Origin of the sequence: Streptomyces sp. NPDC012825, from assembly GCF_042900925.1 — a bacterium.
GTDB lineage: Bacteria > Actinomycetota > Actinomycetes > Streptomycetales > Streptomycetaceae > Streptomyces.
In genome coordinates this window covers 564103-679445 of sequence record NZ_JBIBBZ010000002.1, presented here as the reverse complement: position 1 = coordinate 679445, position 115343 = coordinate 564103, and the positions used below count along the sequence as shown (strand labels likewise).

The following is a 115343-nucleotide window of genomic DNA, read 5'->3' as shown; positions in this document are numbered from 1 at the left end:
TCAAGAAGGACAAGGACTACGTCGTCATCGACGGCGAGGTCATGATCGTCGACGAGCACACCGGCCGCATCCTCGCCGGCCGCCGCTACAACGAGGGCATGCACCAGGCGATCGAGGCGAAGGAGGGGGTGCAGATCAAGGACGAGAACCAGACCCTCGCCACGATCACCCTCCAGAACTTCTTCCGCCTGTACGACAAGCTGTCCGGCATGACCGGTACGGCCATGACCGAGGCCGCCGAGTTCCACCAGATCTACAAGCTCGGCGTCGTCCCGATCCCGACGAACAGGCCGATGATCCGCAAGGACCAGTCGGACCTGATCTACCGGACCGAGGTCGCGAAGTTCGCCGCCGTCGTCGACGACATCGCGGAGAAGCACGAGAAGGGCCAGCCGATCCTGGTCGGCACGACCTCCGTCGAGAAGTCCGAGTACCTCTCGCAGCAGCTCTCCAAGCGCGGCATCCAGCACGAGGTGCTCAACGCCAAGCACCACGAGCGCGAGGCCAGCATCGTCGCCCAGGCCGGCCGCCGCGGCGCCGTCACCGTCGCCACCAACATGGCCGGCCGCGGTACGGACATCAAGCTCGGCGGCAACCCGGACGACCTCGCCGAGGCCGAGCTGCGCCAGGCGGGCCTGGACCCGGTCGAGCACGTCGAGGAGTGGGCCGCGGCCCTGCCCGCCGCCCTGGAGCGCGCCGAGAAGGCCGTGAAGGCGGAGTTCGAGGAGGTCAAGGACCTCGGCGGCCTGTACGTCCTGGGCACCGAGCGCCACGAGTCCCGGCGTATCGACAACCAGCTCCGCGGCCGTTCCGGCCGTCAGGGCGACCCCGGCGAGTCCCGCTTCTACCTCTCCCTCGGCGACGACCTGATGCGCCTGTTCAAGGCGCAGATGGTCGAGCGCGTGATGGCCATGGCCAACGTCCCGGACGACGTGCCGATCGAGAACAAGATGGTCACCCGCGCCATCGCCTCCGCGCAGTCCCAGGTCGAGACCCAGAACTTCGAGACCCGCAAGAACGTCCTGAAGTACGACGAGGTCCTCAACCGGCAGCGCGAGGTCATCTACGGCGAGCGCCGCCGCGTCCTGGAGGGCGAGGACCTGCACGATCAGATCAAGCACTTCATGGACGACACGATCGACGACTACATCCGCCAGGAGACCGCCGAGGGCTTCGCGGAGGAGTGGGACCTCGACCGTCTGTGGAACGCCTTCAAGCAGCTCTACCCGGTGAAGGTCACCGTGGAGGACCTGGAGGACGCGGCCGGGGACCGGGCGGGCATCACCGCCGAGTTCATCGCCGAGTCCATCAAGGACGACATCCACGAGCAGTACGAGGCGCGCGAGAAGCAGCTCGGCTCGGAGATCATGCGCGAGCTGGAGCGGCGCGTGGTCCTGTCCGTCCTGGACCGCAAGTGGCGCGAGCACCTCTACGAGATGGACTACCTCCAGGAGGGCATCGGCCTGCGCGCCATGGCGCAGAAGGACCCGCTGGTCGAGTACCAGCGCGAGGGCTTCGACATGTTCACCGCCATGATGGAGGGCATCAAGGAGGAGTCCGTCGGCTACCTGTTCAACCTGGAGGTCCAGGTCGAGCAGCAGGTCGAGGAGGTCCCGGTGCAGGCGACCGCCCCCTCGCTCGACAAGGGCGACGCGGTGCCGGCCGGTGCCGGGCGTCCGGAGATCCGCGCCAAGGGGCTCGACGCCCCGCAGCGGCCGGACCGGCTGCACTTCTCCGCGCCGACCGTGGACGGCGACGGCGGTGTCGTCGAGGGCGACTTCTCCTCCGGCGACGGGGACTCCGGCGACGGGCTGACCCGCGCGGAGCGGCGCAAGGCGCAGAAGAACGCGGGCGGCGGGCGCCGTCGCAAGAAGTGACGCGCTGAAGCTTCGGCGCGCGGGAGGGGCCGTTCACCCGGTGGGGTGGGCGGCCCCTTCGCCGTGCCTGCCTTGCCGTCACGTCGTGCCCAGGCCGTCGAGCTCCACGGCCGCGCAGCGCCAGCGGCGGTCGGCGCCGCGCTCCAGGCGGAACGCCATCGCCCGGACGCGGGCGCCGGTGGCGATGGTCGCGAAGGCCTCGACGGCGCCCTGGTCGGGGTGCGCCTGGACCGAGCAGCGGCGCAGGACCGGGCGGGGGCCGTGGGAGCGCAGGGGCGTCTCCGGAGCGAGCCGGACGAGCTGCTCGTACGCCTCGCCGAGGGTGTGGCCGAGCATCCAGTGCACCGGCCGCTCCCCGCTCAGGACGGCGAGCAGGCGCTCCGCGAAGACGGTGTGCGGCGGGAGCGCCCGGGGCGCGCCGCGCTCGGGCGTACGCGGGCGCGTACCGGCGGAGCCGCGCGGCCGGGTCCCGGCGGGGCCGCCCGGAGCGGTACGGGGGCGCGGGGTGCGGGGGCGGCGGGCGGCAGCGCCGACGGGGGAGGCGGGGACGGTGGCCGGGTAGGTGGGGGTGGTGGCCGGGGCCGGGGCCGGGGCCGGGGCCGTAGAGGCCGGAAGGGTGACCGCCGGAACCGCAGAGGCTGAGGGAGTGGCTACCGGGGCCGGGGCGGCGGTCCGCGTCGCGGTGGGCGCGGTAGGCGCGGTGGGCGAGGTCGTGCGGGGGGTCGTCGGTGTGAGCGTGGTGGTCATGGCGGGCCCCTGTCGTTGCGTAACCGCTTGGTACCGGTCGGTAACTTTCGTTGGGGATCTTGTACGGCGGGGGCCGGGGGCGGTGCAAGGGGCGGAGCGCCGCCGGGCGGTCCGGAACGGGATCACCTATCCGGGTGACGCGGTCGGAAATCGGGTCTCCGGCGGTTCGGCGCGCGGGTCCCGGCGGTGGACGGACGGGGGGTTCGGCCCGCCGCCCCGAAGGGGTACTCGGCACGTATCCTGAGGATCTCTCCCTCTACGAAAGCGGCCGGCCGATGCGCGTCTACGTCCCCCTGACCCTCCCCGGTCTCGCACAGGCGCACAAGGCGGGCGAGCTGGGCCCCGGCCCGCTGACCGCCTACGCCGTCACCCCCGCGCTGCGCGAGTGGTACGTCTCCGACGACATCGAGGAGCTGGAGTACGCGGCCCTCGGCCGGGCCGCCGCCGCCTCCCTGCGGCTGCTCGCCGGCGACCCCGGGGCGCCCCGGCGCCGGATCGTCGTCGCCGTCGACGTGGCCGACGAGGAAGCGGTCGCGGACCCCGACCGGGGGCTCGACGCCGACGCGATCGGTGAGGTCCGGATCGCCGGAGCCGTCCGGCTGGCCAAGGCCGCGGCCGTGCACGCCGACGCGGACGACGCCGAGGCGGACGTCAGGGCGGCGGCGGACGCGCTGGGGGCGGCCGACCGGGGTGACGACGACGCGCGGTTCGTCGTGGACGGCGCCGAGGACCACGAACTGCTGTGGTTCGGGGTGCAGGAGATTCCCGGGCTGCTGGGCTGAGGAAACGGGAGGGCCCCGGGGGTTCCGGAAGGGTCTCGGAACCGCTCCGCGCTCTTCGCCGCCGGAGGCGGCGGGTACCGTCCTTCCATGGGGAAGCACGGAAAGCACCTGGTCTGGGACTGGAACGGCACGCTGCTCGACGACCTCGACGCGGTCATCGGGGCGACGAACGCCGCCTTCGCCGAGCTGGGACTCGCGCCGCTCACGCGGGAGCGGTACCGCGAGCTGTACATGGTGCCGGTGCCCCAGTTCTACGAGCGGCTCATGGGGCGGCTGCCCACCGACGCCGAGTGGACCCTCATGGACGGCGTCTTCCACCGCCACTACCGGGAGCGCGCCGAGAACTGCGGCCTGACCGTCGGCGCCGCCGAGCTGCTCGCGGCCCGGCAGGCCTCCGGCTTCACGCAGTCGCTGCTCTCGCTCGCGCCGCACGCCGACCTCGTCCCCCTCGTGCGGCGGCACGGGATCGCGGAGCGGTTCCTGCGCATGGACGGGCGGCCCGACACCTCCAAGGACGGCAAGTCCGGGCACATGGTGCGGCACCTGGCCGCCCTGGAGGGGATCCGGGTCGAGCGGGTGGTCGTCATCGGCGACGCGGCGGACGACGCGCTGGCGGCGGCCCACGTCGGGGCGAAGGCCGTGCTCTACACCGGCGGCTCGCACAGCCGCGCCTCCCTGGAGCGGGTGGGGGTGCCGGTGGTCGACTCGCTCGCGGAGGCGGTCGCCGTGGCGGAGGAGCTGGTGTGACCCCCGCGCCCCGTACGACCGCCCGTACGACCCGCCCGTACGGCCGGAGCCCTCAGCCCCTCGACCTGAGGACCTTCAGGAACTCCCGCATCCAGGCCGGGTGGTCCGGCCACGCGCGGGAGGAGACGAGCAGGCCGTCGACCACGGCCGCCGTGTCCTGGAAGGACGCCCCCGCCGCCTGCATGTCCATCTCCAGGGCCGGATAGGCCGTGACCCGGCGGCCCTCCAGACCGCCGGTCGCCGCCGTCAGGAGCGGGCCGTGGCAGATCTGCGCGACCGGCTTGTCCGCGTCGAAGAAGGCCTTGACGATCTTGCGCAGCTCCGGGTCGTTGCGCAGGTACTCCGGCGCCCGGCCGCCCGGGATCACCACCGCCAGGTACGCCCCCGGATCGACCTCCGAGAAGGCCAGGTCGGCGGGCCAGGTGTAGCCGGGCTTCTCGGTGTACGTGTCGAAGCCGGGCTCGAAGTCGTGGACCACGAACCTCAGCGTCTTGCGGGCCGGGGCCGCGATGTCGACCTCGTACCCCTCCTCCAGAAGGCGCTGGTAGGGGTACATCACCTCCAGCGACTCCGCCGCGTCCCCGGTCACGATCAGGATCCTCGCCATGGCTCTCCCAGCTCGCAGAAGGTCGGATGCCGTGCCCTGAGGACATGTGTCGCTGTCCATAACGTCAAACTTCCACCCCCTCTTTTGTACACATACGGCTCATGACGGGGCGGGGGTCCGGAGCGATAGGCTTTCGTCGTGATCAGCGCGATACGCCGAGGGGGCAGTGAAGCCCCCGGCTGCCGCCCGGACCGCTCCGGCGGCCGGGCCGACCGCGCGTTCGCCGATCACCTCCGCCCGGGTGCGCCACGGTCAGTGGCCGACGACGACCCGGGCTTCTCTCATACGGGCATGACACCGTCTTCCTCGGACACACGAGGGAGAGGCGTTGTGCCCTTCCTTCCACCGATGTCGCGCAACGGCGCGCGGCCAGGAGTCAGAGGACATGCAGACCAAGCTGGACGAAGCCAAGGCCGAGCTGCTCGAAAGGGCCGCCCGGGTAGCTGAGCACAGCCCGGTCGGGGGGCGACTCCCGACGGGGCCGGACGGTTCGGGCGAGCGCCCGGACGGCGACACCGTGCTCGAATACCTCCAGCGCTACTACCTGCACACCGCGCCCGAGGACCTGGCCGACCGGGACCCGGTCGACGTCTTCGGCGCCGCCCTCTCCCACTACCGCCTGGCGGAGAACCGTCCGCAGGGCACGGCGAACGTGCGCGTCCACACCCCGACGGTCGAGGAGAACGGCTGGACCAGCAGCCACTCCGTCGTCGAGGTCGTCACCGACGACATGCCCTTCCTCGTCGACTCGGTCACCAACGAGCTGTCCCGACAGGGCCGCGGCATCCACGTCGTGATCCACCCGCAGGTCCTCGTCCGCCGCGACGTCACCGGAAGGCTGATCGAGGTCCTGTCGGCCCAGATCCACGGCGAGCTGCCGCACGACGCGCTCACCGAGTCCTGGATCCACGTCGAGATCGACCGCGAGACCGACCGCGCCGACCTCAAGCAGATCACCGCCGACCTGCTGCGCGTCCTGTCCGACGTCCGCGAGACGGTCGAGGACTGGGAGAAGATGCGCGACGCCGCGCTGCGCATCGCGGACGGCCTCGCCGACGAGCCCACCGCCACCGACCTGCGCCCGACCGAGGTGGAGGAGGCCTGCGAGCTGCTGCGCTGGCTCGCCGACGACCACTTCACCTTCCTCGGCTACCGCGAGTACGAGCTGGTCGACGGCGACGCCCTGTCCGCCGTGCCCGGCACCGGCCTCGGCATCCTGCGCTCCGACCCGCGCCACTCCGGCGACGACGAGGGCCACCACGCCCACCCCGTGTCGCCGTCCTTCAGCCGGCTGCCCGCCGACGCCCGGGCCAAGGCCCACGAGCACAAGCTGCTGATCCTGACCAAGGCCAACAGCCGGGCGACCGTGCACCGCCCCTCGTACCTCGACTACATCGGCGTGAAGAAGTTCGACGCCGCGGGCAACGTCGTCGGCGAGCGCCGCTTCCTCGGCCTGTTCTCCTCGGCCGCCTACACCGAGTCCGTCCGCCGCGTCCCGGTGGTCAAGCGCAAGGTCCAGGAGGTCCTGGAGGGCGCCGGCTTCTCCCCGAACAGCCACGACGGCCGCGACCTGCTCCAGATCCTGGAGACCTACCCGCGCGACGAGCTGTTCCAGACCCCGGCCGACCAGCTCCGGGCCGTCGTCACCAGCGTCCTCTACCTCCAGGAGCGGCGCCGGCTGCGGCTCTACCTGCGCCAGGACGAGTACGGCCGCTACTACTCGGCCCTCGTCTACCTGCCGCGCGACCGCTACACCACCCGCGTCCGGCTGCGGATCATCGACATCCTGAAGGAGGAGCTCGGCGGCACCAGCGTCGACTTCACCGCCTGGAACACCGAGTCGATCCTCTCCCGGCTGCACTTCGTCGTCCGCGTCGAGCCCGGCACCGAGCTGGCCAAGCTCACCGACGCCGACGTCGAGCGCATCGAGGGCCGGCTCGTCGAGGCCGCCCGCTCCTGGGCCGACGGCTTCGGCGAGGCGCTCAACGCCGAGCTGGGCGAGGAGCGCGCCGCCGAGCTGCTGCGCCGCTACGGCAACGCCTTCCCCGAGGGCTACAAGGCCGACCACTCGCCGCGCGCGGCCGTCTCCGACCTGGTCCACCTGGAGGCCCTCGCCGACAGCGAGAAGGACTTCTCGCTCTCCCTCTACGAGCCGGTCCTCTCGGCCCCCGGCGAGCGCCGCTTCAAGATCTACAAGACGGGCGACCAGATCTCCCTCTCCGCCGTCCTGCCGGTCCTCAACCGGCTCGGCGTCGAGGTCACCGACGAGCGCCCCTACGAGCTGCGCTGCGCCGACCGCGCCCACGCCTGGATCTACGACTTCGGCCTGCGGCTCCCGGCCACCAACGGCAGCGGCGTCTCCCTCGGCGACGACGCCCGTGAGCGCTTCCAGGAGGCCTTCGCCGCCACCTGGACCGGCGAGGCCGAGAACGACGGCTTCAACTCCCTCGTCCTGTCCGCCGGGCTCAACTGGCGCGAGGCGATGGTGCTGCGGGCCTACGCCAAGTACCTGCGGCAGGCCGGTGCGACCTTCAGCCAGGACTACATGGAGGACACCCTCCGCAACAACGTCCACACCACCCGGCTGCTCGTCAACCTCTTCGAGGCCCGGATGGCGCCGGAGCGCCAGCGCGCCGGCACCGAGCTGATCGACGCGCTCCTGGAGGAGCTGGACGCCGCCCTCGACCAGGTCGCGAGCCTGGACGAGGACCGCATCCTGCGCTCCTTCCTCACCGTCATCAAGGCCACCCTGCGGACCAACTTCTTCCAGAAGAACTCCGAGGGCCGGCCGCACTCCTACGTGTCGATGAAGTTCGACCCGCAGGCCATTCCCGACCTGCCGGCCCCGCGCCCCGCCTTCGAGATCTGGGTGTACTCGCCGCGCGTCGAGGGCGTCCACCTGCGCTTCGGCAAGGTCGCCCGCGGCGGCCTGCGCTGGTCCGACCGGCGCGAGGACTTCCGTACCGAGATCCTCGGCCTGGTCAAGGCGCAGATGGTGAAGAACACCGTCATCGTGCCCGTCGGCGCCAAGGGCGGCTTCGTCGCCAAGCAGCTTCCGGACCCGTCCGCGGACCGCGACGCCTGGATGGCCGAGGGCGTCGCCTCGTACAAGACGTTCATCTCGGCCCTGCTCGACATCACCGACAACCTGGTCGCGGGCGAGGTCGTGCCGCCGGTCGACGTGGTCCGCCACGACGAGGACGACACCTACCTGGTCGTCGCCGCCGACAAGGGCACCGCGACCTTCTCCGACATCGCCAACGGGGTCGCGGAGGCGTACGGCTTCTGGCTCGGCGACGCGTTCGCCTCCGGCGGCTCGGCCGGCTACGACCACAAGGGCATGGGCATCACCGCCCGCGGCGCCTGGGAGTCCGTCAAGCGCCACTTCCGCGAGCTGGGCCACGACACCCAGACCGAGGACTTCACCGTCGTCGGCGTCGGCGACATGTCCGGCGACGTCTTCGGCAACGGCATGCTGCTCTCCGAGCACATCCGCCTGGTCGCCGCCTTCGACCACCGGCACATCTTCCTCGACCCGAACCCGGACGCGGCCGTCTCGTACGCCGAGCGCCGCCGCCTCTTCGAGCTGCCCCGCTCGTCCTGGGCCGACTACGACACCTCGCTGCTCTCCGCCGGCGGCGGCGTCCACCCCCGCAGCGCCAAGTCGATCCCGGTCAACGCGCAGGTCAGGGTCGCCCTCGGCATCGAGGACGGAGTCACCAAGATGACCCCGGCCGAGCTGATGAAGGCGATCCTCCAGTCACCCGTCGACCTGCTGTGGAACGGCGGCATCGGCACGTACGTCAAGTCCTCGGCCGAGTCGAACGCCGACGTCGGCGACAAGGCCAACGACGCCATCCGCGTCGACGGCCAGGACGTGCGCGCCAAGGTGGTCGGCGAGGGCGGCAACCTCGGCGCGACCCAGCTGGGCCGCATCGAGTTCGCCCGCTCCGGCGGACCCGGGGGCGAGGGCGGCAGGATCAACACCGACGCCATCGACAACAGCGCCGGCGTCGACACCTCCGACCACGAGGTCAACATCAAGATCCTGCTCAACGGGCTCGTCGCCGAGGGCGACATGACCGTCAAGCAGCGCAACAAGATCCTCGCGGAGATGACCGACGAGGTCGGCACGCTCGTGCTGCGCAACAACTACGCGCAGAACACGGCCCTGGCCAACGCCGTCGCCCAGTCGCCGTCCCTGCTCCACGCCCACCAGCGGTTCATGCGCCGCCTGGGCCGCGACCGGGCCCTCGACCGCTCCCTGGAGTTCCTGCCCAACGACCGGCAGATCCGCGAACTCCTCAACAACGGCAAGGGCCTGACCCAGCCGGAGCTCGCCGTCCTCCTCGCGTACACCAAGATCACGGTGGCCGACGAGCTGATCGGCACCGGGCTGCCGGACGACCCGTACCTGACCGGGCTGCTCCACGCGTACTTCCCGACGCTGCTGCGCGAGCGGTTCACCGAGGCCGTCGACGGCCACCCGCTGCGCCGCGAGATCATCACCACCGTCCTGGTCAACGACACCGTCAACGCCGGCGGCTCGACCTTCCTGCACCGCCTCCGCGAGGAGACCGGCGCGTCGATCGAGGAGATCGTCCGGGCGCAGACCGCCGCCCGCGTCGTCTTCGGCCTCGGCCGGGTCTGGGACGCCGTCGAGGACCTCGACAACCGGGTGCCGGCCGAGATCCAGACCCGGATGCGGCTGCACGCGCGCCGGCTGGTCGAGCGCGGCACGCGCTGGCTGCTCAACAACCGGCCGCAGCCGCTCCAGCTCACCGAGACCATCGAGTTCTTCGCCGAGCGCGTCGAGGAGGTCTGGTCGCGGCTGCCGGAGCTGCTGCGCGGGGCGGACCTGGACTGGTACCGGTCGATCCTGGACGAGCTGACCGGGTTCGGGGTGCCGGAGGAGCTCGCGCGGCGGGTCGCCGGCTTCTCCTCCGCGTTCCCGGTGCTCGACATCGTCGCCATCGCGGACCGGACGGGCAAGGAGCCGCTCGCGGTGGCCGAGGTCTACTACGACCTGGCCGACCGGCTGCGGATCACCGACCTGATGGACCGGATCATCGAGCTGCCGCGCGACGACCGCTGGCAGTCGATGGCCCGCGCCTCGATCCGCGAGGACCTGTTCGCGGCGCACGCGGCGCTCACGCAGGACGTCCTGACGTCGGGCGGCGACGACGCGAGCCCGGAGGAGCGGTTCAAGGCCTGGGAGGAGAAGAACGCGGCGATCCTGGGCCGCGCGCGGACGACCCTGGAGGAGATCCAGGGCTCGGACACCTTCGACCTGGCGAACCTGTCGGTGGCGATGCGGACGATGCGCACGCTGCTGCGTTCGCACAGCTAGGAGCACGCGCGCGAGGGGCCCCGCCGGTTCTCCGGCGGGGCCCCTCGCCGTTGCCTACTCCTCCGGCGCGGCGGCGACCGTCGAGGTCCACAGGCGGCGGGCGGCGAGCAGCGCCGCCGCGAGCAGCAGACCGTTGCGGAGCACCATGACGGCCAGACCCGTGGGGGTGCCGTCGATGACGTCGAAGTAGAGGACGGGGTACGCGAGCGCGCTCAGCGCCGCCGCCGGGAGCAGCAGCAGCGCCACCGGGCGCATCACGGTGTCCCGGGAGGTCAGGCAGACGGCGGCGAGCCCGAGCAGCCAGACCATGTACTGGGGGCTGATCACCCGGCTGGTGACGGTGAACAGCAGGACGGCGGCGAGCGCCGTGTCGAACGGCGTGGCGGGGGTCCAGCGGTGGGCGCGGACGCGCCAGAGGACCAGCCAGCACAGGGCGGCGGCGGTGAGCAGCAGGGAGAGGTGGCCCAGGGTGGAGACGTACGGGCCGACGTACTCCAGGGCGCCGTAGCGGAACTCGACCGTCCCCGGCCAGATGCCGGCGGACCGGGCGAGCGCGAGGGCCGTGCCGCCCAGGGACTCGATCTGAATGCCCCGGTCGCCCTGCTGGCGCAGGAAGCCGAGCGACTCGGAGAAGAAGAACCCGAGGGTGGCGAGGAGCGCGACGGCGGTGACGGCGGCCGCGGCCCACGCCTCCCGGGTGGTACGGCCCCGTGGGGTGCCCAGGAGGGCGAGCGCCGGCCACACCTTGACCAGGGCGCCGATCCCGGCGAGCGCCCCGCCGAGCTGGTGGGCGGCGGCTCCGCGGGCGGTGAGGGCGAGCAGGGCGAGGACGGCGAGGGCGGTGGTCTGGACGTCGTACCGGGCGAGGGGGAGGTGGAGGAGGAGCGGCAGGCCGCAGACCCAGATCCAGGCGCCGTGGGTGAGGCGGGCGCCGTCGGCGCGGGCGAGGGCGAGGGTGACGACCGCGTCGGCGAGGAGGGTGAGGGTGACGAAGGCCTGGAAGTAGGTGAGCCAGGGGAGGACGCCGGGGGACATGATCACGAGCCCGGCCCCCGGCGGGTACTGCCAGGTGGCGTCGCCGGGCGGGAAGGTGCCCGCGGCGAACCTCCCGTACCAGTGCTCGTAGAGCGCCACCTCGCGGGCCACCCCGCCGATGCCGAGGTCGTCGCGGAGGAGCAGCAGGAGCATCCCGGCCCGGGTGAGGAGCCAGACGGCGGCGAGCGCGAGCCGGGGCCCGTTGCCGACCGTGACGAAGGTGGCGGAGGTGAAGGTCTCCGACGCGAAGGGGGAGCGGGTGAGGGCGGGGGGTTCGGTGCTCGTACTGGTGGGGTGGGGGGCGTCGGCGGTGGGGCCGGACGCGGTGGAGCCGGGCGTAAGAGGGTCGGACGCGGTGGAGCCGGACGCAAGAGGGCCGGACGCGAGGGAACCGGACGGGGCGGAGCCGGGGGGTTCGGTGCCGGCCGGGTGGGGGGTCTGCGGCTGATCGTTCGTCACCCCACCGCACTTTAGACCGTAATGTCTTATTTGCCCCTGGTCTTCGCCCCCGACGCGGTGAACTCCTCGTACGCCGCCACCACCTCCCGCGCCGGGCCGTCCATCCGGAGCGTCCCCGCCTCCAGCCACAGGGCCCGCCCGCAGGTCTCCGCGACGGTGGCGTTCGAGTGGCTGACCAGGAAGACCGTCCCGGCCGCCGCCCGCAGTTCGTCGATCCGCCGCCGGCTCCGGCGGCGGAAGCGCGCGTCGCCGGTGGCCAGGGCCTCGTCGATGAGCAGCACGTCGTGGCTCTTCGCGGCGGCGATGGAGAAGCGCAGCCGGGCCCCCATCCCGGAGGAGTACGTCCGCATCGGGCGGGAGATCGCGTCGTCCTTCTCGTTGACGCCCGAGAAGTCGACGATCCCGTCGTAGCGCTCGCGGACCTCCGCGCGGCTCATGCCCGCCGCGAGACCGCCGAGGACCACGTTCCGCTCGCCGGTCAGATCGTTCATCAGGGCCGCGTCGACGCCGAGGAGGGCGGGGCGGCCGTGGGTGTAGATCCGGCCGCGGTCGACGGGCAGGAGCCCCGCGACGGCCTTCAGGAGGGTCGACTTCCCCGATCCGTTCGAACCGATCAGGCCGATCGCCTCGCCCCGGTACGCGACGAGGTCGACGCCCTTGACGGCGTGGACCCGGAGGCCGGCCGGGGGCCTCCGCCACCGGCCGCCGCGCCTCCGGTCCCGCCCGTGTCCATGTCCGTGTCCGTGCACGGTGTACGTGACGTGGACGCCGTCGGCGACGACGGTCGGGATCCTCTCCTCCGGTGTCTCAGCCACGGCCGTACGTCTCCTCCGCCTTCCAGAACCACAGGAAACCGCCCGTGAAGGCCAGGAGCGCCCAGCCGGCGGCGAGCGCCCAGACGTGCGGCGGCAGCCGGTCCGCGGTGTGGCTCCCGATCAGGGCGAAGCGCACGAGGTCGATGTAGACCGCCGCCGGGTTGCACCGGAGGGCGAGCACCACGGCCTCGGGGAAGCGTCCGCCGCCCGACAGGTTCCCGATCGACCACATGGCGCCCGAGGCGTACATCCAGGTGCGGAGCGCGAACGGCATCAACTGCCCGATGTCCGGGGTGCGGGCCGCGATCCGGGCCAGGGCGAGCGCCAGGCCCGCGTTGAACAGGGTCTGGAGGGCGAGCGCGGGGACGGCGAGCAGCCAGCTCCACGTGGGGAACTCGCCGCAGCAGAGGAGGATCGCGACGAGCGCGGCGAGCGAGAGCAGGAGCTGCTGGAGCTGCTGGAGGGCGAGCGAGAGCGGCAGGCTCGCGCGCGGGAAGTGCAGGGCGCGGACGAGGCCGAGGTTGCCGCTGATCGCCCGGGTGCCGGCCATGAGCGTGTTGGAGGTGAAGGTCCACACGAAGACGCCGGTGAGCAGGAAGGGGACGTAGTCGGGCACGCCGTGCTCGGCGTTCATGAACACGCCGAAGATCAGGTAGTAGACGGCCGCGTTGAGGAGCGGGGTCGCCACCTGCCAGAGCCCGCCGAGGCGCGACTGGCTGTACTGGGCGGTCAGCCGGGCCGTCGCGAAGGCGGCGATGAAGTCGCGGCGGGACCAGAGCTGCCGGACGTAGGCGGGGAGCGGGGGGCGGGCCCCGCTGACGGTCAGGCCGTGGCGGAGGGCGAGGGCGCGGAGGTCCCCGGGGGGAGGGGCGGTGCGCGGCGGGGGCGGAGTGGTCCGCGGCGGGGGCGGCGCGAGGGTCGTGGTCATGGGCGGGCTCCGGGGCGGGCTTTCGGCACGGGGGCGCGGACGGCGACGGCGGCAACGACGGGACGGACCCGTATCGTCGCTACGGGGACAGTAGGACGCTCGACGACGGAACGCAACCGTATCGTCGTGGCGTAGGCGTTGGTTAGGATGCCGTCCATGACCGAACCGACCCCCCGCCGGGCCCCCGCCGGAGCCGCCGTGCTCCGCGAGGACGTGACCGAGGCCATCCGCGCCGCCGTCTTCGAGGAGCTCGCGGCCGTCGGCTTCGCCCGGATGTCCATCGAGGGGATCGCGCGCCGCGCGGGCGTCGGCAAGACCGCCGTCTACCGGCGCTGGAAGTCCAAGCTCTCCCTCGTCCTCGACCTCGTCGGCGCCTTCGCCGCCCAGGGCCTGCCGGCGCCCGCCACCGGCTCCCTGCACGGGGACGTGCGCGCCCTCCTCGAAGTGGCCGCGCACGCCCTGAGCCACCCGGTCGCCTCCCGGGTCGTCCCCGACCTCCTCGTCGAGGCGGCCAGGCACCCCGAGATCGCCGACGCCGTCAAGGCCGCGCTGCTCGACGGGCAGCAGGGCGTCGTCGCCCGGATCGTCCGCGAGGCCGTCGCGCGCGGCGAACTCCCCGGGGACGCCGACCCGGACCGGGCCCTCGACCTGGTCGCCGGACCGCTGTACTGGCGCCTCGTCGTCGTCCGCACCCCGCCGCCCCCGGGGTACGTCGACGACCTCGCGCGCGCGGCGGTGGCGGCGCTCACGGCCTGACCCCGCGAGGGGTCACTTCACCGCACCCGCCATCACCCCCGAGGCGAACTGGCGCTGGAACGCGAAGAACACCACCAGCGGCACCACCATCGACAGGAACGCGCCCGGCGCGAGCACGTCCACGTTGTTGCCGAACTGCCGCACCTGCTGCTGGAGCGCCACCGTGATCGGCGGCGACTGCGAGTCCGCGAAGATCAGCGCGATCAGCATGTCGTTCCAGACCCACAGGAACTGGAAGATGCCGAGCGAGGCGATCGCCGGGCCGCCGAGCGGCAGCACCACCCGGGTGAACAGCCGGATCTCGCCCGCCCCGTCGAGCCGCGCCGCCTCCAGGAGTTCGCGCGGGATCTCCGCGAAGAAGTTCCGCAGCAGGAAGATCGCGAACGGCAGGCCGAAGGCCGTGTGGAAGAGGACCACCCCGGCGGTCGTCTCGAACAGCCCGACCACCCCGAACAGCTTCGACACCGGGACCAGGGCGACCTGCACCGGCACCACCAGCAGGGCGACCACGCCCAGGAACCACCAGTCCCGGCCCGGGAACTCCAGCCACGCGAACGCGTACCCGGCGAACGAGCCGATCACCAGGACGAGCAGCGTGGCCGGGACGGTGATCAGGACGGTGTTGAGCAGCGAGCCGGTGATCGTGTCGTTCGCGAGGAGGTGCGCGTAGTTCTCCGTGGTCAGCCGGGCCGGGGCGGTGAACACCTCCCACCAGCCGCTCGCCGCGATGTCGGACGGCGAGCGGAGCGAGGAGAGCAGCAGCCCGACCGTCGGCAGCAGCCAGAACAGACCCGCCAGGACGAGGAAGACGCGGACCGCGCCGGACGCGGCCACGGACGCGACCCGCGCCGCCGGGGAGCGGGTGGGCCGCACGTGGGTTCCGTTCATCGGCGGGCCTCCCTGCGCATGCGGCGGACGTTGAGCACCATCACCGGGACCACGAGCAGGAGCAGCAGGACGGCGATGGCCGAGCCGACCCCCAGGTCCGCGTCCGTGCCGAAGGACGAGCGGTACAACTGGAGCGCGAGCACGTTCGCGTCGTCCTGCGCCGAACCCGGCGCGATCACGAAGACCAGGTCGAAGATCTTCAACACGTTGATCATCAGGGTGACGAGGACGACCGCGAGGACCGGCGCCAGGAGCGGCACCGTGATCCGGCGGAACACCTGCCACTCGTTCGCCCCGTCCACCCGCGCCGCCTCGAGCAGTTCGCGCGGCACGGCCGCGAGCCCGGCCCCGATGAGCACCATCGCGAACCCGGCCCACATCCACACGTACGCCCCGATGATCGCGGGCGTGACGAGCGAGGGGCCCAGCCACTCGACGCCGTTGTACTGCTCCCGGAAGTTGCTCGCGGGCAGCCGGAGCACGGCCCCGTCCGCGCGGTCGGCGGGCAGCGCGAACGTGCCGTCGGCCGCCGCCGTCGCCGTGGCGACCACCCTCCCGTCCCGTACGGCCTCGATCCGCAGCCCCGCGAGGCCCCGCTCGGACGGGTCGACCTCGTTCGGCCGCCCGCCGCCGCCCCGGGTGAAGTCCAGCCAGGCCGTGCCGGTGACCGTGCCCGGGTCCGTGCCGGCGGGCCGCGCCGCCGGGCGCGCCCCCTCCGGCATCTGCGCCGGGGCCACGCCGACCAGCGGGAGCCGTACGGGCTGCCCGGCCCGCACCGGCTCCTTCGTCACGAACGCGCCGTCCCCGGCCGCCTTCAGCGGGTGCACGGGCAGCGGTCTGGCCTTCGGGAAGACGGAGGACTCGGCGAAGGTGTCGTGGACGCCGACCCAGACGGCGTTCGCGACGCCCCGGTCCGGGTCCTGCTCGTACACCAGCCGGAAGATGATCCCGGCGGCCAGCATCGAGATCGCCATCGGCATGAAGACGAGCAGCTTGAACGCCGTTCCCCAGCGGACGCGTTCGGTCAGGACCGCGAAGACCAGACCGAGGGCGGTGGCGACCGCCGGGGCCACCACCAGCCAGATCAGGTTGTTCTTGACGGCCGTGCGGAGGGAGGCGTCGGTGAACAGGGCCAGGTAGTTGTCGAGGCCGACGAAGGAGGAGCCGGAGCGGTCGAAGAGCGAGCGCTGGACGGAGTACCCGATCGGGTAGACGACGAGCGCGCCGAGCAGGAGCAGGGCGGGCAGGAGGAACCCGGCCGCCACGGCCCGGCTCCCCTTCCTTCCGGAGGCGTCCGTTCCGGCCGTGCTCCTCGCACGCGGGGCGGTGGGGGAGGGCATGGCCGGCCTCAGCCCTTCGCGGCGGCCCGGTACGCCTTCGCCGCGTCCGCCTCCAGACGCGCCTGGGCCCCGGCCACGTCCTTCGGGTTCTTCAGGAAGTCCTGGAGCGCCTTCCACTCGCCCTTGCCCGGCGTCCCGCCGAACGACTGCGGCATCTGGTCCGACATGTCGAAGCGGAAGTCGTCACCGGCGCCGATCAGGGCCTTGGCGATCTCGCGCTGGACGTCGTTCGGGTACGCCGCCGGGTCCAGGTTCTTGTTCGGCGAGAGGAAGCCGCCCGCGCCCGCCCAGATCTTCGCCGCGTCCGGGGAGGCGAGGAAGGCCAGCAGCGCCTGCGCGCCCCTGGTGTCCTTGAGGGCCACGGCCGCGTCGCCGGCCGTCACCACGGGCACGGTCCCGGCGTCCCCGACCTTCGGGAAGGGGAAGACCTTCGCGTCCGTGCCGATCTTCGCCTCGGTCTGGGCGATGTTGACGGCGGCGAAGTCGCCCTCGAAGACCATCGCGCCCTTCGGCTCGGCGCCGCCGGTGAAGGTCTGCGTGACCGAGGCCGGGTACTCCGTCTGGAGCGCGCCGCTCGTGCCGCCCGTGAGCAGCGACGGCTTGCCGAACAGCTCGCCGAGCGTGGTCAGGGCGGCGGCGACGGACGGGTCCGTCCACTTGATCTCGTGCTTCGCCAGCCGGTCGTACTTCTCCGGGCCCGCCTGGGAGAGGTAGACGTTCTCGAACCAGTCGGTGAGGGTCCAGCCGTCCGCGCCGCCGACCGAGACCGGCGTGACGCCGGAGGCCGATATGGTCTCGGCGGTGGTCAGGAACTCCTTCCAGGTCTTCGGCTCGGCGGCGCCCGCGTTCTCGAAGACGGCCGTGTTGTACCAGACCAGGGACTTGTTGGCGGCCTTGAAGTAGACGCCGTACTGGGTGCCGTCCACCGCGCCGAGCTCCTGCCAGCCGCGCGAGTAGTTCGCCGCCAGCTGGGCCTTCGCCTCCGGGCCGGCCGGCTTGAGCCACTTCTGGGCGGCGGCCTGCCGGATCGCGCCCACCTGCGGGAGCATCGCCACGTCGGGCGGGGAACCGCCCGCGATCTTCGTCCCGAGGAAGTTCACGATGGGGTCCTGGGCGGGCACGAACGTCACCGTCGCGCCGGTCCGCTTCTCGAACTCCTTCAGGACCTTGGTGAAGTTCTCCTGCTCCGGGCCCGTCCAGACGGCGGCGACCTCGATCTTCTCGCCCTTCAGGGGGAGGGCGCCGGAGGGTTTCGTCTCCGGGTCCTTCGTGCCCCCGTCGCCGCAGCCCGCGAGGGCGAGTGCGGCGAGCGCGGTGAGTGCCGTGAAGGTCACTCCGGCCTTGCGTGGACGAAGAGTTGTACGCATTGCTGCCCCGTCTCCTTCGTGCGCTGAGCTGTCCCGTGCCGACAGGTCTACGCCCGGTGATGCGAGGCCGCAATACCGCCTTCCGTGTCAAGTGGTGGATCGTGATTGGCTCGTGACGTGACGTCAGGAAGGGTTTCCGGCGGACGTCGCGGGAGAGGAGAGGGGCGCCACGGGCGTCGCCTCCACCGAGCGGGCCGCCCGGTCGAGCGCGCTCGCGAGGAGGGCCAGGTCCGTCGGTCCGTTGCCCAGCTCGCGGACCGGGCGGCGGGTGGGCGGATCGCCCATCCGCTCCCACTCCAGCGGGACGACCGTCGGCCGGAGCGTCGCCGTCCGGGGGATCCGGCCGGTGACGCGGCCCGCCTGGAAGGGGGTCACCCGGCCGTCCGGATGCCCGAGGCGGCCCCGGCCGGGCGCCGGGACGTCCGGCCCCGCCGTCACCGGAGGGGCGTCGAGCACGATCCGCAGCCGGGCGCTGTGGACCGGCTCGGTGTCGGCCGTGCGGTCCGGGCGGGCCGAGGCCACGACGAGGTGCACGCCGAGCCGCTCGCCGTGCCGGGCGACGGCCTCCAGGGCCCGCACGACGGACCCGGCGGCCGGCCGGCCGGGGGCGCCGAGCGCGGGCGCGACCAGGGCGTCGAAGTCGTCGACGAGCACGACCAGCCGAGGCAACGCCCCGGCCCCCGCCGCAGCCCTGCCCCCCACCGCCTCGCCCGCACTCGCGCCCGCGCCTGTGCCCGTGCCCGAGGCGGGCCGGGGGATCCGGACTCCGGAACCCCCGGCCCGGGGGACGCGGCCGCTGGAACGGTCGGTGAGGTCGTCGGAACCTGTGCGGGACACCCGCCCGCTCGCGCGGTCGGTGAGGTCGTCCGCGCCCGGGTACGGGCTCCGGCCACTCGTCCGGCCGCCGAGGTCGTCGGCTCCCGTACGGGGGACGCGTCCGCTCGGGCGGTCGGTGAGGTCGTCGGCGCCCGTACGGGACACCTGCCCGCTCGCGCGGTCGCCCGGGTCGCCGGTCCGGAAGGTCCGCCCGCTCGGGCGGTCGTCCACGCCCCCGCCGTCGCGGCGCGGCAGCCGCCCGCTGGGCGTGTCGGTCAGGAACGCGTCCGCCCCGGACCGGCCCGCACCGCTCACGGGACGGGACACGCGCCCGCTCGCGCGGTCGCCGAGGTCGCCGTCGTTCGTACGGAGGGTGCGGCCGCTCGTACGGCCGCCGAGGTCGTCCCCGGCGGGGTACGCGCTCCGGCCGCTGCCGCGGCCGTCGAGGTCGCCCGCATCGGGGCGCGGGACCCGGCCGCTCGGGCGGTCGGACATGTCGCCCGAGCCCGGGTACGTGCTCCGCCCGCTGCCGCGCCCGTCGAGGTCGCCCGCGCCGGGGTACGTGCTCCGGCCCTGCGGGTCCTCCGGGCTCGGGTACGGCGTGCGGCCCGGTGTGCGGGTGCTCCGGCCGCTCGGGAGGGCGCCGATCGTGCCGTCGCCCGTGCGGAGGGTGCGGCCGCTCGGGTGGTCGCCGGTGTCCGGGAGGCGGACGGTCGTGCGGGCGCCCCGGGGGACGGACTCCGCCGCGCTCGGGGTGCGCTGCCCGATCAGCCGATCGGCCACCTGCGGGGCGCGGACGCCCCGGCGGTCGGCGAAGGGGGTGTCGCCCAGGAGCTCGGCCCGCCGCTTCAGCTCGGCCCCGAGCGCCTGCGCGAACTCCCGCATCCGGACCGGGTCCGAGGCGACCAGGTGCTCGGTGACGTGCGGCAGCTCCGTACAGGCCGCGAGGCCCTCGCCGCGCTCGCCGCCCGCCCCGTCCACCAGCAGCAGGCCGAGCCGGTCGGGGCGGCCGCCCGCCGCGAGCGAGGCGGCGATCGAGCGCAGCAGCTCCGTGCGCCCGCTGCCCGCCGGACCCTCGATCAGCAGGTGCGGCCCCTCCTGGGTGAGGTCCACGGCCAGCGGCCCGCGCGGGCCCGCGCCCAGGACGGCCGTCCCGTCCCCGGCGGAGGCCCAGCGGGCCATCAGGGAGGCGGGGGTGGCCCGGGCGAGGCCCAGCTCGTCGAGCAGCCGGGAGGACGGCGGCAGCGCGGCGGCCCGCCCGTGCGGCGCCGCCGGGGTCTGCGGCCGCAGCGGGGCGAGGGCCCGTCCGAACCGCTCGGCCCAGGCGACGGAGACCGCGTCGACCACACCGACGGTGCCGTGGCCCGCGACGCGCCCGCCCGCGGTCCGCAGCAGCCGAAGCGCCGTCGCCACGTCCCCGCTCAGGAGCGCGGCGGCCCCGCACTCGCGGAACGCGAGGGACGCGGCGCACGCGGCCTCGTAGGTCGCGGCCACCGGCGAGACGGGGGAGGCGGAGGGCGCCTCGGCGAGACAGAGGAGGTGGATGCCGGCGGCGGCTCCGGCCCCCGCGAGCCGCGCCACGGTCTCGCGCAGCGCCGCCGTGCCGGGGTCGCCGTCCACGACGACGACCGTCCGGGGCCCCTCGTAACGGGCGGCGGCCTCCGCGACGGACGCGCGGTCGGCGCTGGGCCAGCCGGGCCCGAGCGGGCCGTCGTCGAGCCGCCGGGTCAGTTCGGACGTACGCGCGTGGGCCTGGTCGCGGTCGTACGCCAGGAGCAGCCGGCAGTCCTGGCCGTGGGCCGGCCGGACGTGCGGGAGCCAGCCGAGCCAGCCCCAGGCGCGGCGCCGCTCCTCCAGGGAGCGGTTCCGGTCGGCGCTGACGAGGACGATCTCCAGGTCGGAGGGGGAGTGCAGGGCGGCGAGCTGGGCGACCACCGAGCGGGCGAACCCGGCGAGCCGGTCTCCGGGGCCCGCGAGACCGAGCGAACCCGCCTCGCGCAGCCCGACGGTGACCGGCACTCCGGAGAGCTCGGCGCGGTCCGTGGTGCCGAGCCGGACCGCGAGGAACTCGGGGTGGTCCGGGTCCCGCTCCCAGAGCCGGGGGCCGGGGCCGAGCGCGGTGAGCAGGACGGTGGCGGGGTCGGGCCAGGTGTCGGCGCCCGGCACGGGCCCGTGGGCGCCGTCCCGGACGTCGGCGTCCTGCCGGGCGCCCGCGTGCGTGTCGGGGACCTGGTGGGCCCCGGCGACGGGGGCCGGGACCTCCTCGCGGCCCCCGGCGAGGCGCCGGGCCCACGCGCCGAGCCCGCGCCTGCCGCCCGCCCGCGCGGGCGGGGCCGTGGAAGCGGCCGGGCCCGCCGGGACCCCGCCGCCGTCGCCGGCGGCGCCGTACGGGTCGCCGTCTCGACCGGGTGCGTGACCGTGACCGTGATCGTGTGCGTGGCCGTCGCGCGCGTGGTTCCCGCCGTACGGGTCGCCGCCCTCCCACGCGAGCGCGTACCCGCCGCCGTGGGTCGTGTCGCCGTCCACCGGACCGCCGGAAGCCGTCCCGAGGCTGCCGGGAGCCGCCCCAAGACTGTCCGGAACCACCCCCGGGCCGCCCTGAACCGCCCCGGGACCGCCCGCCGGGCCCGGTCGGCCGGTGCCGCCCGGGCCGCCCGGCCGGTCCGGCCCGCCGGTCCCGCGGGCGAGCCGCAGGTGGCCCTCGCCGTCCGGGGCCGTCGCCACCGCGTCCGTACCGCCGAGGAGGCCGTCGCCGGGGCCCGTCAGGCGGAGGGCGGACTCGCCGAGGCGCAGCAGCGCGCCCGGACGGAGCCGGACCGGGCGCTCGCCCACGGGGGCGCCGTCGAGGGTCGTGCCGTTCGTCGAGCCGTGGTCGGCGACCGTGACCCGGCCGTCCGCGCCGACCGTCACCGTGCAGTGCGCGCGGGAGACGTCCGGGTCGTCGAGCGGGACGTCGGCGTCGACGGAACGGCCGATTCTGATCGCTCCGCCGTGCAGCAGGTGCACCCCGCCCGCGTCCGGTCCGGCCACCACGTGCAGCCGGGCGGCCGCGGGCTCCCCGGCCAGGTCGTCCGGTCCCGGGACCTGGAGCGAGAGGACGGCGCCGTCGACCAGCGGGGGCTCGCCGAGCACACAGCGCCGGGCGTCCAGCCGCTCCGCGCCCGCGTGGAGGACGGTCGTGCCCGAGGCGGAGGCCTCGGGACCCGTGACGGCGGCGGCCAGTTGGGAGGCCACGGCGGAGAGCGCCGTCCCGGCGGGGGCCGTGACGAGCACGTCGCAGGCGCGCCCGGCGCCGTGGCCGGCGTGCGGCGCGAGGACGGTCAGCCGGATCTGCATCGCCGTCAGCGGTCCCTTCTGCGCGACGCGCCCGGCGGGGGGCCGCCCGGTGTCTCCCCCCACCCGGCACGGACGCGTAGCCCGGTACAGGTCGGCACGGCGCGGGGCTCCCGACCCCATCGGTGCGACGTGCTGGGGGCATCCTCGCACCTGCCACCGACAGCGCGCCCGCCGGTCGGCCGCAAGTGATCTTGAATGGTCGGCTGTGGGCGCAAAAGTGCCTGGTTGAGCATGCCTTCGGAACATGCCTGGCAACCGTCCTGTCCGAAGAAGCGTCTTCTTCCGGACAGGACCCGAGCTCATTCCGGACATCTCCGGTCGGAGCCGACCCCGGAAACGCCCTGTGGACGACCGGCCCGCGACCCGTCCGGCACCGGCCATGATCGGCCCCGCAGGCCCTAAAGTGGGTCGGACACCCGGACGGGTCACCACAGAGGACAGGGACCGCGGGGACACCACGGGAACCACACCGGGACCACGATCAGCAGGGAGCGCGTGACGTGCGGCCTATCGGCAGCAAGTACCTGCTCGAGGAGCCGCTCGGCCGCGGCGCCACGGGCACCGTCTGGCGAGCCCGCCAGCGTGAGACGGCGGGTGCCGAGGCGGCCGTGCCCGGCCAGCCCGGCGAGACCGTCGCGATCAAGGTCCTGAAGGAGGAGCTGGCCAACGACGCGGACATCGTGATGCGCTTCCTGCGCGAGCGGTCCGTGCTGCTCCGGCTCACCCACCCGAACATCGTGCGCACCCGCGACCTGGTCGTCGAGGGCGACGTCCTCGCCCTCGTCATGGACCTCGTCGAGGGCCCCGACCTGCACCGGTACATCCGGGAGAGCGGACCGCTCACCCCGGTCGCCGCCGCGCTCCTCACCGCCCAGATCGCCGACGCGCTCGCCGCCAGCCACGCGGACGGCGTCGTCCACCGCGACCTGAAGCCGGCCAACGTCCTGCTCGCCGAGCGGGACGGCGCGATGCACCCGATGCTGACCGACTTCGGCATCGCGCGCCTCGCCGACTCCCCGGGCCTGACCCGCACCCACGAGTTCGTCGGCACGCCCGCGTACGTGGCGCCGGAGTCCGCCGAGGGCCGCCCGCAGACCTCCGCCGTCGACATCTACGGCGCGGGCATCCTCCTCTACGAGCTGGTCACCGGCCGGCCGCCCTTCGCCGGCGGCACCGCCCTGGAGGTCCTCCACCGCCACCTCAGTGAGGAGCCGCGCCGCCCCTCGACCGTCCCCGGCCCGCTGTGGACGGTCATAGAGCGCTGCCTCAGCAAGGACCCCGACCGGCGTCCGAGCGCCGTGAACCTCGCGCGCGGTCTGCGCGCGGTCGCCGCCGGCATCGGCGTGCACGCCACGCCCGCCCAGATCGAGGCCGCGGACGGCGTCGGGGCGCTCCTCGCCCCCGACCCGGCGCCCGCGCCGGTCCCGGGGACCGCCGGGGCCGCGGACCCGACCCAGGTGCTGTCCGGCGGCGCCCCCGGCTCCGCCGACCCCACCCAGGTGCTGCCCGCCGGGGCCGGTGCCCCGCCGCAGTACGACCCCGCCGGCGCGACCAGCGTCCTGCCGACGAGCGGCCCGGGCGGCGGCGCCGACCCGACGGCCGTCATGCCCCCCGTCCCGCCGGGCCCCCCGCAGGGCGGTCAGGGCGAGGACCCGCACCCCTGGCAGAACCAGCTGCGCGCCGCCCGCGACCGCAACGAGCAGACGCAGGTGCAGTACCTGGACCCGAGCCAGGACCCCCTGCGCCGGCGCCCGCAGCGCCAGCCGCAGCAGCCCCCGCAGCCGCCGCAGAACCGGCAGCAGCAGCCCCCGCCGTACCAGCAGCAGCGTCCGGCCCCGCAGCGGCCCGCTCCCCAGCAGTACCAGCCGCAGCACCAGCCCCAGCAGTACGCGCCCCCGCCGCCGCCCGCCCCGCAGCAGCAGTACGCCCCGCCCCGGCAGCAGTACACGCCGCCGCAGCCGCCGCCCCAGGCCCCGGCGCCCCGCGAGCCGCGCCCGCCGCGCGAACCGCGCCGGCGCAGCGCCAACCCGGTGCGCATCCCGGGTCTCGGCTGCCTCAAGGGCTGCCTGGTCATGATCGTCCTGTTCGTGGTCGCGGGCTGGCTCGTCTGGGAGCTGACCCCGCTCCAGAGCTGGATCGCCGAGGGCAAGGGCTACTGGGAGGCGATCGGCGACGGCATCTCGTCGTTCACCACCTGGGTCTCCGACCTGTTCGACAGCGCGAGCACCGGCACCGGTACCGGCACCTCGGGTGCTACCGGCGGTACGGGACAGTAATACTGGTGATTTGTCGACTTCCGAGGGGTGTTTTCCCCTCGGAAGTGACGACCGGCGCCCGCGGACGCGTACGTTTGGCGTGAACCGCAGCCGCTGAGGGAGCAGTCTTGGCACGGAACATCGGCAGCCGCTACACCGCCCACCAGATCCTCGGGCGGGGCAGCGCCGGAACGGTGTGGCTCGGCGAGGGCCCCGAGGGGCCCGTCGCCGTCAAACTGCTGCGCGAGGACCTGGCCTCCGACCAGGAGCTCGTCGGCCGCTTCGTCCGGGAGCGGACCGCCCTGCTCGGACTCGACCACCCGCGTGTGGTCAAGGTCCGCGACCTCGTCGTCGACGGCAACGACCTCGCCCTCGTCATGGACCTCGTGCGCGGCACCGACCTGCGCACCCGCCTCGACCGCGAGCGCCGCCTCGCCCCCGAGGCCGCCGTCGCGATCGTCGCCGACGTCGCCGACGCCCTGGCCGCCGCGCACGCCGCCGGGGTCGTCCACCGGGACGTCAAGCCCGAGAACATCCTGCTCGACATGGAGGGGCCGCTCGGCCCCGGCGGCGCCCACCCCGCCCTCCTCACCGACTTCGGCGTCGCCAAGCTCATCGACACCCCCGGCCGCACCAAGGCCACCCGGATCATCGGCACCCCCGACTACCTCGCCCCCGAGATCGTCGAGGGCCTCCCGCCGCGCGCCGCCGTCGACATCTACGCCCTCGCGACCGTCCTGTACGAGCTGCTCGCCGGCTTCACCCCGTTCGGCGGCGGCCACCCCGGCGCGGTCCTGCGCCGCCACGTCACCGAGACCGTCGTCCCGCTCCCCGGCATCCCCGAGGAGCTGTGGCAGCTCCTCGTGCAGTGCCTCGCCAAGGCCCCCGCCTCCCGGCTGCGCGCCTCCGAACTCGCCGCCCGCCTCAGGGACGTCCTGCCGCTCCTCAAGGGCATCCCGCCCCTCGACGTGGACGAGCCCGACGCGGAGCCGGCCCCGGAGCCGTACGAGGACGACGCGCACGCCACCGCGGCGGGCGCCGCCGAGCCCGGTCCCCGCCGCGCCGCCGTCCCGCTGGTCCCCGGCGCCTCCGCCGACTCCCACCGCGACACCCACACCTCCATGCGGGTCCCGGCCCCCGACGAGCTCTCCGGCGGCCCCCTGGGCACGGCCCGCGCCCCCCGCCCCACGGGCGCCCCCCGTCCCGGCTCGGCCCGCAACAAGCCGGGCGCGGTCCGCAAGCGCCGGATCACCTTCGCCGTCGCGGCGGTCGTGCTCGCGGGAGCGCTGGGCGCCGGCGGGTACTACGCGGCCTCCGGCGAGGGAGAGGCCCCGCCGCAGGACACGAAGCGGTCCTCCCCCGTCCCGTAGGGGGTGTCGGTCGCGGGTTCGGCTCCCCGCCCGGAGCCGTTACGCTGGACGCGTGGCAGTCGTCGATGTATCCGAAGAGCTGAAGTCCCTCTCCTCGACCATGGGGTCGATCGAGGCCGTCCTGGACCTCGAGAAGCTGAGGGCCGACATCGCCGTGCTCGAAGAGCAGGCCGCGGCCCCGTCCCTGTGGGACGACCCGGAGGCGGCGCAGAAGATCACGAGCAAGCTTTCGCACCTCCAGGCCGAGGTCCGCAAGGCCGAGACCCTGCGCGGACGGATCGACGACCTCGGGGTGCTCTTCGAGCTCGCCGAGGAGATGGACGACCCGGACACCCTCGCCGAGGCCGAGACGGAGCTCGTCTCCGTCCGCAAGGCCCTCGACGAGATGGAGGTCCGCACCCTCCTCTCCGGCGAGTACGACGAGCGCGAGGCCCTGGTCAACATCCGGGCCGAGGCCGGCGGCGTCGACGCCTCCGACTTCGCCGAGCGGCTCCAGCGCATGTACCTGCGCTGGGCGGAGCGCCACGGCTACTCGACCGAGATCTACGAGACCTCGTACGCGGAGGAGGCCGGCATCAAGTCGACCACCTTCGTGGTGAAGGCCCCGTACGCCTACGGCACCCTCTCCGTCGAGCAGGGCACCCACCGCCTCGTCCGCATCTCGCCCTTCGACAACCAGGGACGCCGCCAGACCTCCTTCGCCGGCGTCGAGGTCCTGCCGGTCGTCGAGTCCTCCGACCACGTCGAGATCGACGAGTCCGACCTGCGCGTGGACGTCTACCGCGCGTCGGGCCCCGGCGGCCAGGGCGTCAACACGACCGACTCGGCCGTGCGCATCACGCACCTCCCGACCGGGATCGTGGTCTCCTGCCAGAACGAGCGCTCCCAGATCCAGAACAAGGCGAGCGCCATGAACGTCCTCCAGGCCAAGCTCCTGGAGCGCCAGCGCCAGGAGGAGCGCGCCAAGATGGACGCGCTCAAGGACAGCGGCAGCTCCTGGGGCAACCAGATGCGCTCGTACGTCCTCCACCCGTACCAGATGGTCAAGGACCTCCGTACGGAGTTCGAGGTCGGCAACCCGCAGTCCGTCCTGGACGGCGAGATCGACGGCTTCCTGGAGGCGGGCATCCGCTGGCGCAAGCAGCAGGACAAGTAGTCCCGCTCCTCCTCCTTACGGGCCCCGCACCGACACGGTGCGGGGCCCGTTCCCGTTCCGCCGCGTTCACCGGGTATTCGCTGACGCAAGCGGTGGACGGGCCGTCAGGACGCTTTGTCGACAAGGGAACTGGCGTGGTGGGACCCGTAGTTCAGGGTTTACGTCACAGTTGCATCGTCGCATGCCGGACAGCCGGTGATCTTTCGGGCATCGCACGCGCAACGACCTTGACGCTGCTTCGGAAACTCGGAAGGGTGACGTACCGGCATGCGCGTCTCCGGGATGTGTGCGAGCGCGGGCCGGCGCCGAGAGCGCCGTGGCCCCGGTGTTCGCAGCCCCGCGCGCGGCCCTGTCGACGAGATGAACTACTGGGGGTAAGAGCGCATGAGCAAGAGGACGCGCATCCGCATCGCGCGGATCGCAGCCGGCGCGGTGATCGCGGCCGGTGCGTCACTGACGGCGGCCGGTGCCGCCCAGGCCGTGGGTGTGAGCATCGGCTTCGGCAGCGAGGCGGAGGGCGACGACCCGCCGGCCGAAGACTGCGAGGTCGCTCCGCTGGGTTGTGACCCTGAGCCGGGTAACCCGGACCCTGAGCCGGGTAACCCGGACCCTGAGCCGGGTAACCCGGACCCGGAGCCCGGTAACCCGGAGCCGGGCAACCCGGACCCTGAGCCCGGTAACCCGGACCCGGAGCCGGGCAACCCGGACCCTGAGCCGGGCAACCCGGACCCGGAGCCGGGCAACCCGGACCCTGAGCCGGGCAACCCGGACCCTGAGCCGGGCAACCCGGACCCGGAGCCGGGCAACCCCGACCCGGAGCCCGGTAACCCGGACCCTGAGCCCGGTAACCCGGACCCGGAGCCGGGCAACCCCGACCCGGAGCCCGGCAACCCGACCCCGGGGGACCCCGGCACCCCCGACACGGACGACACGGACGGCTCCGCGCCGACGGAGCCCTCCACGACGGGCGGCGGTGACGGCGGCGGCGCCGTCGTGGACGGCGGCAGCACCGTCGTCGACAACACCGACACCGACAACGCCGGCTCGCAGCCCGTGCAGCAGGGCGAGGCCAAGGAGGAGCTCGCCGAGACCGGTGCGGCCGAGACCTCGTTCCTCCTCATCGGCGCCGCGACCATGATCGCCGGTGGCATCGGCTTCCGCATGCTGCCGCGTCTCGCCGCCGGCGGCCGTACCGCCGCCTGACGCCTCCGCGCGTGAGCAGGGCATGACGAAGGGCCGGGGAGACCTCTCCCCGGCCCTTCCTCGCGTTCCGGCTCGTGCGGGCCGCCCGGGCGGCTCCTAGGCCGTACGGACCGCCGTGAGCAGCGCGATCGCCGCCAGAAGGGCGATCGCCACCGTCAGCAGCATGGCGGGGGAAAGACCCTGGGGGGTCAGTCGCTCCCGGTTCGCGCGGCAGACGGGGCAGCGGCCCTCGGCGACCGGGGCCGCGCAGTTGGCGCACACCAGTCGGTCGTAGGTCATGCGCTCTCCTCCTCCCGCACTGGGGTACCCACCAGGGCAACGACCGGAGGGGTCCGGACGTTCCCCTACCACTGTGCCAGCTCCACGCCGTTTCGGCGCGCCCCGCCGGCCCGCCGCACTCCGCCCGGAAGGGCGAAAAGGATATACCGCACAAGCCAGGACCGTGACTGCGAGGGCCCTCCCCGGTCGCGTAAGGTCACGCACACCTACTCCCGGCCGACCGTGGTGCATCCGTGATCCGATTCGACAACGTCTCCAAGTCCTATCCGAAGCAGAACCGCCCCGCGCTCCGGGACGTGTCCCTGGAGATCGAGAAGGGGGAGTTCGTCTTCCTCGTCGGTTCCTCCGGCTCCGGAAAGTCGACCTTCCTGCGGCTGCTCCTGCGTGAGGAGCGCGCCAGTCAGGGTCAGGTGCACGTCCTCGGCAAGGACCTGGCCCGGCTCTCCAACTGGAAGGTGCCGCACATGCGGCGCCAGCTCGGGACCGTCTTCCAGGACTTCCGCCTGCTGCCCAACAAGACCGTGGCCCAGAACGTGGCCTTCGCCCAGGAGGTCATCGGCAAGCCGCGCGGCGAGATCCGCAAGGCCGTCCCCCAGGTGCTCGACCTGGTCGGCCTCGGGGGCAAGGAGGACCGGATGCCGGGCGAGCTCTCCGGCGGTGAGCAGCAGCGCGTCGCCATCGCCCGCGCCTTCGTCAACCGGCCGATGCTGCTGATCGCCGACGAGCCCACCGGCAACCTCGACCCGCAGACCTCCGTCGGCATCATGAAGCTGCTCGACCGCATCAACAGGACGGGAACCACCGTCGTCATGGCGACCCACGACCAGAACATCGTCGACCAGATGCGCAAGCGCGTCATCGAGCTGGAAAACGGTCGCCTCGTCCGCGACCAGGCGCGCGGCGTCTACGGATACCAGCACTGAGCCTGTAGCGAGTAGGAGAAAGCAGACCCATGCGCGCTCAGTTCGTGCTCTCCGAGATCGGCGTCGGCCTCCGGCGCAATCTCACGATGACCTTCGCCGTCATCGTCTCCGTGGCCCTCTCGCTCGCCCTCTTCGGCGGCGCGCTGCTCATGCGCGAGCAGGTCAGCACGATGAAGGACTACTGGTACGACAAGGTCAACGTCTCCATCTACCTCTGCAACAAGGCCGACGCGGCCACGGCCGGCAAGTGCCCCAAGGGCGCGGTCACCGGCCAGCAGAAGGAGCAGATCGAGGCCGACCTGAAGAAGATGGACATCGTCGAGACCGTCCACTACGAGACGTCCGACGAGGCCTACAAGCACTACAAGGAGCAGTACGGCGACACCGCCCTCGCCTCCGTGGTGACGCCGGACCAGATGCCGTCCTCGTTCCGGGTCAAGCTCAAGGACCCGGAGAAGTACAAGGTGGTCGCCACGGCCTTCGCCGGCCGGGACGGCGTCGAGTCGGTACAGGACCAGCGGAACATCCTGCAGAACCTCTTCGACCTGATGAACGGCATGAACATCGCCGCGCTCTGCGTCATGGGCCTGATGCTGGTCATCGCGCTGATGCTGATCGTCAACACCGTGCGCGTCTCGGCCTTCAGCCGCCGCCGCGAGACGGGGATCATGCGGCTCGTCGGCGCGTCCAGCTTCTACATCCAGATGCCGTTCATCATGGAGGCCGCCTTCGCCGGACTCCTCGGCGGCGGCGTCGCCTGCGTGCTGCTGCTCGTCGGCCGGTACTTCCTGATCGACCACGGCATCGCGCTCGCCGACAAGGTCCAGCTGATCCAGTTCATCGGCTGGGACGCGGTCTTCGCCAAGCTGCCGCTGGTGATCGCCATCGGGCTCCTGATGCCCGCCGTGGCGGCTCTCATCGCACTGCGCAAGTACCTGAAGGTGTGAGAAGACACCCCTGCCGGTGGATGGCGTCGTACGGCCAAAGTCCGTGCGGCGCCTTCGCCTTGTCCTAGAGTGGACGGCATGCCACACGGCACCGACCTTCTCTGTATCCGGCCCCGCGGAGCACTCCGTGGGGCCGTTCTGACGTTGGTCTTCACCGGCGTCCTCGCCACCGCCGCCGCCACGGGCTCGCTGCCCCGGCAGGAACCGGCGGCCGAGCGCGCCGGGGCGCCCCCGGGCGCGGGGCAGCGGCCCCGGGACCGCGCGCCCGTCGACAGCGCCGCCCTCAGCCGCGCCGCCGCCGCGGCCATGGCCGACGGGAAGTCGGGCAAGCAGGCCGCCGAGGAGTTCGTCAGCCGCAGCGGCGACCGCTGGGGCGCGGTGTACGACAAGCGGGAGTACGAGGAGTTCGAGCAGTCCCTCGACGGGGCCTACACGGGCGTCGGGCTCTCCGCGGGCCGGTCCGGCGGGGACCCCGTCCGGGTGACCCGGGTCCGGGCCGGCGGCCCCGCCGCCCGGGCCGGGCTCCGGGCCGGCGACCGGATCGTCTCCGTCGACGGGCGCCCGGTCGACGGGCTCTCCGTCTCCGAGGTCGTCGCCCTGCTGCGCGGCGACGGGGTGCCGGGCTCGTCCGTCGCCCTGCGGGTCGAGCGCGGGCGCGCCGTCTGGACGCGGACCCTGCGCCGGGCCCGGCTCGCGACGGAGCCGGTGACCGTCCGCCGCCTCGACGACGGGGCCGTACTGATCCGGGTCGAGGCCTTCACCAAGGGCGCCGGCACGCGCGTGCGGGACGCGGTCCGCGGGGCCCCGGCCGGCGCCGGCGTCCTGCTGGACCTGCGGGGCAACGCGGGCGGTCTGGTCGCGGAGGCCGCCACCGCCGCCTCCGCCTTCCTGGACGGCGGGCTCGTCGCCACGTACGACGTGGAGGGCGAGGAGCGGGCCGTGTACGCGGAGGGCGGCGGCGACACCGAGCGGCCCCTGGTGGCGCTGGTCGACGGGGGCACGATGAGCGCGGCCGAGCTGCTCACCGGTGCCCTCAAGGACCGGGGGAGGGCCGTCACGGTCGGCTCCCGGACCTTCGGCAAGGGCTCGGTGCAGATGCCGAGCGCCCTGCCCGACGGCTCGGTCGCCGAGCTGACCGTCGGCCACTACCGCACGCCGGCCGGGCACGCCGTGGACGGACGGGGGATCGCCCCGGACCTGGCGGCGGAGGAGGGGGCCGAGGAGCGGGCGAGGACGGTATTGAGTGGCCTCGGAGGGGGCTCCTAGTGCGAAAATGACCGCACTATGGCAAAGGGACTCGTGAACGTGCAGGGCAAGCCTGCCAAGAAGAACCAGGACAAGGCGCCGGAGCGCAAGCTGATCGCGCAGAACAAGAAGGCGCGGCACGACTATCTCGTCATCGACACCTACGAGTGCGGCGTGGTGCTGATGGGCACCGAGGTGAAGTCGCTGCGCATGGGGCGGGCCTCGCTGGTCGACGGCTTCGTCCAGATCGACGGGGGCGAGGCGTGGCTGCACAACGTCCACGTCCCGGAGTACATGCAGGGCAGCTGGACCAACCACTCGGCCAAGCGGAAGCGGAAGCTGCTCCTCCACAGGGAGGAGATCGACAAGCTGGAGGCGAAGTCCCAGGAGACGGGTCACACGATCGTGCCCCTCGCCCTGTACTTCCTGAACGGCCGGGTCAAGGTCGAGATCGCCCTCGCCAAGGGCAAGAAGGAGTACGACAAGCGCCAGACCCTGCGCGAGAAGCAGGACACGCGCGAGACCAGCCGCGCCATCGCGGCGGCCAAGCGGCGCCAGCGCGCGGGGCAGTCCCTCTAGGCCGGGGACCCGCCGCCGGGAATACGCTGGCGACGGCCGCCGTCGGTCACGTACGATGGTGCTCGCACACCCCCCAGGGGTGCGCACCTTGAAAAATCAACATGGGGATGATCGGTTTCGACAGCGGATACCGATGCAGAGGAAGCGTGTCGAGGAAGCGGCAATGATCTCGTAAACCATATGTCGCAACCAATAATCGCCAACTCCAAGAGCGATAACTCCCGCTTCGCCCTCGCTGCCTAATTTTTAGGTAACGAACAGAAGCCTCTGTGAGGAGCGTCAGCCCGGGGACGGTCCCGACCCGGATCCTGGCGTCATCTAGGGATCTAAACCTCTAGCCCCGGTCACGGGGGTTGGAGGGAAACCAAACAGTGACTGAGCCCGTCGGAGACTTGTCCGCGTGATCTCCGGGGCTGAGAAACTCGTAGCGGACTGCACACGGAGAAGCTCTGCTTCCGTACCGTTGGACGCGGGTTCGATTCCCGCCATCTCCACTCATCCCATGTGGGCGAAGGCCCGGCGGTCACCACGACCGCCGGGCCTTCGTCATGTCCGCGGCCGCGCACAGGGCCAGCGCCGTGGCCGCCGCCGCGAGCGGGATCAGGAAGCCGGAGGACGGGAACGGGGCGTGGTCGGCGGCCCAGCCGCCGGACGCCGAGCCGGTGGCGATGCCCGCGAGGAGCGCGGTCACGGCCAGGGTCATGCCCTCGTTGAGCCGGCCCGGGGGCGTGAGGCGCTGGACCAGGCCCATGCCCGTCACCATCGTCGGGGCCGTCGCCATGCCCGCCACGAGCAGGCCGGCGGCCAGGGCGAGCAGCGAGCCGGTCGAGGCGGCGAGCAGCGGCAGCGCCATCAGGACCGCCATCGCGGCCAGGCAGGTGCGCAGGCGTGCCGTGCGGCGGGCGCGCCCGTAGAGCAGGCCGGCGGCGCAGGAGCCCGCCGCCTGGAGGGCGAGGACCGGTCCGGCGACGGGCCCGTCCACGTACGCCAGGGTCACCACCTCCATGGAGCCGAAGACCGCCCCCGTGGCGAGGAAGACCGCGAGCAGCGGGACCATGCCGGGGGCGCGCAGCGGGGAGCCCGCCGGGGTGCGCGGGGCGACCGGCGGCTCGGTGGAGCGCTGGGCGGCGAAGAGGAGCGTCCCGCCGAGGAAGAGGACGGCGGCGACGAGCGTGCCCGCCTGGGGGAAGAGCGCCGAGCAGAGCACGGCGGCGAGCACCGGGCCCAGCATGAAGCAGAGCTCGTCGGCGGCCTGCTCGAAGGAGTTCGCGGTGTGCAGCGCGTCCGGGTCGTCCCGGAGGAGGTGCGCCCAGCGGGCCCGGGACATGCCGCCCGTGTTCGGCGAGGTGGCGGTGGCGGCGACCGTCGCGAAGAGCGCCCAGGCCGGGGCCCGTTCGTACGCGCACAGAGCCAGGACCAGATGGCCCAGGAAGGCGTACCCGGCGGCCGGGACCGCGATCCGGGCCTGGCCGTACCGGTCGACGAGCCGGGCGATCAGGGGCGCGGTGACGGAGCCGACGGCGAGCCCGGTGGCGGTGACCGCGCCGGCCAGCGCGTAGGAGCCGTACACCGACGCGATCATGATCACGGCACTGACGCCGAGCATGCCCGCGGGCAGCCGGGCGATCAGCCCCCCGGCGGTGAAGGCGCGGACGCCTGGGCGCGCGAAGAGACGACGGTAGGGGCCGCGGGAGCCGGCGGGCGTACGGGTGGGGGTGGAGCTGGCGGTCGTACGGGCGGAAGCGGGGGCGGGGGCGGGGCCGTCGGGCGTGTGGGCGGGGGCGGGGGCCGGGGCGTGTGGGCCGGGGTGGTCGTGGGTGGGGTGGCGTGGTGCGAGCGTCGGGCCCGCCGGGGTCAGGATGAGGTCCGGTTGCGGCATGGATCAAGGTTCGGGGGCGCGGTCCCGCCCGGTCCAACACCTGATCGGTGGCCATTCACGCACCCGTGTTGTTGAATGCGGCGTGGCCTCCCCGTACGACACCGACCCCCGGCTCCTGCGCGCCTTCACCGCCGTCGCCGAGGAGCTGCACTTCACCCGCGCCGCCGCCCGCCTCCACGTCGCCCAGCAGGCCCTCAGCCGGGACGTCCGGCGCCTGGAGCGCGAGCTGGGCGCCGAACTGTTCGTGCGGACCACCCGGCAGGTCTCCCTCACCCCCGACGGCGAGCGGCTCCTGTCGTACGCGCGCCGGGTGCTCGCCGCCCACGACGAGCTGCGCGAGGCCTTCCGCGCCGCGCCCCGGCCCCTCCTCGTCGACCTCAACAGCCCCGACCTCGCCCACGAGCGCGTCCTGCGCCGGGCCCGCGAACTCGCCCCCGACCTCGAACTGATGGCCCGCTACGAGAGCGGCCTCACCGGCGCCGCGTCGGCCGTCCTCGCCGGGCGCCTCGACACCTCCTTCGGCCGGTACGGCGGCCTCGCGGCCGACCTCAGGGCGGGGCTCGACGCGCAGTTCGTGCGGTACGAGCCGATGGCCGTGATCCTGCCCGAGGACCACCCGCTCGCCGGGCTCCCCGAGGTGCCGCTCGCCGCGCTCGCCGGGGAGCGGGTCTACGCCGGGGCCGGGAACGAGCGCACCCCCGAGTGGACCGACCTCGCCGCCCGGCTCTTCGCCGGGCGCGGCATCGAGGTCGCCCCGCCCGCCCCGCTCGCGGTCGGCAAGGAGGAGTTCCGCCGGATCATGGCCAAGCACCGGCACCCGGTCCTCGCCGTCGTCGAGTTCCCGCCCATGCCCGGCTGCGTCCTGCGCCCGCTCGTCGACCCCGTACCCCTGTCGCCCGTGAGCCTGGTGTGGCGCAAGGGGCTCCGCCACCCCGGCCTGGACGCCCTGCGGGCCGCCGCCGCCGAGATCGGCGCCCGGGAGGGCTGGCTCGTCCGCCCGCCGTACTCCTGGCTGCCGGAGGACGAGCCGGGGCTGCCCGTACGGGGCGCCTCCGGGGCCCCGGAGGCGCCCCGCGCGCGTGCTCCGCTCACAGCCACCCCGCCCCCCGGGTGAGAGCAAGGTTCCGCCGCCGTCACCTCGCGGCACCGGCCCGAAACGCGGCCTCCCTAGCGTCGTCCGCAGGAGGACCGGGGCTGTGGACGCCCCAGGACCCGACCCCGCGGAGGTGCGACATGGGCGGCCGGTGGATCGAACGGTGGGAACCGGAGGACGAGGTCTTCTGGCGCGAGGAGGGGGAGCGGACCGCACGGCGGAACCTGCTCTTCTCCGTCCTCTCCGAGCACATCGGCTTCTCGGTCTGGAGCCTGTGGTCGGTCATGGTCCTCTTCATGGGACCGCAGTACGGCGTCGACCCCGCCGGCAAGTTCTTCCTGATCGGCACCGCCACCTTCGTCGGCGCGCTGGTCCGCATCCCGTACACCTTCGCCGTCGCCCGCTTCGGCGGCCGGAACTGGACCGTCTTCAGCGCCCTGACGCTCCTGCTGCCCACCGGCCTCGCCTTCGCGGTCATGGAGCCGGGGACCTCGTACACCACGTTCGTCCTGGTGGCGGCCCTCACCGGCGTCGGCGGCGGCAACTTCGCCTCCTCCATGACCAACATCAACGCCTTCTTCCCGCTGCGGAAGAAGGGCTGGGCGCTCGGGCTCAACGCGGGCGGCGGCAACATCGGCGTCCCCGTCGTGCAGCTCGTCGGCCTCCTCGTCATCGGCACCGCCGGCGCGATGCACCCGAGGATCGTGCTCGGCGTCTACCTGCCCCTGATCGTGGTCGCCGCCGTGTGCTCCGCGCTCTTCATGGACAACCTCGCCCCCGTCAGGAACGACACCGGGGCCGCGAAGGAGGCCGTGCGGGCCCGGCACACCTGGATCGTGGCCTTCCTCTACGTCGGCACCTTCGGCTCCTTCATCGGCTACAGCTTCGCCTTCGGCCTGGTGCTCCAGACCCAGTTCGGCCGCACCCCGCTCCAGGCCGCCTCGCTCACCTTCGTCGGCCCCCTGCTCGGCTCGCTCGTCCGGCCCGTCGGCGGCTCCCTCGCCGACCGGCACGGCGGCGCCCGCATCACCCTGTGGACCTTCGCCGCGATGGCCGCCGCGACCTCCGTGGTGATCTACGCCTCCGTGACCGAGTCGCTCGCCGTCTTCCTCGTCGGCTTCACCGGCCTCTTCGTCCTCAGCGGGCTCGGCAACGGATCCGCGTTCAAGATGATCCCGTCGATCTTCCTCGCCCAGGGGCACCGCAAGGGGCTCGCCGGCGAGGCCGCCGAGGCGTACGGACGGCGCCTCTCCGGCGCGTCCATGGGCATCATCGGAGCGGTCGGCGGGCTCGGTGGACTGGGCATCAACCTCGCCTTCCGCCAGTCCTTCCAGACCTCCGGCACCGGGACCGCCGCCTTCGTCGCCTTCCTCGTCTTCTACGCGGCCTGCATGGGCGTCACCCGCGCGGTATACCTTCGACGGCCGGCGGCCGTGCCCGAGACCGCCGGGGACGTCACGGCGCCGGAGTCCCGGCCCGGTTACGCGAAGGTGTGATCCCCGGTGCCCGGCACGGACCGTAACGACCAGGAAATACGGGTGAACCGCGTCCGTCACGCGGCCCCGTCAGGCTCTGCGTCCATGGACGAGCAACAACACGGCCCCCTCGCCGGCTTCACCGTCGGCGTCACCGCGGCGCGGCGCGCGGACGAACTCATCACCCTGCTGCGCCGGCGCGGCGCCGCCGTCGTCCACGGTCCCGCCCTGCGGATCGTGCCGCTCGCCGACGACACCGAACTCCTCGCCGCCACCAAGGAACTCATCGGCCACGCCCCGGACGTCGTCGTCGCCACCACGGCGATCGGCTTCCGGGGCTGGGTCGAGGCCGCCGACGGCTGGGGGTACGGCGAGGAGCTCCTCGCCGTCCTGCGGGGCGTCGAACTCCTCGCCCGGGGACCGAAGGTCAAGGGGGCCGTACGGGCCGCCGGGCTCACCGAGACCTGGTCGCCGTCCTCGGAGTCCATGGCCGAGGTCCTCGACCGGCTCCTCGCCGAAGGGGTGACGGGCCGCCGGATCGCGCTCCAGCTGCACGGGGAGCCGCTGCCCGGCTTCGTGGAGGCGCTCACGGAGGCCGGGGCCGAGGTCGTCGGCGTCCCCGTCTACCGCTGGATGCCGCCGGAGGACCCCGGCCCGCTCGACCGGCTCCTCGACGCGGTCCTCGCCCGCGGCCTGGACGCGGCGACCTTCACCAGCGCCCCGGCCGCCGCCTCGCTGCTCTCCCGGGCCGAGGAGCGGGGAGTACGGGCGGAACTCGTCGCGGCGCTGCGGCACGACGTGCTCGCGGTGTGCGTGGGGCCCGTGACCGCGCTGCCGCTCCAGGCGGAGGGCATCGACACGTACCAGCCGGAGCGCTTCCGGCTCGGGCCGCTCGTCCAGGTCCTCTGCACCGAGCTGCCCGCCCGCTCGCGGGTCCTGCCGGTGGCCGGGCACCGGGTGGAGGTGCGCGGCCACGCCGTCCTCGTCGACGGCGCCCTGCGCCCCGTCCCGCCCGCCGGCATGGCCCTCCTGGGCCTCCTCGCCCGCCGCCCCGGCTGGGTGGTCTCCCGCGCCGACCTGCTGCGGGCCCTGCCGGGCGCGGGCCGCGACGAACACGCGGTGGAGACGGCCATGGCCCGCCTCCGCACGGCCCTCGGCACCCCGAAGCTGATCCAGACCGTGGTCAAGCGGGGCTACCGGCTCGCCCTGGACCCGGCGGCGGACGACAAGTACGACGAGTAGGAACGGGCGCGGTGCCGGGCCGGCCGTTTCGCGGGAGCGGGCCCCCGCCCCGTATGCCCACGACGGAGAGGCGGAGGGGCCGACGCGGGCGAGAGGGCCGAGGCCTGCCGGGCAGCCCGCGAGGAGTTCGGGCCGCACCGGATCGAGGCCGGGGCCCTCCTCGGCGACCACGCCTCCCAACGGGCCCTCGCCAAGGGCGGGTTCACCCGCCCCGGCACCGCGCCCGGCTTCCTCCACGTCGGCGGCGCGCGGCGCGACCACCACCTCTTCCGGCGGCTCCTGCACGACGACCCCCCGCCCGCCTGACACGGCGGGTCCCGGTGGCGTACGCTCGACGGCTGCCCAGTGCACGTGAGAAGGGGGCCTTAGGTGGCCGCGCAGGAAGCCGTGGACACGGTCAGGGACCGTGAGATCGGTGTCGAGCAGGAACATCTTGACCAGGTCTACCGCCGGCTGGAGGAGAAGATCCACGAGGCGGAGTTCCTGATGAACGACGCCGCCCGGCGCGGACAGGTCGGCACGCCCGGCGCGCTCGCCGAGCGCGACGCCCAGGTCTTCCGGGCCGGCATCCACCTCAACCGCCTCAACAACGAGTTCGAGGACTTCCTCTTCGGACGGATCGACCTCCTCGACGGCAAGGACGGGAAGAAGGGGCCCGACGGCGCCCACACCTCCGTCGAGCCCGCCGAGGACGCCGTACGCCCGGACAACACCGCCGACATCGGCGAGACCCTCCACATCGGCCGCATCGGCGTCCTCGACTCCGACTACGCGCCGCTCGTCATCGACTGGCGCGCGCCCGCCGCCGCGCCCTTCTACCGCTCCACCCCGGTCGACCCCGGCCGGGTCGTGCGCCGCCGGGTCATCCGCTCCAAGGGCCGCCGGGTCCTCGGCGTCGAGGACGACCTGATGCGCCCGGAGCTGCGGGCCACGCTCGACGGGCGCGAGCTGCCCGTCATCGGCGACGGCGCCCTGATGGCCGCCCTCGGCCAGGCGCGCAGCCACACCATGCGGGACATCGTCTCCTCCATCCAGGCCGAGCAGGACCTCGTCATCCGGGCGCCCGCCGCCTCCGTGACGTACGTGGAGGGCGGCCCCGGCACCGGCAAGACGGCCGTGGCCCTGCACCGGGCCGCGTACCTGCTCTACCAGGACCGGCGGCGGTACGCGGGCGGCATCCTGATCGTCTCCCCGACCCCGCTCCTCGTCTCGTACACCGAGGGCGTCCTGCCCTCCCTCGGCGAGGAGGGCCAGGTCGCGATCCGCGCCGTCGGCTCGCTGGTCGACGGAGTCGAGGCCACCGCGTACGACGACCCGGCCGTCGCCCGGATCAAGGGCTCCTCCCGGATGCTCGCGGTGCTGCGCAAGGCGGCCCGGGGCGCCCTGGAGACCCCCGCGCCGAAGGACCGGCAGCCCGGTGCGGGGGAGGACGCCGGCACCCCCGCCCGCCTGCGGGTCGTCGCCTTCGGGCGCCGCCTGGAGCTGGAGGCCGACGAGCTGCGGCGCATCCGCCACAACGTCCTCGGCGGCACCGCCCCCGTCAACCTGCTCCGTCCGCGCGCCCGCCGGCTGCTGCTCGACGCGCTGTACGCCAAGTCGGGCGCGGTCGGCCGGCACAGCGACCCCGAGCTGGCCGCCGAGCTGCGCTCCTCCTTCGACGAGGACGTCTCCACCGAGGACTCCTTCCTCGGCTTCCTCGACGCCTGGTGGCCCGAGCTCACCCCCCGGCAGGTCCTCGGTGCGATGGCCGACGAGCGGCGGCTGGGCCGCTGGGCCCGCCGGATCCTCAACCCGGGCGAGGTGCGCAGGCTGGCCCGCTCGCTGCGCCGCCCGGAGCTCTCCGTCCACGACGTGGCCCTCCTGGACGAGCTGAACACCCTGCTCGGCGCCCCCGCCCGGCCCCGCAGGAAGCGGGAGTACGACCCGCTGGACCAGCTCACGGGCCTGGAGGAGCTGATGCCGGTACGGGAGGAGACCCAGCGCGAGCGGGCCGAACGGCTCGCGGCGGAGCGCACCGAGTACGCGCACGTGATCGTCGACGAGGCCCAGGACCTGACGCCCATGCAGTGGCGGATGGTCGGGCGGCGCGGCCGGCACGCCACCTGGACGGTGGTCGGGGACCCGGCGCAGTCCTCCTGGTCCGACCCGGACGAGGCGGCCGGGGCCCGGGACGAGGCGCTCGGCTCCCGGCCGCGCCGCCGCTTCGAGCTGACCGTGAACTACCGCAACCCGGCCGAGATCGCCGAGCTGGCCGCCAAGGTCCTCGCCCTCGCCATGCCGGGCAAGGAGTCGCCCCGCGCGGTCCGCTCGACCGGCGTCGAGCCCCGGTTCGTCGCGGTCCCGGAAGGGGCCGGGAACGCGGATCTGGCCGAAACCGTACGTTTCGAGGCGGGAAGGCTCCTCGAACAGGTGGAGGGCACGGTCGGCGTCGTCGTCGCCATGCGGCGGCGCGAGGAGGCCGCCCGCTGGCTCGCGGAGCTCGGCGACCGGGTGGTGGCGCTCGGCTCCCTGGAGGCCAAGGGCCTGGAGTACGACGCCACGGTGGTCGTCTCGCCCGCGGAGATCGCGGACGAGTCCCCGGCCGGCCTGCGGGTGCTCTACGTGGCCCTCACCCGGGCGACGCAGCAGCTCACGGTGGTCGCGGGGGCCGGCGACCTGCCGGACGGGGAGGGCGTGCCGGACCTGCTGCGGGACTGACGCCCCCGGCCGTTTCCCAGGTCGTTCCCAGGGCCGTTTCCAGGGCCGTTTTCAGGTCAACCTGTGGCGCTGGAATCACCGGCGGGAGTGGTTTGTTAGCCTGGGTGTGGCACCGGCCCGATCCAAGCCCCCGGGCCCAACCTTCGTCCCTCAGAGGGACCACTTGCCGCGAGGCGAGCATGGCGGGCCGGTGCCACCTAGTACGTAGCTACGAAGTTGAGGTCCCCGTCACCCCTGGTGGCGGGGACCTCTTCTGTTTCCCGAGCCCCTCTCGTATGGTGGAAACTACTTTCCGAAAACAAAATGACCGCATTACCTGCTACTCGCTGGTAGGTGCGACCATCGGAGGGCGCCGCCGGGCAACCAGCCGGGGCGGCGTAGCAACGAAGCTCAGGGAAAGCAGAGGAACTCGGCCATGGCAACGGCGCCCAGCGTCTCGTACTCGATGACGGTCCGGCTGGAGGTTCCCGCGAGCGGGACCGCGGTCTCCCAGCTCACCACGGCGGTGGAGGCGTCCGGCGGTTCCGTCACCGGCCTCGACGTGACCGCCTCCGGCCACGAGAAGCTCCGCATCGACGTCACCATCGCCGCGACCTCCACGGCCCACGCCGACCTGGTCGTGGAGCAGCTGCGCGGCATCGAGGGCGTCGTCCTCGGCAAGGTCTCCGACCGCACCTTCCTGATGCACCTCGGCGGCAAGATCGAGATGGCGTCCAAGCACCCCATCCGCAACCGCGACGACCTCTCCATGATCTACACCCCCGGCGTCGCCCGGGTCTGCATGGCGATCGCCGAGAACCCCGAGGACGCCCGCCGCCTCACCATCAAGCGCAACTCCGTCGCGGTCGTCACCGACGGCTCCGCCGTCCTCGGCCTCGGCAACATCGGCCCCAAGGCCGCCCTGCCCGTCATGGAGGGCAAGGCCGCCCTCTTCAAGCGCTTCGCCGGCATCGACGCCTGGCCGCTCTGCCTGGACACCCAGGACACCGACGAGATCGTCGCGATCGTCAAGGCCATCGCCCCCGGCTTCGCGGGCATCAACCTGGAGGACATCTCCGCGCCGCGCTGCTTCGAGATCGAGGCCCGGCTGCGCGAGGCCCTCGACATCCCCGTCTTCCACGACGACCAGCACGGCACCGCCATCGTCGTCCTCGCCGCCCTCACCAACGCCCTGCGCGTGGTCGGCAAGGGCATCGGCGACGTGCGGGTCGTCATGTCCGGCGCCGGCGCGGCCGGCACGGCCATCCTGAAGCTGCTCCTGGCCGCGGGCGTCAAGCACGCCGTCGTCGCCGACATCAAGGGCGTCGTCCACGCGGGCCGCGAGGACCTGGTCGAGGCACCGGCCGACTCGCCGCTGCGCTGGATCGCCGACAACACCAACCCGGAGGGCGTCACCGGCACCCTCAAGGAGGCCGTCACCGGCGCGGACGTCTTCATCGGCGTCTCGGCCCCGAACCTCCTCGACGGGCAGGACGTCGCCGCCATGGCGGAGGGCGCCATCGTGTTCGCGCTCGCGAACCCGGACCCGGAGGTCGACCCGGCCGAGGCGCGCCGGACGGCCGCCGTCGTCGCCACGGGCCGCTCCGACTTCCCCAACCAGATCAACAACGTCCTGGTCTTCCCCGGCGTCTTCCGCGGCCTGCTCGACGCCCAGTCGCGCACGGTCAACACGGACATGATGCTGGCGGCCGCCGCGGCCCTCGCCGACGTGGTCACCGAGGACGAGCTGAACCCGAACTACATCATCCCGTCGGTCTTCAACGACAAGGTGGCGGGCGCGGTCGCCGGCGCGGTCCGCACCGCGGCGAAGGCGGCCGGCGGCGCCACGGCCCCGTCCGCGCTCTGACCAGGGGCCGTCGGCGGGGGGCCTCCGACCGGGGGCGCCACGCTGACGGCGCGTCGCGATTCGCGGTGGCGTAAACCCGCCTTTAGGGTTGTTTTCGACTCCGTGCGGTTTTCGAGGAGTCGACAGAACGTCACCACCGCGGGGTTCCGGCGCTTTTCGTGTGACCCCCGGGGGTGCCGGATTGGCGTTCCCGCCGCTGGTGGGGGCAGGATGCGTGTTTGGGCGCGAGGGTCTGTCCATGTGACCCGGGTCCGGGGACTGTCCGAGGGCCCTGGCAGCATCGGCTTCGCTGTACCCAATCGCGCGGCTTCCGCCGCGTGGCACGCCTCACAGGCAAGAAGAACACGGGAGTAACAACATGAACCGCAGTGAGCTGGTGGCCGCCCTGGCCGACCGCGCCGAGGTGACCCGCAAGGACGCCGACGCCGTGCTGGCCGCTCTCGCCGAGACCGTCGGCGAGGTCGTCGCCAAGGGCGACGAGAAGGTCACCATCCCCGGCTTCCTGACCTTCGAGCGCACCCACCGTGCCGCTCGCACCGCTCGTAACCCCCAGACCGGCGACCCGATCGACATCCCGGCCGGCTACAGCGTGAAGGTCTCCGCGGGCTCCAAGCTCAAGGAAGCCGCCAAGGGCAAGTAAGCGGCCTGTAGGCGAGAAAGGGCGGCCACCCCGGCCCACGGGGTGGCCGCCCTTCCGTTCGCCCGCCAGAAGGCGCCGTACGGTCCCGGAAAGCCGAAACGGCCCCACGCGCGTGCGTGGGGCCGTTCCTCGGGACCGTGCGCCGCTACACCAGCGCGCTGCCCGGCAGCTCGACCTTGGCGCCGAGCTCGATCAGCTTCTCCATGAAGTTCTCGTAGCCCCGGTTGATCAGCTCGATGCCGTGGACCCGCGAGGTGCCCTCGGCCGCGAGCGCCGCGATCAGGTACGAGAAGCCGCCGCGCAGGTCGGGGATGACCAGGTCGGCGCCCTGGAGCCGGGTCGGGCCCGACACGACCGCCGAGTGCAGGAAGTTCCGCTGGCCGAAGCGGCAGTCGGAGCCGCCCAGGCACTCGCGGTAGAGCTGGATGTGCGCGCCCATCTGGTTCAGGGCGGAGGTGAAGCCGAGCCGCGACTCGTACACCGTCTCGTGGACGATGGAGAGGCCGGAGGCCTGCGTCAGGGCCACGACCAGCGGCTGCTGCCAGTCGGTCTGGAAGCCGGGGTGCACGTCCGTCTCCAGGGCGATCGCGCTGAGCGAGCCGCCCGGGTGCCAGAAGCGGATGCCGTCGTCGTCGATCTCGAAGGCGCCGCCGACCTTCCGGTACGTGTTGAGGAAGGTCATCATCGAGCGCTGCTGGGCGCCGCGCACGTAGATGTTGCCCCCGGTGGCCAGCGCCGCCGACGCCCAGGAGGCCGCCTCCAGGCGGTCCGGGAGGGCCCGGTGGGTGTAACCGTCGAGCTTGTCGACACCGGTGATCCGGATCGTCCGGTCGGTGTCCATGGAGATGATCGCGCCCATCTTCTGCAGGACGCAGATCAGGTCCTCGATCTCGGGCTCCACGGCCGCGTTCGACAGCTCGGTGACGCCCTCCGCGAGCACCGCCGTGAGCAGCACCTGCTCGGTCGAGCCGACCGAGGGGTACGGCAGCCGGATCTTGCAGCCGCGGAGGCGCTGCGGGGCCTCCAGGTACTGCCCGTCCGCCCGCTTCTCGATCGTGGCGCCGAACTGGCGCAGCACGTCGAAGTGGAAGTCGATGGGCCGGCCGCCGATGTCGCAGCCGCCCAGGCCCGGGATGAAGGCGTGCCCGAGGCGGTGCAGCAGCGGGCCGCAGAAGAGGATCGGGATGCGGGACGAGCCGGCGTGGGCGTCGATGTCGGCGACGTTCGCGGACTCGACGTGCGTCGGGTCGAGGACGAGTTCGCCGGGCTCGTCGCCCGGGCGGACCGTCACTCCGTGCAACTGGAGCAGTCCGCGGACCACGCGGACGTCACGGATGTCTGGCACGTTGCGCAGCCGGCTGGGGCCGCTGCCGAGCAGAGCGGCGACCATCGCCTTGGGCACGAGGTTCTTCGCGCCGCGGACGCGGATCTCGCCCTCCAGCGGGGTGCCGCCGTGGACAAGCAGGACATCGTCTGTGCCGGTCATGAATCTCGCGTTCCGAAAGTGGGTCCGACGGGTGGCCAGTGAAAAGGGTAAGGGCCCATGGAACCCCGTTCGGATGCTCGGGGGCACCCGTCAGACGTAATGAATCCGGTACAACACCCTCTGTTGGCGCGATCTTGCGGAGCGTCACCGTCCGGTTGTCCCGGCGGGCCGTCCGCGCCGTCCGGGCCCGTCCCCCCTGAACTGCGGCGGTCCCCGACTTCCCGGCTTCGCGCCCGACGGGCCACGCGGACGCCGAAGATGCGGGATCATGTCTCGCATGACCGAGGTGTCCTCGCTCACAGGACGGCTGCTCGTGGCCACCCCCGCCCTCGCGGACCCGAATTTCGACCGCGCGGTGGTGCTGCTGCTCGACCACGACGACGAGGGCTCGCTCGGCGTGGTCCTCAACCGGCCGACGCCGGTCACCGTCGGTGACGTCCTCGCCCCCTGGGCGGATCTGGCCGGCGAGCCCGGCGTGGTCTTCCAGGGCGGCCCGGTCTCCCTCGACGCCGCCCTCGGCGTCGCCGTGATCCCCGGCGACGAGGGGCCGCTCGGCTGGCGGCGGGTGCACGGGGCGATCGGCGTGGTCGACCTGGAGGCCCCGCCCGAGCTGCTCGGACCGGCGCTCGGCTCGCTGCGGATCTTCGCCGGGTACGCGGGCTGGGGCCCCGGCCAGCTGGAGACGGAGCTCGGCGACGGGGCCTGGTACGTGGTCGAGTCGGAGCCCGGGGACGTCTCCTCGCCGACGCCCGGGACGCTCTGGCGGCAGGTGCTGCGGCGGCAGCGCGGCGAGCTCGCGATGGTCGCGACGTACCCGGACGACCCGTCCCTCAACTGAGCGCGGACCCGTCCCCCTACCGGGGGCCCGGCTTTCAGTACCCTTGGCGGTTATGAGCACTCTCGAGCCCGAGCGCGGGGCAGGTACGGGAACCCTCGTCGAGCCGACGCCGCAGGTGTCCCACGGTGACGGCGACCACGAGCGCTACGCCCATTACGTCCAGAAGGACAAGATCATGGCGAGCGCCCTGGACGGCACGCCCGTCGTGGCGCTGTGCGGAAAGGTCTGGGTGCCGGGGCGCGACCCCAAGAAGTACCCGGTCTGTCCGATGTGCAAGGAGATCTACGAATCCATGGGCGCCGGCGGCGGCGACAAGGACAAGGGCGGCAAGGACAAGTAAGTCAGGTCCCGACGCCGGGCGAGTCGGTGACGGCCCCGTCGTACGTGCTTCGGCACGTACGACGGGGCCGTTCCGTTTTCCGGCGTGCCCGGGGCGCGCCCCCCGTTGCGCAACGGGCGCGCGCCCCCGTTGCGCAGGGTGCTTTCGCCGGTCACGGAGTGGTTGAGGTGGTCGAGACCTCTTGTCGGCCCGCCCGGAGTCCGCCTAGCCTCACGCGTGTTGTGCAGCGCGAAACACTCGTTGCACATGCTGCAACACACGCACCTGAGGGGATCCGCCATGAAGCTTCCTGCTCGCGTCACCGCCACGGCCGCCGCACTCCTGCTGGCCGGGCTCACCGCCACCGCCTGCGCGCCCCAGACCTCGGACGGGAAGGCCACGACGGACGAGAAGAGCGGCACCCTGCGCGTCTGGCTCTTCCAGGAGGTGAGCAACAAGCCCAAGGAGCAGGCCGTCGAGCAGGCCGTCGCCGCCTTCGAGCGGCGCAACGAGGGCGCGAAGGTCGAGGTCGAGTACATCCCCGTCGAGACCCGCGCCCAGCGCGTCAAGGCCGCCTTCAACGACCCGAAGTCGGCTCCCGACCTCGTCGAGTACGGCAACACCGACACCGCCGGATACGTCGAGGACGGCGGACTCGCCGACATCAGCGCCGAGTTCGCGGCCTGGGACGAGGCGAAGGACACCGACTCCACCGCCCGGCAGTCCGTCACCGTCGGCGGCAAGGTCTACGGCGCCCCCTTCTTCGTCGGCATCCGCGCCCTCTACTACCGCACCGACGTCTTCGAAGAACTCGGCCTGACGGCCCCCAGGAGCCAGGCCGAACTCGTCGAGACGGCCAAGAAGATCCGCAAGGCCCGGCCCGAGCTGTACGGCCTCGTCGTCGGCGGCGCCTACACCTACGGCGCCATGCCCTTCGTCTGGGCCGCCGGCGGCGAACTCGCCACCGCGCGGGGCGACTCCTACCGGGCCGCCATCAACAGCCCGGACGCCCTCAAGGGCATCACCACGTACACCTCGCTCTTCGGCGACGACAACTGCCCTGCCGCCAAGTGCGCCCAGATGGGCGGCAACGCCACCGTCACCGCCTTCGCCTCCGGCAAGGCCGGCATGGCCATCGGCGGCGACTTCAGCCACGCGGCCGTCGAGGCCGGCACGGTGAAGGGCAAGTACGCCGTCGTGCCCCTGCCCGGCACCACCCCCGGCTCGATCGCCCCCGCCTTCGCCGGCGGCAACAACATCGGCGTCCTCAAGAGCAGCCCGCGCCGCACCCTCGCCGTCGACCTCCTCAAGTCCCTCACCGGCAAGGAGACCCAGGGCCGGCTCTTCGACGCGATGGGCTTCCTGCCCACGTACACCGACACGCGCGCCGAAGCCGCCCGACGGCAGCCCTTCGTGAAGCCCTTCACCGACACCCTCGCCGCCGGCACGAAGTTCGTCCCGGCGTCCCCCGGCTGGGGCCGGATCGACGCCTCCCTCGTCCTGCCCACGATGTTCCAGGAGATCGTCAGCGGCCGTAAGGACGTCAGGACGGCGGCGGACGACGCCGCGAAGAAGATGGACGCGGCCTTCGCGCCGGCGGGCTGATCCGCATGACCACCCAGCTCACCCCGCCCGTCGAGAAGCGGCCCGACACGGCCCCGGGCCCCGCGCCAGGGGCCCGCCCCTCCCGGCGCCCCGGCGCCTGGACCCCCTGGCTCTACCTGCTGCCCGCCCTCGTCCTCCTCGGCGCCCTCCTCGTCTACCCCGTCTGGCAACTGGGCCTGATCTCCTTCCTGGAGTACACCCAGGCCCAGGTCAGCGGCGGCGAACCCACCTCGTTCCAGGGGTTCGGGAACTACACGGCGCTCTTCTCCGACCCCCAGTTCCGGCAGGTCCTCCTCGCCACCGTCGTCTTCGCCGCCGCCTGCGTCGTCACCACCCTCGCCGTCGGCTGCGCCCTCGCGGTCCTCCTCACGCGCGTGCGTGCCCTGCCCCGGCTCGTCCTGATGCTGGCCGCGCTCGGCGCCTGGGCCACCCCCGCCGTCACCGGCTCCACCGTCTGGGTCTTCCTCTTCGACCCCGACTTCGGCCCCGTCAACCGGCTCCTCGGACTCGGCGACTTCTCCTGGACGTACGGGCGGTACAGCGCCTTCGCCCTCGTCCTCCTCGAAGTCGTCTGGTGTTCCTTCCCGTTCGTGATGGTCACCGTCTACGCGGGCATCCGGGCCGTCCCGACCGAGGTCCTGGAGGCCGCCGCCCTCGACGGCGCCTCCCAGTGGCGGATCTGGCGCTCGGTCACGGCGCCGATGCTCCGGCCCATCCTGGTCGTCGTCACGATCCAGTCGATCATCTGGGACTTCAAGCTCTTCACCCAGATCTACGTGATGACGAACGGCGGCGGCATCGCCGGCCAGAACCTCGTCCTCAACGTGTACGCCTACCAGAAGGCCTTCGCCTCCTCCCAGTACAGCCTGGGCTCGGCGATCGGCGTCGTCATGCTGCTGATCCTGCTGGCCGTGACGCTCGTGTACCTGCGCCTGCTGCGACGCCGGGGAGAAGAACTGTGAGCACCCTTCCGACACGGTGGATACGGCGCCCCGGGCGCCTCGCCGCCGAGGCCGTCACCCTCCTCGTCGCCGCCGCCACCGCCTTCCCGCTGTACTGGATGGTCCTCTCGGCCTTCAAGCCGGCCGGCGAGATCCAGTCCACGACCCCGCGCCCGTGGACGCTCTCGCCGTCCCTGGACTCCTTCCGGCGCGTCTTCGAACAGCAGGACTTCGGCCGCTACTTCCTCAACTCGCTGATCGTGGCGGGCACGGTCGTCCTCGCCTCCGCGCTGATCGCGTTCCTCGCGGCCACCGCCGTCACCCGGTTCCGCTTCCGGTTCCGCACGACGATCCTGATCATGTTCCTGGTCGCCCAGATGGTGCCCGTCGAAGCCCTCGCCATCCCGCTGTTCTTCCTCATGCGGGACCTCGGGCAGCTCAACACCCTCGGCTCGCTGGTCCTGCCGCACCTCGCGTTCTCCCTGCCGTTCGCGATCTGGATGCTGCGCGGCTTCGTCAGGGCGGTCCCGGAGGCTCTGGAGGAACAGGCCCAGATCGACGGCGTGAGCCGCACCCGGTTCCTGTGGCAGATCCTCTTCCCGCTGGTCTTCCCCGGCCTGGTCGCCACCAGCGTCTTCTCGTTCATCTCCACCTGGAACGACTTCCTCTTCGCGAAGTCGTTCATCATCAGCGACACCTCGCAGTCGACCCTCCCCATGGCCCTGCTCGTCTTCTTCAAGCCCGACGAGAACGACTGGGGAGGCATCATGGCCGGGTCGACCGTCATGACCGTCCCGGTGCTCGTCTTCTTCGTACTCGTACAGCGCCGCCTGGTCTCGGGCCTCGGCGGCGCGGTGAAGGACTGACGCGATGACCCCTCCCATGGACCCGATTCCCGTGGACCTGATCCCCGCGCCCCTGTCGGCCGCGCGCCGGGGGAGCGCCTCCGGGCACGTCACGCTCGACGGGCGGACCGTCCTCGACGCCGGGCCCGGCACCGGGGGCACCGCCCGCTGGCTGCGGACCGCCCTCGGCGCCGCCACCGGCCTGCCGCTCCCCGACGGAACGGGGCAGCACGCCGTACGCCTCCGGATCAGCGAGGAGGTGGCACGGGAGCACGGCCCCGAGGGCTACCGGCTGACCACCGAGGACCCCGGCGCGGCCGTCCTCGTCGAGGGCGGCGGCCCCGCCGGGGTGTTCTGGGGCGCCCAGACCCTCCGTCAGCTCCTCGGGCCCGACGCGTACCGCCGGGCGCCCGTGACCGGCGCGGCGTGGCACCTCCCGTACACCACGGTCGAGGACCGGCCCCGGTTCGGCTGGCGCGGCCTCCTGCTCGACGTCTCCCGGCACTTCACGCCCAAGGACGACGTCCTGCGCCTGCTCGACCTCCTCGCCGCCCACAAGCTCAACGTCTTCCACTTCCACCTCACCGACGACCAGGGCTGGCGCATCGAGATCGAGCGCCACCCGAGGCTCACCGAGGCCGGCTCCTGGCGGGCCCGCAGCAAGTGGGGCCACCGGGCCTCGCCGCTCTGGACCGACACCCCGCACGGCGGCTTCTACACCCGGGACGACATCCGCGAGATCGTCGCGTACGCCGCCGAGCGGCACATCACCGTCGTCCCCGAGATCGACCTCCCCGGCCACTCGCAGGCCGCCGTCGCCGCGTACCCCCACCTCGGCAACACGGACGTCGTCGACACCGCCGCCCTCACCGTCTGGGACACCTGGGGCGTCAACCCGAACGTCCTCGCCCCCACCGAGGAGGTCCTCCGCTTCTACGAGGGCGTCTTCGAGGAGGTCCTGGAGCTCTTCCCGTCCACCTTCGTGCACGTCGGCGGCGACGAGTGCCCCAAGGACCAGTGGAAGGACTCCCCGGCCGCCCAGGCCCGCATGCGGGAACTCGGCCTCGCCGACGAGGACGAGCTCCAGTCCTGGTTCGTCCGCCACTTCGACCGCTGGCTCGCCGCCCGCGGACGGCGCCTGATCGGCTGGGACGAGATCCTCCAGGGCGGCCTCGCCGAGGGCGCCGCCGTCTCCTCCTGGCGCGGCTACGGGGGCGGGATCGCCGCCGCCGAGGCCGGCCACGACGTCGTCATGTGCCCCGAGCAGCACGTCTACCTCGACCACCGCCAGGCGCCCGGCGAGGACGAGCCGGTGCCCATCGGGTACGTCCGCACCCTGGAGGACGTCTACCGCTTCGAGCCCGTTCCGCCCGGCCTCTCCGAGGAGGCCGCCGCCCACATCCTGGGAACCCAGGCCAACGTCTGGACCGAGGTGATGGAGAACCGTTCCCGCGTCGACTACCAGGTCTTCCCCCGCCTCGCCGCCTTCGCCGAGGTCGCCTGGTCCGCGCTCCCCGCCCCCGAGGACCGCGACTACACCGGTTTCGAGCGCCGCATGGACGCTCACTACCGGCGCCTGGACGCCCTCGGCGTCGACTACCGGCCGCCCGCCGGACCCCTGCCCCGGCAGCGCCGCCCCGGCATCCTCGGCAGGCCCCTGGAGGGAACGCCCCCGAACGTGTGAGGCCCTCCGCGCCCCCGTCACCCGGGAGCGGCGAGCCCCGCCGCCCAAGACCGGCGAAACGGAACTCCCCGCCGCTCCCGGGACGTCCCGGACGGAACAGTCCTTCGCGGACCCTCGCGCCGGACGGCTCGGAAGATGTGCCAGAGTTGCCACGTCCGGCCTGTGAGCACGTACGGTACGCCCACACGCAGGCGCGACGGCCGGGCACAGTCGGGGACCGCCGGGACACCGGGAAGGGGCAGCGGGTTGACCACGCACGCACCACAGACGGCGCAGGCCGTGACGCTGCCCGCCTCGCTCGACGAGGCCGTCGCGGCCCTCACGGCCATGCCGGCGGCCGTCCCCGTCGCCGGCGGCACCGACCTCATGGCCGCCGTCAACAAGGGCCAGCTCAGGCCCGCCGGACTCGTCGGCCTCAGCCGCATCAACGAGATCCGCGGCTGGCAGTACCAGGACGGCCACGCCCTCCTCGGCGCCGGCCTCACCCACGCCCGCATGGGCCGCCCCGACTTCGCCGCCCTCATCCCCGCCCTCGCCGCCGCCGCCCGCGCGGCCGGGCCCCCGCAGATCCGCAACGCCGGCACCCTCGGCGGCAACGTCGTCACCGCCGCGCCCACCGGCGACTCGCTGCCCGTCCTCGCCGCCCTGGAGGCCGACCTCGTCGTCCTCGGGCCGCTCGGCAGCCGCGAGATCCCCGTCTCCCACCTGCTCGCGGGCCGCGACCTGCTCGCCCCCGGCGAACTCGTGGGCTTCGTCCGGGTGCCGCTGCTCCACGCCCCCCAGGTCTTCCTGAAGGCCACCGGCCGCACCGGCCCGGCCCGCGCCACCGCCTCCGTCGCCGTCGTCCTCGACCCGGCCCGGCGCGGGGTCCGCTGCGCCGTCGGCGCCGTCGCGCCGATGCCGCTGCGCCCGCTCGAGGCCGAGCGCTGGATCGCCTCGCTCGTGGACTGGGACAACGACCGGGGGCTCGCGCCGGAGGCGCTGACGGCGTTCGGCGAGTACGTCGCCGCCGCCTGCATCCCGGACCCGCAAGGGGGCGAGCAACTGCCCCCGGCCGTACTGCACCTGCGGCGCACCGTCGCCGCACTCGCCCGACGGGCACTGGGGAGGGCACTCACGTGAGCAGCGACGAACAGCAGGGCAACCAGGGCGGCTGGGAGCCGATCCCGAAGAGCGAGGGGTACGACGGCGACGCGACCGCCTTCGTACAGCTGCCGCCGGACTTCATGCTGGACGGCGTGCCCCTGGAGGCGCCCGGCCACGACTACGTGCCGCCGATGATCACCCCGCTCCAGCCGCTCACCCCACCCCCGGCGGCCGACCCGGGGACCACGGGCGGCTGGCCGGCCCACCTGCCGACGGAGGCGGACCCGGTACGGCCGTACTTCGACCACGCGCGGGGCCAGGACCGGAACCAGGGGTACGAGCCTGGCCGGGAGCGGGAGTACGAGCCTGGTCGGGGCTACGAGGCCGAGCGGCCGCAGGGGTTCGAGCCGGACCGGGGCTACGAGTCCGACCGGGGCTACGAGTCGGACCAGGGCTTCGGGCAGGAGCGGCCGCAGGGCTTCGAGCCGGACCGGGCCTACGAGCAGTCGCGGGACTTCGAGCAGTCGCGGGACTTCGAGCAGCCTCAGGACTTCGAGCAGCAGCGCGACTTCGAGCAGCCGCGGAGCTACGAGCAGCCGCAGGGCTTCGAGGGCGACCAGGGCGGTTTCGAGTACTTCGAGCAGCGGGGCGAGCCCTTCGACCGGCCCGAGTACGACGGGCGGGGCCCGCACGCGACGGCCGAGTGGCGCTTCGCGGAGACGACGGAGCCCGTGCCCGGGTCCGGCCCCGAACCCGCTCCCGGTGACACGGGCCAGTGGCAGATCCCCGCCGAGGCCCCGGCGACCCTCCCGGGCGGCGCGCCCGCACCCTGGGCGCTCCGGCAGGAGCCGCCGGCCGGGGCGGAGGCCCCGGACGCGGCGGAGGCCGTGGAGGAGCCCGCCGCCGTCGAGGAAGCGGCCCCGGAAGCCGTACAGGACACCCCCGATGTCCCCGAAGCGGACCCGGCCCCCGAAGCGGACCCGGCCCCCGAAGCGGACGCCCCCGAACCGGACGCCCCCGGACCGGACGCCCCCGGACCGGACGCCGGTCTCCGCGCGGAGACCGTCCTCGACACGGACGTTCCCGACCCGGTGCTCCCCGTCGCGGCGGAGGTCCACGCCTCCACCGACAGCGACGAGCACCCCCACACCTCGTACGCCCTCCGGGTCAACGGCGTGGACCGGCCCGTCACCGGCTCCTGGATCGGGGAGTCGCTGCTCTACGTCCTGCGCGAGCGCCTCGGGCTCGCCGGGGCCAAGGACGGCTGCTCGCAGGGCGAGTGCGGCGCGTGCAACGTGCAGGTCGACGGGCGGCTCGTCGCCTCCTGCCTGGTCCCCGCGGCGACCGCCGCCGGGAGCGAGGTGCGGACGGTCGAGGGCCTCGCGGCCGACGGGGAGCCCTCCGACGTGCAGCGGGCCATGGCCCGGTGCGGCACCGTCCAGTGCGGCTTCTGCATCCCCGGCATGTGCATGACCGTGCACGACCTCCTGGAGGGCAACCACGCCCCCACCGAGCTGGAGACCCGCCAGGCGCTCGCCGGCAACCTGTGCCGCTGCTCCGGCTACCGGGGCGTCCTCGAAGCCGTACGGGACGTCGTCGCCGAGCGCGAGGCCGCCGCCGCGGCCCAGGCGCCCGAGGGCGCCGACGGCGCCCGCGTCCCGCACCAGATCCCGCACCCGCACGACGGAGGCAAGCCGTGAGCAGCGACGCGACCACCGCCGTTCCCACGGTCACGGTCACGGACGTCCCCGGGCCCCTCGGCCCCCTCGGGCAGGAGCCGGCCGCCCACGGCCTCGGCACCTCGCTCCCGCAGGCCGAGTCCCGGGCGAAGACCGAGGGCACCTTCCCGTACGCCTCCGACCTGTGGGCCGAGGGCCTGCTCTGGGCCGCGATCCTGCGCTCCCCGCACCCGCACGCCCGGATCGTCTCGGTCGACACCTCCGCCGCCGTCGCCATGCCGGGCGTACGGGCCGTGGTGACGGCCGCCGACGTGCCGGGCGCGGCCACCTACGGGCGCCGGGTCGCGGACCGGCCCGTCTTCGCCTCAGACCTGGTCCGGCACCACGGCGAGGCCCTGGCGGCCGTCGCCGCCGACCACCCCGACACGGCCCGGCTCGCCGCCGCCGCCATCGCCGTCGAGTACGAGGTCCTCGAACCGGTCACCGACCCGGAGAAGGCGTTCGCGGCCGAGCCGCTGCACCCCGACGGGAACCTGATCCGGCACATCCCGCTCCGCTTCGGCGACCCGGAGGCGACCGGCGAGGTCGTCGTCGAGGGCCTGTACCGGATCGGGCGGCAGGACCCGGCGCCGATCGGCGCGGAGGCGGGCCTCGCCGTGCCGCGCCCGGACGGCGGGGTGGAGCTCTACACCGCCTCGACCGACCCGCACACCGACCGCGACCTGGCCGCCGCCTGCTTCGGCCTCCCGCCCGAGCAGGTCAAACTGGTCGTCACCGGCGTCCCGGGCGCCACCGGCGACCGCGAGGACCCGGGCTTCCAGATCCCGCTGGGCCTGCTCGCGCTGCGCACCGGCTGCCCGGTCAAACTCACCGCCACGCGCGAGGAGTCGTTCCTCGGCCACGCCCACCGCCACCCCACCCTGCTGCGCTACCGCCACCACGCGGACGCGGAGGGCCGCCTGGTGAAGGTGGAGGCGCAGATCCTGCTCGACGGCGGCGCGTACGCCGACTCCTCGTCCGAGTCCCTCGCGGCGGCCGTGGCCTTCGCCTGCGGCCCGTACGTCGTCCCGCACGCCTTCGTCGAGGGCTGGGCCGTCCGCACCAACAACCCGCCGTCCGGACACGTGCGGGGCGAGGGCGCGATGCAGGTGTGCGCCGCGTACGAGGCGCAGATGGACAAGCTCGCGGCCAAGCTGGGCGTGGACCCGGCCGAGCTGCGCATGCGGAACGTCATGGCGACCGGCGACATCCTGCCCACCGGCCAGACGGTCACCTGCCCGGCCCCGGTCGCGGAACTCCTCGCCGCCGTACGGGACTTCCCGCTGCCGCCGCTGCCCAAGGACACCCCCGAGGGGGAGTGGCTGCTGCCCGGCGGCCCCGAGGGCGCGGGCGAACCCGGCGCGGTGCGGCGGGGCGTGGGTTACGCGCTCGGCATGGTCCACATGCTCGGCGCGGAGGGCACCGACGAGGTCTCGACGGCGACGGTGCGGGTCGCGGACGGGGTGGCGACGGTCATCTGCTCGGCCGTGGACACCGGTTCGGGGTTCTCCACGCTCGCCCGCCAGGTCGTGCAGGAGACCCTCGGCATCGAGGAGGTCCACGTCGCCCCCGTCGACACCGACCAGCCGCCCGCCGGACCGGCCGCGCACGGCCGGCACACCTGGGTCTCGGGCGGGGCCGTCGAGCGGGCCGCGAAGATGGTCCGCACCCAGCTCCTCCAGCCGCTCGCCCACAAGTTCGGCATGTCGACCGAGCTGCTCCAGATCACCGACGGCAAGATCACCTCGTACGACGGCGTGCTCTCCACGACGGTCACCGAGGCGCTCGACGGCAAGGAGCTGTGGGCCACCGCCCAGTGCCGCCCCCACCCCACCGAGCCGCTGGACGACGCGGGCCAGGGCGACGCCTTCGTGGGCCTCGCGTTCTGCGCGATCCGCGCGGTGGTGGACGTGGACGTGGAACTCGGTGCCGTACGGGTCGTGGAGATGGCCGTCGCGCAGGACGTCGGCCGGATCCTCAACCCGGCCCAGCTCGCCGTCCGGATCGAGGCGGGTGTCACCCAGGGCGTCGGCGCGGCCCTCACGGAGAACCTCCGCACCGCCCGCGGCCTGGTCCGCCACCCCGACTTCACCGGCTACGCCCTCCCGACCTCCCTGGACGCCCCGGACATCCGGATCGTGAAGCTGGTCGAGGAGCGCGACGTGGTGGCGCCCTTCGGCGCCAAGGCCGCGAGCGCCGTCCCCGTCGTCACCTCGCCCGCCGCGGTGGCGGCGGCGGTCCGGGCGGCCACCGGCCGCCCGGTCAACCGCCTCCCGATCCGTCCGCAGGCGGCGGTGGCGGCGGCGCAGGGGTAAGGGCCTCAGGAGGCCTCCATCAACTCCTTGAGGCGGGCCAGGTCGGCGGCGACCGCCCCGGCGTCACGCTCGAAGTCGTCGTCGCTCGTCTCCGGCCGGCGGCGAAGGGTGAACACCACCTCGCTCCCGCTGCCGCCGGCGATCACCCGGACCGGGTTGTAGACGGTCTCCCCGGAGGGGAGCGTGACGTCGTGGTCGAGCACACCCAGCGCGTTGCGCGGCGCGAAGGCGACCACGACCCGCCCCATGGGGGAGGACTCCGCGATCCAACGGCCGTCGACGTTCTCGATGGATCCCCCCAGGCCATGGGCCCACGCGGGCAGATTGGCCGGGTCCGACGCGTAGGCGTAGACATCGTCGACGGTGCGGTCGATACGGACGCTGAGATGGCGCGAATGCGTGTCGGCACTGTTCATGGTGGTGACGGTAGCGGCCCTCGGCCGCCGTCCTCTTGAACGAATCGGACGCCTGGAATCCGAACGGAGAGGAACCGCGCGGACACCGGCGTCCCGAGCGCCGTACCCGGCTCCACCGGTCGAGAGGCCACGGGTCGGGGAGCCGCGGGACGGGGAGGCCGCACCCGCTCCTCGGGACCGTCCCTCCCGAAGGACCGAATCCGGATTCCGCACCCGTCGAACGGCGTCACTCCACGGTCCCGGTGTGCGCCGGCCCCGAGTCGTACCGGTCGGGGAACCCGTCCGGCGGGACGTCGAGCGCGTACCCCCTCGCGCTGAACCGTGATCATCGTCCGGAGGATCCGCTCCCGCAACGGGCTTCGTCTCCGCCCCGGCTCCTCGCGGGCCGAGCACGACGACGGCCCCGGACCGAGAGGACCGGGGCCGTCGAAGGGGCGTGGAGACCGTGGCGGGAATCGAACCCGCGTAACTCGCTTTGCAGGCGAGTCCCTGAACCACTCGGGCACACGGTCGTGTGGTGGCGACGAGTACGACCGTAGGGGGCCGCCCGGGGGTGCTCAAGGGTTCGCGGGGTCGTGCCACGCGACTGCCACACGCCCGCAACAATCCGTTCGCGGTCGTCCGTGCGGAGTAGGTCCGAGGGCCGAGCGATCACCGGACTTCCGACAGGGGTCATTCAGGTCTACACCTCTTACTCTGGGGGGATGAGCGCCCTCGAACCCCGCGACGCCGGCACCGACGCCGCCGTCACCCCGAGCCCCGGAACCCGACCCCGCGCCGACCGGACCGCCGGCCCGGGGTCCGTCCTCGATCCGGCCCACCGGGCGCTCAGCATCGGCATCGTCTCCGTCGTCCTGCTCATCGCCTTCGAGGCGACCGCCGTCGGCACGGCCATGCCCGTCGCCGCCCGCGAGCTGAACGGCGTGTCCGTCTACGCCTTCGCCTTCTCCGCGTACTTCACCACCAGCCTCTTCGGCATGGTCCTGGCCGGACAGTGGTCCGATCGCAAGGGGCCGCTCGCGCCCCTCACCGCCGGCATGTCCGCCTTCGCCGCCGGGCTGCTCCTCTCCGGGACCGCCGGCGCCATGTGGATGTTCGTCCTCGGCCGGGCCGTGCAGGGGTTCGGCGGCGGCCTCGTCATCGTCGCCCTGTACGTGGTCGTCAGCCGCGCCTACGACGAGCACCTCAGGCCCGCGATCATGGCGGCCTTCGCCGCGAGCTGGGTCGTCCCCTCGGTCGTCGGGCCGCTCGCCTCCGGCACCATCACCGAGCACCTCGGCTGGCGCTGGGTCTTCGTCGGCATCCCCGTCCTCGTCGTCCTGCCGCTCGCCCTCGCCCTCCCCGCCATCCGCCGCACCGCCTCCGGCCCCGCCGACCCGGAGGCGCCCGTCGCCCCCTGGGACCGGCGCCGGATCCGGCTGGCGCTCGGCATCTCCGCGGGCGCCGGGCTCCTCCAGTACGCCGGGCAGGAACTGCGCTGGCTCTCCCTGCTGCCCGCCGCCGCGGGCGCCGCGCTCCTCGTGCCCGCCGTACGGGGGCTGCTGCCGCGCGGCACCTACCGGGCCGCCCGCGGCCTGCCCTCCGTCGTCCTGCTGCGCGGGATCGCCGCCGGGTCCTTCATCGCCGCCGAGTCCTTCGTGCCCCTGATGCTGGTCACCCAGCGGGGCCTGAGCCCCACCCTCGCCGGTCTCTCCCTGGCCGTCGGCGGCCTCACCTGGGCGCTCGGCTCCTGGATCCAGTCCCGGCCGTGGACGGAGCCGTACCGGGAGCGGCTCGTCGTCCTCGGGATGGTCCTGGTCGCCCTCGCGATCGCGACGGCCCCGAGCGTCCTGATCACCGCCGTGCCCGCCTGGACCGTCGCGGTGGCCTGGGCCTTCGGCTGCCTCGGCATGGGCGCGGTGATCTCCTCCACGAGCGTGCTCCTCCTGAAGCTCTCCGCCCCCGAGGAGGCGGGCTCCAACTCGGCCGCCCTCCAGATCTCCGACGGCCTCTCCAACGTCCTCCTCCTCGCGGCCGGCGGCGCGGCCTTCGCGGCCCTCGGCGGCGGCGCGGTGGGCCACGCGGTCGTCTCCCACACCGCCGCCGCCACCGGCTCCCACCCGGCCGCCTTCGCCGCGGTCTTCCTGCCGATGGCGGGGGTGGCGGCGGCGGGGGCGTGGGTGGCCACGCGGCTGCACGGGGCGCCGGGACGGCCCGGTGACCCGAAAGCCCCCTGACACCACGTGGTACCGCGCGGTACCATGGCGTCATGGCCGGTCTCAACGTCAGGTTCACCGAGGAAGAGCTGGACGCCCTGCGCGAGCGGGCCGAGGCGGAAGGGCGCAGTATGCAGTCCTTCGCGCACGACGCCGTGATCCGGGCCGTGAACGAGCACTCCCGCCTCTTCGACGAGGCGGCCGAGCACGTGCTGAGGGTCAGTGAGGAGCTGAACCGGAGGCTCGCGTGACGTACTGCCCCAGGCTTCCCGAGCTCCTGAACCTCGCACAGCGGCTCGGCGCGGACGAAGTGCGGGACTACGGCCTCCTCGACTCCGCCCTGGCGCGTCCGCAGTCGAGCGTGTTCGGCCAGGACGCCTACCCGGACGTCTGGCAGAAGGCCGCGGCGCTCATGGAATCGCTCGCCCGCAACCACGCGCTCGTGGACGGGAACAAGCGCATCGCCTGGTACGCGACCTGGGTCTTCCTCCACATGAACGGGCACCCGCTGGACTCGGCCTTCGACGTCGACGAAGCGGAGGCGTTCGTCCTGGACGTCTGCCAGGGCGCCCTCGACGTCCCCGAGATCGCCGCGCAGCTGCCCCGGTTCGCGCGCTGAACCACCGACCCGACGTGAGGTGAATCGCACCGGGGTGGCAGTCCCCCCGTCGGGTACGAGGTCCGGGCCCGGCCGCCGGTAAGGTGGCCCGGTTGTCATATCTGGACGAGCGTCGAACCGGAGATCGTGACTACCACCGCCCCCTCCTCACACCACCTCTCTCCCGCCTTCCCCGGCCGCGCCCCCTGGGGCACCGCCGGCAAGCTGCGCGCCTGGCAGCAGGGCGCGATGGAGAAGTACATCCAGGAGCAGCCCCGCGACTTCCTCGCGGTCGCCACCCCCGGAGCCGGCAAGACCACCTTCGCGCTGACCCTCGCCTCGTGGCTGCTGCACCACCACGTCGTGCAGCAGGTCACCGTGATCGCGCCCACCGAGCACCTCAAGAAGCAGTGGGCCGCGGCCGCCGCGCGCATAGGGATCAAGCTGGACCCGGAGTACAGCGCCGGGCCGCTCAGCAAGGAGTACGACGGCGTCGCCCTCACCTACGCGGGTGTCGGCGTCCGCCCCATGCTCCACCGCAACCGCTGCGAGCAGCGCAAGACCCTCGTCATCCTGGACGAGATCCACCACGCCGGAGACTCCAAGTCCTGGGGCGAGGCCTGCCTGGAGGCCTTCGAGCCGGCCACCCGCCGCCTCGCGCTCACCGGCACCCCCTTCCGCTCCGACACCAACCCGATCCCCTTCGTCACGTACGAGGAGGGCAACGACGGCATCCGCCGCTCCTCCGCGGACTACACGTACGGCTACGGCAACGCCCTCGGCGACGGGGTCGTCCGGCCGGTCATCTTCCTCTCCTACAGCGGCAACATGCGCTGGCGCACCAAGGCCGGCGACGAGATCGCCGCCCGCCTCGGGGAGCCGATGACCAAGGACGCGATCTCGCAGGCCTGGCGCACCGCCCTCGACCCGCGCGGCGACTGGATGCCGAACGTGCTGCGCGCCGCCGACCAGCGCCTCACCGAGGTCCGCAAGTCCATCCCCGACGCCGGCGGCCTCGTCATCGCCTCCGACCAGGAGTCGGCCCGCGCGTACGCCAAGCTGATCCGCGAGATCACCGGCACCCGGCCCACCCTCGTCCTCTCCGACGACACGGGCGCCTCGAACCGCATCGACGAGTTCAGCGAGAGCGGTGACCGCTGGATGGTCGCCGTCCGCATGGTGTCCGAGGGCGTCGACGTCCCCCGCCTCGCGGTCGGCGTGTACGCGACGACGATCTCCACCCCGCTCTTCTTCGCCCAGGCCGTCGGCCGCTTCGTGCGTTCGCGCAGGCGCGGCGAGACCGCGTCCGTGTTCCTTCCCACGATCCCCAGCCTCCTCGGCTTCGCCAACGAGATGGAGGTCGAGCGCGACCACACCCTCGACCGGCCGAAGAAGGCGGGCGAGGACGAGGACCCGTACGCCGAGTCCGAGAAGGAGATGGCGGAGGCCGAGAAGCAGCAGGACGAGGACACCGGCGAGCAGGACATGCTGCCCTTCGAGGCGCTGGAGTCCGACGCCGTCTTCGACCGCGTCCTCTACAACAGCGCCGAGTTCGGCATGCAGGCCCACCCCGGCAGCGAGGAGGAGCAGGACTACCTCGGCATCCCCGGCCTCCTCGAACCCGACCAGGTGCAGCTCCTCCTCCAGAAGCGCCAGGCCCGGCAGATCGCGCACAGCCGCAAGAAGCCGGACACCGAGGCGGACCTCCTGGAGCTGCCCGCCGAGCGGCGGCCCGTCGTTTCCCACAAGGAGCTGCTCGAACTGCGCAAGCAGCTCAACACGATGGTCGGCGCGTACGTGCACCAGAGCGGCAAGCCGCACGGCGTCATCCACACCGAGCTGCGCCGGGTCTGCGGCGGCCCGCCGAGCGCGGAGGCCACCGCCGGGCAGATCCGCGAGCGGATCAAGAAGGTCCAGGAGTGGGCCACCCGCATGCGCTGACCCCCGTCCGAGGGGGATCCGAGGCCCGTACGCACCGCTGCGTACGGGCCTCGGCCGTCCCGTCGTGAATCGGGACCGGAACCGGTGCCGGCCCCCACGGCCGGCTTCCGGAACCACTTCCACGCTACGAGCGCGACATAGCCGTTCTTGTCGTCCGAAGTCCTCTCTCCGGCCGACGAAGGTCCCGAACCGTCTTCATACGGTCGCCGGCGCCCGGATTCTGGACGAGGTCTTCCGCTGAGCGGAGCGGGTCGCTACTGTCCCGGCTCAAAAGCATTCGCCCCGTGGCAGCGCCGCCGCGGAGCGCAGCCGGTGTACCCCTTCCTGCCGGCGGCCTCTGACGTGCGTCGCCGCGGGACCGGCGAGGCAACCCCGTGAGAGTCCCGCCTCCATCTCACTCCGAAGGAGAGGGCGTCGTGACCGCGGAGACCTCCCAGACGCTCGACCGGGGACTCAGAGTCCTCAAACTGCTCGCCGACACCGACCACGGCCTGACGGTCACCGAGTTGTCCAACAAACTCGGCGTCAACCGGACCGTGGTCTACCGCCTGCTCGCCACGCTCGAACAGCACGCCCTGGTCCGCCGCGACCTCGGCGGCCGGGCCCGCGTCGGCCTCGGCGTGCTGCGGCTCGGACGCCAGGTCCACCCCCTGGTGCGCGAGGCGGCGCTGCCCGCGCTGCGCTCGCTCGCCGAGGACATAGGGGCGACGGCCCACCTCACCCTGGTCGACGGGGCGGAGGCGCTCGCGGTCGCGGTCGTCGAACCGACCTGGACCGACTACCACGTCGCCTACCGGGCCGGCTTCCGCCACCCGCTGGACCGGGGCGCGGCGGGCCGCGCGATCCTCGCCGCCCGCCAGGGCGGCCTGACCGAACCGGGCTACACCCTCACCCACGGCGAACTGGAGGCCGGCGCGAGCGGCGCCGCCGCCCCGCTGGTCGGCGTGACGGGCGTCGAGGGCAGCGTCGGCGTCGTCATGCTCGCCGACGCCGTCCCCGAGCGGGTCGGCCCGAGGGTGGTGGACGCGGCCCGAGAGGTCGCGGACGCGCTGCGTTAGGGCGCGGGGCGGCCGCGTCGGGGCGGGGGCGGGGGGGTACGCGTACGGGGCCGGCCCCGGCCGTCGCGACCGCCTCCGGCCTGCGGGCCTTGGCGCTCCGTGTCACCCGTGCGGGCGCGGTCCGTGCTGCCCGTGCGGGCCGGGGCCCGCGTCACCTGTACGGGCTTCGGCCCGCGCCTCCGTACCGTCGCCGGGGCCGTCCCGCTCGGTACCGCCTTCCGGGCCGGTCCCGCCGGAACCACCGCTCTCCGGTTCGTCCGGACTCCGGCCCCCGTATCCGCCCGCGCCCCCCGCCCCGCGTCCCCACCCGTCCCAGTAGATTGGGGGCGTGCTCTCCCGTCTCTCCCGTCCCCGTGCCCTCGCGCTCTGCGCGCTGCCCGTCGTCGCGCTCCTCGCCGTCGTCGGGCTCGCGCCGCTGCCGTACGCGATCGCGCAGCCCGGTTCGACCGCCGACGTGCTGGGCGAGGACAAGGGGAAGCCGGTCATCACGATCACCGGCGCCCCGGTCCGGGAGACCGAGGGGCAGCTGCGGATGACGACGATCCTGGCGACCGGGCCGTCCGCGGACATCCGCTTCGAGGACGTGGCCGACGCCTGGTTCCGCACCGACCGGGCCGTCCTGCCGAAGGGGTCCGTCTACCCCTCGGGGAAGTCGGACGCGGAGATCGAGAAGCACAACCTGGGCCAGATGAAGCAGTCGCAGGACGCGGCCACCCTCGCCGCCCTCGGCTATCTGAAGAAGGACCCCGAGGAGGTGAGGGTGACCCTGAACCTCGCCGACGTCGGCGGCCCCAGCGCCGGGCTCCTCTTCTCCCTCGGCATCGTCGACAAGCTCGACGGCGACGGGGACGGCGGCGACCTCACCGGCGGCCGGACCGTCGCCGGTACGGGCACGATCGCGCCCGACGGTAAGGTCGGCGCCGTCGGCGGGGTCTCCCTCAAGACGCAGGCCGCCGCCCGGGACGGCGCCACCGTCTTCCTCGTGCCGAAGGCGGAGTGCTCGGACGCGGAGGCCGAGCTGCCGAAGGGCATGCGGCTCGTCCCCGTCACCGCCCTCGGCGACGCGGTGGCGTCCCTCAGGGCCCTGGAACAGGGGCAGGAGTCGAAGGTTCCGTCCTGCTGATCCCCGCAGGAGCGGCAGCCGCGGCGTGAAGTCGCTCGTGCCGGCCGCGCCCGGCCCCTTCCGGTCCCGGTCGTCCCGGGTGCCGAGGCGGGTGCCGGGCCCCCGGGCCCGGAGGCCGTGTCCTACGTCAGCGGCTCCCCGCTCGCCGCCTGCTCCACCAGCGGGATGATCCGCAGCGGCACCGGGTTCTCCATCACGATCGCCGTCGACGCCCGCACGATCCCCTCGAACCCCACCACCTTGTCGATGACCCGCTGGAGGTCCGCGTTCGAGCGGGCCACGAGCCGGCAGAGCATGTCCCCGTGGCCCGTGGTCGTGTGCAGCTCCAGGACCTCCGGCACCGTCGCCAGGTGCCCCCGCACGTCCGCGCCCTGCCCCTGCTTGATCTCCAGGGTCGCGAAGGCCGTCACCGGATAGCCGAGCGCCGCCGGGTCCACCTCCGGCCCGAATCCCCTGATCACCCCCGACGCCTGGAGCCGGTCGAGCCGCGCCTGCACCGTCCCCCGTGCCACCCCGAGGCGCCGGGACGCCTCCAGGACCCCTATGCGCGGCTCGCGCGCGAGCAGCCCGATCAGCCGCCCGTCCAGATGATCGATCGCCACAGCGGCTCCTCCGTGGTCAGCATGTACAAGTCGCCCGACCATCCTGGCCTGTCGCTGTACAGATTGACCAGCGAGTCAGCAAACTCTTGCGCACCTTGCCGAACGGCGGGACATTGCTGCCATGACTGAGACCATTCACCACACCCCCTCCACGGCGCGGCAGGCCGATCCCTTCCCCGTGAAGGGAATGGACGCGGTCGTCTTCGCCGTCGGCAACGCCAAGCAGGCCGCCCACTACTACTCCACCGCCTTCGGCATGAAGCTGGTCGCCTACTCCGGACCGGAGAACGGCAGCCGCGAGACGGCGAGCTACGTCCTCACCAACGGCGCCGCGCGCTTCGTGTTCACCTCCGTCATCAAGGCCTCCACCGACCGGGGCCGCTTCCTCGCCGAGCACGTCGCCGAGCACGGCGACGGCGTCGTCGACCTGGCGATCGAGGTCCCGGACGCCCGCGCCGCCTACGCGTACGCCGTCGAGCACGGCGCCACCGGCGTCGCCGAGCCGTACGAGGTCGAGGACGAGCACGGCAAGGTCGTCCTCGCCGCCGTCGCCACCTACGGCAAGACCCGCCACACCCTCGTCGAGCGCTCCGGCTACAGCGGCCCGTACCTCCCCGGCTTCGTCCCCGCGAACCCGATCGTCGAGCCCCCGGCCAAGCGCACCTTCCAGGCCATCGACCACTGCGTCGGCAACGTCGAGCTCGGGAAGATGAACGACTGGGTCGGCTTCTACAACAAGGTCATGGGCTTCACGAACATGAAGGAGTTCGTGGGCGACGACATCGCGACCGAGTACTCGGCGCTCATGTCGAAGGTCGTCGCGGACGGCACCCTCAAGGTGAAGTTCCCGATCAACGAGCCCGCGATCGCGAAGAAGAAGTCGCAGATCGACGAGTACCTGGAGTTCTACGGCGGCGCGGGCGTCCAGCACATCGCGCTCGCCACCAACGACATCGTCTCCACCGTGCGCTCGATGCGGGCCGCCGGCGTCCAGTTCCTCGACACCCCCGACTCGTACTACGACACCCTCGGCGAGTGGGCCGGCGAGACCCGGGTGCCGGTCGAGATCCTGCGCGAGCTGAAGATCCTCGTCGACCGCGACGAGGACGGCTACCTGCTCCAGATCTTCACCAAGCCGGTCCAGGACCGCCCGACCGTCTTCTTCGAGATGATCGAGCGCCACGGCTCCATGGGCTTCGGCAAGGGCAACTTCAAGGCCCTCTTCGAGGCGATCGAGCGCGAGCAGGAGAAGCGCGGCAACCTCTAGGAGCCGCCACGCGCGCGCGGGGAGGGGGTCCGGGGCAGCACCCCGGACCCCCTCCCCGCGCCACCGACCGGGCCGGCCCGGGCCCGGCCACCCACCGGCCCGGCGCCCGGCCCAGGCGTTCCGGCGGGACACGGGGCCCGCCCGGGACGCCACCCTTCAAGGACGGCCGGGTACGCGCGCGCACCTGACCGCACGCGCGCGTACCCGGCTCCCCGGGCCGTCCGGACCGCGCCTACGCGCGCGTGCCCGAATCCGCAGGCCACTCGGACCGCGCCTACGCGTGCGCCCGGACCCGCGGCCCGTCCGGAGCCCGCCTACGCGTGCGTGCCCGGACCCGCGGCAGTCTTCTCCGGGCCCGTCCCCTTCTCCGCGTCCGCCGTCTTCTCCGTACGCGCGGACCCCTCCCGCCCCACCCCCTCCGGCAGTTCGTCCGGCGGCTCCCCGAGTGCCGCGAGCGCCGCCTCCGCCCTCGGGGCGTGCAGCGGCGAGAAGGCGGGATTGATCCGCAGGGCCTCCGCCAGGCGGCGGCGGGCCGGGCCCCGGAGGTCCAGCGCCCGCTCGATCTCGCCCCGGTGGTACGAGAAGAGGGCGCTCCGCAGCCCCTCGTCCGTGGCCCGCCTCGCGTACTCCAGGGCCTCCCGCGCCCGCCCCGACCGGAACAGCGCCCACCCCAGCGCGTCCGCCACCCCCACCGAGCGGTGCCCGCGCGCCCACTCCGCACGCAGCCGGGCGACCGCCGCCGCCGGATCGCCGTGGTCCGCGTCGAGCAGCCCCAGGGGGACCACCGCCCGCGCCCAGGTGCCCGTCCGCAGCCGCTCGTACAGGGCCCGCGCCTCCGCGTCCAGGCCCAGCGACTCGTACAGCTCGCCCGCCTCCAGGGCGTACTCCGGCAGCGGCAGCCGGGCCAGGGCCGCCCGCCAGTCCCGTACCGCCCCGTCCGTGCGCCCCAGGGCCGCGAGCGCCCGCGCCCGGCCCGCGAGCGAGGGCCCGTGGTCCCGTACGAGCCGCAGCGCCGCCCCGTGCCGCTTCAGGGCCTCCTCCGGCTCGCCCCGCTCCCACGCCAGGTCCCCGAGCCGCCCCAGGGCCGCCGCCCTCTCAGCGTCCGCCTCCGCGAGCGCCACCGCGTCCAGGGCCGCCGCGTCGGCGTCCTCGCGCCAGCCCCGGTCGCGGTACGTCTGCGCGGCACGCGCGCGTACCACCGCGCCCGCGTGCAGCTCCTCCAGCTTCTCCATCGCCGCGCGCGCCGCCCCGTAGTCGCCGAGGCCGTTGTACGCGTCGATCAGGACCGGGTACACCGGCCAGTGCCCCGGCTCCGCCTTCCGCACCCGCTCGCCCCACTTCCGGGCGGCCCGCCAGTCGCCCCGCGCCCCCGCGAGGGCCCCCAGGCCCAGCTGCGCGGCCGTGTTGCCGCGCGCGGCCGGACGCGCGGCGAGGGAGCGGCGCAGCGCCTCCTCGGCCCGCGGATGGTCCCGTGCGTCCCCGAGCCGCGTCCCGCGCTCCACGTACGCCGCGCCGAGGTCCGCCCAGGACTTCCCGTCGTCCGGATGGGCGCGCAGCCACTCCTCCCGGTCCGCGATCAGCGCGGCCAGGTCCGGCAGCGCCGCCTGCGCGCCCGCGTGGGCCGCGATCACCGCCCGCTCCGCCGGTCCCGGCGGGTGCGGCGCCCCCCGGCCGAGGAACTCCGGGGCGTACAGCAGCGCCGTCGCCGCGAGCACCGCGCCCGCGCCGGCGGCGAGGACCGTCCTCGACACGTTCTGGCTCTTCACGGCACTCACTGTGCTCCCGGCCCCGCCCGTACGGAGAGCACGCGAAGCGCCCGCTCCGGCGGGTTCACACCGATGGCCCCGGGTGCCACGCTGGACGCATGGACGATCTCCAGACGCCGCAGAAGGACGACCTCCGGTCACGGCTCCACGAGCGCCTGCTCGCCGGACTGCCCGCCGAGGCCCTGCTCACCGACCCGGACGTGACGGCCTCCTACGCCCACGACATGGCGGGCTTCTGCACGGCCGGCACCCCCGCGGCCGTCGTGCTCCCGCGCACCGTGGAACAGGTGCGGCACGTCATGCGCACCGCGACCGAACTCCGCGTCCCCGTCGTCCCGCAGGGCGCCCGCACCGGTCTGTCCGGCGGCGCCAACGCCTCCGACGACTGCATCGTGCTCTCCCTGGTCAAGATGGACCGCATCCTGGAGATCGACCCCGTCGACCGGATCGCCGTCGTCGAACCGGGCGTGGTCAACGCCGTCCTGTCCCGGGCCGTCGCCGCACGGGGCCTGTACTACCCGCCGGACCCGTCCAGCTGGGAGACGTGCACCATCGGCGGCAACATCGGCACCGCCTCCGGCGGCCTGTGCTGCGTCAAGTACGGGGTCACCGCCGAGTACGTCCTCGGCCTCGACGTCGTCCTCGCCGACGGACGGCTCCTGACCACCGGCCGCCGCACCGCCAAGGGCGTCGCCGGATACGACCTGACCCGGCTCTTCGTCGGCTCCGAGGGCAGCCTCGGCGTCGTCGTGAAGGCCGTCCTCGCCCTCAAGCCGCAGCCCCCGGCGCAGCTCGCGCTCGCCGCCGAGTTCCCCTCGGCCGCGGCCGCCTGCGCCGCCGTCTGCGCGATCATGGAGCGCGGCCACACCCCCTCGCTCCTCGAACTGATGGACCGTACGACCGTCCGGGCCGTCAACGAGCTGGCGCGCATGGGTCTGCCCGACACCACCGAGGCGCTCCTCCTGTGCGCCTTCGACACCCCCGACCCGGCCGCCGACCTGGCCGCCGTCGGCGAGCTGTGCGCGGCGGCGGGCGCCACCGAGGTCGTCCCGGCCGCCGACGCCGCCGAGTCCGAACTCCTCCTCCAGGCCCGCCGGCTCTCCCTCACCGCCCTGGAGACGATCAAGCCCGCGACGATGATCGACGACGTGTGCGTGCCCCGCACCCGGCTCGCCGAGATGCTCGACGGCACGGCGGCCGTCGCGGAGAGGTACGGCCTGACCATCGGCGTCTGCGCGCACGCGGGCGACGGCAACACCCATCCCGTCGTCTGCTTCGACCACACCGACGAGGACGAGTCGCGCAGGGCCCGCGAGTCCTTCGACGAGATCATGGCGCTCGGGCTCGCCCTCGGCGGCACGATCACCGGCGAGCACGGCGTCGGCGTCCTCAAGAAGGAGTGGCTGGCGCGCGAGTTGGGGCCGGTCGGCCTGGAGCTCCAGCGCGGGATCAAGGCGACCTTCGACCCCCTCGGGCTCCTCAACCCCGGAAAGCTCTTCTGACACTCCGGGAAGCCCTCCCGGCGCCCCGGAAAGCTCTTCTGACGTCGCACGGGCACCCCGCGGCGGATTCAGCGCTCCTCGTCCCGCGACTCGTCCGACGGCCACGGGTCGCGCAGCCACGGGTCGTCGGCGGACACGGTGGCCGCGAGCAGCTCGGCGAGCCCGTCGTCGATGCCGAGCCGCTCCGACTCGGTGCCCGGCGGCACCGCGCGCAGGGTCCGCTCCAGCCAGGCGGACACCTGCGCGGACGGGGCTTCGAGCAGGGCGTCGCCGTCGGGGGAGGAGAGCGCCATCAGGAGGACGCCGCGGCCGTCGACCTTGGTGGGCCAGACGCGGACGTCCCCGTGGCCGCAGGCCCGGAAGACGCCCTCCACGAGCAGTTCGCGCGCGAAGGTCCAGTGGACCGGGTGGTCCGTGCCGACGTGGAAGGTGACGTGGACGGCGTACGGGTCGTCGGTCAGGTAGGCGAGCCGCGCGGGCACCGGGACGGCGCGCTCGGGGGAGAGCACCAGCTTCAGCTCCAGCTCGCGCTCGACGGTGGTGTTGTCGGTGTTCTGCATGGTCGTACTCCTTCTCACGGACGGCCCCGGGCGGGCCTTCACCAGGAGAGAGCGGGGTGCCCGCGACTCATTACGCGACTTCGGGAAGATTTTTTCGGGAAGTTTTTCCGGTCCCGTGTGCCCGGGGTGGTCCCGGGCATGCTCCTCTGGACGAGCGAAAGAAAGGCATCGGCCCGAACATCACGTGGAGTGACCAATTCCGTGGAGTGTCGCCCGAAGGCGGCCTTTCTCGTCGGCTCTTTCATCCCTCGGCGGGGTTCTTCGTTACTGTCATCCCTGGGCGCGGCACGCCCGGCGCGCTGCCGTGCGGATCAAGGGCGTTGTGACTGAACGGAGTCGGGGCAGTGGCTACTCCTCCTGGAGGCGGCGGCGAGGTACCGCAGGCGGGGTACTACCCGGACCCGTCCATTCCCGGATACATCCGGTACTGGAACGGGGGCGCGTGGGTCCCCGGCACGAGCCGGCCCGCCCCCTCGGACGGCGACGCCCCGTCCCGGCCGCCCGCCGCCGCGGCCCCGGCCGGCCCGATCCTGGCCCCCGGCCCCGCCCCCGCGCCACAGGCCGCCCCCGAGCGGCCCGCCGCCTCCGTACCGGCCCAGGCGCAGGCCCCGGAACGGACCCCGGCGCAGCCCCGGTCCCAGGCGCCCGCGCACGTGCCCGCCCAGGCGCCCGCGCCGGCCCCCGCCCCCGTGGCGGCGCAGGCCCGGCCGGAGGCCCCGGCTCCCGTCCGGGCGTCCGCCCCCGCCCCCGTACCCACCGTGGAGGAGACCGGGCCCGTCTTCCTCGACGAGGACCCGGCCCCGGCGGAGTCCGCCCCAACCTGGCGGGCGGACGGCTCCCGGCAGGCCGGCTCCGGCGGCGACCGCGACCGGGAGATCTCCTGGGGCGCGTCCCGGACCCCCGACCCGCGAACCCCGGTGGAGTGGCCGGTCGCGGGCGCGGACGAGCAGGCCGAAGCCCAGCCCCGGGCGCAGGCCCAGGCGCCCGCCCCGGCCCGAGCCCCCGCTCCGGCGCGGTCGGCGGACCCCCGCCCGACCGGGGGAGCGGCGCGCCTCGGCGGCATGCCCGTCACGCCGATCCCCACCCCCGCCCCGGCGCCCGCGCCCCAGCCGGCCCCGGACCCCGCACCCGCCCCCACCCCCTCCTGGGTCCAGCCGCAGGCCCAGCCCCAGCCGCAGTCTCAACCCCAACCCCAGGCACACCCCCAGCCTCAGCCCCAGTCCCCACCCCAGGAACAGTCCCAGCAGCCGGTCGTCCCCTGGAAGCCGCCGGTCGAGGACCCGTTCCTCCAGGCGGCCCGCGCGCAGGCCTCCGCGCGCCCCGCCGGGCTCGGCAGGCGCCTGGTCGCCCGCCTGATCGACTCGGTCGTCGCGGGCGCCCTCGTCGGCGCCGCCGCCCTCCCCTTCGTGACCGCCGCGCTCGACCACATCGAGGGCAAGATCGAGGCGGCTCGCCGGTCCGGCACCACCGTCCAGGTCTGGCTGGTGGACTCGACGACCTCCGTCCAGTTCGGCATCGCGCTCGCCGCGCTGATCGTCGTCGGGATCCTGTACGAGGTGCTGCCGACCGCCAAGTGGGGCCGCACCCTCGGCAAGAAGCTCTGCGGGATCCAGGTGCGGGACATCGAGGCGCACGAGCCGCCGACGTTCGGCGGGGCCCTGAAGCGCTGGCTGGTCCACGGCGTCCTGTGGCTCCTGGCCGTCGGCGTGCTCAACGTCCTGTGGTGCCTCTTCGACCGCCCCTGGCGCCAGTGCTGGCACGACAAGGCCGCCCGCACCTTCGTGGCGCGCTGACCGGGCGGGGAGCGGGCCGGACACCGGGTCCCCCGAACGGGCGGTGATTCCTTGCGGGGGCGTCCCGCCCGGGATGCACTGCCCCCATGAGCACCGACCAGCCGCCGCCCGGTCCGCCGCCCGACGAGGACCCGTTCCGCAAGGGGCCCCAGGAGCCCCCGCCGCCCGCCGGCGGCCAGCCGCCTCCCGGTGGCCCGCCCCCGGGCGGCCCGCCTCCCGGGAACCCGTACGGCTCCCCGTACGGCGGCGGGGGCGGCTCCCCGTACGACAACGCGCCCCCGCCCCCGTACGGAGGCGGCTACGGCGGTGGTTACGGCGGGACCGATCCGCTCGCCGGGATGCCGCCGCTCGCCGACTCGGGGCGGCGCATCCTCGCCCGGCTCATCGACTGGGTGATCGTCGCGGTGCCGCTCCTGATCATCGGCATCCCGTTCAAGATCTACGACCGGGTGACGGCCGACGACGACTTCGGCGACGCGGTCAGCAGCTTCAACGGCGGGGGCCAGCTGGTCTTCCAGCTCATCACGATCGTCGCGTACGTCGCCTACGACACGGTCCTGACGGCCAGGAACGGCCGGACCCTCGGCAAGAAGCTCATGAAGCTGCGGGTCGCGATGCTCAACGACGGCTCGACGCCCCCGATGAGCCAGTCGCTGCTGCGCGCCGTCGTGCTGTGGCTGCCCGCGCTGATCTGCTGCGCCTGCCTGTGGCCGCTGCTCCTGCTGATCCTGATCCTGGTCGACAAGCCGTACAAGCAGGGTCTGCACGACAAGGCGGCGAAGACGGTGGTGGTCTCCGTCCCGCAGTAGGACCCCGCACCACCGGCGTCACGAACCGGTCCGGGTCCCGGCCCTCCCGCCCACGCGCGCGGCCGGCACCCGGACCGCTTCGTCCCCGGAGGCGGAAGGAGTCGGCACCGGGGTCTTGACGGACCCCGTCCGCACCGGCATCGTCACCGCCACGAGGACGCCGAGCAGCAGTCCGACGGCACAGGCCGCGGCGATGCCGGGGGTCGTCGTCGTGCCGGAGAGCAGCAGCAGGCCGACGGTCGCGAGGACGACGGTGGCCGAACCACAGGTGAGCTGTGCGGCGTTCGGACGCTGCATGACGAGTACCCGCCCCTCAAGACAACGGTTCGACTCTACGACGGTCGATGCCCGCACGGAACGAGGGGTAAGCGCGGTCTCCGCCGCCGTCGGTGCACAAGGGGCGCACGGGGTCATGTGATCGTCAAAAATCCTTCACGACGCGCCCACCGGCCGTCCGATTACCGGAAATCCGCTCCCGCATAGTGCAGTTGGTGTGCGCAAGTCAAGGTCTGTCTTTTCCGGCCTCACTCCGGTCGAATGTCGTCACTTGTGACGCGCGACCCGCTGGACGGACACCCCACCTTCGGTCCGTCGGGGCGGGCGCCGGGGAGGACTACATCAAGTGACCAACAGACGACGGGCGATCAGAACGTCCGCAGTCGTCGTGGCGCTCGCGGCCACCGCCGCCACCGCCTCGACGTTCACCACCGCGTGGGCCGGCAACGACGGCAACGTCACGCCGGCCGACGTCCGCCACGACCCGGCGCCCGGCGCGCCCGGCGTCGGCATCGACAAGACGGCGGTCGACCACGACCTCGAGGGCCCCTTCAGCGAGCAGCAGGAGCAGCAGCGCAAGGCCGCCCTGGAGCAGGTGCTGAGCGGCAAGAAGAAGGTCGAGCGCCGCGGTGGCTCCCAGGTCGTCAAGCTCGACAGCAAGAAGTACGTCGAGCTGGGCCGCGAGAAGACCGACAAGATCTTCACGATCCTCGTCGAGTTCGGCGACAAGGTGGACAACACCACCCTGGTCGACCGCGCGGACGACGACACGACCGACCCGAAGCCGAAGTACGGCGGCACGCCCGGCCCGCTGCACAACCAGATAGCCAAGCCGAACCGCAAGAACGACAACTCCACGGCCTGGCAGGCGGACTACGACCAGGAGCACTTCCAGGACCTGTACTTCGGGACCGGCAAGGACGCCAAGGGCCAGCCCAAGCACTCGCTGAAGACCTACTACGAGAAGACCTCCTCCGGCCGCTACTCGGTCGACGGCGGAGTCTCCGACTGGGTCAAGGTCGAGTACAACGAGGCCCGTTACGGCTCGAACTACTGCGGCAACAGCAACTGCGCCAACGTCTGGGACGCCGTCCGCGACGGTGTCACCGCGTGGACCGCCGACCAGAAGGCCAAGGGCCGCACCGACGCCCAGATCAAGGCCGACCTGGCGCAGTACGACCAGTGGGACCGGTACGACTTCGACGGCGACGGCAACTTCAACGAGGCCGACGGCTACATCGACCACTTCCAGATCGTCCACGCGGGCGAGGACGAGTCGGCGGGCGGCGGCGTCCAGAAGAGCGACGCCCTGTGGGCCCACCGCTGGTACGCGTACGGCACCAACGCCGGCAAGACCGGCCCGGCGAACAACAAGGCCGGCGGCACGCAGATCGGCGACTCCGGCATCTGGGTCGGCGACTACACGATGCAGCCGGAGAACGGCGGCCTCGGCGTCTTCGCGCACGAGTACGGCCACGACCTCGGTCTGCCGGACCTGTACGACACCTCGGGCCTCAAGGGCGCCGAGAACTCGACCGGCTTCTGGTCGCTCATGTCCTCCGGCTCCTGGCTCGGCCGCGGCAAGGACGCCATCGGCGACCTGCCCGGCGACATGAACGCCTGGGACAAGCTCCAGCTCGGCTGGCTGAACTACACCAAGGTCGCCGACGAGGCCCGCAAGTGGAACTCCACCCACAAGCTGGGCGTCGCCGAGTACAACACCAAGAACCCGCAGGCGCTCGTCGTCGAGCTGCCGAAGAAGCAGGTCACCACCGAGATCGTCGCGCCCGCCGAGGGCAACACGCAGTGGTGGAGCGGCATGGGTGACGACCTCAAGAACACCCTGACCCGCTCGGTCGACCTCACCGGCAGGACGTCCGCCTCCCTGGAGCTCCAGGGCTGGTACGACATTGAGCTCGACTACGACTACCTGTACGCCGAGGTCTCGACCGACGGCGGTTCCAACTGGACCGCCCTGGACGGCACCGCCGACGGCAAGCAGATCCCGCGCGACGCCAGCGGCGCCCCGGCGCTGACCGACGTCTCCGGCGGCCACAAGAAGCTGGTCTACGACCTGAACGCGTACGCGGGCAAGAAGTTCGACCTCCGCTTCCGCTACCAGACGGACGGCGGCGCGGGCGGCAAGGGCTTCACCGCCGACGCCATCACCGTGACCGCCGACGGTGCCGCCGTCCTCTCCGACAACGTCGAGAACGGTGACAACGGCTGGGCCGCCAAGGGCTTCTCCCGCGTCGGCAAGGGCTTCACCAAGGCGTACGAGCAGTACTACATCGCCGAGAACCGCCAGTACGTCTCGTACGACACGACCCTGAAGGTCGGCCCGTACAACTTCGGGTTCACCGGCGACAAGGCCACCTGGGTCGAGCACTACCCGTACCAGAACGGTCTGCTCGTCTGGAAGTGGGACCTCTCCCAGAAGGACAACAACACCGCGGTCCACCCGGGCCAGGGTCTGATCCTTCCGGTCGACGCCCACCCGACCCCGCTGAAGTGGAAGAACGGCACCCTGATGCGCAACCGCGTCCAGGCGTACGACTCCACCTTCGGCACCTACAAGACCGACGCCCTGCAGCTCCACAACGCGGACGTCGCGACCTTCGTGCCGTCGCTCAAGGGCAACCCGGTCTTCGACGACCGGAAGGGCACCTACTGGTACAAGGAGACCGAGCGCGCCGGTGTCCAGGTAACTGACACCAACACCAAGATCGAGGTCGTCAAGGAGCCGAAGAACGGCGAGACGATCACGGTCCGCGTGGGTCCGTCCACGAAGTAATCGGTAAAACCGCAGGTCAAAGCATGATCGGCCGTCGCCCTCTAGCGGGCGGCGGCCGATCGTGTTTAGGTGCGTCTGACGCTTTTCCTATTGACACCGACCACGGGGGAGTGGTTCCGCATGCCCAACGGAGGGTTCTGCAAGCTGCCGGGAGGCAGCGTGGTCGTGGCCATAGGGCTGCCCAGCCCGGCCGGCGACGGCGCCACGGTCCGCTTCCTGGTCCACGCGGCGAACCGGGCCCGCGCCCTGACCCGGCTGCGGAACCTGGGACTGCGCGCGGTCTACCTCCGGGGGAACACCGAGCCGCCCACGCCGGACGAGGTCACCGCCGTCCTGCACCACCCCGACGGCCTGCTGTGGAAGTCCACCCCGGGCGCCGCCCAGGAGCTCTGGCACCCGGCCCGCTCCCTGCCCCGGGGCCGCGCCGCCTGAAGGGCCTCAGACCACCGGCTTGCCGGTCAGCTCCACGCACGCCGCCCGCAGCTCCTCCAGGGCCCGCTCCGTCGTCGCCTCCGCCACGCCCGCCGTCAGGTCGAGCAGCACATGGGTGCGGAAGCCCTCCCGGGCCGCGTCCAGGGCCGTCGCCCGGACGCAGTGGTCGGTGGCGATGCCCACCACGTCGACCTCGGTGACCTCCCGCTCGCGCAGCCACTCCGCCAGCGTCAGGCCGTTCTCGTCGCGCCCCTCGAACCCGCTGTACGCGGCGTCGTAGGCGCCCTTGTCGAAGACGGCGTCGATCGCCCCGCTGGCGACGGCGGGCGCGAAGTTGGGGTGGAAGCCGACGCCCTCCGTGCCCGCCACGCAGTGCACGGGCCAGGAGGTGACGTAGTCCGGCTCCTCGCCGGGCGCGGCGAAGTGCGACCCCGGGTCCACGTGGTGGTCGCGGGTGGCCACGACGTGCCGGTAGGAGGTGCCCGCCGTCTGGCCGACCAGGTCGGTGATGGCGGCGGCGACGTCCGCCCCGCCCCTCACCGCGAGGCTGCCGCCCTCGCAGAAGTCGTTCTGAACGTCCACAACGATCAATGCGCGGTGCATGGCGGGTGTCCTTCGGGGGTCGGAGGGGTGGGATCGAGCCTAGAGACTTCCCCTCCCGCGCGGGAGGGGGCGCCCCGGGCCACTACGGCGGCTACGCCGTCCTGTGTAGGCGTACGGGCCGGACGCGCGGGCGTCAGACGTACTCGGTCGGCAGCACCGGCTCGCCGCGCGACAGCTGGACCGCCGACATCGGCAGCCCGGCGCGGGCCGCGATGTGCCGGGACCTCGCGGCCTCCAGCGGCTCGCGTCCCACCACCTGCCCGCCCTCGACCAGTCGAACCAGGAGCTGCCGGTCGGCGAGCTCCGGCGGGACGGGTCCGAGGCCCACGACCTCCGCCTCGGCGACACCGGTCGCGTCGGTCCTGCGGGCCGCCCACTTGCGCCCGCCGATCGAGGCCTTGCCGCCCACGGACTTCTTGGCCACCGGCACCAGGGGCGCCTTCGGATCGGCCGACGCGGCCCGCGCGACCAGCTTGTAGACCATGGAGCAGGTCGGGTGGCCGCTGCCGGTGACCAGCTGCGTGCCCACCCCGTACGCGTCGACCGGGGCCGCCGCGAGGGAGGCGATGGCGTACTCGTCCAGGTCCGAGGTGACGACGATCCGCGTGTTCCGGGCGCCCAGCTCGTCCAGCTGCGCCCGCACCCGGTGGGCGACGAGCAGCAGGTCCCCGGAGTCGATCCGGACGGCCCCCAGCTCGGGACCGGCCACCTCGACGGCGGTCCGGACGGCCTCGGCCACGTCGTAGGTGTCGACCAGCAGGGTCGTACCGCGCCCCAGGGTCTCCACCTGGGCCCGGAAGGCGTCCTTCTCGCTGTCGTGGAGCAGGGTGAAGGCGTGGGCGGAGGTGCCGACGGTCGGGATGCCGTAGCGGAAGCCGGCCGCCAGGTCCGAGGTGGAGTCGAAGCCGCCGACGTAGGCGGCACGGGAGGCGGCGACGGCCGCCAGCTCGTGGGTGCGCCGGGCGCCCATCTCGATCAGGCCCCGCCCGCCGGCGACGGCCGACATCCGGGAGGCGGCGGCCGCGATGGCCGAGTCGTGGTTGAGGATCGACAGGATCACGGTCTCCAGGAGCACGCACTCCGCGAAGGAGCCCTCGACCCGCAGGAGCGGGGAGCCGGGGAAGTACACCTCGCCCTCGGGGTATCCCCAGACGTCCCCGGAGAAGCGGTAGCGGGACAGCCACTCCAGGGTCGGCCCGTCGACGACGGAGCGCTCGCGCAGGAACTCCAGGACGGCCGGGTCGAAACGGAAGTTCTCGACGGCGTCCAGGACCCGCCCGACGCCCGCGAGGACGCCGTAGCGCCGCCCCTCGGGCAGCCTCCGGGTGAAGACCTCGAAGACGGAGCGCCGGTCGGCGGTCCCGGCGGCGAGGGCCGCCCGGAGCATGGTCAGCTCGTACTGATCGGTGAAGAGCGCGGTCGACGGCACGTCCACCGGCAGCCCAAGGTCCGCAGCGTTCATGCCGACGATGCTAGCGCAGAAATCGTCAGAGTGACGATTTCTAACTCCGCCGCCGCTCCGCCGCCGGTCCGCCGCCTGTCCCGCGCCGGTTCCGCGCCCGCCCCCGAGGCGCGACCCGTTTGTGCGAGGGACCCCCCGGGGTGGCAGCATGGGGGGAGTGAGCGTCGCGCCTATTGAGATCGAACGTACGGAATCGGCCGAGGAGGTCTCCGCGGTCGTCGAACCGGACGTGCCGTGGGTGACCCTCGTGCACAACGATCCGGTCAATCTGATGAGCTATGTGGAGTACGTCTTCCAGTCGTACTTCGGCTATTCCAAGGACAAGGCGCACAAGCTGATGCTCGACGTGCACCACAAGGGCCGCGCGGTGGTCTCCAGCGGCACCCGCGAGGAGATGGAGCGGGACGTGCAGGCGATGCACGGCTACGGCCTCTGGGCGACCCTCACCCAGGACCGCGGCTGATGGCCGGCCGCTTCGAGGCCCTGGCCGGCGGCGGCGCGGCCGTCGCCCTCGACGACGTCGAGATCTCCATCCTCCGCTCCCTGGCCGTGCAGCTCATGGAGCTGATCGGACCGGGCGACGAGCCCGCCGCCGACGCGGACCCGCTGGCCGCGCTCTTCGCCGAAGGGCCCAGCGAGCCCCCGTCCGACCCCGCCCTGCGGCGCCTCTTCCCCGACGCGTACGGGGACGACACCGAGGAACTGCGGTCGGCCGCCTCCGACTTCCGCCGCTACACCGAGAACGACCTGCGCACCCGCAAGCGCGAGGACGCCCTCGTGGTGGTGCGCGCCCTGGACTCCCTCTCCGCCGAGGCGGCCGGGGAGGGCGGCGCGGTCCTCAAGCTCACCGCGGACGGGTCCCGGGCCTGGCTCGGCGCGCTCAACGACCTCCGGCTGACCATCGGGACCCGCCTGGAGATCTCCGACGACGAGGAGAGCGAGCGGCTCTACCGGCTGCCGGACTCCGACCCGCGCAAGCCGATGGTCATGGCGTACCTCTGGCTGGGAGCCCTCCAGGAGTCCCTCGTGGAGGCCCTGCTGTCCTCCTGAGGTCCCCGCGACACGCCCTGTTCGCTCAGCGGACGCTCAAATCCGGATAACGAATGTGTTATCGGAGCGTCCGCTTTGCCGTGTTGTGCGTACGGCGTCCGTATTTTTATGTGACCCGCGCCACGCTCCACTCCCTCGATCACCGTCCCCACCGTGATAAATCTTCACGACCGCTCGGGGACGCCACCCCTGTCCCCGAGGGCGCTCCGACCGGCTGACCGCCGGTGGCACTCCATCCACATCCGGGGGGATCAGGATCTGGTCCGCGGCAGACGCACACGCAGTCGCGCGGATCAGCATGGAGAAAGGCGCACCACCATGACCTCTGTGCAGGTCGACAAGCAGCACGACGGCACCGACGGGGCCGTGGGCGGCGGCGAGGGCTACCAGCGTGGCCTCGGCGCCCGGCAGATCCAGATGATCGCGATCGGCGGTGCCATCGGCACCGGTCTCTTCCTCGGCGCGGGCAAGGCCATCCACAAGGCCGGACCCAGCCTCATCCTGGCCTACGCGATCGCGGGCCTGGTCATCTTCTTCATCATGCGCGCCCTGGGCGAGCTCCTCATGTACCGCCCGGTCTCCGGCTCCTTCTCGGAGTACGCCCGGGAGTTCGTCGGCCCCTTCGCCGGCTTCGTGACCGGCTGGACGTACTGGCTCTTCTGGGTCGTCACCGGAATCACCGAGGTCACCGCCGCGGCCACCTACATGACGTACTGGTGGGACATCCCGCAGTGGATCTCCGCCCTCGTCTTCACCGTGATCCTCTACGGCGCCAACCTGATCTCCGTGAAGCTCTTCGGCGAGCTGGAGTTCTGGTTCTCCATGGTCAAGGTCACGGCCATCATCGGCATGATCCTGATCTGCGCCGGCATCCTCACCGTCGGCTTCTCCGACGCCGGCGACACCGCCACGGTCGCCCACCTGTGGAACCAGGGCGGCTTCTTCCCCAACGGCGTCGGCAGCACCCTGATGACGCTCCAGATCGTGATGTTCGCCTTCCTCGCCGTCGAACTGGTCGGCGTCACCGCGGGCGAGTCCAAGGACCCGAAGACCGTCCTGCCCAAGGCCATCAACACCGTGCCGTGGCGCATCGCCGTCTTCTACGTCGGCGCCCTGATCATGATCCTGTCGGTCGTCCCGTGGACCGAGTTCCAGCCGGGCGTCTCCCCGTTCGTCGCCGCCTTCGAGAAGATGGGCCTCGGCGTCGGCGCCGCCATCGTCAACTTCGTGGTCCTCACCGCGGCCCTGTCGTCCTGCAACTCGGGCATGTACTCCACCGGCCGCATGCTGCGCGACCTCGCGCTCAACGGCCAGGGCCCGAAGGTCTTCACCAAGCTGACGAAGAGCGGCACCCCGCTGCTCGGCACCACCTTCTCCGCCGCGCTCATGCTGGTCGGCGTCTGGATCAACTACGTCGCCCCCGGCAAGGCCTTCGAGTACGTGGTCTCCTTCGCCACCATCTCCGGCATGTGGGCCTGGATCATGATCCTGGTCTGCCAGATCCGCTACCGCGCCAAGGCGAACCGCGGCGAACTCCCGCAGTCCGCCTTCAAGGCTCCGGGAGCCCCGTACACCAGCTGGTTCGCGCTCGCCTTCATCGTCATGGTCGTCGTGATGATGGGCATCGACGAGGGCGCCCGCGTCTCCCTCTACTGCGCGCCGGTCTGGGGTCTGCTCCTGGGCGTCGCCTACCTGGTCCTGAAGTCCCGCAACCCCGAGGGCGCGGCCTTCGCCAAGCGCTCCTGACCGGACCCGTCCCAGCATCCGGGCCCTTCCGTACCACTCCTCGGTACGGAAGGGCCCCTCTGCTTATCCTGTCGCCATGCTGACCATCACCCGGGCCCTGTACGACCAGATCGTGGAACACGCCCGCGCGGACCACCCGGACGAGGCCTGCGGCGTGGTCGCGGGCCCGGCCGGCAGCGGCCGCCCCGAGCGGTTCATTCCCATGCTCAACGCCGCCCGCTCGCCCACCTTCTACGAGTTCGACTCCGCGGACCTGCTCAAGCTCTACCGCGAGATGGACGACCGGGACGAGGAGCCCGTGATCGTCTACCACTCGCACACCGCGACCGAGGCCTACCCGTCCCGCACGGACATCACGTACGCCAACGAGCCGCACGCCCACTACGTCCTCGTCTCCACCGCCGACACCGACGGCTCCGGGCCCTTCCAGTTCCGCTCCTTCACCATCGTCGAGGGCGTCGTCACCGAGGAGGAGGTCGAGGTCGTCCACGCGTACGACGCCTGAGACACTGACCCGGAACCCGGGCGGCAGGACCCAGGAAGCCGGTGCGAATCCGGCACGGTCCCGCCACTGTGACCGGCGTCCTCGGGCGCCGGGAGCCAGGAACTGGCCTGCCGCCTCCCACCACCGAACGGGGACGTGGAAATCCCCGGAGGAGGCACACCGCCATGTCCTGGCCCCGCCGCGTCCTGCTGCCCGCAGCCGTCCTCGTCCCCCTGCTCGCCGGCTGCTCGCCCGCCCCCCGGGCCGCCGACGAGCCCGCGAAGGCCGCCCCCGGCTTCCCGTACACCGTCACCAACTGCGGTGTGGAGAACACCTTCCAGGCCCCGCCGAAGCGCGCGGTCACCATGAACCAGCACGTCACCGAGATCATGCTCGCCCTCGGCCTGGAGAAGTCCCTCGTCGGCACCGCCTACCTCGACGACGCGGTCCTGCCCGCCTACGAGAAGGCGTACGACTCCGTCCCCGTCCTCGCGAAGGAGTACCCCTCCAAGGAGGCCCTGCTCGCCGCGAACCCCGACTTCGTCTACGGCGGTTACTCCTCCGCCTTCGACGCCAAGGACGGCCGGGGCCGCGACGACCTGAAGGACGCGGGCATGGCCACCCGCCTCAACACCGAGTACTGCCCCTCCGGCAGTACCTCCGTCGACGACCTCTACCGGGAGGTGACCGAGGTCGGCCGCACCTTCGGCGTCCCCGGCCGCGCCGAGAAGTGGATCGCCGGCGCCCGTGCCACCGTCGCCGCCAACGAGAAGCGCCTCAAGGGCGTCGCGCCCGTCTCCGTCTTCGTCTACGACAGCGGCGACAAGACCGCCTTCACCGCCGGCGGCAAGGGCATCGGCAACGAACTGATCACCCGCGCCGGCGGCCGGAACGTCTTCGCCGACCTCGACAAGGCCTTCGGCGACGCCACCTGGGAGCAGGTCGTCGCCCGCCGGCCCGAGGTCGTCGTCATCTACGACTACGGCTCCACCACCGTCGAGCAGAAGAAGAAGCGGCTCCTCGACGACCCCGCCCTCAGGGACGTGCCCGCGATCAAGAACCGCCGGTTCGCGGTGCTGCCCCTCTCCGACACCGTCCTCGGCGTCCGCGTCCCCGACGCCGTCGAGAAGCTGGCCGCCCAGCTCCACCCGGCCACCGCCCGATGAACACCGGGACCCGCGCCCCCGGCGACACGGACGACGGCGCCACGCGCGGCGCCACGCGGGGCGGCGACACGGACGACGGCACCGCCGGGAAGCGGCCCGGCCCCCCGGCGCGGGTCCCGCGCCCCCGGCCCCCCGCCGGGCGGCTGCCCTTCCCGGCCGTCGTCGCCGGGCTCCTGCTCGCCCTGGCCGCCGCCTGCCTCGCCTCCCTCGCCCTCGGCTCCGTCCGCGTCCCGCCCGGTCAGGTCCTCGACGCCCTGACCGGGCGGGCCGGCCCCTCCCCGTACCGGACGATCGTCCTCGACGTACGGCTGCCCCGGGTCCTGCTCGGCGTCGTCGTCGGCGCCGGGCTCGCCGTCGTCGGCGCCGTCCTCCAGGCCCTCGTCCGCAACCGGCTCGCCGACCCCTTCCTCCTCGGGATCTCCTCCGGCGCCTCCGCCGGAGCCGTCCTCGTCCTCGTCGTCGGCGTCGGGGGAGGGATCACCACCACCCTCGCCCTGCCCGCCGGGGCCTTCGCCGGCGCCCTGGTCGCCCTCGTCCTCGTCTACGGACTCGCCCGGCGCGGCGGCACCATGACCGGCCCCCGGCTCGTCCTCGCCGGCGTCGCCGTCTCCTACATCCTGTCCGCCCTCACCACCCTGATCCTGGCCGCCGCCGGGCGCCCCGAGCACTTCCGCGAGGCGCTCTACTGGTCCCTCGGCGGCCTCGGCAGCGCCCGCTGGGACACCCTCGTCCTGCCCGCCGCCGTCCTGACCCTCGGCCTCGGCGTCCTGCTCGCCCTCGCCCGCCCGCTCGACCTGCTCCTCGTCGGCGAGGAGGACGCCACCGTCCTCGGCCTCGACACCGCCCGCTTCCGCGCCGCCGTCTTCGTCCTCGTCTCCCTCGTCACCGCCGTCATGGTCGCCGCGAGCGGAGCCGTCGGCTTCATCGGCCTCATGGCCCCGCACGCCGCCCGCCTCGCCGTCGGCGCCCCGCACCGCCGCCTCCTGCCCGTCGCCGCGCTCGGCGGCGCCGTCGCCCTGGTCCTCGCCGACCTCGGCGCCCGGACCGTCACCGCGCCCCAGGACCTCCCCGTCGGCGTCCTCACCGCCCTCATCGGCGGCCCGTTCTTCCTCTGGCTGATGCGCCGCCGTCCCGAAGGAGCGCCCCTGTGACCGAACTGCGCCTGGAGGGACTCGCGTACGAGGACCGCCTCCGCTCCGTCGACCTCACCGTCCGCCCCGGCGAGACCGTCGGCCTCATCGGCCCCAACGGCAGCGGCAAGACCACCCTCCTGCGCTGTGTCTACGGCACCCTCGCCCCCACCGCCGGACGCGCCCTCCTCGACGGCGACGACCTGCGCGCCCTCGGCCCCAGGGCCCGCGCCCGCCGCGTCGCCACCGTCCCCCAGGACACCGGCACCGACTTCGAGCTCACCGTCCGCGAACTGGTCGCCCTCGGCCGCTCCCCGCACAAGCGCTTCTGGGAGGGCGACACCGCCCCCGACCGCGAGCACGCCGACGCCGCCCTCGCCCGCGTCGGCCTCACCGGCTTCGCCGACCGCCCCTACCCCACCCTCTCCGGCGGCGAGCGCCAGCGCGCCCTGGTCGCCCGCGCCCTCGTCCAGGACCCGGCCCTGCTCGTCCTCGACGAGCCCACCAACCACCTGGACATCCGCCACCAGCTCGACGTCCTCGCCCTCGTCCGCACGCTCGGCACCACCAACCTGCTCGCCCTGCACGACCTCAACCTGGCGGGGGCGTACTGCGACCGGATCTACGTCCTGGAGCGCGGCCGGGTCGTCACCGGCGGCACCCCCGCCGAGGTCCTCACCCCGGACCTCCTCGACGCCGTCTACGGCGTGGACGCCGAGGTCGTCCCGCACCCCAGGACCGGCGCTCCGACCGTCGTCTACCTGCACCGTCCGGCAGGCGGTCAGGAAGCATCCATCATGTGAGATCACATTCCGGAACCCGGACCGGGAATCGATACGATGAGCCCATGGTTTCCCACGACGTGAGCGAAGAGACTCCGGGCACGACCCTGCTCGCTGCATTCGCTGGCGCTCACTCCGCCTCCGCTCTCTTCATGGGAGCCTTCGGAGGCGGAGCGGCACGCCTGCACGTCGACCTGGGCCGCCTCGCCAGCGCGATCTGTACGAGCGGAACACCGACGCGCCCGGCCCGCGCCGCGCTCTGAAGCGACCGGCGGCGACCGGCCGGGCGCCCCTCACCGTACGACCCCCTCCGCGCGGGGCCCCAGCAGCGCGCCCATCACGCCACTTCCGACAGGAGCCCACGCCATGGCCATCGAGGTCCGCATCCCGACCATCCTCCGCACCTACACCGACGGCGCCAAGGCCGTCGAGGGCAACGGTGGGACCCTCGCCGAGCTCTTCGCCGACCTGGAGACCCGCCACACCGGGATCGAGGCCCGCATCGTCGACGGCGACAAGCTCCGCCGTTTCGTCAACGTCTACCTGAACGACGAGGACGTCCGCTTCCTCGACGGCATCGACACCAAGCTCTCCGACGGCGACAGCGTCACGATCCTGCCGGCCGTCGCCGGCGGCATGGTCTGATCCACATGCGTTACGACTCCCCGCTGGCGGCGGTCGGCAACACGCCCCTGGTCCGCCTCCCCCGGCTCTCGCCCTCGGACGACGTCCGCATCTGGGCGAAGCTGGAGGACCGCAACCCCACCGGCTCGGTCAAGGACCGCCCCGCGCTCCACATGATCGAGCAGGCGGAGAAGGACGGCCGGCTCACCCCCGGCTGCACCATCCTGGAGCCGACCAGCGGCAACACCGGCATCTCCCTCGCCATGGCCGCCAAGCTCAAGGGCTACCGCATCGTCTGCGTCATGCCCGAGAACACCAGCGAGGAGCGGCGCCAGCTGCTGACCATGTGGGGCGCGGAGATCGTCCCGTCCCCCGCGGCGGGCGGCTCCAACACGGCCGTCCGCGTCGCCAAGGAACTCGCCGCCGAGAACCCGTCCTGGGTGATGCTCTACCAGTACGGCAACCCGGACAACGCCGGCGCCCACTACGCCGGCACGGGCCCCGAGATCCTCGCCGACCTGCCCTCGATCACCCACTTCGTGGCCGGGCTCGGCACCACCGGCACCCTCATGGGCGTCGGCCGCTACCTGCGCGAACACAAGCCCGACGTCAAGATCGTCGCCGCCGAGCCGCGCTACGACGACCTCGTCTACGGCCTGCGCAACCTCGACGAGGGCTTCGTACCGGAGCTGTACGACGCCTCCGTCCTCACCACCCGCTTCTCCGTCGGCTCCGCCGACGCGGTCACCCGCACCCGCGAACTCCTCCAACAGGAGGGCATCTTCGCGGGCGTCTCCACCGGCGCGGCCCTGCACGCGGCCATCGGCGTCGGCAACAAGGCCGTCAAGGCGGGGGAGAGCGCCGACATCGCCTTCGTCGTCGCCGACGGCGGCTGGAAGTACCTGTCGACCGGCCTCTACACGGCCGCGACGACCGAAGAGGCCATCGAGACGGTCCAGGGCCAGCTCTGGGCCTGACCCGCTCCGGTCAGCGCGCGAGATGACGGACCCGGTCCCACAGGGCCGGGTCCACCTCTCCCACCCTCCGCCGGAAGTCCGCCACCGGCACGTTCCGCAGCTCGTCCGTCTCCAGGAAGCTCGCCCGCCCCCGCGCGTCGCCCACCGTCCCCGGCGGCAGCGCGATCACCCCGGGCCGCTCCTCGTGGTGCCTGCTGGTGATCTTGGCGACGAGCGCGCCGCTCCCGCGCACCGCGAGCACCAGACAGGGCCGGTCCTTCGACCCGGGCCCGTCCTCGAAGGGCACGTCCGCCCACCAGATCTCCCCGGCCTTCGGACCCCCGGCCGGCCTTCCCCGGCGCGGACGGCTCCGCGGGCCGGGCCGGCGGCCGGGTCCGCCCCGGGGGACGGCGGGAGGAGGGGCGGCGCGGCGACCGCTTCCGCCCGTCGACGAGCGCCACCACGAGCGCGAGCACCACGACCCCGACCAGTGCGGGCCACCACGACGTGTCCATACCGCACGACGGTACCGGCGCGCGGTTCCCTCCGCCGTGGCGGGGCGGCATCCATCCGAACCGGTGACAGAGCCCGTGAGTTCGCCCACAACCGGCCACCGCGAAGGAGCGACGGGCCCCCGTGCGCCTTACGCTCGACAGACCGCACAGCCTCCCCTCCCCTGCGTATTCCCGCACCCGTCCACGGAGGTTCACGCTCCATGAAGCTCACCGTCGTCGGCTGCTCCGGGTCGTTCCCGTCCGCGGACTCGGCCTGTTCGAGCTACCTCGTCGAGGCCGACGGCTTCCGGCTGCTCCTCGACATGGGCAACGGCGCCCTGGGCGAGTTGCAGCGCCACATCGGTCTGTACGACCTCGACGCGATCTTCCTCAGCCATCTGCACGCCGACCACTGCATCGACATGTGCGGGTACTTCGTCGCCCGCTACTACCGGCACGAGGGCGGGCGCTGCGACGCGATCCCCGTCTTCGCCCCGGAGGGCGCCGAACAGCGCCTGACCACGGCGTACGCGGACACCCCGTCGCCCACCGCGATGGGCGAGGTCTTCGACTTCCACACCCTGAAGTCGGGCGTCTTCGAACTCGGCCCGTTCTCCGTCCGCACGGAGAAGGTGTGCCATCCGGTCGAGGCGTACGGCATCCGGGTCGAGCACGGCGGCCGCTCGCTCACGTACTCCGGGGACACCGGCACCTGCGAGGCGCTGCACGAGCTCGCCGAGGGCACCGACCTCTTCCTCTGCGAGGCCTCCTTCACCCACGGCAAGGAGGACGTCCCCGACCTCCACCTCAACGGCCGCGAGGCCGGCGCCCAGGCGGCCCGCGCCGGGGTGGGCCGCCTCGTCCTCACCCACATCCCGCCGTGGACGGACGCCGAACGGAACCTGGCGGACGCGCGCGAGGTGTACACGGGGCCGTCGGAGCTGGCGCGGTCGGGCGCGGTGTACGAGGTCTGAACACGGGCGAAGGGCCCCGGAACCGTACGGTTCCGGGGCCCTTCGGCGTCGTGGGGCGGGACTCACGCCTTGGTGAGGTCCTCGACCTCCTCCTCGGGCTCGCGGCCCGGGGTGGGGAGGTTGAACTTGGTGATCGCGAAGCGGAAGAGCACGTAGTAGATCGCCGCGAAGACGAGACCGATCGGGATGATCAGCCAGGGCTTGGTCGCGAGGTTCCAGTTCAGGCCGTAGTCGATGAGGCCGGCGGAGAAGGTGAAGCCCGCGTGGACGCCGAGCGCCCAGGTCACGGCCATGGATATGGCGGTGAGGATCGCGTGGATCACGTACAGGAGCGGCGCGATGAACATGAAGGTGAACTCGATCGGCTCCGTGATGCCGGTGACGAAGGAGGTCAGGGCGAGCGAGAGCATCATGCCCATGACGGCCTTGCGGCGCTCCGGGCGGGCGGAGTGCGCGATGGCGAGGGCGGCGGCCGGGAGGCCGAACATCATGATCGGGAAGAAGCCCGACATGAAGATTCCGGCGCTCGGGTCACCGGCGAAGAAGCGGTTCAGGTCGCCGTGGACGACGTCGCCGGCCGCGTTGGTGAAGTCGCCGATCTGGAACCAGGAGACGGTGTTCACGAACTGGTGCATGCCGACCGGGATCAGCGCGCGGTTGATGAGGCCGAAGAGACCGGCGCCGACCGAGCCAAGGCCGGTCATCCACTCGCCGAAGCTGGAGATGCCGTTGCCGATGGGCTCCCAGATCAGGCCGAAGACCACGCCGACGAGGGTGCCGACGAAGGCCATGATGATCGGGACGAGGCGGCGGCCGTTGAAGAAGCCGAGCCAGTCGACCAGCTTGGTCCGGTGGAACCTCTGCCACAGGACGGCGGAGATCAGACCCATGATGATGCCGCCGAGGACACCGGGGTTGTTGTAGGTCGCGGCGACGTCGACACCCTTGTTGGCGGTGGTGTTGACGACGGCCTCGGTGACCGGGAACGCCTTGAGGACGTTGCTGTAGACCAGGAAGCCGACGAGGGCGGCGAGGGCGGTGGAGCCGTCGGCCTTCTTGGCGAAGCCGATGGCGACGCCGATGCAGAACAGCAGGGGCAGGTTCGAGAAGACGGCGTCGCCGGCGGTGGCGAAGACCTTCGCGACCTTGTCCCAGCCGAGGCCGTCCTTGCCGAAGACGTCGTCCTGGCCGAGGCGGAGCAAGATACCCGCGGCCGGCAGTACGGCGATCGGCAGCTGCAGGCTGCGACCGACCTTCTGCAGGCCCTGGAACAGGCCGGATCCGCGCTTCTTCGCGGGAGCGGCGGCCTGGGCGGTGGCCGTACTCATCAACTTCCTCCAGTAAGGCAAGGCGCCGCCGGAGGACAGGGAAAAGGGGGTGTCGGCGGCATCTCGTGGAACGCGGTGGTCTGGACCGCGTGGTCTACACCAATGAGTGGTGTAGACCAGTTTTAGCACGCGCGACTTAGATAAGGAACCTGTGAATTCTCACCCGCCCGGACACGCTCCGTAGCGGGCACGGAAAGGCCCCCGGACCACGGGGTCCGGGGGCCTGGAACGGGCCTCGCCGCGAGCGGTGCGACGGTGCTACCGACGGCTCACTTCACGTTGTCCCGCTCCATCTCCTCCTCCACCTCCTCCGGCTCGCGGCCGGGCGTCGGGAGATTGAACCTGGTGATCGCGAACCGGAAGACCACGTAGTACACGACCGCGAAGGCCAGACCGATCGGGATGATCAGCCACGGCTTCGTCGCGAGGTTCCAGTTGATCACGTAGTCGATCAGACCGGCCGAGAAGCTGAAGCCGTCCTTCACCCCGAGCGCCCAGGTCACCGCCATCGAGACGCCCGTGAGCACCGCGTGGATCGCGTAGAGGACCGGGGCGATGAAGAGGAACGAGTACTCCAGCGGCTCCGTGATGCCGGTGACGAACGAGGTCAGCGCCACCGACAGCATCAGACCGCCGACCTCCTTGCGCCGGTGCGGCCTGGCGCAGTGCGTGATCGCCAGCGCCGCGGCCGGCAACGCGAACATCATGATCGGGAAGAAGCCCGTCAGGAACTGACCGGCGTTCGGATCGCCCGCCAGGAACATGGGGATGTCACCGTGGACCACCGTGCCGTCCGGCTTCGTGTACGTGCCGAACTGGAACCAGATCGGCACGTTGAGGAACTGGTGCAGCCCGATGACCAGCAGCGCCCGGTTCGCCACACCGAAGACGCCCGAACCCCACGCCCCGAGCCCGACCAGCCAGTCGCTGAAGCTCTCCAGGGCGTCGCCGATCGGCGGCCAGATCCACAGGCAGAGCGCGGCGAACACGATCCCCACGAGCGTCATGATGATCGGGACGAGACGGCGTCCGTTGAAGAACCCCAGCCAGTCGACCAGCTTCGTCCGGTGGAAGCGCTGCCACAGGTACGCCGTGAGCAGACCCATGACGATGCCGCCGAAGACGCCGGGATTCTGGTACGTGTACCCGGCGAAGGCGTCGTCCGCTCCGAGGCAGCCGCCGGTGATGTCCCGCGTGCCCGCGGGGCAGTCCTTCGGGAACTGGCGCAGCACCGTGTAGTAGACGAGGAAACCGACCACGGCCGCCAGCGCCGTCGACCCGTCCGCCTTCTTCGCCATGCCGATGGCGACGCCGATGCAGAACAGCAGCGGCAGACCGAGGCTCCCGTCGAGCAGCGCGCCGCCCGCGCCCGCCATCACCTTGGCGACGTTGTCCCAGCCGAGCCCGTCGGCGCCGAAGACGTCCGGCTGCCCGAGCCGGTTGATGATGCCGGCCGCCGGCAGCACGGCGATGGGGAGCTGGAGGCTGCGGCCCATCTTCTGGAGGCCCTGGAAGAGACCGCTGCCCCGGGACTTCTTCGGCGCGGCCGCGGCGGCGGCGCTGTCGCTACTCATGGGCGTCCTCCCTGCCCGGAACAAGCCGGGTGCGCGTCTCGTTGCACGGTGGTGTAGACCAGTTGCGATAGGCTCCGGGAACCCGCTGAGGACAGGCCGCCGGTGATCGTCATCATTCGACAGAACGGCGGCACTCGCTCGCGAAGCTGGTCCAACCGTGGGTTACCGTGTCAAAGCGGACCGCAGGTGCGCCGGGATTCGCGTCCTCGCGAACGGAACGGACAGGGAGAGACACATGGCCACCAAGGCTGAGAAGATCGTCGCCGGGCTCGGCGGCATCGAGAACATCGAAGAGGTCGAAGGCTGCATCACCCGCCTGCGCACCGAGGTCGTGGACCCCGCCCTCGTCGACGAGGCCGCCCTGAAGGCCGCCGGCGCCCACGGCGTCGTGAAGATGGGCACCGCCATCCAGGTCGTCATCGGCACCGACGCGGACCCGATCGCCGCGGACATCGAGGACATGATGTGAGGACCCGGTGCGAGTGACCGACTCGCATCGACAGGGGCCCGTTCCGGCAGGGGAACGGGCCCCTCGCCGTCTCCCGATACGCTCCTCCCATGTCTCGCATCGACGGCCGTACCCCCGAACAGCTCCGCCCCGTCACCATCGAACGCGGATGGAGCAAGCACGCCGAGGGCTCCGTCCTCATCTCCTTCGGCGACACCAAGGTCTTCTGCACCGCCTCCGTCACCGAGGGCGTCCCGCGCTGGCGCAAGGGCAGCGGCGAAGGCTGGGTCACCGGGGAGTACTCCATGCTCCCCCGCTCCACCAACACCCGCGGCGACCGCGAGTCCGTCCGCGGCAGGATCGGCGGCCGCACCCACGAGATCTCCCGCCTCATCGGACGCTCCCTGCGCGCCGTCATCGACTACAAGGCCCTCGGCGAGAACACGATCGTCCTCGACTGCGACGTCCTCCAGGCCGACGGCGGCACCCGCACCGCCGCCATCACCGGCGCGTACGTCGCCCTCGCCGACGCCGTCGCCTGGGCCCAGGGCAAGAAGCTCGTGAAGGCCGGCCGCAAGCCCCTCACCGGCACCGTCGCCGCCGTCTCCGTCGGCATCGTCGACGGCGTCCCCCTCCTCGACCTCTGCTACGAGGAGGACGTCCGCGCCGACACCGACATGAACGTCGTCTGCACCGGCGACGGCCGCTTCGTCGAGGTCCAGGGCACCGCCGAGGCCGAGCCCTTCGACCGCAAGGAGCTCAACGCCCTCCTCGACCTGGCCTCCGGCGGCTGCGCCGACCTGGCCGAGATCCAGCGCGAGGCCCTCGAAGGAACCCTCTGAGGAACCCCGCGGGGCGCCACGGCGTCCTGACGGACGACGGGCGCACGGACGACAAGACCGTGCGCCCACCCGTCCCACCCAGGGGAGGACCCACCTTGAAGCGCCGCCTCGCACTCGCCGTGGCCACGGCCGCCACGCTCACCACCGTCCTGAGCGGCTGCTCGGCCCTCGACACCGCCATGGACTGCGTCAGGACCGCCGACGCGATAGCCACCTCCGTGGGCAACCTCCAGCAGGCCGTCTCCAACGCCTCGAACGACCCGACGCAGATAGAGGAGGCCCTGACCTCCATCACCACCGAGTTGAACAACCTCGAGAACACGACCGACAACGCGGACCTCTCCAAGGCCGTCGACGACCTCACCAAGGGCGTCGAGTCCGTCCGCACGGCGGTGCGGAACGGCGACACCACCCCGGACATCGCGCCGATCACGGACGCGGCGGGCGAGGTCACGAAGGTCTGCACGCCGGGCTGACCGGGCCCGGGATAATCGACGGCATGACCCGTCTGATCCTCGCCACCCGCAACGCGGGCAAGATCACCGAACTCCACGCGATCCTCGCCGACGCGGGCCTCGACCTCGAACTCGTCGGCGCGGACGCGTACCCGGAGGTGCCCGACGTCAAGGAGACCGGCGTCACCTTCGCGGAGAACGCCCTCCTCAAGGCCCACGCCCTCGCCCGGGCCACCGGCCTGCCCGCCGTCGCCGACGACTCGGGCCTCTGCGTCGACGTCCTCAACGGCGCCCCCGGCATCTTCTCCGCCCGCTGGTCCGGCACCCACGGCGACGACCGCGCCAACCTGGACCTCCTCCTGGCCCAGCTCTCCGACATCGCCGACGAACACCGGGGCGCCTACTTCGCCTGCGCCGCCGCCCTCGCCCTCCCGGACGGCACGGAACGCGTCGTGGAAGGCACCATGCCGGGCACCCTCCGCCACACCCCGGCCGGCACCAACGGCTTCGGCTACGACCCGATCCTCCAGCCGGAGGGCCACGACGTCACCTGCGCGGAACTGACCCCGGCGGAGAAGAACGCGATCAGCCATCGGGGCAAGGCGTTCCGGGCACTGGCGCCGGTGGTGCGGGAGCTGTTGGGCTGAGCACAGCGCAAGGGCGCGGCACCCTATGGGTGACGCGCCCTTGAGGTGGGCCCGGTGGGACTCGAACCCACGACACACCGGACCTAAACCGGCGCCCTCTTGGCCAGCTGGGGTACGGACCCAGACGCCGACTACTTTACTGCCCCGCCGAAGGAGGGGCGGCGCCTCCCCCCTCGACACCATGTGTCGGTGGCCGCGTGGCAGTTGGGGCACAAGAGCCGCAGGTTCTCACGCCTGTCATCGCTCCAGTCCCCATTGACGTGATCGATCTCCAGGGTTATCGGTCTCCCGAGCCATTCGGGCCCGGTACCGCATTCAGCGCACTCCTCGGCCACCCCCACCTCATGGAGCGCTCGTCGGAGGAGGCGGGTCTTGGTTCTGCGTTTCCCGTCGTGCCTGACCAGAATCTCTGCGGCGGACTTGACAGGGCCGGTCTTGCCTCGCTGGTGTGCCTGCCCCAGGAAGTGGGTGGTGTCCAGACTGGCCTCAGCCGCCCACTGACGGAACAGTCCGCGCATCTGCCCGGTGTCCGGTCTGCCGAGGAGGCGTAGGGCGCCAGCGATGGAGAGTGAGTTCTCGACTGCGCTCCGTAGGTCCTCTACCGTTGGACGAGATGATGGTCCACCGCGTCGGCGGTGGGGAAAGTGCGATACGTCGATGCCGTAGTGGGCAAAGCGACTCCTCAAGTGACGAGGGAGGTTGGCGTAAGGCTTGCTGCCGAGGAAGGCGATGACCTCCTCGATGGTGGAGCAGCGAGCCGCTGCCTCGGTCAGTCGTTCGCGTGTGTACCGCGTACCGTTCGTCATCGGGCACGTCCCTTGCCCCGCCCCCGGTAGTCATCAGTCGTCGAGTGGCAGTTCGGGCAGAGCAGCCGCAGGTTCTCGATCCGGTTGTTCCGCCAGTTGCCATCGATATGGTCGACCTCCAACGGGAGAGGCAGTCCCAGCCACACGCCCTCGTTCTCGCATTCTGCGCACCGGTTCTCGACCCCGACCTCCAGCATCGTGTTCTTGAGGCGGTCGCTCCGTTGGCGTCGAGCGTATGGCGACTCGTCTTCGACCAATACTTCCGCAGGCGTTCGACGCCGCTGGTTGAATCGCATGCTCTCCGTGCGGACCGAGGACGTGAAGTGTGATGTGTCGACTCCGAACGCCCTCACACGACGGCTGATGTGCGTGTGCTGCCCGCCCACGACCTCCACCCCCAACCGCCGCAGCACCTCGCACATGTTCGTGGACGCCGCCACCGCCTCCTCCAGGACCTCCCGGGTCCACCGGGCGCCCTCCCGCTCGAAGTGGGACGTGTCCACGCCCAGCTTCCGCATGCGGTCGGCCACGTACCGCCGTGTCGAACTCCTCGGGTCCACCCCGAGCCGCTCCAGCGCCTCCGTCAGCGTCCGTGCTCCCCGCGCGGCCGACTCCAACCGCTCCCTCGTGTACGCGCTCGTCCCCACCCGGTCCCCTCCTTGTACGGATCCCGTACGGAGTAACGAGCCGAATATCGGACGGTCACGTCATAGCGCGCGCGAACGGCCCGCGCCGGAAGCAACCGGGGCGGGCCGTTCACGTGGGGAGAGGTGTCAGAACTTCGGTTCCGGGGCCCGGGACATCACCATCTCCGCCGCCTCCTCGTGGGTCTCCACCGACGGGGGCGAGCCCTCCAGGGGCTGTCGGGCCGTTTCCTTCATGCAGGCCACGGCGACGACGCCGACGAGGGCCGCGCCCATCGCGTAGTACGCGGGCATCAGGTTGCTGCCGGTCGCGCCGATCAGGGCCGTGATCACGAGGGGGGTCGTGCCGCCGAAGAGGGACGTGGAGAGGTTGTAGCCCACCGAGAGGGAGCCGTAGCGGACGTCCGTCGGGAAGAGGGCCGGGAGCGCCGACGACATGGTGGCGAGCATGCAGACGAGGGACAGGCCGAGCATCAGCATGCCCGCCGTGACCGCCGGGATCCCGCCCCGGCCGATCAGGAGGAACGCCGGGAGGGAGAGGAGGAGGAAGCCCAGCATGCCCGTCATCAGGACCGGCTTGCGGCCGAAGCGGTCGTTCAGCCTGCCCACCCGGGTGACGATCAGCATCAGCAGGACCATGACCAGGAGCAGGATCAGCAGGCCGTGCGTCTCGCTGTAGCCGAGTTCGTCCGAGAGGTACGTCGGCATGTAGGAGAGGACCATGTAGTCGGTGATGTTGTACGCGCCCACCAGCGCCACGCACAGCAGCAGCATCGGCCACTGCTCCCGGAAGATCTTCGCCAGGTCGCCCTTGGTCGTGGTCTCCACCGCGTCCGCCGCCTCCGACGGGTGCGCCGCGTCGGTCTCCAGACGCTGGAAGGCCGGCGTCTCGTCCAGCCGCATCCGCAGGTGGAGGCCGACCAGGCCCAGCGGCCCCGCCACCAGGAACGGCACCCGCCAGCCCCACGCCTCCATCGTGTCGGAGCCGAGCCACGCGGTGAGCGCCGTCACCAGGCCGGCCGCGCCGATGTACCCCGCCAGGGTGCCGACCTCCAGGAAGCTGCCGAAGTAGCCCCGGCGCCGGTCGGGCGCGTACTCGGCGATGAAGGTCGAGGCCCCGCCGTACTCACCGCCCGTCGAGAAGCCCTGGAGCATCCGGAAGGCGATCAGGAGCGCCGGCGCCCAGAAGCCGATGGAGGCGTACGACGGGATCAGGCCGATCGCGAAGGTGCCGACCGCCATCAGGATCATGGTCAGCGCGAGGACCTTCTTGCGGCCGAGGCGGTCGCCCATCGGGCCGAAGAACATGCCGCCGAGCGGGCGGACCAGGAAGGCGACCGCGAAGGTCGCGAAGGACGAGAGGAGCTGGACCGTGTCGTTCCCGGACGGGAAGAAGACGCGTCCGAGGGTGGCGGCGAGGTAGGCGTAGACGCCGAAGTCGAACCACTCCATGGCGTTGCCGAGCGAGGCCGCCTTCACGGCCCGCCTGACCGCCGCCTCGTCCGTCACGGTGATGTCGGTCCGCCGCAGTCTGGGCTGCTTGCGTCGGTCGGCCGCCCGGAAGAGCCGGGGGTGGCGTCTCAGCGCCCCGGGGTCGGCCGTGGGGTCGCGATCGGTGGCCGGCATGACCGTTCGTCCTCTCTCCGGGAAACACGCACAAGAGGCTCTTCTGCACGGTCATGCCGTTCGCAAACGGGAATCGTCCGGAAGTGCGATCCCCGTCACACCGTGGAGGGGTGTCAGGCCTCGACGCCCAGGTCCCGGATGATCTTGGCGACGTGGCCGGTGGCCTTCACGTTGTAGAGGGCGCGCTCGACCCTGCCCTCCTCGTCGACGACCACGGTGGAGCGGATCACGCCCGTCACCGTCTTGCCGTACAGCTTCTTCTCGCCGAAGGCGCCGTACGCCTCCAGGACCTTCTTCTCCGGGTCGCCGACCAGGGTGACCTTCAGGTCCTCCTTCTCGCGGAACTTCGCCAGCTTCTCCGGCTTGTCCGGCGACACGCCGATGACGTCGTACCCGGCGCCCGCGAGCAGTTCCAGGTTGTCGGTGAAGTCGCAGGCCTGCTTGGTGCAGCCGGGGGTGAGGGCGGCGGGGTAGAAGTAGACGATGACCTTGCGGCCCCGGTGGTCCGCGAGGGAGACCTCGTTGCCGTCCGCGTCGGGCAGGGTGAAGGCGGGGGCGGTGTCGCCGGGCTGCAGTCGCTCGCTCATGGCTCTCCTCGGGAAACGTTCGCGTACGCGTGCAGAGCCTAATGGGGGTCTGGAGCGACCCTTCGGCGGCGGAACTGACAGACTGTCCACCAACGACCGGATCACGACGATCACGGCGATCACGACTACGGAGGCAGTGCGGTGTCGGACGCCAGGACCCCTGCGCAGATCGAGGCGGACATCGTCCGCCGGCGCGAGAAGCTCGCCGTCACTCTCGACGAGATCGGCATTCGAGTGCACCCGAAGACGATCATCGGGGACGCGAAGGCGAAGGTGACCTCGACGGTCGACCAGACCGCCGGCCGCGCCTTCGTCGCCGTCAACCGGGTCGTCTCGGACGTGAAGGCCCACCTGACCCACGCGGACGGCGCGCCGCGCCTGGAGCGCGTGGTGCCGGCGGCGCTCGCGGTCGTCGCGGTCGTGGGGCTGATCGCCTTCGCCGGCCGCAAGGGCAAGGGGTGACGGTTCCGGGCGCCGCCGGTGCCGCTTCCGGCGCAACCGGTGAGTGCGGCTCCCGTGCACGGGCGACACGCCCGGACGGGTAGGTTCACCCCGTGAGCGAGAACACCCACGACAAGCTGCCCATCCGGATGCTCCACGACCGGGTCCTGGTCCGTACCGACTCCCCGGAGGGGGAGCGGCGCTCCGGGGGCGGCATCCTGATCCCGGCGACCGCCGCCGTCGGCCGTCGCCTCGCCTGGGCCGAGGTGGTCGCGATCGGCCAGAACGTGCGCACGGTCGAGACCGGCGACCGGGTCCTGTACGACCCCGAGGACCGTGCCGAGGTCGAGGTGCGGGGCGTCGCGTACGTGCTGATGCGCGAGCGCGACCTGCACGCGGTGGCGGCGGACCGGTTCCAGGGGACGTCCGACTCGACCGGGCTCTATCTGTAGGCCGCGGGCTCCATCCGCAGGCGAGTGAACCCCGTGAGGCCCCGGTGACCATGGTCACCGGGGCCTCCGCCCTTTCTTTGCTAGCCTGGAAGGACCCCGACGAGACGCGCCGTACCGGGTCCACGACAAGACGACGCACCCCTGTTGTTCCGTCTCACGGAGGTGTCGTCATGGCCTGGGTCCTTCTCGTCGTCGCGGGTCTGCTGGAAGTCGCCTGGTCGATCGGGATGAAGTACACCGAGGGCTTCACCCGTCTGTGGCCGAGCGTGTTCACCGGCGCCGGGATCGTCGCCTCCATGCTGCTGCTGTCGCAGGCGGCCAGGACGCTGCCGATCGGTACGGCGTACGGCGTGTGGGTCGGCATCGGCGCGGCCGGTGCGGCGGTGTTCGGCATGGTGGTCCTGGGGGAGCCGGCGACCGCCGCCCGCATCTTCTTCGTCTGTCTGCTGCTCGTGGCCGTGGTGGGTCTGAAGGCGACCTCGGGTCACTGACCGCCCGGCCGGTCGGGGGACGCCACCCGTTCGGGGGTACGCGGTCCGGTCTCCCGCTCCGGGACGTCCGGGCCCGCGCCCCGGGCCGTCGGGGCAGCTTCCGGGCCCGCCTCCCCGGTCACGTACTCCTCCGGTTCGTCCGTCTCCCGCGTCCCTTCCGTCCCGCCGGGTGTCGGGGTCGCGGGCGGCGGCTCCTCGGCCCCCGGCATCAGCCGGAGGTCGAAGTCCCGCGGGGGCGTCCCCGCCAGGGCCTCCCGGGTGAAGCGGCCCCAGATCTCGGCGGGCGCGCCGCCCCCGGCGACCCGGTCCACGCCGAGCGCCCCGTAGAGCGGCTCCTGGTGTCCCGTCTCGGGATCCTGGCCCATCAGCGCGACGACGGTGGCGAGTTCCGGGGTGTAGCCGGCGAACCAGGCGGCCTTGTCGTCCTCCGCCGTGCCCGTCTTGCCCGCCGCCGGGCGTCCGGCGGTCTGCGCGGCCGTCCCCGTGCCCGTCTCGACGACGCTCCTGAGGATCGACGTGGTGGTGTCGGCGGCCTCGCGGCTCACCGCCTGCCTGGGGCGCGGGTCCGGCAGGCGCAGCTTCTCGCCGCCCCGGGTGACGCCCTCGACCAGGGTGTACGTGCCGAGCCTGCCGTGGGCGGCGAGCGTGGCGTACGCGGTGGCCATGTCCAGGACGCTGGCGGTGGCCGCGCCGAGCGCGATGGAGGGGGAGGCGGTGAGGTCGGGGGTGGTGCCGGGCACGCCGAGGGCGATCGCGGTCCGGCGCACGCTCGCGGGGCCGACGTCGACGGCCATCTGGGCGTACACCGCGTTCACCGACAGGTCGGTGGCGGTGCCGACGGGGATCTCGCCGTAGCTGGCGTCGTCCTCGTTGGCGGGGTCGTACGGGCTGCCGCTCCAGCCCTCCACCGGGCGCCGGTTGGTCCCGTCGTACACGGTGTACGGGGTGATGGGCCGGCCCTGCTGGGTCTGGGCGCCGCTCTGGACGGCGGCGGTGAAGACGAAGGGCTTGAAGGTGGAGCCGACCTGGTAGTCGCGGCGGGTGGCGTTGTTGACGTACTGGCGGGTGTAGTCGATCCCGCCGTACAGGGCGAGGACCCGGCCGTTCGCCGGGTCGACGGCCGCGGCCCCGACGCGTACGAAGCGGTCGGCGGGGTTGCGGTCCGGGTCGAGCCGGGAGACGACCCGGTCCTCGACGGCCTCGGCGAGGGCCTCCTGTTTGGCGGGCTCCAGGGTGGTGGTGATGCGGAAGCCGCCGCCGGCGAGGGTCTTCTCGTCGACGATCCCCCGGCTCGTCAGGTACTCCTCGACGGCCTGGACGACGTAACCGCGCTGCCCGGACAGGGAGGTGACGGGGCGTGCGGTCTGGGGGTCGGGGAAGCGGAGGGCGGCGCGGCCGGCCCGGTCCAGCCGGCCCTCGGTGACCATGCCGTCGAGGACGTAGTGCCAGCGGGCGACGGCCTTGGCGCGGTTCTCGGGGTGGGTGGTGACGTCGTAGGCGCTGGGGGCCTTGAGCAGGGAGGCGAGGTAGGCGCCCTCGGCTGTGTCGAGTGCGTCGACGTCCTTGCCGTAGTAGGCGCGGGCGGCGGCCTGCACGCCGTACGCGTTGCGTCCGAAGTAGCTGGTGTTCAGGTAGCCCTCGAGGATCTCCCGCTTGCTCTTCTCGCGGCCGAGCCGGATCGCGATGAAGAACTCCTTCGCCTTGCGGGTGAGGGTCTGCTCCTGGCCCAGGTAGTAGTTCTTGACGTACTGCTGGGTGATGGTGGAGCCGGACTGGCGGCCCTTGCCGGTGACGGTGTTCCAGGCGGCGCGGACCATGGCCTTGGGGTCGACGGCCCGCGAGGTGGGGAAGTCGCGTTCCTCGGCGGCGAGGACGGCGTGCTGGAGGGAGAGCGGGATGCGGTCGAGCCGGACGCTCTCGCGGTTGACCTCGCCGTCGCGGGCGAGGGGGGTGCCGTCCCGGTAGAGGTAGACGTTGGACTGGGCGACGGCGGCGGCGTTGGCGGGCGGGATCTCCACCAGGAGGTAGCCGGCGGTGAGGGCGCCGGCCAGGAGCAGGGTGCCGAGCAGCAGGGTGCCGACGAGGAACCGGAGGAGGCGCCGGAAGGGGCCCCGGCGGTGTCGGCGGTCCCGGCGGCGTCGGCGGGGCGCGGGGTCCGCCGCCCGGCCGGGCGGGTGCGGCGCGTGCAGGGTGGGATCCCTCGGCTCCCAGCCCGGGCGGGACGTCCGGGGGGTGCCGTCCGGGTCGCTCGCACCGGGGTCGAAGTCCGTACCGGGGCCGGTGCCGGGGCCGGTGCCGGAGCCCGTACCGGAGAAGGGGGACGAGGAAGGGGACATGGCATCCCATATTGCCCGGAATGACCGGAAAGTCCCGTACGCGACTCGAATGTGACGTGAAAACGGGTCGCGACGGACACCGCACCCCCGCTAGGGTCGTGCGCTTCGTCTCCCTCCACCCCTCCACCCCTTCCCGGAAAGGGAGCTCCATGCTGCGGCTGTACGCGACGGTGGCCGCGGGCGGGTTCCGGCGCTACGCCACCTACCGGGTGGCGACGGCGGCGGGCGTCTTCACCAACAGCGTCTTCGGCCTCGTCCTCTCCTACACCTACGTCGCCCTCTGGGACGAACGGCCGCACCTCGGCGGCTACTCCATGGACGACGCCCTCGCCTACGTGTGGATCGGGCAGGCCCTGCTCACCGTCTGCGGTCTGATGGGCGGCGGCTTCGAGGAGGAGCTGATCGAGCGCATCAGGACCGGTGACATCGCCGTCGACCTCTACCGCCCCGCCGACCTCCAGGCCTGGTGGTTCTCGGCCAACGCGGGCCGGGCCGCCTTCCAGCTGCTCGGCCGGGGCGTCGCCCCGATGGTGATCGGCGCGCTCCTCTTCCGCTTCACCCTGCCCTCCGGGCCCGGCGGCTGGGCGGCGTTCCTGCTCGCGGTGGCGCTGGGCTCGGTGGTCGGCTTCGCGCTCTGGTACCTGGTGGCGATGAGCGCGTTCTGGCTGCTCGACGGCCAGGGGGTGATGCAGATGGCCTGGCTGGGCGGCCTCTTCTTCTCGGGGATGCTGCTCCCGCTGAACGTCTTCCCGGGCGCCCTGGGCGAGATCGCCCGGGCGCTGCCCTGGGCCTCCCTCCTCCAGGTCCCGGCCGACGTCTACCTGGGCCGGTACGAGGGCCGGGAGCTGGCGGGGGCGTACGCCTTCCAGGGCTGCTGGGCCCTGGTGCTGCTCGGCGCGGGCCGGGCGGCGCAGGCGCTGGCGACGCGGAAGGTGGTGGTGCAGGGTGGCTGAGACGACGACCGGCCTCTCCGGCGAGGTCCCTTCGCGCACGGACGACGGACCGGACGACCCGCCCCGTACGTACGGCGTCCTCGGCGACTCCCTCCGTACCTACCGGATGGTGGCGGCCATGTGGATCCGGTCCACGATGACGTACCGCCTCTCCTTCGCCCTCACCCTCTTCAACAGCCTCTGCGTCACCTTCTTCGACTTCGTCGTCATCCTCCTGATGTTCGGCCACGTGGAGGGGCTCGGCGGCTTCTCCTTCGCGGAGGTCGCCTTCCTGTACGGGACGGCCGGCACCGCCTTCGGGATCGCGGACCTGACGATGGGCTCGATCCAGCGGATGGGGAAGCGGGTCAGGGACGGTTCGCTCGACACCTTCCTGATGCGCCCGGCGCCACTGCTCGCGCAGGTCGCGGCGGACAGGTTCGCGCTGCGCCGCTTCGGCCGGGTCGCGCAGGCGCTGCTCGTCCTGGTCTGGAGCCTGGTCCTGCTCGACGTGGACTGGACGCCGGTGAAGGTGGTCCTGCTGCCGGTGACGGTGGTCTGCGGGGCGGTGATCTTCGGCGCGGTGATGGTGGTCGGCGCGTCCGCGCTCTTCTGGCTCCAGGACTCGGCCGAGGTCACGAACTCCTTCACGTACGGCGGGAACACCCTCCTCCAGTACCCGCCGACGATCTTCGCGCAGGAGCTGGTCCGGGGCGTCGTGTACGTGGTGCCGCTGGCGTTCGTGAGCTGGCTGCCCGCCCTGTACGTGCTCGGCCGGCCGGCCCCGGCGGGGGTGCCGGACGGGGCGGCCTTCGCGTCGCCGCTGGTGGCGCTCGTCTGCTGCGGGGCCGCGGGCCTCGCCTGGCGGGCGGGGATCCGCTCGTACCGATCGACGGGAAGCTGAGGACTCCGGGATGTCGTCCACCGAACCCTTCATCCACCTGGACGGGGTGGAGAAGACCTTCACGGTCCGCCGCAGGGCGGGCCTGGTCCGCCGCGAGAAACGGGAGGTCCGGGCGGTCGACGGGATCTCGTTCGGGGTGGAGCGCGGCGAGATGGTCGGCTACATCGGCCCCAACGGGGCCGGGAAGTCGACCACCATCAAGATGCTGACCGGCATCCTCACCCCCAGCGGCGGCCGGCTGCGGGTCGCGGGCATCGACCCGTCCCGTGAGCGGACCCGGCTCGCCCGGCGGATAGGGGTGGTCTTCGGGCAGCGGACCACGCTCTGGTGGGACCTGCCGCTGAGGGACTCGTACACGCTGATGCACCGCATGTACCGCATCCCCGACGCCCGTTACCGCGAGAACCTCGACCGCTGCGTGGAGCTCCTGGACCTGGGGGAGCTGCTCGACGTGCCGGTGCGGCAGCTCTCGCTCGGCCAGCGGATGCGGGGCGACGTCGCGGCGGCGCTGCTGCACGACCCGGAGGTGCTGTACCTGGACGAGCCGACGATCGGCCTGGACGTGGTGTCGAAGGCGAAGGTGCGGGAGTTCCTGCGCGACCTGAACGGGGAGCGGGGCACGACGGTCCTCCTGACCACCCACGACCTGACCGACATCGAGCAGCTCTGCTCCCGGGTGATGGTCATCGACCACGGACGCCTGATGTACGACGGCGAACTGGCCGGGCTGCACGAGGTGGGCGAGAGCGAAAGGCTCCTGGTGGTGGACCTGGAGCGCGAACTGCCCCCGATCGACCTGCCGGGAGCCCGTTTCGTACGGGCGGAGGGGCCCCGGCAGTGGCTCGCCTTCCCGGCGACGGGGTCGGCCGCCCCGCTGGTCGCGGCGGTGGCGGCCGCGCATCCGCTTGTGGACCTGTCGGTGCGGGAACCCGACATCGAGGCGGTGATCGCGAAGATGTACGGGGGAACTCGGGAGGAGCGCCGGGAGTCCCTCAGGTAGGAGGTCGACGCATGGTGGGTTTCTCGTACACGGCCGCGGACGAGGAGAAGAGCAGGGGCGTCCGGCGCATGAAGGCGCTGGCGACGTCCCTGCTGCTCCTCGTGGCGGTGGTCTACGCGCTCGCGACGTGGGCGCGCAACTCCGGGGCGGGGGCCTGGGCGGGGTACGTCGCCGCGGCGGCGGAGGCGGGCATGGTGGGCGCGCTGGCGGACTGGTTCGCGGTGACGGCCCTCTTCCGGCACCCGCTGGGACTGCCGATCCCGCACACGGCGATCATCCCGAAGAAGAAGGACCAGCTGGGCACGTCGCTCGGCGTCTTCGTCGGCGAGAACTTCCTCTCCGCCGACGTCGTACGGGGCAGGCTGACCGCCCTGGGCATCGGCGGCCGGCTGGGCGCCTGGCTGGCTGACCCGGCCCACGCCGACCGGGTGGTGGCGGAGCTCTCCACCGCCCTGCGGGGCGCGCTGACGGTGCTGCGGGACGCGGACGTGCAGGCGGTGGTGGGGGAGGCGATCACCCGGCGGGCGGAGGCGGTGGAGATCGCGCCGCCCCTGGGCAAGACGCTGGAGAAGGTGGTGGACGACGGGGCGCACCGCCGGGCGGTGGACCTGATCTGCACCCGGGCCCACGACTGGCTGGTGACGCACGGGGACTCGGTGATGGACGCGGTCCAGGGCGGGGCGCCGGGCTGGACGCCGCGCTTCGTGGACAAGCGGATCGGCGAGCGCGTCTACAAGGAACTGCTCCGCTTCGTCACGGAGATGCGGGACATGCCGGGGCACCCGGCGCGCGGCGCGATCGACCGCTTCCTGGCGGACTTCGCGGTCGAGCTCCAGTCGGACACGGACACCCGGGTCCGCGTCGAGCGCCTGAAGTCGGACCTGCTGGCCCGCCCGGAGGTCCAGGACGTCATCGCCTCCGCCTGGTCCTCGGTCCGCGCCCTGATCATCGCGGCGGCGGAGGACGACCACAGCCAGCTCCGCCTGCGCGCCCGCGCCTCCCTGATCTCCCTGGGCCGGCGCCTCTCGACGGACGCCCGCCTCCGGGCGAAGGTCGACGGCTGGGCGGAGGACGCGGCGGCGTACCTCGTCACCACCTACCGCACCGAGATCACGTCCCTGATCACGGACACGGTCGCGAGCTGGGACGCCACCCAGACGTCGCGGAAGATCGAGGCGAACATCGGACGCGACCTTCAGTTCATCCGGATCAACGGGACGGTGGTGGGGGCGCTGGCGGGGTTGTTGATCTATACGGTGAGCCATGGGCTGGGGGGCTAGCCCCTGCGGGGCTTTACCGGTTCGGGGCGCGGGTCCTGGCGGGCCGGGGCCTCGGGCTCCGTTTCCTTGGGCCCTGTCCCCTCGGGCCCTGGCCCTCTCGGGCTCAGCCTTTGTCGCGGGTGACGGCCCAGGAGGCGGCGGCGACGGCTCCGGCGACGGAGAAGACGGCGGGCCAGGCCCCGATCTTCTTCGCGAGCGGGTGCGACCCGGCGAACGCGGCGACGTAGGCGGACGTCAGCCCCACGGAGGCCTTCGCCCCGCCCACCCGCTGCCACTCCCGCGCGGCCACCCCACCGGCCACGGCGAGCACGGCCCCACCCAGCGGCCGCTTCTTGGTCCACCGCGCGACGGCGTACCCGCCGACGAGTCCGGCGGCGGCGGTGAGGGGGGAGGGGATGCGGGGCATGGGGCCACCTCTTGTTCGAATCGACGTCTCTCCGTACGAGCCTAACGAGGGCCCCGCAGAGGCGGAGCACCCCCTTGGAGAACCACAGCCCGATGCCGCAGGTGGGCGTCGGGTCTTCACGGACGCCCACCCACAACCGTCCGTCAGGACAGCAGGTGTGCGAAGAAGCCGATCTCGGGGTCCTCCGGCGTGCCCACGAGCAGCGCACGGTCGAGAAGGATGTTGTTGTGCTCGCAGCTCGTCTCCGGGAGCATCACGCAGGCGTGACAGGCGGCGAGATTGGTGCCGCCGGTGCCGGATGCCTCGGCTTCGACGCAGAGCGGATCGGAGGAACACCATTCCGCGCGGTGCACGGCGGCGCGGATCGCGCCGGCGAGACGCCCCGGCTCACCCTGGGCCACAAGACCTCCGAGGCTTCCTGCGGAATCGCTCGTCGCCGTGTAGACGAGGATCCCCGCCATGCCGTCGTCGGCGTAGAGACGCTCGCGCAGTGCGGCCGCGGGGTAGCCCGCGTCGAGGCTCCACTCGTTGATGAGGACGTGGGCCAAGGTGTGGAGCAACACCATGCGGGGGGAGGCCGGAGACGGCGGAACCAGGGTCGGATCGGCGGCGCGTTGCCCCATGAGCCTCTCATGAGCGGTGCGCATCCGTTCGGCGCGCGCCGCCACGGCGACCGAGCGCGACCACTCGTCGAGGCGGGCCTCGTCGAGACGGAGGAAGACGCCCTCACCGCGGACCTCCATGGCGGGCAACCAGGCCAGGTCCGACGTGGAGAGCGCCGCCTCCCTGCCCTCGGTCGTCATGTCGGGCTCGGCGAGCCGGGTGAACGCCTTGAGGGCACGGACTTCCCGGAGCCTCTTCACCAACATGGGTCCGGTGATTCCGAGTGGACGCAGCTCCGCCGGGTCCCCGAGCGGAGACTCGCAGACGAACTGCTCGTCACGGGAACGGGCGCGTTCGTCGTTGCCGGCGCGGAGGCGCTCGTACTCCTTGTGGCGCAGGGCGCGGTAACGGTGGTCGAAGCTTGGGGTCTCCTCCCCCTCGGGGTCCTCCTCGCGTTCGGCGTCCAGAAGGGCCATGACCTCGTCGACGGGGACCGGACACCCGTCCTTGAAGAGGACCTTGAGCACCAGCTCGACCTCGTCGCGTCCGTTCAGTTCGCGAAGCGTCTCCCAGTGCTCGGCGAGCGGGTCGGCACGCCCGTCGCTCCACGGCGGGATGGAGAGCGCCGACTTCAGCACCGGTTGCCACACCGCGGAGGAACCGCGCTGGAGAGTGCGGGGGGCGAAGCCGCATGGCTCGGCGGGGACGGACGTACCGAGCCACGGACGGGTGCCGCGGCAGCGGAGCCCGAGGTCTTTCAGGGCCTTCTTGCGGAAGGAGCCCTCCATGGAGACCTCCGGCACTCCGCAGGTGCACGAGACCACGATGGAGCGGAGGGACGAACTTCGGCCGGAGGAGCGCAACTCGAGGGTCCCACCGCATTGGCCCGCAGGGGCCGTGCCGGAACCGCCCGCCCGGTGGACCCAGTGCCAGTAGGGGAAGTCGTCCAGGTGTCCCGCCTCGCAGGCGATCACGAAGCGGGAAGGGACCAGGTCGGCCTCGCAGGCGCCGCAGACGCTCTTGCCGGGAGGCGGGTTGAAGTCGCGGTGCCGCCGCAGTTCGTTGCATTCGGGGCAGGAGTGCATGACGGGGAAACGGCGGACCCGTACTCCGTCCTTACTGGTCTCGTCGGATGCGGGAGGCAGGCGGAAGTACTGGACGCCCAGGAGACGGGCGAGCCGGTGCTCGTGGATCCTGGGAGACTCGTCGGCACGCCAGTGGCTGTCGGCCCCGTCCAGGCCGGAGACGACGAAGGACTCCTGATCGACGGCGATCAGGGATCCGACACCGTACGTGGTGATCATCTGGGAGCGGCGGACCGCGCCCCGACGGGGCAGGTTGTGAGCGGGGGTACGGCCGTCCGTGCCGGTGCGGCGGCGACGCGCGGGGGGCGGGGTCATCGGGATGCCTCCATGAACAGGGCGGACTCGGCGTCGACGTCGCGCAGGCTCCACAAGGTGGGCCACGCCTCGGCGTTCTCGGACTCGTCGTTGTACGGCTTCAGGAGCGACGGCCTGCGGTCGCCCTTCTTCGGTTCGAAGAGGAGGCCGCCGTGGATGTCGGCCTCCTCGCACCACCAGTTGACGAACTCGTCGAAGGCACGGGAGACGACCTCGGTCTCCTCCCGGTCGACCTTTTTCACGCGCGCGAGGAGGATGTCCTTGATCTCTTCCCGCAGCCGGGATTCGTAGGAGTCGACCCGTCCGGCGGCCTCGTTGGGGCGGGCCTCGGGAATCATGAGGCGGGTCAGGGCGACGATCACGGCGTGCAGGCCGCGGTCGAGGGCGCGGGCGGAGAAGGGGGTGACGGATGTGGACTCCACCTCGCGGTAAAGCGCGGAGTGGAAGTGCAGGAAGTTCTCGTAGTGCGAGCGGTCCCGGGAACGGGTCGCGTTGAGCATGACGGCGACCAGGCCGGGATGGGCACGGCCGACACGGCTGGTGGCCTGGATGTATTCGGCGGTGGTCTGGGGCTGACCCATCACGGCCATCAGGCCGAGGCGGTCCACGTCGACGCCGACCGCGATCATGTTGGTGGCGAGGAGGACGTCCACGGTGTCCTCGTCGGGGAGTTTCTTCTCGATGCCCTTGAGGCGGGTGGGGATCTCGCTGGCGTCGACCCGGCTGGTCAGCTCCGAATAGTTGGCGGCGGACCTGACCTCCACCCCTTCCCGCTCGGCGAGCAGTTCCAGATAGGCCACGACGTCGTCGTGCACTTGGAGCTCGGCGGCGGACAACAGTCGGAGGCTGTTGAAGTAGCCCACGAGGCTCCAGTACGCGTCACGCACCTCGTCCTCGGTCCGGGCCTGCTTGGCGCGGTGCAGCAGTGTGGCATAGGTGCGGATGAGGAGCGTGGACTGACTGGTGCCCGGAGCGAAGAGCCCGACGTAGCGCCTGCTCGCCTTCTCCTCCCGCGGCGTCTCCACCGCGAACCAGGAGTCCCTGGCGTCCAACCCGGCCGGTGGGAATTGGCGCACACCGCGGTTGAACAGACTTCGCCCCTGGTGGGCGGCGCGGCGGATGGTGGCTGTGGAAGCGATCACCTTGGGGTGCTCGGCGAGCGCGTCCACAGCGGTCTCGTAGAGGCCGGTGAGTGTTCCCAGCGGACCCGAGATGAGGTGGAGCTCGTCCTGGACGATCAACTCGGGCGGCGGTGTGAGGTCGTCCGGATCGTTCAGGTTGAAGAGGGACGAGGTGGCCGGCCGCCACGGCATGGAGGCGAACTTGTCGACGGTGGCGATCACCAGGGTCGGACGGGCGTCGTAGACGGCCTCGTCGATCAGGTGGACCGGCAGGCCGTCGGTGAAACCGCAGCCTTCACCGGGGCAGCGGACGTGCATCCGCCTGCCGTCCCGGTCGACCTCGTAGTCTCGTGCGTCGAGACGGGTCCCGCACCACGGGCAGGCGTGGAGCTGTACGGGGTTCTTGGTGGCCAGGCGCCTATCCGGATCCCTGCGGAGTTCCGCGAGCTTCTCGTCGGCCTCCTGAAGGGTGTTGGGCGTGGCCGAGCGGCCGACCCACATGCCGATGGAGAATTCCTCGGCGCCCAGTTCCGCGGGCAGTTCGCGTCGCATCAGCTCCATGGCACAGAGCAGGATCGCGGCGCGTTCGAACTGCTGGAGCGTCAGGAGCCGCAGCGTGTAGCGCATGAGCACGGTGACGCCGCCGCCCTCGGCGCCACGCCGGATGCGGCGCAGGAACGCGGTGAATGCGATCAGACCGAGGTAGGCCTCGGTCTTGCCGCCACCGGTCGGGAACCAGAGCAGGTCCGCGATGCAGCGGTCCCTGTGTTCGGGGTCGTCGATGCCGGCCAGGCAGAGCAGCAGGAACGCGATCTGGAAGGGGCGCCAACGACCGACCGCGGGGTCGGGAGCACCCGCTCGGCCACCCTTGACCCAGGCGCTGCGGGCACGCTGATCGGCCATGGCCCTGTTCGCGAGACGGAACGCCCGCATCAGGTCCGGCTTGTCGCCGAGGAGATCGATGCCCTCGCAGATCCTTCCGAGCGCTTCTCGACAGGCTTCGACCTGCTCGTGGGCCGTCTTCTCGTGCACCGTGCCGGCCAGGGCGGCGGCCTCCGCCGCCTTGCGGTCGATCCAGCGCGCGTAGCCCGTGACCAGTGCCCTCAGGGCGTCCAGGACCTCGGCGTCCGAATCTTCGGCGAGGCCCAGCATGGACAGGGCGGAGCTGTCGATCTCCGGGTTGGAGTCGGTGAGGAGCACCTCCACGGTGGGCACGAACTCGCTGCGCACCTCGGACACCCCGGCCGGTACGGAGTCGGTCATGCCGATCGGCGGCGGTGTCCAGTCCCATTCTGCGGCACAACCGTGGCCGACGGCGAAGGTCGGGACGTGACGGTGGAGCAGTCGGCCGGTGGCGACCTCGGGGTCGTGGGAGGCGGCCGGAGCGGGTCGCTCGACGAAGGCGCTGGAACCGTCGGCCGCACGAACGGTGAGCCCGCATTGGAAGAGGGAGGAGGCGTCCTGGAGATCGTGCTCACCGACCCGCTGGGTGTTGACCAACGTGACGGTGACGGCGACGGTACCGGTGTTCCGGTTCGGACGCCGGACGTTGACGCGCAGTGCCGAGCGGTGGTCGAGGTCCTTTCTCCAGTCGGAGTCGGGCGTGGTCACGTCGACCCGCACCTCCGGAAGTTCGAGCACCCTGCGCCGCCAGTACTCCTGCTGGTCCGAGGTGGTGCGGGCCTCGGCGCGACGGGCCGGGACGGGACGCCCGTCCGCATCGGTCGCCTCGTAGACGGCGGCTCGGGCCCGGATCACGATCGTGTCGCTTATGGCCGGGTCGACCGCGAAGGTGAGCCCCATCGACGAAGGCCGACGGGAGCCCGCGCCGGTCTCGTCCGTCGTGTCCGGGGCCTCGTCGCGGGCACGGGAGTCCACCGCCGCCCGGTCCAGACCGTTCTGTTCCTGCTCGTCCTCGCTCCTGCGCTCCCGCGCGGCCGCGCTCGCGGGCCTCGGATAGAGGATGCCCGCGAGGTAGCGGTCGATCGGAGCGTCCCGGGCCAGGACCTCGTCCCGGTCGTCCGGTTCGGCGTCGGGGGAAGGGCCGAGGAGTTCACGACGCAGCCCCACCAGGATCTCCTCGTCCCGGACCCGGTAGTGCTCGGAGTGCCGGCCTTCCACGTGCGTCATGCGTTTGTCTCCTCGTTGTCCTCGGCCCGTCGGTACCGGCCGATGCCGGTGATCCGGGGTGCGATCCACACGCCCCGTTCGCCGAGTCCGGCGTTGGCGCCGGTGGCGGCGCTGCCCGTCACGGTCTCCAGGACGTCGATCCTCAGACCGTGAATCTCGTCGGGCCACCAGGGGTCCCAGGTCCGGTTCACCTTCTGCACCTGGAAGAGCTCCTCGCGGAAGCGCGCCGAGGCCTCGCCGATCTCCCGTCCGTCGTGCACGAGGGCGTACGGCGGACTCTGGTGCTCTCCCAACGGCACGTCGTGACGCTTGCGCAGCACCACCGAGTGCCCCGGAGCGACCTTCTCCAGGAGGTACGCCTGGGTCGTCACGGCATCGGTCCTACGGCCGGGGGGGTGGTCCCCGCCGATGTCACTCGACTCGGCGACGATTCCGTACCTGTCGTACGACCGCCATCCCCCCACGTACCTGCGGCCGTTCTTCCTGCCACCGGCCCGCCGCAGGATCGGCAGCTCGGGGCAGTGCACGTGGTAGAGGTCCTGACGTGCGCGTGTCATCGCCACGTAGAGCGCCCGGGCCTCGGCAGGGAGGTCCATTTCGTCGTTCTTGTACTGCCTGTGGAGTTCGGCAACGCTCGGCGGCGTCAGGACGACCACCCGGTCGAACTCGAGTCCCTTGGCGCGGTGCACGGTGGAGACCACCAGCCGGGAGGGCTCCGGGTCGGCGGCCTCGTCGGGGAACCTGCCCTCGGCGACCGAGCGGCGCAGCCGCTCCATGTCCAGTGCGTTGCGTCCGGCCCCGCGCGCGGCACGGCGCAGCACCGCCCACAGGGCGGACACGTGCGGCTCGTACGGCAGGGGAATACCCGCGAGCAGCGCGCGGAACCGCTCCTCGGTGAGGCCGTTCGCCTCGGTGCGACGCAACAGCTCGGCCACCCAGTACGGGACCGGCCGTTCCTCGAGAGGGCGCCGCAGCCGATGCGCGATTCCGTGCTCGTGGAGAAGACCGGAGACCACCAATGCCTGTCGGTTGTCCCGGGTGAGGATCGCGCAGGTGTCGGGGAAGTTCCGCAAACCGTCCAGGACGAGCGGATCGGCGAGTTCGCCCAACCCGTTGGCGGGCTCCAGGAGCAGGTCGCGCAACTCTTCGTACAACGTCGCCGCCCGATCGGCGTCGGGGATCCGCTGCAGCAGCGGATCGTGGGACAGCGCCACCCCGGCCTCGGGGGTGGTGGCCCTGAAGTTCCGCGTGAGATGCAGTTCCACCAGGTCGTCGGCGTACGAGGAGCGCAACCAGTCGAAGAAGCGGCCGGTCTCGTCGGAGCGTTCGGCCAAGTCCTCGATCTGGAAGCCGTAGACGGTCTGGGCGGCGTCACCGACGACCGTGAAGCCGCAGCTGTCCTGGTACCGGTCCAGAAGCGTCTCCACCAGTTCACGGCGGGGACCCAGCAGGTCCTGCACCTCGTCGATCACGACGTGGGCGGGCGGAACGGCGTCACCCGCCTCCAGTGCCCCCTTCTCGATCGCCTGCGCCGCGGCCGTGATCCGCTCGTCGAAGCCGATCACACCCCACTCACCGTCCGGATACGCCTGCAGGAGCACCCCGTACGCCCACGCGTCGAAGGTCTGCGCCCGGACCCGGCGGGCCCGGTCGCCGTGTCGGGCGATCCGCTCGCGCAGCTCGCGCGCCGCGGCCCGGGAGAAGGTGAGCACCAGTATCTCGGCTGCCTCCAGGGCCTCCTCGGGGTTCTCGTGCCCACACAGCGCGTCGAGCCTGCGCACCAATGTGTGCGTCTTGCCCGCTCCGGCGCCGGCGGTGACCAGGACCCGGGCGTCCCAGGGCTGCTCGACCACGGCCCGCTGCTCGTCGGTGAGCGGGGGACTGTCGAGGTAGGGGTCGGTCACTTGGGGCTCCAGAGGTGTTCGAACTGGGTGAACGCGAGCCGGGTGTCGAAGTTCGCGATGTTGTCGCTGACGTTGAGGATCAGGCAGGTGTCCTTGCCGCCGTTCCTCGGGCCGCGCAGACCGCGGCCGATCATCTGCTGGTAGACGTTGGTGCTGTAGACCGGGCGGGCCACCACCACGACACGGGTGGCGGGTGCGTCGAAGCCCTGGGTCAGGACGCCGTAGTTGGTGAGGACCCGGATGCGGCCCGTCCGGAAGTCCTCGACGCGCCGACGCCGGTCCTGGGCACTCGTCGTCGAGTCCACTGCCGCGGAGGGGACACCGCGGTCATTCAGCATGGCCGCGAGGTACTTGGCGTGGTCGACGGAGGTGGCGAAGAGCAGGGTCGGCCAGTCCTCGGGCAGGCCGACCACCTCGTCGACGATGCGGCGACTGCGCGCGTGGTCGTCGGCGAGCCGCTGTTCGGCGGCCCTCGCGAGCGTCGACATCCGGTCGGCCTGTGCCTTCTCCTCGCGGGTCAGCTCGATCCGACCGCCTTCCAGTGTGCGGTGCTCGACCTGCGCGAGCATGCCCCACTCCTGAAGGTCCCGGTACGGATCGCCGGAGGGGAAGACGCCCTCGTCAAGGCGCTTGTTGCCGAAGCGGTTGACCAGCCGACGGGTCTCCTCCTCGTTGGTGTTCCGGAACGGCGTGGCCGTCAGGCCCAGCAGGTGCCGTTTGGTCTCGAACTGCGTCAGTCCCAGGTGCCCCAGGATCTCCGTGTAGCGCTTGGAGACCGCGGTGTGCGCCTCGTCCACGATCACCAGGGAGGCGTGGCGCAGCCAGTCGTACGCCTCGGTACCCAGGCAGCGTTCCAGCTTGGCGTCCGTCGCGACGACGAGATGCGGGTGCTCGACGACGTCTCCCACCTCGTTGGTGCTCCAGAGCCGACTGATCGTGAGGGGGCGTTCCGCACCCACCTTGCCCCAGACGAACTTCCAACTCTGTACGGCCTGTTCGCACAATTCCTCGGTCTGCGCGATCCACAGCAGCGGCCCCTGCAGGTCGCCCACCTGCTTCACCCAGCGGATCACGGCCTCCGCGGTGACCCGGGTCTTGCCGGCGCCCGTGGGCAGCGACAGCATGGCGCGCTGCGGGGCCAGCCGATCGAGCAGGGAGCTGATGTTCCGGACCAAGTCCTCCTGGTAGTCGTGGAGGCGGGGGAAGTCCCGGGGGCCGTCCACCGTCTCGAAGGCGGGCGGCGACGGGGTCCGGGAGCCGGCGAACGCCACCGGCAGCTTCAGGTCCGAGACGAAGGCGATGGCGGCCGACGAGCCTCCGTAGCCGACGGGAGCGTTCGGGAACCTGGCCTGGATGTCCCGGGCATGCTGCTGGAGCACCCCGTCGCCGTGCGCGTTGAAGGCCATCTGCGCGATCCGGTGCCCGGTCGGCTCCGCGCCGTCGGCCTCCTGCAGTTCGGCGTCCATCAGTCCCTCGGGCAGCCCGGACCGCAGGGCCTCCGCCCCGATCAGCAGCTCGATCTTCGTGACCACGTCCTCCGCGTCGCGTACGGCCTTGATCGCGGCTCTCGTCTCGCTGTCCCGGGCCATGCGCTCCTGGTGCTCCATGACCGCCTTGCAACCGGCTGCCCCGAGACCCAGCTCCAACTCGCGGTCGATCAACCGCAGCATCGGTTCCGGACCGAGCGGAACGCGGACCTTCACCGTGCCGCCCTGGCGCACCGCGTCCAGGGGGCGGGGCTTCGTGCCGTTGGGGGTGCGGGTCACCTCCTCCAACTCGACACACCGCTGCACCAGACTGTTCCGGTTGGTGCTGTTCAACCGCTGACGAAGGCCGGGGTACAGCTCGACGAGGGGCACCGGATCACCGTCGGGGGCCTCACGGGTCTCCCGGCTGATGACGTCGGCATAGCGGAGCATGCCCCACTTGTCGACCATCAGTTCGGCGTCCTCGGCCCTCGTCACGAGCAGGGCGGGGAGCTGTTCGGCGCGCAACGCCCGGTACTCGGCGGCGCCGACCGCGACGGTGATCTCGTCGTCCGGGCGGGTGCCCCACGTGTCGCCGATCCGGCAACGGGTCAACGAGTCCTCGGGGAAGTCCGCGCCGAACCGGGTCAGCATGACGTAGGTGGCGCCGACGAAGGCGTCGTCCTCACTGCGGGACACCTCGACGAGGAGGTTCTCCCAGCGATCGGCCGGAACCTCGTCGACCGTGATCGGCAGACGGAGCTTGCGGGCCTTCTCCGGCGAGATGTCGGCCACCGGCAGCACGTCGCGATAGGCGGCCAACTGGGGCCCGACGGCTTCCCGAAGGGGTTTGATCCCCTGGGAGGTGGACACGGTCCCGTACTTCTTGAGCAGCCAGCGAATCGGCGAGGCGACGGCTTGGCGGGTGCTCGTCTGGGCACCGATCTGTCGGGTCCAGTTGTCCACGACGGCGTCGTCGGGCAGCACCTTCAGGAAAGCGGCGCGGGACTCCTCCGACAGCGAGCGGAACAGATGCAGGGGGCCGCCGACGGCGGAGCCCTCCACCTTGATTCGGGCGAGTGAGGGGCGAGGGGCCCGATCGTCCAGGGTGCGCAGGTAGGCCGAGTGGACCGCCTCCCGGTACTCCTCGAACCATGCCTCGCCCTCAGGACGCACCGCAGCCGAAGGACGCTCTCGCAGCCCGATCTCGGGGAAGAAGGAGAGGTCGTCCGAGTGGAACTCCTTGTCCACGGCGATGCTCGGGTCGCGCCGCGGGTCGACGACCGGGCCGGGCAGCATGCAGTCGCGGACGGGCCGGAACTTCCCGTCCGCGGTCCGCACCCGCAACGTCTCCCGCGGATTCGGGACACGCTCCAGCAGCTTGTGGGTCAAGCTGCGTCCTCCGGCCTGCCGGAACAGCTCCCAGAAGCGCTTCCACTCGGTGTCCCCGTACCCGTCGAAACCCTGGTCGAGGACGCTGATGAAACGGCCCTCGGCGTCCGCCTCCCGAATGCCGAGGACACCGAGAGCATGGGCCAGTGAGGAGTCCTGGGCGATCTCGTCGACCACGTACACCAGGGACTCGCGCAAGCCGCCCATTTCGGCACGACGGAAGACTCGCCCGTGCACGGGGGCGACGAGGCCGTGTTCCTCGGTGAGCACGATTCGTGCCTTCCGGGCTTCTTCGGCGTGGGAAGAGCCGATCCCGACCATGTCCGCGAGGATGCGGATCGCCACCGCCGAGGCCTCGGCGGTGCCACACTGGACGAGTGCCTCCAACCACTCGCGGACATCGGTCCGCCGGTGTCCGGCGGCGTCGAGGATGTGCTCCACCTTTCCGGACCGCAGCTGATCGGTCTCGGCATTGGGGTGCAGCCAGTCCACCGGGCGGCCGGGGCATTCGTGCCACATCCGCAACCAACCCGTGAGGCGCTTCGGGTCCTTGTCGAGGCGCGGGTGGACACGCAGCGCGGTCGGTGTGCGAAGGGTGCCGTCCTGGTCGGGCAGCGACGGCCGTACGGCGGCCTGCGCCCAGATCTCCTGGGTCAGGAACTCGTCCGCCCAGCTGATGGACTCCTTCACGCGGCCGGGCAGCAGAGGGAGGTAGGCGCCGGGGTCCTCGGCCGGAGCCAGTCGGGCGAGTGAATCCACGACCAGGGACGCCGAAACCCTGATCATCTCCTCGTTGAACGCCGACGAGTCGAGCAAGTTCTGTCGATCTTCGTTTGTCTTCCAGGCCCCGTTGAGGATGCCGCTCAGGGACATCTCGTACTTTGTCGGGAAGAAGGACCAGAAGCGTCCTCGTCCGCGGGACTTCGGGGAGGCGTACAGCCCACTCGTCCTGTCCTTCTCCAGCGCCGGTACGGCCCAGGCGAGGTCGAGGGCGAGGCGGTCGTGCAGTTCACCGGCGTCGGCGCGGGCGGCCGGTCCGGGCTCGTGCGTGACTGAGAAGACCCGCCAGCGGCTGGTGGCGGTGGGCCTTCCCGTCCGCTCCTCGACCAACGTGTGCAGATCGCCCTGCTGCTCGGTGGTGAGTACTCGACGGGCGACGGGGCGCGGTCGACGGTCCTCGAGGACGACCTTCGCCACGTGGGGCGAGAGAAGCTGGAAGCCGACCGGGAACTCCTCGCGGAAGGAGCCGGCGCTCGTCCGTCCGCCATGCATGTCCTGGGCCAACTTGTCGGCGGCACCGGCGAGCAACGGCAGACGTACGACGGTGGTGGCCCAGCCGAGCAGCTCGTCGAGGACGGGATCCTGGGCGCGTTCGGCGGCCATGTCGAGGGGGCGCGCCATGCGGAGCACCGGGGCCTCGAAATTGCTTCCCAGATGCTCCTCGACACCGGGCACCGTACGAATGCGCTCGTACGCCCATTCACGGTCGAACCCGAAGGAGCCGGTGCTGCTGAAGAACTGGGGAGTGTCGGTGACGACCAGAACCGATTTGACGCCCACGCCGAAACGACCGATCTGACCGCCTCGCTTGCGCGACATGCTCATTCGGAGAATGGTTTCCGCCCCTTCGGGGGAAACGGGGGAACCTTCGTTCGCGCAGTAGAGGTGTGTGGACGTGAGGACGACGTGAACGGTTCCACCCGGATTGGTGGCTATTTCGTCCGCCGCGTTCTGCACGAGTTCGAAGAGCTGACGGTCACCATATCCGCCCTTGGTGATACGTCGTTCACTGTTGGCGTGTTCCGGAATGAGGCCGGGGTCGACCTCGTAGGTTTGCAGTACACGAGTCGACTGCTCGAGTACTGTACGAACCACGAGAGAGGTGGCGGACGGCATTTTTCGGCGACTCCTGGGAAGCGGCGGGCGAGAGGGCGGGATCGTGGTGGGGGGGGGGGGGGGGGGGGGGGGCCCCGGCCGGGGGGGGGGGGGGGGGCGCCCCCCCCCCCGCC

Annotated in this window: 92 protein-coding genes, 2 tRNA genes, 1 other RNA gene, 1 pseudogene and 2 riboswitches (1 of these 98 running past the window's edge); of the genes and pseudogenes, 63 read left to right on the top strand and 33 right to left on the bottom strand. The window is 72.4% G+C overall.

The window, feature by feature from the left end:
• Nucleotides 1-1877 carry the 3' portion of a preprotein translocase subunit SecA gene (gene secA / locus ACFY7E_RS08515; protein WP_389482153.1) on the top strand. It extends 934 nt beyond the left edge of the window, so 1877 of the gene's 2811 nt are visible here — the last part of the coding sequence; its start codon lies beyond the left edge, outside the window; its stop codon occupies nucleotides 1875-1877.
• A 78-nt stretch (nucleotides 1878-1955) separates the two neighbouring features.
• Here the strand turns inward: secA and ACFY7E_RS08510 are convergent, their stop codons facing one another.
• Nucleotides 1956-2624 (bottom strand): Rv3235 family protein, encoded by a 669-nt coding sequence (locus ACFY7E_RS08510; RefSeq protein ID WP_389482150.1) that lies wholly within the window; start codon nucleotides 2622-2624, stop codon nucleotides 1956-1958.
• A gap of 275 nt (nucleotides 2625-2899) precedes the next feature.
• On the opposite strand from ACFY7E_RS08510, the gene ACFY7E_RS08505 reads away from it, so the two are divergent.
• Nucleotides 2900-3406, top strand: coding sequence for a DUF6912 family protein (locus ACFY7E_RS08505; protein ID WP_389482148.1), 507 nt, complete (start codon nucleotides 2900-2902; stop codon nucleotides 3404-3406).
• 87 nt (nucleotides 3407-3493) lie between these two features.
• Entirely contained in the window at nucleotides 3494-4153 is a 660-nt protein-coding gene (locus ACFY7E_RS08500) for an HAD family hydrolase (RefSeq protein WP_389482145.1), read from the top strand.
• Between the two features lie 52 nt (nucleotides 4154-4205).
• On the opposite strand, the gene ACFY7E_RS08495 is transcribed toward ACFY7E_RS08500, so the two are convergent.
• Entirely contained in the window at nucleotides 4206-4760 is a 555-nt protein-coding gene (locus ACFY7E_RS08495; protein ID WP_389482143.1) for a DJ-1/PfpI family protein, read from the bottom strand.
• Between the two features lie 385 nt (nucleotides 4761-5145).
• Between ACFY7E_RS08495 and ACFY7E_RS08490 the strand changes: the two genes are divergently transcribed.
• Entirely contained in the window at nucleotides 5146-10110 is a 4965-nt protein-coding gene (locus ACFY7E_RS08490) for an NAD-glutamate dehydrogenase (protein WP_389482141.1), read from the top strand.
• Between the two features lie 54 nt (nucleotides 10111-10164).
• Here the strand turns inward: ACFY7E_RS08490 and ACFY7E_RS08485 are convergent, their stop codons facing one another.
• The 3 genes from ACFY7E_RS08485 to ACFY7E_RS08475 are packed head-to-tail and all read right to left on the bottom strand — an operon-like array spanning nucleotide 10165 to nucleotide 13347.
• Complete coding sequence (locus ACFY7E_RS08485; protein WP_389482139.1) at nucleotides 10165-11604, bottom strand: glycosyltransferase 87 family protein; 1440 nt, start codon at nucleotides 11602-11604, stop codon at nucleotides 10165-10167.
• A gap of 26 nt (nucleotides 11605-11630) precedes the next feature.
• Nucleotides 11631-12419: an ABC transporter ATP-binding protein gene (locus tag ACFY7E_RS08480; RefSeq protein ID WP_389482137.1), complete on the bottom strand. Its 789-nt coding sequence runs from the start codon at nucleotides 12417-12419 to the stop codon at nucleotides 11631-11633.
• Nucleotides 12412-13347 (bottom strand): ABC transporter permease, encoded by a 936-nt coding sequence (locus ACFY7E_RS08475; RefSeq protein WP_389482134.1) that lies wholly within the window; start codon nucleotides 13345-13347, stop codon nucleotides 12412-12414. The genes ACFY7E_RS08480 and ACFY7E_RS08475 overlap by 8 nt, the downstream gene beginning before the upstream one ends.
• Before the next feature lie 156 nt (nucleotides 13348-13503).
• On the opposite strand from ACFY7E_RS08475, the gene ACFY7E_RS08470 reads away from it, so the two are divergent.
• Nucleotides 13504-14103 carry a TetR/AcrR family transcriptional regulator gene (locus tag ACFY7E_RS08470; protein WP_389482131.1) on the top strand — a complete coding sequence of 200 codons (600 nt, stop codon included), beginning with the start codon at nucleotides 13504-13506 and terminating at the stop codon, nucleotides 14101-14103.
• A 12-nt stretch (nucleotides 14104-14115) separates the two neighbouring features.
• Here the strand turns inward: ACFY7E_RS08470 and ACFY7E_RS08465 are convergent, their stop codons facing one another.
• The 4 genes from ACFY7E_RS08465 to ACFY7E_RS08450 form a co-directional block, all read right to left on the bottom strand.
• Nucleotides 14116-14991: a carbohydrate ABC transporter permease gene (locus ACFY7E_RS08465; protein WP_389482129.1), complete on the bottom strand. Its 876-nt coding sequence runs from the start codon at nucleotides 14989-14991 to the stop codon at nucleotides 14116-14118.
• Entirely contained in the window at nucleotides 14988-16331 is a 1344-nt protein-coding gene (locus ACFY7E_RS08460; protein ID WP_389482126.1) for a carbohydrate ABC transporter permease, read from the bottom strand. Before ACFY7E_RS08460 ends, ACFY7E_RS08465 begins: the two co-directional genes overlap by 4 nt.
• A gap of 8 nt (nucleotides 16332-16339) precedes the next feature.
• On the bottom strand, nucleotides 16340-17698 hold the full coding sequence (locus ACFY7E_RS08455; RefSeq protein WP_389482123.1) for an ABC transporter substrate-binding protein: 1359 nt from the start codon (nucleotides 17696-17698) through the stop codon (nucleotides 16340-16342).
• Between the two features lie 123 nt (nucleotides 17699-17821).
• Nucleotides 17822-21850, bottom strand: coding sequence for an FtsK/SpoIIIE domain-containing protein (locus tag ACFY7E_RS08450; protein WP_389482120.1), 4029 nt, complete (start codon nucleotides 21848-21850; stop codon nucleotides 17822-17824).
• 500 nt (nucleotides 21851-22350) lie between these two features.
• Here ACFY7E_RS08450 and ACFY7E_RS08445 point away from each other — a divergent pair, with 500 nt between their 5' ends.
• The 4 genes from ACFY7E_RS08445 to ACFY7E_RS08430 all read left to right on the top strand — a co-directional run bounded on the left by ACFY7E_RS08445 (nucleotide 22351) and on the right by ACFY7E_RS08430 (nucleotide 27834).
• A complete protein-coding gene (locus ACFY7E_RS08445) occupies nucleotides 22351-24126 on the top strand; it encodes a serine/threonine-protein kinase (RefSeq protein ID WP_389482117.1) in 1776 nt (591 codons plus the stop codon).
• A 107-nt stretch (nucleotides 24127-24233) separates the two neighbouring features.
• The gene (locus ACFY7E_RS08440; protein WP_389482114.1) at nucleotides 24234-25475 is read left to right on the top strand and encodes a serine/threonine-protein kinase; all 1242 of its coding nucleotides are present in this window, start codon (nucleotides 24234-24236) and stop codon (nucleotides 25473-25475) included.
• A gap of 52 nt (nucleotides 25476-25527) precedes the next feature.
• Nucleotides 25528-26631: a peptide chain release factor 2 gene (gene prfB / locus ACFY7E_RS08435; RefSeq protein ID WP_383436230.1), complete on the top strand. Its 1104-nt coding sequence runs from the start codon at nucleotides 25528-25530 to the stop codon at nucleotides 26629-26631.
• A 384-nt stretch (nucleotides 26632-27015) separates the two neighbouring features.
• On the top strand, nucleotides 27016-27834 hold the full coding sequence (locus ACFY7E_RS08430; protein WP_389482110.1) for a hypothetical protein: 819 nt from the start codon (nucleotides 27016-27018) through the stop codon (nucleotides 27832-27834).
• Nucleotides 27835-27930: 96 nt separating this feature from the next.
• Here ACFY7E_RS08430 and ACFY7E_RS08425 read toward each other — a convergent pair whose 3' ends face one another.
• Nucleotides 27931-28113, bottom strand: a complete 183-nt coding sequence (locus ACFY7E_RS08425) for a hypothetical protein (RefSeq protein WP_389482107.1) — start codon at nucleotides 28111-28113, stop codon at nucleotides 27931-27933.
• Between the two features lie 233 nt (nucleotides 28114-28346).
• Between ACFY7E_RS08425 and ftsE the strand changes: the two genes are divergently transcribed.
• The 5 genes from ftsE to ssrA all read left to right on the top strand — a co-directional run bounded on the left by ftsE (nucleotide 28347) and on the right by ssrA (nucleotide 32304).
• Nucleotides 28347-29036, top strand: a complete 690-nt coding sequence (gene ftsE / locus ACFY7E_RS08420; protein WP_360784913.1) for a cell division ATP-binding protein FtsE — start codon at nucleotides 28347-28349, stop codon at nucleotides 29034-29036.
• Nucleotides 29037-29065: 29 nt separating this feature from the next.
• Entirely contained in the window at nucleotides 29066-29983 is a 918-nt protein-coding gene (gene ftsX / locus ACFY7E_RS08415; RefSeq protein WP_383436236.1) for a permease-like cell division protein FtsX, read from the top strand.
• Nucleotides 29984-30061: 78 nt separating this feature from the next.
• Nucleotides 30062-31249: a S41 family peptidase gene (locus ACFY7E_RS08410; protein ID WP_389482103.1), complete on the top strand. Its 1188-nt coding sequence runs from the start codon at nucleotides 30062-30064 to the stop codon at nucleotides 31247-31249.
• An 18-nt stretch (nucleotides 31250-31267) separates the two neighbouring features.
• Complete coding sequence (gene smpB, locus ACFY7E_RS08405) at nucleotides 31268-31807, top strand: SsrA-binding protein SmpB (protein WP_383436242.1); 540 nt, start codon at nucleotides 31268-31270, stop codon at nucleotides 31805-31807.
• A gap of 103 nt (nucleotides 31808-31910) precedes the next feature.
• Nucleotides 31911-32304, top strand: a transfer-messenger RNA (tmRNA) gene (ssrA, locus tag ACFY7E_RS08400).
• A gap of 26 nt (nucleotides 32305-32330) precedes the next feature.
• Here ssrA and ACFY7E_RS08395 read toward each other — a convergent pair.
• Nucleotides 32331-33686 carry an MFS transporter gene (locus ACFY7E_RS08395; RefSeq protein ID WP_389482100.1) on the bottom strand — a complete coding sequence of 452 codons (1356 nt, stop codon included), beginning with the start codon at nucleotides 33684-33686 and terminating at the stop codon, nucleotides 32331-32333.
• Nucleotides 33687-33801: 115 nt separating this feature from the next.
• On the opposite strand from ACFY7E_RS08395, the gene ACFY7E_RS08390 reads away from it, so the two are divergent.
• From ACFY7E_RS08390 to ACFY7E_RS08365, 6 genes are all read left to right on the top strand, one after another.
• Complete coding sequence (locus ACFY7E_RS08390; protein WP_389482246.1) at nucleotides 33802-34800, top strand: LysR family transcriptional regulator; 999 nt, start codon at nucleotides 33802-33804, stop codon at nucleotides 34798-34800.
• Nucleotides 34801-34919: 119 nt separating this feature from the next.
• A complete protein-coding gene (locus ACFY7E_RS08385) occupies nucleotides 34920-36275 on the top strand; it encodes an MFS transporter (RefSeq protein WP_383445999.1) in 1356 nt (451 codons plus the stop codon).
• An 84-nt stretch (nucleotides 36276-36359) separates the two neighbouring features.
• Nucleotides 36360-37496 carry a uroporphyrinogen-III synthase gene (locus tag ACFY7E_RS08380; RefSeq protein WP_389482097.1) on the top strand — a complete coding sequence of 379 codons (1137 nt, stop codon included), beginning with the start codon at nucleotides 36360-36362 and terminating at the stop codon, nucleotides 37494-37496.
• A 369-nt stretch (nucleotides 37497-37865) separates the two neighbouring features.
• Nucleotides 37866-40193 carry a HelD family protein gene (locus ACFY7E_RS08375; RefSeq protein WP_389482095.1) on the top strand — a complete coding sequence of 776 codons (2328 nt, stop codon included), beginning with the start codon at nucleotides 37866-37868 and terminating at the stop codon, nucleotides 40191-40193.
• A 415-nt stretch (nucleotides 40194-40608) separates the two neighbouring features.
• Nucleotides 40609-42039, top strand: coding sequence for an NAD-dependent malic enzyme (locus tag ACFY7E_RS08370; protein WP_383446007.1), 1431 nt, complete (start codon nucleotides 40609-40611; stop codon nucleotides 42037-42039).
• A 358-nt stretch (nucleotides 42040-42397) separates the two neighbouring features.
• Complete coding sequence (locus ACFY7E_RS08365; protein WP_015033921.1) at nucleotides 42398-42679, top strand: HU family DNA-binding protein; 282 nt, start codon at nucleotides 42398-42400, stop codon at nucleotides 42677-42679.
• A gap of 145 nt (nucleotides 42680-42824) precedes the next feature.
• Here ACFY7E_RS08365 and murA read toward each other — a convergent pair whose 3' ends face one another.
• Nucleotides 42825-44165 (bottom strand): UDP-N-acetylglucosamine 1-carboxyvinyltransferase, encoded by a 1341-nt coding sequence (murA, locus tag ACFY7E_RS08360; protein WP_389482091.1) that lies wholly within the window; start codon nucleotides 44163-44165, stop codon nucleotides 42825-42827.
• 277 nt (nucleotides 44166-44442) lie between these two features.
• On the opposite strand from murA, the gene ACFY7E_RS08355 reads away from it, so the two are divergent.
• The 9 genes from ACFY7E_RS08355 (at nucleotide 44443) to ACFY7E_RS08315 (ending at nucleotide 55516) form a co-directional block, all read left to right on the top strand.
• Nucleotides 44443-45003: a YqgE/AlgH family protein gene (locus ACFY7E_RS08355; RefSeq protein ID WP_383446233.1), complete on the top strand. Its 561-nt coding sequence runs from the start codon at nucleotides 44443-44445 to the stop codon at nucleotides 45001-45003.
• A 52-nt stretch (nucleotides 45004-45055) separates the two neighbouring features.
• Nucleotides 45056-45343 (top strand): DUF3039 domain-containing protein, encoded by a 288-nt coding sequence (locus ACFY7E_RS08350; protein ID WP_024761666.1) that lies wholly within the window; start codon nucleotides 45056-45058, stop codon nucleotides 45341-45343.
• 279 nt (nucleotides 45344-45622) lie between these two features.
• On the top strand, nucleotides 45623-46927 hold the full coding sequence (locus ACFY7E_RS08345; protein WP_389482088.1) for an extracellular solute-binding protein: 1305 nt from the start codon (nucleotides 45623-45625) through the stop codon (nucleotides 46925-46927).
• A gap of 5 nt (nucleotides 46928-46932) precedes the next feature.
• Nucleotides 46933-47889 carry a carbohydrate ABC transporter permease gene (locus ACFY7E_RS08340; RefSeq protein WP_389482086.1) on the top strand — a complete coding sequence of 319 codons (957 nt, stop codon included), beginning with the start codon at nucleotides 46933-46935 and terminating at the stop codon, nucleotides 47887-47889.
• Nucleotides 47886-48734: a carbohydrate ABC transporter permease gene (locus ACFY7E_RS08335; RefSeq protein WP_389482083.1), complete on the top strand. Its 849-nt coding sequence runs from the start codon at nucleotides 47886-47888 to the stop codon at nucleotides 48732-48734. Before ACFY7E_RS08340 ends, ACFY7E_RS08335 begins: the two co-directional genes overlap by 4 nt.
• A 16-nt stretch (nucleotides 48735-48750) precedes the next feature.
• Complete coding sequence (locus ACFY7E_RS08330; protein ID WP_389482080.1) at nucleotides 48751-50397, top strand: beta-N-acetylhexosaminidase; 1647 nt, start codon at nucleotides 48751-48753, stop codon at nucleotides 50395-50397.
• 246 nt (nucleotides 50398-50643) lie between these two features.
• A complete protein-coding gene (locus ACFY7E_RS08325; protein ID WP_389482077.1) occupies nucleotides 50644-51519 on the top strand; it encodes an FAD binding domain-containing protein in 876 nt (291 codons plus the stop codon).
• Entirely contained in the window at nucleotides 51516-53183 is a 1668-nt protein-coding gene (locus ACFY7E_RS08320; protein ID WP_389482075.1) for a 2Fe-2S iron-sulfur cluster-binding protein, read from the top strand. Before ACFY7E_RS08325 ends, ACFY7E_RS08320 begins: the two co-directional genes overlap by 4 nt.
• Complete coding sequence (locus tag ACFY7E_RS08315; protein ID WP_389482073.1) at nucleotides 53180-55516, top strand: xanthine dehydrogenase family protein molybdopterin-binding subunit; 2337 nt, start codon at nucleotides 53180-53182, stop codon at nucleotides 55514-55516. The genes ACFY7E_RS08320 and ACFY7E_RS08315 overlap by 4 nt, the downstream gene beginning before the upstream one ends.
• A 5-nt stretch (nucleotides 55517-55521) precedes the next feature.
• Here ACFY7E_RS08315 and ACFY7E_RS08310 read toward each other — a convergent pair whose 3' ends face one another.
• Together ACFY7E_RS08310 and ACFY7E_RS08305 are read right to left on the bottom strand one after the other, a co-directional pair.
• The gene (locus tag ACFY7E_RS08310) at nucleotides 55522-55932 is read right to left on the bottom strand and encodes an SRPBCC family protein (RefSeq protein ID WP_389482071.1); all 411 of its coding nucleotides are present in this window, start codon (nucleotides 55930-55932) and stop codon (nucleotides 55522-55524) included.
• Between the two features lie 437 nt (nucleotides 55933-56369).
• A tRNA-Cys gene (locus ACFY7E_RS08305) sits at nucleotides 56370-56444 on the bottom strand.
• Between the two features lie 192 nt (nucleotides 56445-56636).
• Here ACFY7E_RS08305 and ACFY7E_RS08300 point away from each other — a divergent pair.
• The 6 genes from ACFY7E_RS08300 to ACFY7E_RS08275 all read left to right on the top strand — a co-directional run bounded on the left by ACFY7E_RS08300 (nucleotide 56637) and on the right by ACFY7E_RS08275 (nucleotide 62847).
• Entirely contained in the window at nucleotides 56637-58148 is a 1512-nt protein-coding gene (locus tag ACFY7E_RS08300; RefSeq protein ID WP_389482068.1) for an MFS transporter, read from the top strand.
• 32 nt (nucleotides 58149-58180) lie between these two features.
• A complete protein-coding gene (locus ACFY7E_RS08295) occupies nucleotides 58181-58378 on the top strand; it encodes an Arc family DNA-binding protein (protein ID WP_389482066.1) in 198 nt (65 codons plus the stop codon).
• Nucleotides 58375-58746 (top strand): type II toxin-antitoxin system death-on-curing family toxin, encoded by a 372-nt coding sequence (locus ACFY7E_RS08290; RefSeq protein WP_389482062.1) that lies wholly within the window; start codon nucleotides 58375-58377, stop codon nucleotides 58744-58746. Before ACFY7E_RS08295 ends, ACFY7E_RS08290 begins: the two co-directional genes overlap by 4 nt.
• Before the next feature lie 123 nt (nucleotides 58747-58869).
• Nucleotides 58870-60666 (top strand): DEAD/DEAH box helicase, encoded by a 1797-nt coding sequence (locus ACFY7E_RS08285; RefSeq protein ID WP_389482244.1) that lies wholly within the window; start codon nucleotides 58870-58872, stop codon nucleotides 60664-60666.
• A 416-nt stretch (nucleotides 60667-61082) separates the two neighbouring features.
• On the top strand, nucleotides 61083-61724 hold the full coding sequence (locus ACFY7E_RS08280; protein WP_053648453.1) for an IclR family transcriptional regulator: 642 nt from the start codon (nucleotides 61083-61085) through the stop codon (nucleotides 61722-61724).
• 328 nt (nucleotides 61725-62052) lie between these two features.
• On the top strand, nucleotides 62053-62847 hold the full coding sequence (locus ACFY7E_RS08275; RefSeq protein WP_389482057.1) for a S16 family serine protease: 795 nt from the start codon (nucleotides 62053-62055) through the stop codon (nucleotides 62845-62847).
• A gap of 122 nt (nucleotides 62848-62969) precedes the next feature.
• Here the strand turns inward: ACFY7E_RS08275 and ACFY7E_RS08270 are convergent, their stop codons facing one another.
• Nucleotides 62970-63449 (bottom strand): Lrp/AsnC family transcriptional regulator, encoded by a 480-nt coding sequence (locus tag ACFY7E_RS08270; RefSeq protein WP_389482055.1) that lies wholly within the window; start codon nucleotides 63447-63449, stop codon nucleotides 62970-62972.
• A 121-nt stretch (nucleotides 63450-63570) separates the two neighbouring features.
• Between ACFY7E_RS08270 and hppD the strand changes: the two genes are divergently transcribed.
• Nucleotides 63571-64716: a 4-hydroxyphenylpyruvate dioxygenase gene (gene hppD / locus ACFY7E_RS08265; RefSeq protein ID WP_389482053.1), complete on the top strand. Its 1146-nt coding sequence runs from the start codon at nucleotides 63571-63573 to the stop codon at nucleotides 64714-64716.
• Between the two features lie 314 nt (nucleotides 64717-65030).
• Here hppD and ACFY7E_RS08260 read toward each other — a convergent pair whose 3' ends face one another.
• Nucleotides 65031-66482, bottom strand: a complete 1452-nt coding sequence (locus tag ACFY7E_RS08260; RefSeq protein WP_389482051.1) for a hypothetical protein — start codon at nucleotides 66480-66482, stop codon at nucleotides 65031-65033.
• Nucleotides 66483-66580: 98 nt separating this feature from the next.
• On the opposite strand from ACFY7E_RS08260, the gene ACFY7E_RS08255 reads away from it, so the two are divergent.
• A complete protein-coding gene (locus tag ACFY7E_RS08255) occupies nucleotides 66581-67984 on the top strand; it encodes an FAD-binding oxidoreductase (RefSeq protein WP_389482048.1) in 1404 nt (467 codons plus the stop codon).
• Between the two features lie 68 nt (nucleotides 67985-68052).
• Here ACFY7E_RS08255 and ACFY7E_RS08250 read toward each other — a convergent pair whose 3' ends face one another.
• The gene (locus ACFY7E_RS08250) at nucleotides 68053-68544 is read right to left on the bottom strand and encodes an SsgA family sporulation/cell division regulator (protein ID WP_389482047.1); all 492 of its coding nucleotides are present in this window, start codon (nucleotides 68542-68544) and stop codon (nucleotides 68053-68055) included.
• 344 nt (nucleotides 68545-68888) lie between these two features.
• On the opposite strand from ACFY7E_RS08250, the gene ACFY7E_RS08245 reads away from it, so the two are divergent.
• Together ACFY7E_RS08245 and ACFY7E_RS08240 are read left to right on the top strand one after the other, a co-directional pair.
• Complete coding sequence (locus ACFY7E_RS08245) at nucleotides 68889-70337, top strand: RDD family protein (protein WP_389482045.1); 1449 nt, start codon at nucleotides 68889-68891, stop codon at nucleotides 70335-70337.
• Nucleotides 70338-70423: 86 nt separating this feature from the next.
• A complete protein-coding gene (locus ACFY7E_RS08240) occupies nucleotides 70424-71146 on the top strand; it encodes an RDD family protein (RefSeq protein ID WP_389482043.1) in 723 nt (240 codons plus the stop codon).
• Nucleotides 71147-71164: 18 nt separating this feature from the next.
• Here ACFY7E_RS08240 and ACFY7E_RS08235 read toward each other — a convergent pair whose 3' ends face one another.
• Nucleotides 71165-71443 (bottom strand): hypothetical protein, encoded by a 279-nt coding sequence (locus ACFY7E_RS08235; RefSeq protein ID WP_383433570.1) that lies wholly within the window; start codon nucleotides 71441-71443, stop codon nucleotides 71165-71167.
• A gap of 325 nt (nucleotides 71444-71768) precedes the next feature.
• Here ACFY7E_RS08235 and ACFY7E_RS08230 point away from each other — a divergent pair, with 325 nt between their 5' ends.
• A complete protein-coding gene (locus tag ACFY7E_RS08230; RefSeq protein WP_389482041.1) occupies nucleotides 71769-74216 on the top strand; it encodes an immune inhibitor A domain-containing protein in 2448 nt (815 codons plus the stop codon).
• Between the two features lie 120 nt (nucleotides 74217-74336).
• Nucleotides 74337-74648, top strand: a complete 312-nt coding sequence (locus ACFY7E_RS08225) for a hypothetical protein (RefSeq protein ID WP_030210065.1) — start codon at nucleotides 74337-74339, stop codon at nucleotides 74646-74648.
• Between the two features lie 6 nt (nucleotides 74649-74654).
• Here the strand turns inward: ACFY7E_RS08225 and ACFY7E_RS08220 are convergent, their stop codons facing one another.
• On the bottom strand, nucleotides 74655-75251 hold the full coding sequence (locus tag ACFY7E_RS08220; protein ID WP_389482038.1) for an isochorismatase family protein: 597 nt from the start codon (nucleotides 75249-75251) through the stop codon (nucleotides 74655-74657).
• Between the two features lie 133 nt (nucleotides 75252-75384).
• Nucleotides 75385-76713, bottom strand: a complete 1329-nt coding sequence (locus tag ACFY7E_RS08215) for a nicotinate phosphoribosyltransferase (RefSeq protein WP_389482036.1) — start codon at nucleotides 76711-76713, stop codon at nucleotides 75385-75387.
• A 148-nt stretch (nucleotides 76714-76861) separates the two neighbouring features.
• On the opposite strand from ACFY7E_RS08215, the gene clpS reads away from it, so the two are divergent.
• The 10 genes from clpS (at nucleotide 76862) to ACFY7E_RS08165 (ending at nucleotide 84672) form a co-directional block, all read left to right on the top strand.
• Entirely contained in the window at nucleotides 76862-77176 is a 315-nt protein-coding gene (gene clpS, locus ACFY7E_RS08210; RefSeq protein WP_383433558.1) for an ATP-dependent Clp protease adapter ClpS, read from the top strand.
• Nucleotides 77176-77763 carry a DUF2017 domain-containing protein gene (locus ACFY7E_RS08205; RefSeq protein WP_389482032.1) on the top strand — a complete coding sequence of 196 codons (588 nt, stop codon included), beginning with the start codon at nucleotides 77176-77178 and terminating at the stop codon, nucleotides 77761-77763. Before clpS ends, ACFY7E_RS08205 begins: the two co-directional genes overlap by 1 nt.
• 318 nt (nucleotides 77764-78081) lie before the next feature.
• Nucleotides 78082-79509, top strand: coding sequence for an amino acid permease (locus tag ACFY7E_RS08200; RefSeq protein ID WP_389482030.1), 1428 nt, complete (start codon nucleotides 78082-78084; stop codon nucleotides 79507-79509).
• Between the two features lie 76 nt (nucleotides 79510-79585).
• Nucleotides 79586-80014, top strand: a complete 429-nt coding sequence (locus tag ACFY7E_RS08195) for a Mov34/MPN/PAD-1 family protein (RefSeq protein WP_389482027.1) — start codon at nucleotides 79586-79588, stop codon at nucleotides 80012-80014.
• Nucleotides 80015-80045: 31 nt separating this feature from the next.
• Nucleotides 80046-80119: riboswitch (cobalamin riboswitch) on the top strand.
• Nucleotides 80120-80178: 59 nt separating this feature from the next.
• Nucleotides 80179-81159, top strand: a complete 981-nt coding sequence (locus ACFY7E_RS08190; protein ID WP_389482025.1) for an ABC transporter substrate-binding protein — start codon at nucleotides 80179-80181, stop codon at nucleotides 81157-81159.
• Nucleotides 81156-82310 (top strand): FecCD family ABC transporter permease, encoded by a 1155-nt coding sequence (locus ACFY7E_RS08185; protein WP_389482022.1) that lies wholly within the window; start codon nucleotides 81156-81158, stop codon nucleotides 82308-82310. The genes ACFY7E_RS08190 and ACFY7E_RS08185 overlap by 4 nt, the downstream gene beginning before the upstream one ends.
• Entirely contained in the window at nucleotides 82307-83092 is a 786-nt protein-coding gene (locus ACFY7E_RS08180) for an ABC transporter ATP-binding protein (protein ID WP_389482020.1), read from the top strand. Before ACFY7E_RS08185 ends, ACFY7E_RS08180 begins: the two co-directional genes overlap by 4 nt.
• Before the next feature lie 44 nt (nucleotides 83093-83136).
• Nucleotides 83137-83334 carry a hypothetical protein gene (locus ACFY7E_RS08175; protein ID WP_383433539.1) on the top strand — a complete coding sequence of 66 codons (198 nt, stop codon included), beginning with the start codon at nucleotides 83137-83139 and terminating at the stop codon, nucleotides 83332-83334.
• 103 nt (nucleotides 83335-83437) lie between these two features.
• The gene (locus ACFY7E_RS08170) at nucleotides 83438-83716 is read left to right on the top strand and encodes a MoaD/ThiS family protein (protein ID WP_125661526.1); all 279 of its coding nucleotides are present in this window, start codon (nucleotides 83438-83440) and stop codon (nucleotides 83714-83716) included.
• Between the two features lie 5 nt (nucleotides 83717-83721).
• Nucleotides 83722-84672, top strand: a complete 951-nt coding sequence (locus tag ACFY7E_RS08165) for a PLP-dependent cysteine synthase family protein (protein ID WP_383433536.1) — start codon at nucleotides 83722-83724, stop codon at nucleotides 84670-84672.
• Between the two features lie 10 nt (nucleotides 84673-84682).
• On the opposite strand, the pseudogene ACFY7E_RS08160 reads toward ACFY7E_RS08165, so the two are convergent.
• Nucleotides 84683-85166: pseudogene (locus ACFY7E_RS08160) on the bottom strand (type II toxin-antitoxin system PemK/MazF family toxin).
• Nucleotides 85167-85366: 200 nt separating this feature from the next.
• Between ACFY7E_RS08160 and ACFY7E_RS08155 the strand changes: the two are divergent.
• Nucleotides 85367-86119: an MBL fold metallo-hydrolase gene (locus tag ACFY7E_RS08155; protein ID WP_389482017.1), complete on the top strand. Its 753-nt coding sequence runs from the start codon at nucleotides 85367-85369 to the stop codon at nucleotides 86117-86119.
• A 62-nt stretch (nucleotides 86120-86181) separates the two neighbouring features.
• Here the strand turns inward: ACFY7E_RS08155 and ACFY7E_RS08150 are convergent, their stop codons facing one another.
• A complete protein-coding gene (locus tag ACFY7E_RS08150) occupies nucleotides 86182-87447 on the bottom strand; it encodes a PTS transporter subunit EIIC (RefSeq protein ID WP_389482015.1) in 1266 nt (421 codons plus the stop codon).
• Nucleotides 87448-87716: 269 nt separating this feature from the next.
• Nucleotides 87717-89021: a PTS transporter subunit EIIC gene (locus tag ACFY7E_RS08145; RefSeq protein ID WP_389482013.1), complete on the bottom strand. Its 1305-nt coding sequence runs from the start codon at nucleotides 89019-89021 to the stop codon at nucleotides 87717-87719.
• A 235-nt stretch (nucleotides 89022-89256) separates the two neighbouring features.
• Here ACFY7E_RS08145 and ACFY7E_RS08140 point away from each other — a divergent pair, with 235 nt between their 5' ends.
• The 4 genes from ACFY7E_RS08140 to rdgB all read left to right on the top strand — a co-directional run bounded on the left by ACFY7E_RS08140 (nucleotide 89257) and on the right by rdgB (nucleotide 91413).
• A complete protein-coding gene (locus ACFY7E_RS08140; RefSeq protein ID WP_030210103.1) occupies nucleotides 89257-89490 on the top strand; it encodes a glucose PTS transporter subunit EIIB in 234 nt (77 codons plus the stop codon).
• Between the two features lie 89 nt (nucleotides 89491-89579).
• Complete coding sequence (gene rph, locus ACFY7E_RS08135; RefSeq protein WP_389482009.1) at nucleotides 89580-90311, top strand: ribonuclease PH; 732 nt, start codon at nucleotides 89580-89582, stop codon at nucleotides 90309-90311.
• Between the two features lie 95 nt (nucleotides 90312-90406).
• Nucleotides 90407-90787 (top strand): hypothetical protein, encoded by a 381-nt coding sequence (locus ACFY7E_RS08130; protein WP_389482007.1) that lies wholly within the window; start codon nucleotides 90407-90409, stop codon nucleotides 90785-90787.
• A gap of 23 nt (nucleotides 90788-90810) precedes the next feature.
• Nucleotides 90811-91413, top strand: coding sequence for an RdgB/HAM1 family non-canonical purine NTP pyrophosphatase (rdgB, locus tag ACFY7E_RS08125; protein ID WP_389482004.1), 603 nt, complete (start codon nucleotides 90811-90813; stop codon nucleotides 91411-91413).
• Between the two features lie 46 nt (nucleotides 91414-91459).
• Here rdgB and ACFY7E_RS08120 read toward each other — a convergent pair.
• The 4 genes from ACFY7E_RS08120 to bcp form a co-directional block, all read right to left on the bottom strand.
• Nucleotides 91460-91535 (bottom strand) — tRNA-Leu (locus tag ACFY7E_RS08120).
• A gap of 680 nt (nucleotides 91536-92215) precedes the next feature.
• The gene (locus ACFY7E_RS08115) at nucleotides 92216-92866 is read right to left on the bottom strand and encodes an HNH endonuclease signature motif containing protein (RefSeq protein ID WP_389482002.1); all 651 of its coding nucleotides are present in this window, start codon (nucleotides 92864-92866) and stop codon (nucleotides 92216-92218) included.
• Nucleotides 92867-92992: 126 nt separating this feature from the next.
• Nucleotides 92993-94489: a glycine betaine/L-proline transporter ProP gene (gene proP / locus ACFY7E_RS08110; RefSeq protein ID WP_389482000.1), complete on the bottom strand. Its 1497-nt coding sequence runs from the start codon at nucleotides 94487-94489 to the stop codon at nucleotides 92993-92995.
• Between the two features lie 113 nt (nucleotides 94490-94602).
• Nucleotides 94603-95076, bottom strand: coding sequence for a thioredoxin-dependent thiol peroxidase (gene bcp, locus ACFY7E_RS08105; protein ID WP_376231388.1), 474 nt, complete (start codon nucleotides 95074-95076; stop codon nucleotides 94603-94605).
• A gap of 141 nt (nucleotides 95077-95217) precedes the next feature.
• Here bcp and ACFY7E_RS08100 point away from each other — a divergent pair, with 141 nt between their 5' ends.
• From ACFY7E_RS08100 to ACFY7E_RS08090, 3 genes are all read left to right on the top strand, one after another.
• A complete protein-coding gene (locus ACFY7E_RS08100; protein WP_389481998.1) occupies nucleotides 95218-95538 on the top strand; it encodes a DUF3618 domain-containing protein in 321 nt (106 codons plus the stop codon).
• Between the two features lie 92 nt (nucleotides 95539-95630).
• Entirely contained in the window at nucleotides 95631-95969 is a 339-nt protein-coding gene (locus ACFY7E_RS08095; protein WP_030210124.1) for a co-chaperone GroES, read from the top strand.
• Between the two features lie 65 nt (nucleotides 95970-96034).
• Nucleotides 96035-96109, top strand: a riboswitch (guanidine-III (ykkC-III) riboswitch).
• Between the two features lie 30 nt (nucleotides 96110-96139).
• Complete coding sequence (locus tag ACFY7E_RS08090; RefSeq protein WP_383433498.1) at nucleotides 96140-96460, top strand: DMT family transporter; 321 nt, start codon at nucleotides 96140-96142, stop codon at nucleotides 96458-96460.
• On the opposite strand, the gene ACFY7E_RS08085 is transcribed toward ACFY7E_RS08090, so the two are convergent.
• Nucleotides 96454-98796, bottom strand: a complete 2343-nt coding sequence (locus ACFY7E_RS08085; protein ID WP_389481995.1) for a transglycosylase domain-containing protein — start codon at nucleotides 98794-98796, stop codon at nucleotides 96454-96456. The two genes, ACFY7E_RS08090 and ACFY7E_RS08085, sit on opposite strands and share 7 nt — an antisense overlap.
• A gap of 152 nt (nucleotides 98797-98948) precedes the next feature.
• On the opposite strand from ACFY7E_RS08085, the gene ACFY7E_RS08080 reads away from it, so the two are divergent.
• The 4 genes from ACFY7E_RS08080 to ACFY7E_RS08065 are packed head-to-tail and all read left to right on the top strand — an operon-like array spanning nucleotide 98949 to nucleotide 102912.
• Nucleotides 98949-99749 (top strand): ABC transporter permease, encoded by an 801-nt coding sequence (locus ACFY7E_RS08080; protein ID WP_389482241.1) that lies wholly within the window; start codon nucleotides 98949-98951, stop codon nucleotides 99747-99749.
• Nucleotides 99742-100632 carry an ABC transporter permease gene (locus ACFY7E_RS08075; protein ID WP_389481992.1) on the top strand — a complete coding sequence of 297 codons (891 nt, stop codon included), beginning with the start codon at nucleotides 99742-99744 and terminating at the stop codon, nucleotides 100630-100632. The genes ACFY7E_RS08080 and ACFY7E_RS08075 overlap by 8 nt, the downstream gene beginning before the upstream one ends.
• Before the next feature lie 10 nt (nucleotides 100633-100642).
• Nucleotides 100643-101632 (top strand): ATP-binding cassette domain-containing protein, encoded by a 990-nt coding sequence (locus ACFY7E_RS08070; protein ID WP_389481989.1) that lies wholly within the window; start codon nucleotides 100643-100645, stop codon nucleotides 101630-101632.
• Between the two features lie 11 nt (nucleotides 101633-101643).
• On the top strand, nucleotides 101644-102912 hold the full coding sequence (locus ACFY7E_RS08065; protein WP_389481987.1) for a DUF445 domain-containing protein: 1269 nt from the start codon (nucleotides 101644-101646) through the stop codon (nucleotides 102910-102912).
• A 103-nt stretch (nucleotides 102913-103015) separates the two neighbouring features.
• On the opposite strand, the gene ACFY7E_RS08060 is transcribed toward ACFY7E_RS08065, so the two are convergent.
• The 5 genes from ACFY7E_RS08060 to ACFY7E_RS08040 all read right to left on the bottom strand — a co-directional run bounded on the left by ACFY7E_RS08060 (nucleotide 103016) and on the right by ACFY7E_RS08040 (nucleotide 115230).
• Entirely contained in the window at nucleotides 103016-103318 is a 303-nt protein-coding gene (locus tag ACFY7E_RS08060; protein ID WP_030210142.1) for a hypothetical protein, read from the bottom strand.
• 143 nt (nucleotides 103319-103461) lie between these two features.
• On the bottom strand, nucleotides 103462-105321 hold the full coding sequence (gene drmB / locus ACFY7E_RS08055) for a DrmB family protein (protein ID WP_389481984.1): 1860 nt from the start codon (nucleotides 105319-105321) through the stop codon (nucleotides 103462-103464).
• A complete protein-coding gene (locus ACFY7E_RS08050; protein WP_389481982.1) occupies nucleotides 105318-108572 on the bottom strand; it encodes a helicase-related protein in 3255 nt (1084 codons plus the stop codon). Before ACFY7E_RS08050 ends, drmB begins: the two co-directional genes overlap by 4 nt.
• Nucleotides 108569-110476, bottom strand: a complete 1908-nt coding sequence (locus ACFY7E_RS08045) for a UvrD-helicase domain-containing protein (protein WP_389481979.1) — start codon at nucleotides 110474-110476, stop codon at nucleotides 108569-108571. Before ACFY7E_RS08045 ends, ACFY7E_RS08050 begins: the two co-directional genes overlap by 4 nt.
• Nucleotides 110473-115230, bottom strand: coding sequence for a DEAD/DEAH box helicase (locus tag ACFY7E_RS08040; RefSeq protein ID WP_389481977.1), 4758 nt, complete (start codon nucleotides 115228-115230; stop codon nucleotides 110473-110475). The genes ACFY7E_RS08045 and ACFY7E_RS08040 overlap by 4 nt, the downstream gene beginning before the upstream one ends.
• Between the last annotated feature and the right edge of the window lie 113 nt (nucleotides 115231-115343).

Excerpts from the sequence above, each read along its gene's own strand:
- ACFY7E_RS08510 (WP_389482150.1), bottom strand. The coding sequence starts at position 2,624 with ATGACCACCACGCTCACACCGACGACCCCCCGCACGACCTCGCCCACC.
- ACFY7E_RS08505 (WP_389482148.1), top strand. The coding sequence starts at position 2,900 with ATGCGCGTCTACGTCCCCCTGACCCTCCCCGGTCTCGCACAGGCGCAC.
- ACFY7E_RS08500 (WP_389482145.1), top strand. The coding sequence starts at position 3,494 with ATGGGGAAGCACGGAAAGCACCTGGTCTGGGACTGGAACGGCACGCTG.
- ACFY7E_RS08495 (WP_389482143.1), bottom strand. The coding sequence starts at position 4,760 with ATGGCGAGGATCCTGATCGTGACCGGGGACGCGGCGGAGTCGCTGGAG.
- ACFY7E_RS08490 (WP_389482141.1), top strand. The coding sequence starts at position 5,146 with ATGCAGACCAAGCTGGACGAAGCCAAGGCCGAGCTGCTCGAAAGGGCC.
- ACFY7E_RS08475 (WP_389482134.1), bottom strand. The coding sequence starts at position 13,347 with ATGACCACGACCCTCGCGCCGCCCCCGCCGCGGACCACTCCGCCCCCG.
- ACFY7E_RS08470 (WP_389482131.1), top strand. The coding sequence starts at position 13,504 with ATGACCGAACCGACCCCCCGCCGGGCCCCCGCCGGAGCCGCCGTGCTC.
- ACFY7E_RS08465 (WP_389482129.1), bottom strand. The coding sequence starts at position 14,991 with ATGAACGGAACCCACGTGCGGCCCACCCGCTCCCCGGCGGCGCGGGTC.
- ACFY7E_RS08460 (WP_389482126.1), bottom strand. The coding sequence starts at position 16,331 with ATGCCCTCCCCCACCGCCCCGCGTGCGAGGAGCACGGCCGGAACGGAC.
- ACFY7E_RS08455 (WP_389482123.1), bottom strand. The coding sequence starts at position 17,698 with ATGCGTACAACTCTTCGTCCACGCAAGGCCGGAGTGACCTTCACGGCA.
- ACFY7E_RS08450 (WP_389482120.1), bottom strand. The coding sequence starts at position 21,850 with ATGCAGATCCGGCTGACCGTCCTCGCGCCGCACGCCGGCCACGGCGCC.
- ACFY7E_RS08430 (WP_389482110.1), top strand. The coding sequence starts at position 27,016 with ATGAGCAAGAGGACGCGCATCCGCATCGCGCGGATCGCAGCCGGCGCG.
- ACFY7E_RS08425 (WP_389482107.1), bottom strand. The coding sequence starts at position 28,113 with ATGACCTACGACCGACTGGTGTGCGCCAACTGCGCGGCCCCGGTCGCC.
- ftsX (WP_383436236.1), top strand. The coding sequence starts at position 29,066 with ATGCGCGCTCAGTTCGTGCTCTCCGAGATCGGCGTCGGCCTCCGGCGC.
- ACFY7E_RS08410 (WP_389482103.1), top strand. The coding sequence starts at position 30,062 with ATGCCACACGGCACCGACCTTCTCTGTATCCGGCCCCGCGGAGCACTC.
- smpB (WP_383436242.1), top strand. The coding sequence starts at position 31,268 with ATGGCAAAGGGACTCGTGAACGTGCAGGGCAAGCCTGCCAAGAAGAAC.
- ACFY7E_RS08395 (WP_389482100.1), bottom strand. The coding sequence starts at position 33,686 with ATGCCGCAACCGGACCTCATCCTGACCCCGGCGGGCCCGACGCTCGCA.
- ACFY7E_RS08385 (WP_383445999.1), top strand. The coding sequence starts at position 34,920 with ATGGGCGGCCGGTGGATCGAACGGTGGGAACCGGAGGACGAGGTCTTC.
- ACFY7E_RS08380 (WP_389482097.1), top strand. The coding sequence starts at position 36,360 with ATGGACGAGCAACAACACGGCCCCCTCGCCGGCTTCACCGTCGGCGTC.
- ACFY7E_RS08370 (WP_383446007.1), top strand. The coding sequence starts at position 40,609 with ATGGCAACGGCGCCCAGCGTCTCGTACTCGATGACGGTCCGGCTGGAG.
- ACFY7E_RS08365 (WP_015033921.1), top strand. The coding sequence starts at position 42,398 with ATGAACCGCAGTGAGCTGGTGGCCGCCCTGGCCGACCGCGCCGAGGTG.
- murA (WP_389482091.1), bottom strand. The coding sequence starts at position 44,165 with ATGACCGGCACAGACGATGTCCTGCTTGTCCACGGCGGCACCCCGCTG.
- ACFY7E_RS08355 (WP_383446233.1), top strand. The coding sequence starts at position 44,443 with ATGACCGAGGTGTCCTCGCTCACAGGACGGCTGCTCGTGGCCACCCCC.
- ACFY7E_RS08350 (WP_024761666.1), top strand. The coding sequence starts at position 45,056 with ATGAGCACTCTCGAGCCCGAGCGCGGGGCAGGTACGGGAACCCTCGTC.
- ACFY7E_RS08345 (WP_389482088.1), top strand. The coding sequence starts at position 45,623 with ATGAAGCTTCCTGCTCGCGTCACCGCCACGGCCGCCGCACTCCTGCTG.
- ACFY7E_RS08340 (WP_389482086.1), top strand. The coding sequence starts at position 46,933 with ATGACCACCCAGCTCACCCCGCCCGTCGAGAAGCGGCCCGACACGGCC.
- ACFY7E_RS08330 (WP_389482080.1), top strand. The coding sequence starts at position 48,751 with ATGGACCCGATTCCCGTGGACCTGATCCCCGCGCCCCTGTCGGCCGCG.
- ACFY7E_RS08310 (WP_389482071.1), bottom strand. The coding sequence starts at position 55,932 with ATGAACAGTGCCGACACGCATTCGCGCCATCTCAGCGTCCGTATCGAC.
- ACFY7E_RS08300 (WP_389482068.1), top strand. The coding sequence starts at position 56,637 with ATGAGCGCCCTCGAACCCCGCGACGCCGGCACCGACGCCGCCGTCACC.
- ACFY7E_RS08295 (WP_389482066.1), top strand. The coding sequence starts at position 58,181 with ATGGCCGGTCTCAACGTCAGGTTCACCGAGGAAGAGCTGGACGCCCTG.
- hppD (WP_389482053.1), top strand. The coding sequence starts at position 63,571 with ATGACTGAGACCATTCACCACACCCCCTCCACGGCGCGGCAGGCCGAT.
- ACFY7E_RS08255 (WP_389482048.1), top strand. The coding sequence starts at position 66,581 with ATGGACGATCTCCAGACGCCGCAGAAGGACGACCTCCGGTCACGGCTC.
- ACFY7E_RS08250 (WP_389482047.1), bottom strand. The coding sequence starts at position 68,544 with ATGCAGAACACCGACAACACCACCGTCGAGCGCGAGCTGGAGCTGAAG.
- ACFY7E_RS08240 (WP_389482043.1), top strand. The coding sequence starts at position 70,424 with ATGAGCACCGACCAGCCGCCGCCCGGTCCGCCGCCCGACGAGGACCCG.
- ACFY7E_RS08235 (WP_383433570.1), bottom strand. The coding sequence starts at position 71,443 with ATGCAGCGTCCGAACGCCGCACAGCTCACCTGTGGTTCGGCCACCGTC.
- ACFY7E_RS08225 (WP_030210065.1), top strand. The coding sequence starts at position 74,337 with ATGCCCAACGGAGGGTTCTGCAAGCTGCCGGGAGGCAGCGTGGTCGTG.
- ACFY7E_RS08220 (WP_389482038.1), bottom strand. The coding sequence starts at position 75,251 with ATGCACCGCGCATTGATCGTTGTGGACGTTCAGAACGACTTCTGCGAG.
- ACFY7E_RS08215 (WP_389482036.1), bottom strand. The coding sequence starts at position 76,713 with ATGAACGCTGCGGACCTTGGGCTGCCGGTGGACGTGCCGTCGACCGCG.
- clpS (WP_383433558.1), top strand. The coding sequence starts at position 76,862 with ATGGGGGGAGTGAGCGTCGCGCCTATTGAGATCGAACGTACGGAATCG.
- ACFY7E_RS08205 (WP_389482032.1), top strand. The coding sequence starts at position 77,176 with ATGGCCGGCCGCTTCGAGGCCCTGGCCGGCGGCGGCGCGGCCGTCGCC.
- ACFY7E_RS08200 (WP_389482030.1), top strand. The coding sequence starts at position 78,082 with ATGACCTCTGTGCAGGTCGACAAGCAGCACGACGGCACCGACGGGGCC.
- ACFY7E_RS08195 (WP_389482027.1), top strand. The coding sequence starts at position 79,586 with ATGCTGACCATCACCCGGGCCCTGTACGACCAGATCGTGGAACACGCC.
- ACFY7E_RS08190 (WP_389482025.1), top strand. The coding sequence starts at position 80,179 with ATGTCCTGGCCCCGCCGCGTCCTGCTGCCCGCAGCCGTCCTCGTCCCC.
- ACFY7E_RS08185 (WP_389482022.1), top strand. The coding sequence starts at position 81,156 with ATGAACACCGGGACCCGCGCCCCCGGCGACACGGACGACGGCGCCACG.
- ACFY7E_RS08175 (WP_383433539.1), top strand. The coding sequence starts at position 83,137 with ATGGTTTCCCACGACGTGAGCGAAGAGACTCCGGGCACGACCCTGCTC.
- ACFY7E_RS08170 (WP_125661526.1), top strand. The coding sequence starts at position 83,438 with ATGGCCATCGAGGTCCGCATCCCGACCATCCTCCGCACCTACACCGAC.
- ACFY7E_RS08165 (WP_383433536.1), top strand. The coding sequence starts at position 83,722 with ATGCGTTACGACTCCCCGCTGGCGGCGGTCGGCAACACGCCCCTGGTC.
- ACFY7E_RS08155 (WP_389482017.1), top strand. The coding sequence starts at position 85,367 with ATGAAGCTCACCGTCGTCGGCTGCTCCGGGTCGTTCCCGTCCGCGGAC.
- ACFY7E_RS08150 (WP_389482015.1), bottom strand. The coding sequence starts at position 87,447 with ATGAGTACGGCCACCGCCCAGGCCGCCGCTCCCGCGAAGAAGCGCGGA.
- ACFY7E_RS08145 (WP_389482013.1), bottom strand. The coding sequence starts at position 89,021 with ATGAGTAGCGACAGCGCCGCCGCCGCGGCCGCGCCGAAGAAGTCCCGG.
- ACFY7E_RS08140 (WP_030210103.1), top strand. The coding sequence starts at position 89,257 with ATGGCCACCAAGGCTGAGAAGATCGTCGCCGGGCTCGGCGGCATCGAG.
- rph (WP_389482009.1), top strand. The coding sequence starts at position 89,580 with ATGTCTCGCATCGACGGCCGTACCCCCGAACAGCTCCGCCCCGTCACC.
- rdgB (WP_389482004.1), top strand. The coding sequence starts at position 90,811 with ATGACCCGTCTGATCCTCGCCACCCGCAACGCGGGCAAGATCACCGAA.
- proP (WP_389482000.1), bottom strand. The coding sequence starts at position 94,489 with ATGCCGGCCACCGATCGCGACCCCACGGCCGACCCCGGGGCGCTGAGA.
- bcp (WP_376231388.1), bottom strand. The coding sequence starts at position 95,076 with ATGAGCGAGCGACTGCAGCCCGGCGACACCGCCCCCGCCTTCACCCTG.
- ACFY7E_RS08090 (WP_383433498.1), top strand. The coding sequence starts at position 96,140 with ATGGCCTGGGTCCTTCTCGTCGTCGCGGGTCTGCTGGAAGTCGCCTGG.
- ACFY7E_RS08085 (WP_389481995.1), bottom strand. The coding sequence starts at position 98,796 with ATGTCCCCTTCCTCGTCCCCCTTCTCCGGTACGGGCTCCGGCACCGGC.
- ACFY7E_RS08070 (WP_389481989.1), top strand. The coding sequence starts at position 100,643 with ATGTCGTCCACCGAACCCTTCATCCACCTGGACGGGGTGGAGAAGACC.
- ACFY7E_RS08065 (WP_389481987.1), top strand. The coding sequence starts at position 101,644 with ATGGTGGGTTTCTCGTACACGGCCGCGGACGAGGAGAAGAGCAGGGGC.
- ACFY7E_RS08060 (WP_030210142.1), bottom strand. The coding sequence starts at position 103,318 with ATGCCCCGCATCCCCTCCCCCCTCACCGCCGCCGCCGGACTCGTCGGC.
- drmB (WP_389481984.1), bottom strand. The coding sequence starts at position 105,321 with ATGACCCCGCCCCCCGCGCGTCGCCGCCGCACCGGCACGGACGGCCGT.
- ACFY7E_RS08050 (WP_389481982.1), bottom strand. The coding sequence starts at position 108,572 with ATGACGCACGTGGAAGGCCGGCACTCCGAGCACTACCGGGTCCGGGAC.
- ACFY7E_RS08040 (WP_389481977.1), bottom strand. The coding sequence starts at position 115,230 with ATGCCGTCCGCCACCTCTCTCGTGGTTCGTACAGTACTCGAGCAGTCG.